Below are 90,125 nucleotides of genomic sequence, written 5' to 3' on the forward strand. Positions count from 1 at the left end.
ACGAAGAAGACGAAGAAGACGAAGAAGACGAAGAAGACGAAGAAGACGAAGAAGACGAAGAAGACGAAGAAGACGAAGAAGACGAAGAAGACGAAGACGAGGAAGAAGAAGAGTAATCTTCCGAACCCACTTTTTTCGGCGCGGCGGCTCCCGGAAGGGAGCCGCCGTTTTCGTTTGCGTCGTCCGCCCCCGCCGTAGCGAGCGTGATCATGCGGCTACGGCCTGAGCCCTTCGAGGATTCGGGATTGCGCCAGGCTGACAGTCGAGGAAAAACAGGACCCGGCCGCACGGGTGTCAGGTCCTGTCACTTAACCCTGGCGGCTGCAAAGCCGACACATTCGGGCGACGGCTCCGGACGAACCCGTCCTCGGTCGCTCTCTTTCAACTTCGGCCGGCATCCCGCCGGCGTAGGGGGACTACACAGATGAAGACCAAACTGTTCATGGCGGCCTCCGCTGTCGCCATCCTGTTCGCGACAGCGGCCTCGGCCCAGGAATCCGCTTCTTTCCAACTGGTCAACGACAGCGAGCACGAGCTGATCACGCTCCAGACCAGCGGCTCGAACGACCCCAGCTGGGGAGACGATGTGCTGGAAGGCACTGCCGGTCCGGGCGCGACCATCACCGTCAACATTCCCGAGCTTGAGGAATGCGAATACGACGTGAGGGCCACCTACGACGACGGCGACAGCGAGACCCTGTGGAACATCGACCTCTGTGAGGCCGACACGCTCGAGTTCGAAGACGACGACGCCGACGAGCCGGATCCTGAAGGCGACGAAGACGAAGAAGACGAAGAAGACGAAGAAGAAGACGAAGAAGACGAAGAAGACGAAGAAGACGAAGAAGACGAAGAAGACGAAGAAGAAGACGAGGAAGACGAGGAATACGAAGAAGACGAGGAAGACGAAGAAGACGAAGATTACGACGACGACGAAGAAGAAGAAGACGAAGATTACGACGACGAGGAAGAAGAGGAAGAGGACGAGGAAGAAGAAGAGTAATCTTCCGACCCACCTTTTTGCGACGCGGCGGCTCCCGGACGGGGGCCGCCGTTTTCGTTTGCGCCGCCCGGATTCCGTGGCGTGTCGGCGCGGCTCGGGGTAACCTCAGGTCAGGAGGATCCTGAATGACCTATTTCGCTGTGGTGCTGCTGGTTTTCGCAGTCATCTTCGTGTTCAGCATCGTCAAGATCGTGCCCCAGGGGCGGGAACTGACGGTCGAGCGGTTCGGCAAATACACCAAGACCCTGAAGCCCGGCATCAGCATCCTGATCCCGTTCGTGGAGCGGATCGGCCGGCGGATGAACATGATGGAGCAGGTCCTGGACGTGCCCCAGCAGGAGGTCATCACCAAGGACAACGCCATGGTAAAGGTCGACGCCATTGTCTTCATCCAGGTCATGGATGCGCCCAGCGCCGCCTACCGGGTCGAGAACCTGCCCTATGCGATCACCCAGCTGTGCTCGACCAATCTGCGCACCGTGGTGGGCTCGATGGATCTGGATGAGGTCCTGTTCCAGCGGGATAACATCAACTCGCGTCTGCTGACCGTCATCGACGCCGCCACCGAGCCGTGGGGCGTCAAGGTCAACCGGATCGAGATCAAGGACCTGACCCCGCCGGTCGACATCACCAACGCCATGGCTCGCCAGATGAAGGCCGAGCGGGAACGCCGGGCTGTCATCACCGAGGCAGAAGGCGAGAAACAGGCCGCCATCGCCCGCGCCGAGGGCGCGAAACAGGCGGCGATCCTCGAGTCCGAGGGTCGCAAGGAGGCCGCCTTCCGCGACGCCGAGGCGCGCGAGCGGGCCGCCGAGGCCGAGGCCAAGGCCACCGCCATGGTGTCGGAAGCGATCGCGCGCGGCGACGTCAATGCGATCAACTATTTCGTCGCCCAGAAATATGTCGAGGCCTTCGCCGAACTGGCCCGCAACCCGACCGCCAAGACCGTCATCGTGCCGGCCGAGATGAGCGGCCTGGTGGGGACCATCGCAGGCATTGGCGAACTGGTCGGCCTGGCGCGCAACCAGCAACAGACGGCGCGCCCGGCGCCGGCCGCGCCGACCCGGTCGGCCCGGGGCGGCGGCGCCGTACCGCCGACCGAGTGACGGAGGACTGACCTATGAACGCGGTTCTGGACATCTATGCCTCACAACCGTTCTGGATCTGGCTGGCTGTGGGCGTGCTGCTGCTGGCCGTCGAGGCGGCCCTGGCGACCGAATGGCTGTTGTGGCCTGCGGTCGCCGCCGGCGTGGTCGCCGTTCTGACGGCGCTGGGTCTGCGCATGGGCCTGGCCGTCGAGGTCGGGCTGTTCGCGGCCCTGACCGTCCTGGCGACCGCCCTGTCGCGACGGCTGATCCAGAAGGTGAATCCCGCCGACCATCCGGACATCAATGACCGTGATCTCCGCCTCGTCGGACAGCGGGCGCGGGTCGTTCAGGCCTTTGTCGAGGGCAGGGGACGGGTGTTCGTCTCCGGAGCCGAATGGGTCGCCCTGATCGACGGCGACGCTCCGCCCGTGGGCGGCAGCGTCGTGGTGGACCGTCTGGAAGGCCCGTCTCTGAAGGTGCGGCGCGAGGCCTGAGCGGTCAGCCGATACCGGCGACTGCGCCAACCTCGTCGCGACAGGCGCTCGAAGCGGCGTTGAGCTGATCCGTTTCCTCGCCCGCGAGCCGCTGAAGCGCCGCGATGTCCTGGGCGGTGATGACCCCGGCGTCCAGCACCTCGACCTGCTTGTTGTAAAGCGCCACCCGCTTCTCGCTGGCGGCGTAGGCGGCGTCGCTGATCTCGTCGGGGAAGACCATCGTCATCTGCAGATACTGCTGGTAGATCGACGTCGAGACGGCGTCGCCGGCCTCCAGGCGGGCGGTGATCTCGGCGCGGACGTCGTCGTCGATCGGTCCCTCGTACAGGGCCGCGGCCTTCTCGCTGTCGGACGAGGCGCGGGCGGTCAGTTCGCTGAACTGCAGGCAGGTCGCCAGCTGGGTTTCAAAGATCTTCTGCCGCGCCGCCGTGCGCGACACGTCCAGCGCCTGGACGGCGGTGAACATCGAGGCCGCGGCGACGATCATCGCAGAGATGGCCGAGACCGACGCGATCGTGCCCTCGACGGAGACCCGCTGGGTCTTGCCCGGAGTTCCATTGTCGATCGGATCGGTTTCGGGGGGAATCGGGGTCAGATCGGTCATACTTGAACCTGAGCCCATCCCGGGCGATGCGGCAAGGTGCCGACCTGCGTTCGTCGGAACCCGTCAGGCCGAGGCGGCGCGCATCCGCTCGATGCCGAGGTTGGCGAGCTGGTCCGCACGTTCGTTCAGCGCGTGTCCGGCGTGGCCCTTGACCCAGTGCCATTTCACCTCATGACGGGCCCGGGCGATGTCGAGCCGCTTCCAGAGGTCGTCGTTCTTGACCGGCTTCTTGTCCGCCGTCTTCCAGCCACGGGCCTTCCAGCCGTGGATCCAGCCCGTGATTCCGTCCATCACATATTTGCTGTCGGTATGCAGGTCGATCGTGCAGGGCCGGGTCAGGGCCTCGAGCGCCATGATGGCGGCGGTCAGTTCCATGCGGTTGTTGGTCGTGAGAAGTTCGCCGCCGCACAGTTCCTTGGTCTTGCCGGCCGCCTGCAGGATCGCGCCCCAGCCGCCAGGGCCAGGATTGCCCTTGCAGGCGCCGTCGGTGTGGATTGTGACGTGACTCATTCGCGCGGACTTACAGCTTCCCTTGGCGCGTCGCCATCCGCTGGACTATAGGAGCCGTATGTTTGACGCGGGCCGCATTCGGCCCGTTCGAGGAGACCGTTCCGTGGGCAGCTTCAGCATCTGGCATTGGGCCATCGTCATCGTCGTCGTCGCCCTGCTGTTCGGCGGCAAGGGCAAGATTTCGGGCCTGATGGGCGACGCCGCCAAGGGCATCAAGGCCTTCAAGGAGGGTCTGAAGGACGAAGACAAGAAGGACGGCCCGTCCGACGGCGTCTCGAGCCTGCCGCGCACCGACGCGGAAAAGGAAGAGCTGAAGCGCTAGTCCCGGAGCGGATGAGAGCCTGACGCATGGGCGGCCTCGGCCCCGGGATCGGGGGCCTCGAATATCTCGTGATCGGCATTGTGGCGCTCGTGGTCGTCGGACCCGAGCGGCTGCCTGGAATGCTGCGCCAGCTCGGCAAGATGGTCGCCAGGGCGCGCGGCATGGCCAACGAGTTCCGCGCCAGCTTCGACGAAATGGCGCGTCAGTCCGAGCTCGACGAGCTGCGCAAGGAGGTCCAGGCCCTGCGGGATGGTCAGGGATCGGTGGGGCAGGGGATGGTTCGTCTCGGCGACGAGGCCAACGCCGCCTTCAAGGACATCAAGGCCGAGCTGGAAGCGCCCGCCTATGTCGAGCCGCCGCCGCGCGCGGTGATGCTGGACCAGCCGGAGTTCCCGGAGCCGGCGACATCGCCTCCGGTCGTGCCTGAAGCCCCGGCCAAGGCCCGCAAGCCCCGCGCAACCACGGCCAAGGCCGCGGCCGCTCCAGAGAAGACGCCGCGCACGAAGCCGGCCGCCAGGCCCGCCGCGCCGAAGGCTGTAAAGCCGCGCGCGCTGCGCAATTCCAAGCTTGATCTATGACCGACCGCGACGAAGCCGAGATCGAGGCGTCGCGTGCGCCGTTGATGGATCACCTGGTCGAGCTGCGGGGGCGGCTTGTGACCTGTGTCGTGGCCTTCGGCCTGGCCTTCATCCTCTGCTTCTTCTTCGCCGGGCCGATCTATGTGTTTCTGGTCAAGCCGTTCGCGGCCGCCAGCGCCCTGCATGCCAATATGGTCGGGCACAGCGTCTCGCCGGTCGACCTGATCCTGGTCACAGCGGGCATCCATCCGATGCCGCACACGACCAATGAGGCGGCGCAGCTGATCTATACGGCCCCGCTGGAAATCCTGTTCACCAAGATGAAGCTGGCCGGTTTCGGGGCCGTCTTCCTGGCCTTCCCGGTGCTGGCCTTTCAGCTGTACCGGTTCGTCGCGCCGGGCCTGTACCGGAACGAGAAGGGGGCCTTCTTGCCCTTCCTCGTGGCCTCGCCGCTGTTGTTCCTGCTCGGGGCGGCGCTGGTCTATTTCGTGATGCTGCCGTTCGTCATGTGGTTCTCCCTGAGCCAGCAGATCAGCTCGGAGACGGTGGCCGTCGCCCTGCTGCCCAAGGTGTCGGAGTATCTGAACCTGGTGACCGCCCTGGTGCTGGCCTTCGGCCTCTGCTTCCAGCTGCCGGTCGTGATGACCCTGCTGGGTCTGGCCGGGCTGATCACCTCGAAGTTCATGAGCGAGGGCCGCCGCTACGCCATCGTCGGCGTCGTGGTTCTGGCCGCCATCGTCACGCCGCCGGACCCCATCAGCCAGCTGATGCTCGCCGTGCCCCTGTGCATCCTCTACGAGATCTCGATCTGGTGCGTGCGGCTGATCGAGCTGCGCCGCAAGACGGACGAGGACGCGGAGGGGCTGGCGCCGGCCTAGCCGGGCGGCTGCCGCTAGGCCGTCTGTGACTTTGGCTTCAGTTCTTATTGGGCATTGGTGGTCCAAGCCCTGAAAGTCTCCAGGAGCGAACGGAGTGTCAGGGGACCGCCTGCGCCATGAAACGTGTTGTTCTCCGTCCAACACGTCCACCAGTCCGTCTCGTGTTCGCGATCTTGCCAGACCCGGTCGAGGGTCCTTCCGTCGCAATCCGTTCCTGCAAGTTCGATCTTGATCGACCACCCGGGATTGTCGATTGTCCCGATGGATGGGCCGAAGTCATGCTCCCAGTCGCCATCGCACTGAGCTTCATACCAAAGTGCCAGCCAGTCCAGAACGTCCATAAGGCAGAGCCTATCGGACTGGGCTGATATGAAAAGCATCGTCCACTAGAAGAAGTCAGAACCAGTCCGCACCAGTCCCCAACATTGAACCAAAAAGCCCCGGACGGCGGACCGTCCGGGGCTCTTTTTATCCGCCGATCGGATCGATCAGCAGCTGTAGTACATGTCGAATTCGACCGGGTGCGGATGGAGGGCCAGGCGCATGACCTCTTCCATCTTCAGCTCGATGTAGCTGTCGATGAAGTCGTCATCCATGACGCCGCCCTTCTTGAGGAAGGCGCGGTCCTTGTCGAGATTCTCGAGCGCTTCCTTCAGGCTGCCGCAGACCTCGGGGATCGAGCCGCGCTCTTCCGGCGGCAGGTCGTAGAGGTTCTTGTCGGCGGGACCGCCCGGATCGATCTGGTTCTCGATCCCGTCGAGGCCGGCCATGAGCAGGGCCACGAAGGTCAGATAGGGGTTGCCCATCGGATCGGGGAAGCGGGCTTCCAGGCGCTTGGCCTTGGGCGAGGTCGTGTGCGGGATACGGATCGAGGCCGAACGGTTGCGGGCCGAATAGGCCAGTTTCACCGGGGCTTCATAGCCGGGCACCAGACGCTTGTAGGAGTTGGTGGTCGAGTTGGCGAAGGCGTTGATGGCCTTGGCGTGCTTGATGATGCCGCCGATGTACCACAGACACTGCTGCGACAGGCCGGCGTACTTGTCGCCGGCGAACTGGGGCTTGCCGTCCTTCCAGATCGACATGTGGACGTGCATGCCCGAGCCGTTGTCGGCGAACATGGGCTTGGCCATGAAGGTGGCCGACTTGCCGTAGGCCGCGGCCACGTTGTGGATCACGTACTTATAGAGCTGAAGCCGGTCGGCCATGGTCAGCAGGTCGGAGAACTTCAGGCCCAGCTCGTGCTGGGCGGGGGCGACCTCGTGGTGGTGCTTCTCGGGGTTGAGGCCCAGATCGCGCATGACGCCCAGCATCTCGCCGCGCAGGTCCTGGCCCGAATCGACCGGATTGACGGGGAAGTAGCCGCCCTTGGGTCCAGGGCGGTGGCCCATATTGCCCTCGGTGTATTCCGAACCCGTGTTGGCCGGCAGCTCGATCGAGTCATAGCTGTAGCCGGTGTTGTGCGGGGCGGTGTTCCAGCGCACGTCGTCGAAGATGAAGAACTCGGCTTCCGGGCCGAAATAGACCACGTCGCCCACGCCCGAGGACTGGACGTAGCTCAGGGCCTTCTTGGCCATCGAGCGGCTGTCGCGGTTGTAGGGTTCGCCCGTGTCCGGGTTCATGACGTCGCAGAACAGGAACAGGGTCGTCTGCTGGTAGAAGGGGTCGATATAGGCGTTGGCCAGGTCAGGCTTCAGCAGCATGTCGCTTTCGTTGATCGCCTTCCAGCCGGCGATGGACGACCCGTCGAACATCGTGCCCTCTTCGAGGAACTCCTCGTCGACGAGGTCGATGTCGAAGGTGACGTGCTGCAGGCGACCCTTGGTGTCGGTGAAGCGGACGTCGACGTATTTCACGTCCTTGTCCTTGATCTCCTGCAGGATTTTCTTGGCGGCGCTCATAGTCGATGATCCTTCTTCGTTTCTTCTGGGGAGGAAGTTTATTGCGGAGTTCGGCTCAGACGGCCTGGGCTCCGGTTTCGCCGGTGCGGATGCGGATGACGTCGATCACGTCGGAGACGAAGATCTTGCCGTCACCGATCTTTCCGGTGCGAGCGGCGGTCTGGATGGCCTCGACCACGGCCGGGTAGAGGTCGTCGGCGACCACCACCTCGATCTTGATCTTGGGCAGGAAGTCGATGACGTACTCGGCGCCGCGGTAGAGTTCGGAGTGACCCTTCTGACGGCCGTACCCCTTGGCCTCCAGCACAGTCATGCCCTGCACTCCGATGTCCTGGAGCGCTTCCTTAACGTCGTCGAGCTTGAACGGCTTGATGACGGCTTCGATCTTCTTCATGGGCGACCCCGAGGCGGCATCAGGTGGGCCAGACGCTCGGGAACCAAAGGGACATCGCATCGCAGCATAAGGCAAGGGGCGATTTGCATTTTCGTCACGGAAGCGCGTTGAAAGAAGCATGAGCGAAACCAGCGAGCCGACCCTGTGGCGCGACCGCCTGCCGTGGCCCGGCCCCGATGCGCACAAGCATCAGCGCGGACGGCTGGGCGTCGTGTCGGGCGGGATGCTCAACACCGGGGCGGCGCGTCTGGCGGCGCGGGCGGGTCTGAGGGTCGGGGCCGGGCTGGTGCGAATCCTGTGCCCGCCGGACGCCGGACCCGTGATCGCCGGCGCTGTGGAGGCGGTGATGGTCTCCGACTTCGAGAGCCCCGAAGCACTGGCGGCGCTGGCCGCATCGCTGGATTGCGTCGTGATCGGGCCGGCGGCGGGACTGACCGAGGCGACGGCCGCGAACCTGAAGGCGCTCGCCGGGACCGGTGCGTCCCTGGTCGTTGATGCGGATGCGCTGACGCTGTTCAAGGGCAGGGCGGGCGAGCTCTTCGGAGTACTGGACGGTCGGGATGTGATCACGCCGCATGAGGGCGAGTTCGAACGGCTGTTCCCGGGCCTGCTGGCCGGAGGGCGGGAGGCGGCGGCCGTCGAGGCCGCACGGCTGATCGGAGCCCTGGTGGTGCTGAAGGGTCGCGAGACCCTCATCGCCGCACCAGACGGCCGATTGAGGATCAACCGGAACGGCTCGCCCTGGCTGGCGACGGCCGGCAGCGGCGACGTCCTGGCCGGCCTGATCGGCGGGTTGATCGCCCAGAAGATGGATGCCTTCGACGCCGCCTCGGCGGCGGTGTGGATGCACGCGGACGCAGGCGGACGGTTCGGGCCCGGTCTGACTGCAGAAGATCTGCCGGGACTCATTGCCGCTGTGCTTCGTGATCTCCGATGACGCCGGTTGCCTCGCCGCGCCCTGTCGCCTAGGTCCGGGGGGTGAGCCTTGAATCCCTTCCCGCTGAGGTCGCCGCCGGCGACGTGACCGCCTATCGCAGGGCCCTTGGCGCCTTCGCGACCGGGGTCTGCGTCGTGACGGCCGACAGCGCCCTCGGGCCGCTGGGGATCACGATCAACTCGTTCACGTCCGTCTCGCTGACGCCACGACTGGTGCTCTGGTGCCTGGACGAGCGGTCGGAGCGCTGGACCGCCTTCTGCGAGGCCGAGCGCTTCTCGATCCATGTGCTTGATGCCCAGTCGGAGGCCCTGGCGCGGCGCTTCGCCAGGGGCATCGGCCTGATGGAGCCGCACGAGTTCCAGCGGGTCGGCGATGCGCCGCCGAGGCTGGGCGCGGCGGCCGCACGGTTCGACTGCAAGACCCACGACCGGGTGCAGATGGGCGACCATATGATGATCATCGGCGAGGTCGCGGGCTTCGAATCCTCCGACGCCGCCGCCCTGACGTATTTCCGCGGTCGTTATGGCGTGGCCGGGGGGGCGCAGGCATGAGGATCGGTTTCGCCGGACTGGGCGTCATGGGCGGGCCTATGGCGCGTCATCTGGTCAAGGCCGGGAGCGAGGTCGCGGGCTATAACCGGTCGCCGGACAAGGCGCGCGCCTGGGCCGAGGTCGAGGGCGGGCGGTTCGCGGCGTCCGTGGCCGAGGCGGCCGAGGGGGCGGACCTGTTCGTCCTCTGCGTCGGCAACGACGACGACGTGCGTCAGGTGGTCGGCGAGGCCCTGCCGGCCCTCAAGGCGGGCGCCGTGATCGTGGATCATACGACGACCTCCGCCAGGGTGGCGCGCGAGATGTCGGCGCTGTGCGCCGCGCAGGGCGTCGCCTTCATCGACGCCCCGGTCTCCGGCGGCCAGGCCGGGGCCGAGAACGGCCAGCTCAGCGTCATGGCGGGTGGCGACGCCGGGGCTCTGGAGACCGTGCGGCCGGCGGTCATGGCCTATTCCAAGGCGATCCAGCACATGGGGCCCTCGGGCTCCGGCCAGCTGACAAAGATGGTCAACCAGATCGCCATCGCCGGCGTGGTCCAGGGCCTGGCCGAGGCGGTCCATTTCGCCCAGGTCGCGGGGCTGGACACCGACGCCGCCTATGACGCCGTGTCCAAGGGCGCGGCCCAGTCCTGGCAGATGGACAACCGCTGGAAGACAGCGGCAAGGGGCGAGTTCGAGTTTGGCTTCGCCGTCGACTGGATGCGCAAGGACCTGGGGCTGGTGCTGGACGAGGCCCGGGCCAACGGGGCGCGTCTGTCGCTGACGGCCCTGGTCGACCAGTTCTATGCCGAGGTTCAGGCCATGGGCGGAAACCGCTGGGATACGTCGAGCCTGAAGGCGCGGCTCAAGTCCTGATCCGGCCTGGCCTGGACTCAGAAAATCTGAGTGCACAGAGTCCATTTCCCTGAGAAGAAGCGCGTAAGGCCCGGATTTTGAAGCGATAACTGCGCGTGATGGTTTTGCACCCCGGGTGCAAGGCGTCCGAATGGTGTCGAGCCGTCCGTCGGCGGGATGTCAAAGACCGGAGTTCATCATAGCATGGCCGCGAGGGGCGCCTGTGATAGCGTCTCCAGAGTCACAAATGCCCCGTGATTTCAGCGTCCTGATCGGCGTCGAAATGCGCATCCGGGGCGGTGGGGAGTGAAGACGGCCATGCGTATCGCGGCGATGCTGCTGTTTCTCCTTGTCTGCTGTGGTCAGGCGCACGCCCGGACTCCCCAGACCTTGACGCCGGTCGAGGGCGACGTCGCGATCGGCGACCTGCCGATGGCGCGCGGATCCGCCCTGACGAACGCCCGCATGCACTACCGGACGCTCGGTGAGCCCCGGCGCGACGCGACCGGCCGGGTGACCAATGCGGTCCTGCTGCTGCATGGAACGGGCGGGACGGGGGCGACCTTCCTGTCTCCCCAGTTCGCAGGCGAACTGTTCGGTCCGGGCCAGCCTCTGGATGTGACGCGCTACTACGTCATCATGCCGGACAATCTGGGTCACGGGGCCTCGTCGAAACCGAGCGACGGCCTGCGGGCCCGGTTCCCGGAGTACGGCTATACCGAGATGGTCGAGGCCCAGCGGCGGATGCTCGTCGACGGCCTGGGCGTCGATCGGCTGCGGCTCATCTTCGGCACCTCGATGGGCTGTATGCACGCCTTCGTCTGGGGCACGACCCATCCGGACTTCGCCGACGCCCTGATGCCCATGGCCTGCCAGCCTACCGCGATCGCGGGGCGAAACCGGTTGTGGCGGGCGATGCTGCAGGACGCGATCCGGGCCGATCCGGCCTGGGCCGGCGGGGACTATGTCGAACAGCCGGTGCTCGGCCTGAGGACCGCTGTGGACATGCTGCTGCTGGCCGGATCGGCGACCGTGCCGATGCAGGCGCAACTGCCGACGCGGGATGCGACAGACGCCTGGCTGGTCGATCAGATCGGGCGGCGGCTTCCGGCGCTGGACGCCAACGACCTGTGGTACGCGGTCAATGCGTCCCGGGACTATGATCCGTCGGCGGGGCTGGAGCGGATCACCGCCCCGGTGACCTGGATCAATTCGGCGGACGATTTCATCAATCCTCCGGAACTGGGCCTGTCGGAACAGTTCGCGCCGCGCATCGCCAACGGCGTCTATCGGCTGATCTCGATCAGTCCGGACGGGAAGGGACACGGGACCCACACCTGGGCGCGGTTCTGGAAGGACGATCTGGTCGCCCTGATGGCGAGGTCCGCGCCGTGAGCGCCGCCCCCGAGAAGGGCCGTTCGAAACCGGCCGATCCCCTGGCCGACCGGCCTCTGTGGGGCCTGTGGCGAGAGCTGATGGCGCTGTATCCGCTGTGGCGGTCGGTCCTCAGCGCCATGAACCCCCGCAGTGCCTTTCGCCGGGAGAACTCCTATTTCTGGTTCGACGTGATTCGCGGTCTTCGATCCATGTCGTCGAGCCTTCGGGTGGCGCAGCGGCTGGAGTCGGTGGGAGACGGCGACCTCGACGGACTGATCGCGCTGGCGGAGGTGAACAGCCGGCGGCAGGAGCATTTCTTCCGCACCCTGGTTCTGTCCTATGTGACCGTGCCCTTCACCATCGGGGCGATCTGGGCCCAGTTGATGCCCGGACAGCTGCTCTCGCTGGTGAAGGAGCCGGACCTTGCCCCGGTCTGGGGCGGTACGATCGCGGGTCTGGCCGCGGCCCTGGCAGTCCGGTTCATCGCCGACTGGCGCGCCCGGTCGTTCCTGGCTCTGTTGCAGATGGCGCGCATCGAACGCAGCGCGGCGGCGCTCACGGCGTCTCCCGCCACGCCGGCAGGATCACGTTCCCCGGCTCCGGCATCCGGCCGCGCATGACGCCTTCGCCTCCGGTCGGAAAGGGAGGCGCGGTCACTGTCCTGGTCGCGGTCAGGCTTCGCCGACCGGCCAGCCGGCGGCCCTGAGTTCGGCGACCTTGGAGCGGGCGACCGGAGCCTCCAGGCCTGAGACCAGCTTCAGGCGCAGGTTTCTCCCGTCCTGGACGACGCCCTGCACCGCCTCGCGGGCGACCCACCAGGAGCGATGGACCTGCATGCCGTCGATGCCGCCGACCTGGGTGATGGCGGTGCGCAGGGGCGTCAGGACGAGCACCGACCCCCTGGGCGTATGGAGACGGACATAGTGGTCCTCCATCTGCAGGCAGAGGAGGTCTCTCCCGAGCCGGGAAGGGAGCCGATCGAGGATTCGCGCCTCGCCCTTGGGTGAGGCCGAAGGCTCGCGAGGTCGACCCTGCGCCACCCGGGCATGGGTTGCGACATAGGCCGTGAGGCAGACCAGTTCGATCAACAGGGTCTGTCCCAGCCACTCCATCAGGCCGACACGCTCCCGGATGCCCGGCCAGAAGCCCATGGCGAAGACACGGGCAAACAGACCGAGCGGGGCCGTTATGACCACAGCTGTGACCGGAACCCAGACCCATGCGGAGACGCGTCGCCGTCGGGCGATCGGCCAGATCCACCGCACCGATGCGCTGATGACCACGCCGCTGACCAGGCAGAGGGTCGTCCAGTAGGCGACGCGCACCGGCAGGCCGTCGTTGAAGAAACTCCCGAAAGGCCCGACCGCGCCGAGGATCGCCCCGACCAAGGCCCAGGCGACAAGGTCGATCGCCCAGGCGCGCGGCGTGTCCATCGACCGGGTCATTCCCTCGTTCATGGCGCGACTATACCGACGCTGACTGCGAGCGGAACCGTTCGCCGTCCCGCGAACCCGTTCGCCCGTTCGCGAAGGCGGGCTGGCGGCGGCGACCGGGCGGCGGGCAGGAGGGGACATCCAACCCGGAGACCCAAATGCAAACCCCAGCGTCCCTCCCGCGCCTTCTGTGTGCCCTGTTCGCCTTCATCCTGATCGGAGCGCTGCCCGATGCGGCGAGCGCCCAGTCCGATGCGCCTGACGAGATCATCCAGTTCTCAGGCCCGGGCGGCGAGACGATCGAGGGCGGCGTCTGGCTGCCGGACGGCGCGGGCGATGGCACGCTCCGACCGCTCGTGGTCATCTCGCATGGCAACAGCGGCTGGTACCGCGGGCATTCCGACACGGCCGAGGCCCTGACCCGGGCCGGCTTCGTCGTCGCGGCCCTGACCCATCCCGGAGATAACTTCCGCGACCCGAGCCGGGGGCTTCGGCTGACCGGACGGGCACCGCAACTGAGCGCCCTGATCGACTATATGACAGGGACATGGACCGGGCCGGTGGAGATCGACGACGCGCGGATCGGTGCGTTCGGCTTCTCGGCGGGGGGCTTCACGGTGACCTCGATCATCGGCGGGGTTTCGGACGCCGGTGCGATCCAGGCGCATTGCGCCGCCGAACCCCAGGTGTTCGCCTGCCGGCTGATTGCGATGTTTGGCGGGCTCGATCTGGCGAACTGGCGACCCGAGACCCACGATGCGCGCGTCAAGGCGGCGGTCATCGCCGCGCCGGCGCTCGGCCTGTCGTTCACCGACGCGAGTCTGGCCAGCGTCACCGTCCCTGTGCAGCTGTGGCAAGCCGCCGACGACCAGATCCTGCCGTCGCCCTGGAATGCCGAACCCGTGCGCGACCGGCTGGGCGGGACCGTCGACTATCACCGCGTCGAGAACGCGGGCCACTACGACTTCCTGACCCCCTGCGCGCCGGAGATGAGGGCGGCGATGCCCGAGCTGTGCACGTCGGCGCCCGGCTTCGACCGCGCGGCGTTCAAGGTCGCGTTCAACGTGGAGGTGGTGCGGTTCTTCCGTGAGGCTCTCGGTGAGCCCTAGGGCGTGATCCGGAACGCATAGGAGAAGTCCCTCGACTGGCCCTGAACGCTGACGTTGCGGATCGAGACGTCGTAGGTGACACCCGGCTGGAGGCTCCCGGCGGCGAACTGCAAACTGTTCGGCAGGCCGTAGGCGTTGTTGTCGAAAGACACGCGGCCGACCTCCACCGTGGCGCCGCCTCTCTGGCGCACCAGGACCTCGGCGTCGGAGTAGTCGACCTGTTCGCTCGCCGTCTTGTCGCGGAGATCGACGAGCACGCTGAAAGAGAGCAGGGCACGGGGGTCCCAGAATTGGGACGGATAGTCGCCGAACGGATAGGCGATGAAGCCGCCCTCAACGGGCTCGGGCACCACGCGGTTGCTGCCGATGATCCGCAGCGCGGCGCCGTCCGTGCGCCGGCCGTCGGGCAGGAGGCCGGCGACGCGGCCAAAGCTGATCGTGGCGAGGAAGGGATCCAGCAGCCAGCGCCGGTGTCCGATGCTGCCCGGATTCATGTGGCGGACGTCGGTCATCCAGCCCGTGACCATCTCGTCCATCGAGACGAAGATCAGCCGCTCTGACGCAAGGCCGCCGAAGATGTTGCTCAGCCGCGCGCCCGTGGCGGCGTCCTCGGTAAAGCAGCGCCACCAGCTGCCCGGATAGTGCGACAGACTGCCGTTGGCGGCGAAGACCAGGGCGGCGGCCGTGGCGGTGTCCTCGGTCGCCGGGTCGTAGGTCACCGGGGCGAGACCGTGCAGGGCCCGGACCGCATTGACCCTGGCGGTCAGGGTCGAGATCACCTCGGGCCGCAGACGACCCGGGCGGCACTGGTCGATATCGGGTGCCTCGGCATAGAGGGCGGCGGCGCGGGCGGCGAAGTCAGGGTTGCGATCCTGGGCGACGGCGGGGGCGGCCAGACAGGCGGTCGCCAGCGGCAGGGCGACGAAGAGGCGCATCAGAAGGTCTATTCCCGCCAGGCCTGGAGGATCACGATCCTCGGCTCCAGCATCTGGCCGCGCATGAAGCCTTCGCCCTCGGTCGGGGAGGTGGGCGCCGCGAGGATGGCGCGGACGACCTCCATGCCCTGGACCACGCGGCCGAAGACCGCGAACCCGTCGGGATCGACCGAGAACGAGCGACCGGCGTCATAGGAGAGGGTCGGTCCCACCGAGACGAAGAAGTCGCCCGTGGCGGTGCCCGGCGCATAGCGGGCCATTGAGACCGCGCCGTCGAGATGGCTGAGACCCGTCTGCGTCGTCGGCTCGTGGGCGATGGGCGGCAGGACCCGCTCGGGGTCGTTGTTCACCCCGCCCTGGACCAGGCCCGTGCCGGGGCCGGACTGCATGGCGCGATAGAAGGTGGCGCCGTCGAAACGGCGCTCGTCGACATACTTCAGGAAGTTGGCGGCCGTGATCGGGGCCTTTGCCGTCTCGACCTCGATGACGATGCGGCCGGCCGAGGTCTCCATCTGCACGCGGGGCAGGGCGGGCGCCGGCGCGGCGGCGTCCTGCGCCAGGGTGGGCGTGGCCAGACTGGCGGCGAGGGCGGACAAGAGAAGGGCGCGTCTCAGCATGTCTTTGAGACTAGAAGGGCCATGCGCAGAAGTCGACGCGCCAAGCTACAGACGGCGGCTCTCGAGCCCGAAATACCTGTCGGTCGACGTGCGTCCATCCCGGTCTTCGACGAAGGTCTCAAACCACTGACCAAGTTGCCGATCGGTCCCAAACTTCGCCGTTGCCGCCTTGAATGACCAAGGCTCAACGCCGTGCTTGACGCATAGCTCGTCAAAGGCTGTTCGATAGAGCTGGACGGCTTCGACCAGTGAAGCCGAAGCGACCCCTGCGACAACCCGCCCGGTCAAAAAATCGACGGTTATGGTTCCTTCGGTCGAACGACCGGCTTCGCCAAAGATGTCGATCCCGTAGACGCCGATCATGAAGCCCATTCCGCTGGCGAGTGAGTCCGCCGCGTTGTGGACAATGCTTGTCAGCGCCTTGAATTTCATCCGCCCAGAAGTCTCGCCGCCTGGGGCGCGAAATAGCTGAGGACCCCGGCGCAGCCTGCGCGCTTGAACCCATGCAGGGTCTCGAGGATGGCGCGGTCCTGGTCGAGCCAGCCGTTGGCGATGGAGGCCTGCATCATCGAATACTCGCCCGAGACCTGGTAGGCGAAGGTCGGGATCCTGAAGGTCTCGGAGACGCGCCGGACGATGTCCAGATAGGGCATGCCCGGCTTGACCATGACCATGTCGGCGCCTTCCGAGATGTCCATGGCGACCTCTTTCAGGGCCTCGTCAGAGTTGGCGTAGTCCATCTGATAGGTCTTCTTGTCGCCGATCAGCATCTTCGCCGAGCCCACAGCGTCGCGGTAGGGACCGTAGAAGGCCGAGGCGAACTTGGCCGCGTAGGACAGGATCAGGGTGTCGTGGAAGCCGTTGGCTTCCAGCGCCTCACGGATGGCCTGGACCCGGCCATCCATCATATCCGAAGGCGCGACGACGTCGGCGCCGGCGTGGGCCTGGATGAAGGCCTGTTCGGCGAGACGCTCCAGCGAAGCGTCGTTGACGATCCGGCCGTCCTCGACGACGCCGTCGTGGCCGTGGTCGGTGTAGCAGTCGAGCGCCACGTCGCACATGACGCCGATCTCGGGCGCGGCGTCCTTGATGGCCTTGATACAGTCGGGGATCAGGCCGTCGGGATCGGTCGCGCCGCTGCCGATCGCGTCCTTGGTCGCCGCGTCGACATTGGGGAAGAGGGCGACCATCGGGATGCCGAGGTCGCGGGCCTCTATCGCCGCCGCCGCTGCGGCTTTGGGCGACAGGCGGAAGACGCCGGGCATGGAGGGCACCGGGACGCGGTCCTCGGCGCCGTCGTGGACGATCAGGGGCCAGATCAGGTCGGACGGCGTCAGGGTCGTCTCGGCCACGAGGCGGCGCACCCAGGGCTGGCTGCGCAGGCGGCGGGGACGGGCCATGGGGAAGGCGGCGGGCAGGAAGGGGAGGGTCATGGGCGCTGCTTACCTTCCTTCTCCCATTGCGAGAAGGATGCGGATAGAAGCCCAAAGAAAACGATCGTTCGGGAGACACCATGGATTTCGCCCTCACCGAGGACCAGCGCGCCATTCAGGACGCGGCGCGCGCCTTCGCCGATGCGGAGCTGGCACCCCATTCGGCCGAGTGGGACGAGACCAAACATTTCCCGGTCGATGTGATGCGCCGGGCGGCGGAGACCGGGTTCGCGGCGATCTATGCCTCGGAAGACCACGGCGGGATGGCGCTCGGACGGGTCGAGGCGGCGGTGATCTTCGAGGAGCTGGCGCGGGGCGACGTGTCGACGGCGGCCTTTATCTCGATCCACAATATGGCGACCTGGATGATCGACCGGTTCGGGTCGGAGGATCTGCGGGCGCGCTATGGACCGCGTCTGGCGACGATGGAGCTGATCGCGAGTTACTGCCTGACCGAGCCTGGCTCGGGGTCGGATGCGGCCGGCATGCGAACGAGCGCGACGCGGGACGGCGACGACTATGTGTTGAACGGCTCCAAGGCCTTCATCTCCGGTGCGGGGACATCCGATCTCTATGTCGTGATGGCGCGGACGGGCGAGCCGGGGCCGAAGGGGATCAGCGCCTTCGTGGTCGAGAAAGGGACGCCGGGGCTCAGCTTCGGGGCGCAGGAGAAGAAGATGGGCTGGAACTCCCAGCCCACGGCCATCGTCCAGTTCGACGACTGTCGCGTGTCGGCGACCAACCTGCTGGGCCAGGAGGGCGACGGCTTCCGCTATGCGATGATGGGGCTGGACGGCGGACGGCTGAACATCGCGGCCTGTTCGCTGGGCGGGGCGCGGCTGGCGCTGGAGACGGCCCAGGCCTACGTCGCGACACGCAAGCAGTTCGGCAAGGCCCTGGCCGAGTTCCAGAACACCCAGTTCAAACTGGCCGATATGGCGACCGCGCTGGAGGCCGCGCGGCTGATGGTGCTGCGCGGGGCCTGGGCGCTGGACACCAACCATCCCGAGAAGACCAAATGGTGCGCCATGGCCAAGCGGATGGCCACCGACGCCTGTTTCGAGATCGCCGACGAGGCCCTGCAGCTTCACGGCGGCTACGGCTATCTGAAGGACTATCCGCTGGAGCGGATCGTGCGGGACCTGCGGGTGCACCGCATCCTGGAAGGCACGAACGAGATCATGCGGGTGATCACCGCGCGCGAAATGATGCGGCAATGAGCGAAGCGGAAGTTCTGACCCGGATCGAGGGATCGGTCGGGCGCATCACCCTGAACCGGCCCAAGGCGCTGCATGCGCTGAACCTGGGCATGTGCGAGATCATGACGGCGGCGCTGCTGGCGTGGCGGGATGACGGTCAGGTGACCTCGGTGCTGATCGACCATGCGGGCGAGCGCGGGTTCTGCGCCGGGGGTGACATCCGGATGATCGCGGAGAGCGGGGCGACCGATGCGGTGGAGGCCAGGGCCTTCTTCCATGCGGAGTATCGACTGAACCATCTGATGTTCGAATACCCCAAGCCGATCACGGTGATCGTGGACGGGATCGTCATGGGCGGCGGGGTCGGAATTTCCGAGCCGGCCGACGTGCGGATCGCGACCGAGCGGACGACCTACGCCATGCCGGAGACGGGGATCGGCCTGTTCCCGGACGTCGGCGGGGGCTGGTTCCTGCCGAGGCTGCCGGGCGAGACCGGGACCTGGCTGGCGTTGACCGGGGCGCGGCTGAAGGCGGCGGATACGGTGGCCCTGGGGATCCATACCCATTTCGTGGCGTCCGAGGGCGTGGAAGCACTGAAGGCGGAGCTGTTGGCCCAAGGGGCTGACGCGGTTGCGGGTCACGCGACGGAGGCCGGGCCCGCGCCGCTGGCGCCGTATCGCGACGCCGTCGACCGGTTGTTCGCCTTCGACACGGTGGAGGCCATCTTCGCCGCGCTCGAGGCCGACGGGTCTGACTGGGCCCTGGCGCAGCTGGCGACGCTGAAGACCAAGTCGCCGCAGTCGCTGAAGGTCACCTTGCGCCAGCTGAAGGCGGGCCGGGCGATGACCGATTTTGCCGAGGTGATGGCGATGGAGTACCGGCTGGGCGGGCGTGTGGTGCGGACCCACGACTTCCAGGAGGGGGTGCGCGCGGTCATCGTCGACAAGGACAATGCGCCGAAATGGTCGCCGGCGACGCTGGAGGGGGTGACCGAGGCCCACCTCGACGCCCTGTTCGCGCCCCTGCCCGCCGACGAGGAATGGGCACCGCTGGACTGATGGCCTGCATCCTGTGACGCTTTCGTGCGTATGTTGGCTCAACCGCTGTTCGAGGATCGTCCCATGCTGAAATCGTCGCTGTTGATCGTGGCTTCCACGATCGCCCTGTCCGCCTGCGCGCCGATGATGTCGGGGGAGACGCCGGCCGATCCGGCGGAGCGTGCCTCGGCGGTCGTCAATGACTACGCCCTGGCCATCGCCGATCCCCTGAGGCCCGCCGGCGAGGTCGCTCGCGATCCCCTGAGGAAGCCGGCCGAGATGCTGGCCTTTGCACAGATCGACGGCGGCGAACGGATCGCCGACGTGCGACCGGAGGAGGGCTATTTCAGCCGCCTGTTCGCCCGCGCCGTGGGTCCCGAAGGCCGGGTCTATGCCTATGTGCCGAACCAGACCGCGGCGCGCGAGAACGCCTTCGGCGACACCCTGGCGACCGACTATCCAAATGTGACCCGGCTGACCGGGGCGCTGGAGGAGTTCGCCATCCCCGAGCCGCTGGACGTGGTCTTCATGGGCCAGGAATACCATGACTTCGTCATCGACCGGTTCAACGTCGATGTGGCGGCGATGAATGCGGCGGTGTTCCGGGCGCTGAAGCCCGGCGGCCTCTATGTCATCCTGGATCATCAGGCGGCGGCGGGGGCGGGGACCTCGGTCGTCGGCACCCTGCACCGGATCGAGGGCTCGGCGCTGAGGGCGCAGGTCGAGGCCGCCGGCTTCATCTTCGACGGGGAGACCAATGCCGTGCGGAACCCGGAGGACGACCACAGCCTGTCGGTCTTCGACGAGGCGATCCGCGGACGTTCCGACCAGTTCGTCTACCGGTTCCGCAAGCCCGGCTGACGGCGTTCGCCCGACGCGCTAGACTGGCCTCGCGCCATCAGAGCGCACGGGAGAGAAGCATGCGCCGTTCCTTGATCCTGGCCGTTTCGGCCGCCGTCGTGATCGCCGCCGGAGGGTTCGCGCCCGCGCCACAGGATGCCGGCGCCTACGCCGCCGTTCTGGCGGGGTCCGATCGTCCCGAGGCCGACACGGCCCGGGACGCCGCGCGCAAGACCGCCGAGACCCTGGCCTTCGCCGAGGTTTCGCCGGGCGAGACGATCGGCGACATGATCATCGGAGGCGGCTATTTCACCCGCGTCTTCGCCAGCGTGGTGGGCGATGAGGGCCAGGTCATCGCCTGGCAACCGGCAGAGTTCATCGCCTTCCAGGCCAGCTATGGCGAGGCGCTTGCGGCGGCCGATGCCCTGGACAATGTCACCGGAATCCGTTCGCCCATCGGCGCGCCCGAGTTTCCGGCCGGGATGGACCTGATCTTCACGGCCCAGAACTATCACGACCTGCACCTGCAGCCCTTCCCGGAGGATACGGCGGCGAAGGTCAATGCGGCGGTCTTTGCTGCGCTGAAGCCGGGCGGCCTCTATGTGATCATCGACCATGCCGCGACCGCCGGCGCGGGCATCGGCGTGGCGAACACCCTGCACCGGATCGACATCGCCGACGTCAAGCGTGAGGTCGAGGCGGCGGGCTTCGTGCTGGACGGCGAGAGCGGCATCCTGCTGAACGCCGAAGACCCTCTGACGGCCAACGTTTTCGATCCGTCGATCCGGGGGCGCACGAGCCAGTTCATGCTGCGCTTCCGCAAACCGGCCTGACGGTCTAACCCGGAAGAAAATCGCTTCCGGGAGAGACTCAGCCATGACCAGGATCGCCTTCATTGGCCTCGGCAATATGGGCGGTGGCATGGCCGCCAACCAGGCGAAGGCCGGCCATGCGGTCGCCGCCTTCGACCTGTCGGCCGCGGCCCTGGACCGGGCTAAGGGCGCGGGCTGCACCCCGGTCGCCTCGGTGGCCGAGGCCGTGCGCGACGCGGAGGTGGTCATCACCATGCTGCCGGCCGGGCCGCATGTGCTGAAGGTCTATTCGGAGCAGATCATAGGCGTGGCGCCGTCCTCGGCCCTGCTGCTCGACTGTTCGACCATCGATGTGGACACGGCGCGGAAGGTCGCGGACCTCGCGAAGGCGGCGGGCTACGCCTTCGCCGACGCCCCGGTGTCGGGCGGGACGATGGCGGCGGACGCCGGGACCCTGGCCTTCATGGTCGGCTGCGACGAGGCGGACTTCGCCCGGATCGAGGCGGCGCTGGAACCCATGAGCCGGGCGACCTTCCGCGCCGGCGACCATGGGGCCGGGCAGGCGGCCAAGATCTGTAACAACATGATCCTCGGCATCACCATGCTGGGCACCTGCGAGGCGATCGCCCTGGCCGAGAAGCTGGGGCTGGACCCGGTGAAGTTCTTCGACATCGCGGCCAAGTCGTCGGGCCAGAGCTGGTCGGTCACGACCTACTATCCGTGGCCCGGCCCGGTGCCGACCGCGCCGTCCAACCGCAACTATGACGGCGGCTTCGCCACGGCGATGATGCTGAAGGATCTGAAGCTGGCCCAGGATGCGGCGGCCAAGGCGGGTGCCTCGACGCCGCTGGGAGCCCAGTCCGAGGCCCTGTTCCAGCTGTTCGACCGCCTCGGTTACGGCGGCAGGGACTTCTCGGGCATCCTGCAGATGCTGCGCGGAAAGCTGGACGAATTGCCCAGGTCTTGATCCATCGCAAAGCGGCGCATGTCTGTTCCCGCGATGATCGCGCATGCGCACGAACGAAACTGAGAACCGTTATCAATTAGAAGGTTGCGACTATTTTGCAGCCGCTGGCGATAGACTTTCCCGGACCCGGAGCGCAAATACCGGCCGATCCAGAGAGACCATGCGAGTATCAGGGTTGTTCGACTACACCGCCGCATTCAAGTCCGCCGTCGACCAGGTGAAGGATGAGGGACGTTATCGCGTCTTCGCCGACCTGAAGCGGGTGCGCGGTCAATTCCCGAAGGCGGTGCGTCGTCGTGAGGACGGATCCGAGCAGGACGTCATCATCTGGTGTTCGAACGACTATCTCGGCATGGGCCAGCATCCGGTCGTGCTCGAGGCCATGCAGGCCGAGCTCGACGCCGTGGGCGCCGGCGCCGGGGGCACGCGCAACATTTCGGGCACCACGCGGTCGGCGGTCGATCTGGAGGCCGAACTGGCGTCCTGGCACCAGAAGGAAGCCTCACTGCTGTTCACCTCGGGCTATGTGGCCAATGAGGCGACACTGACGACGCTGCAGCGCATCCTGCCGGGCCTGATCATCTTCTCCGACAGCCTGAACCACGCCTCCATGATCGCCGGCATCCGCAACGGCGGCTGCGAGCGTCACGTCTTCCTGCACAACGACCTGACGCATCTGGAAGAGCTGCTGGCCGCAGCCCCAGCCGATGCGCCCAAGCTGATCGCGTTCGAGAGCGTCTATTCCATGGACGGCGACATCGCCGACCTGGCCGGAACGATCGCCCTGGCGAAGAAGTACAACGCCCTGACCTATCTCGACGAGGTCCATGCCGTGGGCCTGTACGGCGCGACCGGCGCCGGCGTGGCCGAGCGTGACGGGGTTCTGGACGGCATCGACATCGTCGAATGCACCCTCGGCAAGGCCATCGGCGTCATGGGCGGGTATATCGCCGCCGATGCGGTGATCGTGGACGCGGTCCGCAGCTGGGCCTCGGGCTTCATCTTCACGACCTCGCTGCCGCCGGCCCTGACCGCCGGCGCCCTGGCCTCGGTGCGTCACCTGAAGACCCATCCGGAACTGCGCGACGCCCATCAGGAGCGGGCCCAGACCCTGAAGGACCGTTTCGCGGCCGCCGGCATCCCGGTGATGCCCAGCGAAAGCCATATCGTCCCGGTCTTCGTGGGCGATCCCGTCCACACCAAGATGATCTCGGACATGCTGCTGGAAGAGTTCGGCGTCTACGTCCAGCCGATCAACTATCCGACCGTGCCCAAGGGCACCGAGCGCCTCCGCTTCACCCCCTCGCCGAACCACGACGACGGGATGATGGATGCCCTGGTCAGCGCGATGGATCGGCTGTGGACCCACTGCCGCATCGCCCGGATGCCGGTCGCCGCCTGATGAGCGAAGGTCTCGGCGAGGTCATCGTCGAGGCGATCCGCAACGGGACCTATCTGAAGATCACGGCCATCCATGTGGCGACGGGGCAGGAGGCCACGGCGGTCGGGCCTGCGCACGAACCCAAGGCGGTCGAGCGTCTCGCCATTGCCAAGCTGAAGCGGCTTCTCGACGCGTCCTGACACAAGATGTTGTGGTCGGCGGGCGCGGGGACTAGACAGTCCGCCTCCCATTCCGTCAGCCCGGACCTGCCCGTGACCGCTCCCTTCATCCACGACGCCTATTTCTCCAAGGGTCTGGCCGAGGCCGATCCGGACGTGTTCGGCGCGATCCGGAGCGAACTGCATCGCCAGCAGGAGCAGATCGAGCTGATCGCCTCCGAAAACATCGTCTCGAAGGCGGTGCTCGAGGCCCAGGGCTCGGTCCTGACCAACAAATACGCCGAGGGTTACCCTGGACGCCGCTACTACGGCGGCTGCGAATACGTCGACATCACCGAGGACCTGGCGCGCGAACGGGCCAAGGCACTGTTCGGCGCGGCCTTCGCCAACGTCCAGCCGCACTCGGGAGCCCAGGCCAACCAGGCGGTCTTCTTCGCCCTGCTGCAGCCCGGCGACACCTTCCTGGGGATGGATCTGGCCGCCGGCGGTCACCTGACCCACGGCTCGCCGGCCAACCAGTCGGGCAAGTGGTTCCGGCCCGTCACCTACAAGGTGACCGAGGACACCCATCTGATCGACTATGACCACGTCGCCGAGATGGCGCTCAAGGAACGGCCGAAACTGATCGTGGCCGGCGCCTCGGCCTACAGCCGTCATATCGACTTCGCCCGCTTCCGCGAGATCGCCGACAGCGTCGGGGCCTATCTGATGGTCGACATGGCCCACTATGCGGGTCTGGTGGCCGGTGGCGCCTATCCGAACCCGGTGCCGCACGCCCATGTGGTGACCACCACGACCCACAAGACCCTGCGCGGACCGCGCGGCGGGCTGATCCTTTCGAACGACGTCGAGCTGGGCAAAAAGATTAATTCGGCCGTCTTCCCGGGCCTGCAGGGCGGGCCGCTGGAACATGTCATCGCCGCCAAGGCCGTGGCCTTCGGCGAGGCGCTGAAGCCCGAGTTCAAACTCTATGCGAAACAGGTCGTGCTGAACGCCCAGGCCCTGGCCGGGGTGCTGGTCGAGCGCGGCCTGGCCATCGTCTCGGGCGGCACCGACAGCCACCTGATGCTGGTCGATCTGCGGCCCAAGGGCGTGACAGGCAAGGCGACCGAGCTGCAACTCGAACATGCCCTGATGACCTGCAACAAGAACGGCGTGCCGTTCGACACCGCGCCGTTCACGGTCACCTCGGGCGTTCGCCTGGGCACGCCGGCGGGCACGACCCGCGGGTTCGGCGAGGACGAGTTCAGGCAGATCGGCCACTGGATCGCTGACGTCGTCTCCTCGATGAACGGCGGCGACGAGGCCGATCCGGCCGTGGTCGCCGAGGTCGCCGGACAGGTGCGGGCCCTGACCTCTCGCTTCCCGATCTACGGATAGGTCGCCGAAATGAAGTGCCCCTTCTGCGGCAATATGGACAGCCAGGTGAAGGACAGCCGCCCGTCCGACGACGGCGCGGCCATCCGTCGCCGCCGGTCCTGTCCCAACTGCAACGGGCGCTTCACGACCTTCGAGCGAGTGCAGCTGCGCGAACTGGTGATCCTGAAGCGTAACGGGCGGCGCACGCCGTTCGACCGCGACAAGCTGGAGCGTTCACTGGCGATCGCCCTGCGGAAACGGCCGATCCAGCCCGAACAGGTCGAACAGCTGGTCAGCCGGATCGTGCGCCAGCTGGAGAGCCTGGGAGAGACCGAGATCCCGTCCAGCGTCGTCGGCGACTTCATCATGAAGGGGCTGAAGGGCGTCGATGAGGTCGCCTATGTCCGCTACGCCTCCGTCTACAAGGACTTCCGGGCGACCGGCGATTTCGCCCGCTTCCTCGGCGACGAGGGGCTGGACGACGATCAGGGTTCGTCGAGGAGCTGATGAGACCGCGGATCACCTGGAAGGTCGCCACGTCGCTGGACGGGCGGATCGGAACCTCGACCGGCGAAAGCCAGTGGATCACGGGCGCACAGGCGCGCGAGCAGGGTCACCGGCTCCGCGCAGCCCATGATGCTGTCCTGGTGGGGGTGGAGACGGTTCTCGCCGACGATCCCCGCCTGACCGTGCGTCTGCCCGAGGGCGAGACGGGCACCGACCCGCTGCGGGTGGTGCTCGACAGCCGGTTGCGGACGCCGTCGTTCGCCCGGCTGGCCCGGGCCGGCACCCTGATCCTGACGACACGGGACCCGATCGCGGTCGGCGAGGCGGAGGTCCTGAAGGTCAAGGGCGATGCCCAGGGCCGCCCGACCGTCGACGCCGTGCTGGAAACCCTGTGGGCACGCGGGGTGAAATCCCTGATGATCGAGGGCGGCGGACGGGTCGCGGCCTGTTTCGTGACAACCGGTGTGGTCGACGCCATCGAGTGGTTCCGGGCCCCGATCCTGCTGGGCGGTGACGGCCGTCCGGGCGTCGCGGCCCTGGCACTGGCCCGTCTGGCGCATGCGCCGAAGTACCGGCGCCTTGCGGCGGAGCCCATGGGTGACGACCTGTGGGAACGTTACGAGAAGGCTTGAAGCGTTGTTCACCGGAATTATCACTGACATCGGCCGGGTGCGCTCGGTCGCGCAAACGGCGCGCGACCGCCGCTACGAGGTCGAGACGGCCTGGGATGTCTCGGGCATCGACCTGGGCGCCTCCATCAGCCATGCGGGCGTCTGCCTGACCGTGGTGGAGAAGGCCGACGACTGGTTCGCCGTCGAGGTGTCGGGCGAGACCCTGGACAAGACGACCCTCGGCGGCTGGACCGCAGGCACGCCGGTCAATCTGGAGCGGGCGACGAAGGTCGGCGACGAACTGGGCGGCCATATCGTCTCTGGACACGTCGACGGGCTGGGCACGGTCGTGGAGATCACCCCGGAGGGCGGATCGCACCGGATCGTCATCGAGGCCCCGGCACCCCTGCACCGGTTCATCGCCGCCAAGGGCTCGATCACCGTGGACGGCGTGTCCCTGACGGTAAACAGCGTGGACGGCCGCCGCTTCGGCCTGAACATCATTCCCCACACCTGGCAGGCGACGACGCTCGGCACCCTCGCGGTCGGAAGTGCGGTCAATCTGGAAATCGACATGCTGGCGCGATACCTCGCGCGGTGGCAGGAGACGGCGTGATGACCAACACCATCGTCCTGGCCCGCGACATGTTCGACAGTCCGATCAGCCCGATCGAGGATATCCTGGAGGATGCCCGCAACGGCCGCCCCTATATCCTGGTCGACGCCGAGGACCGGGAGAACGAGGGCGACATCATCATCCCGGCCCAGTTCGCCACGCCGGACCAGATCAACTTCATGATCCGTCAGGCGAGGGGACTGGTCTGCCTGGCCCTGACCGCGGACCGCGCCTCGCAGCTGCGCCTTCCGCCGATGGCCGCCGACAACCGCGAGAGCATGAAGACCGCCTTCACCGTCTCGATCGAGGCGAAGGACGGCGTGACGACCGGCATCTCCGCCGCCGACCGGGCACGCACCATCCAGGTCGCGACCGATCCGTCGAAGGGCATGGACGATCTCGTCTCGCCCGGCCACATCTTCCCGCTGGTGGCGCGCGACGGCGGCGTCCTGGTCCGTGCGGGCCATACGGAGGCGGCCGTCGACATCAGCCGCATGGCAGGGCTGAACCCCTCGGGCGTGATCTGCGAGATCATCAAGGACGACGGCGAGATGGCCCGTCTGCCGGACCTGATCGGGTTCGCCCAGCTGCACGGGCTCAAGATCGGCACCATCGCCGACCTGATCGCCTATCGCCGCCGCACCGAGCGGTTCGTCGAGCGGATCATGGACCAGCCGTTCGAGAGCGTGCACGGCGGCCCGTTCCGTCTGATGCTCTACAGGAACACCATCGAGGGTGCCGAGCACGTCGCCCTGGTTCACGGCCGCATCGAGCCGGACAAGCCGACCCTGGTTCGGATGCACCAGGTGGACTTCGCCGCCGACCTTCTGGGTCATGTCGAAGAAAGGCAGAGCTATATCCCGGCCGCCCTGAAGACGATCACCGGCCATGACGGACCGGGCGTCGTCGTCTTCCTGCGCGATCCGACGCTGCAGGGCCTGGCCGAGCGGCTGGCGGGCGTCGACAAGCCGGCGGCGGTCGACCGCTCCTTGAGAAACTACGGCGTGGGCGCGCAGATCCTGCTGGATCTGGGTGTCCGGGACATGATCGTCATGAGCTCCACGCGCCCCGAACCCGCCGCCATCGAGGGCTACGGCCTGCGGATCGTCGGCTGGCGCGACATGCACGGAGAAGACCAATCCTGAAGGATCCCCCCCGCGTTCTCATCGTCGAGGCGCGCTTCTACGACGAACTGGCCGACGCGCTGCTGGAAGGCGCGAAGGACGCACTGCGCGCGCAGGGCGTCGATTTCGACGTCGTGACAGTGCCCGGCGCTCTCGAGATTCCGCCGACCATCGCCCTGGCCGAGGAGGCCGGCAAGTACCCGACCGCGCCGCGCTACGACGGCTATGTCGCGCTGGGCTGCGTGATCCGGGGCGAGACCTATCATTTCGAGATCGTGTCCGATCAATCCGCCTCGGGGATCATGCTGCTGGGCATCCGCGGGACGATCATCGGCAACGGCATCCTGACCGTCGAGGACGAGGACCAGGCCTGGGCCCGGGCGCGTCTGTCCGAGGGCGACAAGGGCGGCGGGGCCGCGCGGGCCTGCATGGACCTCATTGCACTGAAGAAGCGTCTGCGCGTAGGGCTCGGGGAATGACCGAACCCAACTCCATCCAGGCCGTTCTCGCCCAGCTCGCCGAGAACGAACGCGCCCAGGCCGAACCGCATCTGACCAGCCGCCAGCGCCGCGCGCGCACCGTGGCCCGTCTGGCCGCGGTCCAGGCGCTGTACCAGATGGAGCTGGCCGGGGAGGGGGTCGAGACCGTCATCACCGAATTCTCGAACCATCGCTTCGACGCCGATATCGAGGGCGAACCCCTGGCGGAGGCCGATGAGGCCTATTTCGCCGACGTTGTGCGCGGCGTGATCGCCGACCAGAAGGACATCGACACGGCCGTCAAGGCCCGGCTGGCGTCGAACTGGCGGATGGAGCGTCTGGACGCCACCCTGCGGGCCCTGCTGCGTTGCGGGGCCTGGGAACTGACCCACAAGGTCGACGTGCCCAGAGAGATCATCATCGACGAATATGTCGAGCTGGCGAAGGCCTTCTTCGACGAGGCCGAGGCCAAGTTCGTCAACGCCGCCCTCGATGGTGTCGCCCGCGACGTTCGCCCGAAGGCCTAGGCATGGCCGCGCTCGACGCCGCCGGCGAATTCGAGACCATCCGCAAACTCTTCGCCCCACTGGCCCATCCGGACCACGCCCGGGGACTGACCGACGACGTGGCGGTGATGCCGACACGGCCGGGAGCCGATCTGGTCCTGACCAAGGACGCAATCGTCGAAGGCGTGCATTTCCTGGCCGACGACCCGCTGGATACGGTCGCCCAGAAGCTGTTGCGCGTAAATCTGTCGGACCTGGCGGCCAAGGGCGCTGAACCGTTCGGCTATCTGCTGGCCTGCCACTGGTCACCGCGCTGCGGCTGGCCGGAGCGTGAGGCGTTCGCGGCCGGGCTGGCGGCGGACCAGACGGTCTTTGGCATCCACCTGCTGGGGGGGGACACGGTGCTGACCCCCGGACCTGCATCCTTCTCCGCGACAATGCTGGGCTGGGCGCCGAAGGGCGGATCGGTCACCCGCGGCGGGGCGAGGCCGGGCCACGGCATCTATGTCACCGGGATGATCGGCGACGGCTGGCTGGGGCTTCAGGCGGCTCGTAGCCGGCTGTCGCTGGAAAAGGAGCGGCTCGAAGCGCTTGCGGAACACTACCGACGGCCCACGCCGCGGCTGGCCTTCGGTCAGGCTGTGCAGGGGCTGGCGACAGCCATCATGGACGTCTCGGACGGGCTGATCGCCGACATCGCCCATATCGCGGCAGCCAGCGGCGTGGCGGCCTCGGTCCAGCTGGAGCTGCTGCCACGGTCGGCGGCGGCGACAGCGTGGTTCGACACCCGGATCGATCCGGAAGCGGCGCTGGTGAGCCTCGCGACCGGCGGTGACGACTATGAGCTGCTGTTGACGGCCCATCCGTCGGACGAGGCGGCGCTGAAACGGGAGGCGGATCGCCAGCACCTGCGCCTGACCCGCGTCGGGACAATCTCGAAAGGCCGGGGCGTGACGGCGACCTATCTCGGCAGGCCGGTCGAGATCGACAAGCCCGGCTGGACCCACGACTGAAACGGAATCTCAATCGCTTTGCCCGATAAGGGCCCTATGCGCCGCAGAGATCTCATCGCCCTCGGAACCCTGGCCCTGGCCGGAACCGCCGCCACAGCCGCTTCCGCCTCGGAGGCCCCGGCGAGCGCCGCCGGACAGACGCTCAACATCGCCGGGGTCGGCCTGCCGATCATCGCGGGCGGCCGGATTCGCAACTATGTGTTCGTGACCATCAGCCTGACGCTTGGCGCCCATGCCACGCCGGAACAGATGCGCGCCAAGGAGCCGTATTTCCGCGACGCCCTGGTCCGCGCGGCGCATCGGACGCCGTTCGTCCTGGCCGATGACTGGACGCAGGTCGACGCCCCGGCCGTCTGCGCCATGCTGATGCGGGTCGCCCCGTCGATCTCGGGAGCCGGCTCCATCGCCAGCGCCCAGGTCGCGCTCCAGGCCCCGCGTCGGCGCACAGGCGTCCGGGCCTCCTAGGGCGCTACCGCCCGCCGCCCGGCGGCTCACGGCCTGAACGCAGGCCGCGATTTCGGCCGTCCCTCTCCAAAAAAACGCCGGTTGCGTCCATCGGGCGCAGTTGGCAAGGTTCCGCCGCAATTCCCGCGGGACGCGCTACTGCGTCCAGACTGCGCACGGGGGGACCGGAAGGCGGACAGAGGCGAATAACGCCCGCCGCGCCAAGGGTCCGCGCGCCTAATGCTTTAGGTATGGAAACGCCAATATGACCAATGTTCTGTGGCTAGTGATAGCCGCCGGCGCCCTGGGGGTCCTTTACGGACTCGTCCAGACCGCCAGTCTGATGAAGGCCGAAACCGGCAACGACAAGATGCGAGAGATCGCAGCGGCCATTCAGGAAGGCGCCTCCGCCTATCTGAAACGCCAGTACACCACGATCGGCATGGTCGGGGTGGTCATCCTGATCGCCGCCTGGCTGCTGATCGGACAATACGCCGCCATCGGCTTCGTGATCGGCGCGGTCCTGTCGGGCCTCGCCGGGTTCGCGGGCATGCTGATCTCGGTTCGCGCCAATGTGCGCACGGCGCATGCAGCGTCGCAGAGCCTGTCCAGGGGACTGGACCTCGCCTTCCGCTCGGGCGCCATCACCGGCATGTTTGTGGCGGGCGGAGCCCTTCTGGGCGTCGCCGGCTACTTCGGCGTGCTGACCGAGGTCCTGGGTCTGGAACCGACCGGTCGCGAGGTCATCGACGGCCTGGTCGCCCTGGGCTTCGGCGCCTCGCTGATCTCCATCTTCGCGCGTCTGGGCGGCGGCATCTTCACCAAGGGCGCCGACGTCGGCGGCGACATGGTGGGCAAGGTCGAGGCCGGCATCCCCGAGGATGACCCCCGCAACGCCGCGACCATCGCCGACAACGTCGGCGACAATGTCGGCGACTGCGCCGGCATGGCCGCGGACCTGTTCGAGACCTATGCGGTGACCACGGTCGCCACCATGGTGCTGGCGGCCATCTTCTTCCGCGACCAGCCCTACGTCGACGTGATGATGCTGTTGCCCCTGGCCATCTGCGGCATCTGCATCGTGACCTCGATCGTCGGGTCGTTCTTCGTGCGTCTCGGCAAGTCCAACAACATCATGGGCGCCCTGTACCAGGGCCTGATCGTCACCGGTGTCCTGTCGGTCGGCGCGGTCTACTGGGTCATCACGACCCTGGTCACGGGACCGGTCGTCACGACCAGCGGCCTGCAGATCGAGCCGATGGCCTTGTTCTGGTCCGGCCTCATCGGCCTGGCCGTCACCGCCGCCATCGTGGTGATCACCGAATACTATACCGGCTCCAACTTCCGTCCCGTGCGCTCGGTCGCCAACGCCTCGGTCTCGGGCCACGGCACCAATGTGATCCAGGGTCTGGCGGTGTCGCTGGAGTCCACCGCGCTTCCGGCGCTGGTGATCATCGTCGGCATCATCGCCAGCTTCCAGCTGGCGGGCCTGTTCGGCATCGCCATCGCCACCACGACCATGCTGGGCGTGGCCGGGATGATCGTGGCGCTCGACGCCTTCGGTCCGGTGACCGACAACGCCGGCGGCATCGCCGAAATGGCGGGTCTGCCGGCGGACGTGCGTCACGTCACCGACGCCCTCGACGCCGTGGGCAACACCACCAAGGCCGTGACCAAGGGCTATGCGATCGGTTCGGCGGGCCTCGGCGCCCTGGTGCTGTTCGCGGCCTACACCTCGGACCTGCAATATTTCGCCGCCAACCCGGCGGAGTATCCGTTCTTCGCCAACATGGGCGTGGTCGCCTTCGACCTGACCAATCCCTATGTCGTCGTCGGTCTGCTGTTCGGGGGGCTGCTGCCCTTCCTGTTCGGCGGCATGTCGATGATGGCCGTGGGCCGCGCGGCCGAATCGGTCGTGGAAGAGGTCCGTCGCCAGTTCCGCGAGAACCCCGGCATCATGACCTATCAGGTCAAGCCGGAGTACGGCCGGGCCGTCGACATCCTGACCAAGGCGGCGATCCGCGAGATGATCGTGCCGTCGCTGTTGCCAGTGTTGTCGCCGATCGTCCTGTTCACGGCGATCCTGTTCATCTCGGACAAGGCCAACGCCTTCGCCTCGCTGGGCGCCATGCTGATGGGCGTCATCGTGACCGGCCTGTTCGTCGCCATCTCGATGACCTCGGGCGGCGGTGCCTGGGACAACGCCAAGAAGGTGATCGAAGAGGGCTTCACCGACAAGAACGGCGTCGTCCACGGCAAGGGCTCCGAGGCCCACAAGGCTGCGGTGACCGGCGATACGGTCGGCGATCCCTACAAGGACACGTCCGGTCCGGCCGTGAATCCGATGATCAAGATCACCAACATCGTGGCCCTGCTGCTGCTGGCGGTGCTGGCGAGCGGGAACATCGGTTAACGTTCACGCAGGTTGAATAACGTTGAAGCGCCCCGGCGGTCATCCGTCGGGGCGCATTTCTTTGAGGAAAGACATGGCGTTTCGGGTCACCAAGGTTGGGGACGATTTGTATGAGGCGGTGTGCTCACCACCCCATGGCCAAACATGGCTGCATCCGAAAGGCCGAGTTTGGCGTACGCGCCAGCCCTTGACCCTGAACCAACTGGTCAAAGCAGGTCGCCGTCTCAGAATTCACGTCCAAGACTTTTGGGACGCCGTTGTCGAGGCGGACCCGTCCGTCGCTGAAGGAATCCGTTAGTCCGGACGACGTTGACCCGGGACGTCCTCGTCCGTGCGGGGCAGCTGGCCGCGGCCGACGTTGCCGAGCAGCTGTTCGAGGACGGTCAGCTCACGGCCGCGGGTCGGGGTCTCGCGACGCTCCATGGCGATCTGCTGGCCGTCTTCTAGGTTCAGGTTGCGGACCTCGGTCACCTTGTCGTCGGTCTCGCTGAAGGTGATGGCGGTGACGCTGCGCTGGGACACCTGGGGACGGTTGTAGGTGTACCGCTCGGTCGTCTGGGAGATGTAGTACCAGATGTTGTCCTCGAAGGTCGAAACCGCCGAGGGCGAACCGAGCTGGGCCAGGACGGTCGACTTGGTGTCGGTGCCCGTCACGATATCCTTCGGATTGACATCGACGACCTGGAAGCCGTGGTTGCCCACGATCGGTGCGCAGGCGGCCGCCAGGGGCGCGAGGACGGCCAGGACGGCGAGACGAACGACGATCTTATTCATGGAGACGGGCGCCTGGAACGAAACAAGGTCTTTGACCTAACCGGACCTGACGCCTAGTTCAACGGCGCGGCGGAAAAGGGGCCGTCTACCTGATGCTGAAGAACCTGTTCAGAACCCGATCCGCCGAGAGCATGGGCCTGCCGTTGTACACGGCGGCCGTCGAACAGGCGCGCGATCCGCGATTCTACACCGGGCTGGGCGTGAACGACGAGATCGACGCCCGGTTCGAACTCTACACCCTGCATGTGCTGCTGCTGATTCTGCGCCTTCGAGACGAGACGGGCGTCGAGGCGGAACGGGGCGCCGAGGCCGCGCAGAACCTTTTCGATGTCTATGTCTCCGCCCTGGACAACGCCCTGCGGGAGTTGGGCGTGAATGATGTGACCATGGCCAAGAAGATGCGGCGGCTGGGCGAGGCCCTGTACGGCCGGATGACGGCCTATGAGACGGCGCTGCGGGCCGGCGACGCGTCCGAACTGTCCGAAGGCCTGGCGCGCAACGTCTATGCGACAGAGGCCGCCGGTCGGGCGGGCGCACTGGCGGCCTATGCCCTGTCGGCGCGCGCCGTGCTGGCGAAACAATCGATCGACACGGTGCTGACCGCGCCGGTCTGGCCGGAGGTCAAGGCATGAACCCCCAGCACCGTCCGCCCTTCAGCGAGGTCGTGCGCGTCAACGAGATCGGCGCCGGCCTCGAACGGCGTCTGGTTCCGGACGAGGATGCGCTGAAGCGGATCATCAAGGCGCTGGATCTGGCGTCCCTGTCGGCATTCGAGGCCGATCTGAAGATCGTGCCCGGCCGGGTGGGATGGACCCTGACGGGCCGGGTCACCGCCACGCTGGAGCAGGTCTGCGGCATCACCCTCGACCCGCTGCCGGTCGAGGTCGACGAGCGGTTCTCCGTCGATCTGGTCGAGGCGGCGGAGCCGGAGCCGGACGAGATCGAGGTCGCTCTCGATGATGACGCGCCCGACGTGGTCGAGGACGGCCGAATCGATCTCGGCCAGTACGCCGTCGAACAGCTGGCCCTGACGCTGGATCCCTTCCCCCGGAAACCCGGCGCGGAATTCGTCCAGCCCGAAGAGCCCGCCGAAATCTCGCCCTTCGCGGTCCTGAAGGCGTTCAAGGCCCGGGACGACGACGGAAAATCTTGACGTAGCGTCTGCGGCGTTTGCATCCGTTCGTCGCGGCGGTATCCTTGAGGCCAGCAGAACGCGTCGCAACGTCGGCGCACCGGAGTTTCCGACCCCTTGCCAACCCCCACATTAATTTCTCTGGACGCCATGGGCGGCGACCATGGTCCGCCCGTCGTCGTCGGCGGCATCCGCGACTACATCCGCCGACATGGAGGGGAGGGCGTCACCTTCCTGCTCCACGGAGACGAACAGGCGATCGTCGCGGAGCTGGCGAAGCACAATCTGACGTCCGACGTCTGCGACATCCGTCACACCGACAAGAAGATCGCGTCGGATGAGAAGCCGGCCCAGGCGATGCGGCGCGGAAAGGGGTCAAGCCTCTGGAACGCGATCGAGGCGGTGAAATCCGGTGAGGCCGGGGCGGTCGTATCCGCCGGGAACACCGGCGCCCTGATGGCGATTTCCAAGCTGATCCTGCGCATGTCGGCGCCGGGGCTGGAGCGGCCCGCGATCGTCGCCAGCTGGCCGACCCTGCGGGGCGTGACCGCGGTTCTGGACGTCGGCGCCAATATCGAGAGCGACGCCGAACAGCTGGTGGAGTTCGCCATCATGGGCGAGGCCTTCCACACCGCCGTGCATGGCGTGGCGAAGCCGACCATCGGCATCCTGAACGTGGGCTCCGAGGACATGAAGGGCCACGAGGCGGTGCGCGAGGCCGCACGGATCCTGCGAGAGGGCGGTCTGGGGCTGAATTACCACGGCTTCGTGGAGGGCGACGACATCGCCAAGGGCACGGTCGACGTGGTCGTCACCGACGGTTTCACCGGCAATATCGCGCTGAAGACCGCCGAGGGCGTGGCGCGATTCATCTCCACCCTGCTGAAGGAGGCCCTGACATCCAGCCTGCAGGCCAAGGTCGGCGCCCTGATCGCCATGCCGGCGTTGAAGGCCATGGGCCAGAAGATCGATCCCAGCGCCATCAACGGCGGCCCCCTGCTGGGTCTGAACGGCATCGTGGTGAAGAGCCACGGCGGCGCTGACGCCAAAGGTTTCGGAAACGCCATCCGCATTGCCGTCGATCTGGCCCGCAGTGACTATATGCAGACGGTCGGCGCCAACCTGGGTCGACTGGACGACGTCATGCACGCCCCTGCAGTCCCTCAAGCACAGTCCCAAGAGAGCGTTTCGTGAGCGTTATCCGCAGCGCCGTGACCGGCGTCGGCTCCTATCTGCCGGAACAGGTTGTGACCAACGCCGACCTGGCCGAGTTCGTCGACACCTCCGATGAATGGATCATCGAACGCACCGGCATCCGCCAGCGTCACAGGGCGCGCGACGACGAGCCCACCAGTGATCTTGCTTCCGAGGCGGCGCGGCGGGCGCTCGCCGCCGCCGGCAGGACCGCCGCCGACGTCGACATGATCATCGTCGCCACCACGACGCCGGACATGACCTTCCCGGCCACCGCCTCGATCGTCCAGCGCAAGATCGGCGCGCCCGTCTGTATCGCCTTCGACGTCCAGGCCGTCTGCTCCGGCTTCGTCTACGCCCTGAGCGTCGCTGACGGTTTCGTGGCCAGGGGGCTGTCGAAATGCGCCCTGGTCATCGGGGCCGAGGAGATGACCCGGCTGATGGACTGGACCGACCGCACGACCTGCGTCCTGTTCGGTGACGGGGCCGGGGCGGTCGTGGTCGAACCGCGCGAAGGGCAGGGGACCTCGGCGGACCAGGGCCTGCTCGGCTTCGCCCTGCGCGCCGACGGGACAAAGACCGATCTGCTCTATGTCGACGGCGGACCGTCGAGCACCGGAACCGTCGGGCATTTGCGGATGGCCGGCAACCAGGTGTTCCGCCACGCCGTGGTGAACATCGCCGAGGCGATCACCGCCGCCTGCGCCGCCTCAGGCATCACCGTGCCCGAGGTCGACTGGTTCGTTCCACACCAGGCCAATCAGCGAATCATCAAGGGCGTCGGCGATCGGCTGGGCCTGGACGAGGACAAGGTGATCTCCACCGTCGCCCTCCACGCCAACACCTCGGCCGCCTCGATCCCGCTCGCGCTCGACGCCGCCATCCAGGACGGCCGGATCAAGAGGGGGGATCTGGTGCTTCTGGAGGCCATGGGCGGCGGTCTGACCTGGGGCGCATGCGCCTTCCGGCTGTAATTTCCGCCTGCTGCGACCACGCTGACCTTTGACTTCGCCCGCTTTTCGCCTTCTATGGTATGTCGGGATCAAAGGGGATGAACCTTGGGCGAACTGCAAACCTTGACCCGCGCAGACCTGTGCGAGGCGGTCCATGACGAGGTCGGCCTGTCGCGACAGGAGTGTTCCAGCATGGTCGAGCGCACCCTTGAGCTCATCGTGGAGAGCCTTGAGAACGGCGAGACGGTCAAACTGTCCGGATTCGGCGTCTTCCAGGTACGTGAGAAGCGGGCGCGCATGGGCCGCAATCCGAAAACCGGCGAGCCGGCGGCGATCAATCCGCGCCGCGTCATCAGCTTCCGCGCATCCCAGATCATGAAATCCCGCGTGCACGGCGCCGGCGTCTGATGGCCAAGGGCCCCGACGCCTTCCGGACCATTTCGGAGGCCGCCGAGGCGGTGGGCGCGCCACAGCATGTGCTGCGGTTCTGGGAGACCAAATTCCCGTTCGTCGTCCCGGTGAAACGCGCGGGTGGCAGGCGATTCTACCGGCCCCAGGACATCATTGTGCTGAAGGCCATTCGCAGGCTGCTGCACGACGAGGGCCTGACCATCAAGGGCGTGCAGCGGCTGCACAAGGACCAGGGCCTGGCGCGGCTGGCCGCCTATGGCGATCCGGATGCCGCTTTCAGCATGGACGCCGAAGCGGCCGCGCCCCCGATGCGGCCGAACGAAACGGTCCCGGCGTCATCCGGGCCGTCCGAGCGGGAACTGCGCGCGATCCTGGCCGATCTGGAGGGCGCCCGCGCCCGGCTCGACGCCGTTCTGGCGGGCTGACCCCGGCCATCGAACGCCGGGTGCGTTTTCTCGTTTGCGGCGACGCCAACCCCCCGCTATAGGACCGGCCTCTCGGAGCGTGGCGCAGCCTGGTAGCGCACTTGACTGGGGGTCAAGGGGTCGCAGGTTCGAATCCTGTCGCTCCGACCATCTTCCTTTGCAGGAAAATGAGTCGGCTGGAGGGGTCGCTTTCGGGCGACCCCTTCTGCATTTTCGCGAGGCGGCCGCTCGCTGATCGAGCGAGGCGTTCTACCGCTTCCTGAGGAACGGCTTCCCCTCCGCCCAGGACATCAGCGGCAGCAGGGGCACGCCCCACAGGGTTCCGGCGAGGCCGTAGAACAGCAGGGTCGCGACCGGATGATCGGGCACGTGGGCTCCGACGGCGATGACCAGCCAGACGTAAACGCCGAGGAAGACCAGGATCCCGACCGAGGCGACGGCACGGCGTGCGCGCAGCCCCATCAGCGGGTGTTCCGGAACAGATAGTAGGTGACCAGGCCCAGGATCGATCCTGCGCCGGACCACAGGGTCCAGCCGAACTCATCCATCGTCGAGGCCCCGAACACCCGCACGGCGAGGAACCAGCCGCAGGCCGCCCCGGTGAAGGCCACCAGGGATGCGGCGAACAATCCGCGGCGTCCGGTCAGCAGGTCGGCGATCCACGCCAGAACGAAGGCGCCCCCGATGGCGAGTACGATATCGGCGTATTGCAGCACTGATTCCAAAACGGGGCCTCCAGGCAGGCCGGCTTGCGACCTTGCGTCATGACTTCGGACTTTGATCTCGCCACGATCGAAGTGCATACCGCCCCGGTCGTCACGAAGGACGACACTGTATCCGTTGGAGCGTCGGGCGTCGAATGAGCCGTTTCGGAAGTCGGGACCAGTCGAAAGCCGTCGCCATCTGGCTATTTTTCTGCGCCGCCATGGTGTTCGCCATGGTGGTCATCGGTGGCATCACGCGACTGACGGGCTCGGGCCTGTCGATCACGGAATGGAAGCCGATCATGGGCGCCTTGCCGCCGCTGAACGCGGCGGACTGGGCCGAGGCCTTCGAGAAGTACAGGGCAATCCCGCAGTACGCCCAGGTCAACGCGGGCATGAGCCTGTCGGAATTCCAGGGCATCTTCTGGTGGGAGTGGCTGCACCGGCTGTTCGGACGGCTGATCGGCATGGCGTTCGCCCTGCCGTTCTTCGCCTTCATGGCCTTCCGGCTTTTGTCCGAACGGTCGTTCCTGGGCCGTATGGCGATTCCGACGCGGTTGATCTGGCGCTGCGCCGTCCTGCTGGCCCTGGGCGGGCTTCAGGGGCTGATCGGCTGGTGGATGGTGTCTTCGGGTCTGTCCGAACGGGTCGATGTCGCGCCCGAGCGGCTGGCGACCCACCTGGGCCTGGCCCTGATCATCTTCGCCGGCCTGATCTGGACCGGGCTTGAGGCCTGGTCAGGAGAGGAGCATTCGCGCTCGCCCGCGGGCTGGAGCCGGGGCGCCGCCATCCTGTTGGGCGCGGTCTTCGTCCAGTGCCTGCTCGGCGGCCTCGTCGCCGGGGCCAAGGCCGGTTTCATCTATACCGACTGGCCCCTGATGAACGGCGACATCCTGGCGCCTGTCGACTGGGGTCTGGGCGGGCTGGCCTTCCTGCACGATCACGCCCTGGTCCAGTTCAATCACCGGATCGTCGCCTATGCCCTGCTGATCGGCGGGACGGTCTATGCGGTCCAGGCCTGGCGCTGGCGGCTGGCCGAAGGATTGGGAGTGTCGGCCTTCGTCGTGGCGGGCGCGCTTTGGATGCAGGCGGCGCTCGGGATCGTGACCCTGATCCACGCCGTGCCCATGTGGCTGGGCGGGCTGCATCAGGCGGGGGCGGCCATCGTCCTGGCGCTGGTGACAGCCAATCTGTGGCTGGTGCGGCGGTCGCAACCGCGGCTTTTCATGTCCGGACCACGTCGATAGGCAGTCCAGATGTACGGTATTTTAATACCGTTGCTGGAAACTCGTTCTAGATCAGTGCACTAGCCCATCTTGCGCGCTTACTTCGGCATTGACGCCTGTGGACGTTTCCCCTACTAGCGCGCCTTCGCTCGCTTCGGCCCGTCCGGAGCGACCCCGTTTCGCCTCCTATTTCAGGAACCACCTCATGCTGAAGAGCACCACGGCTGCCTTGAAGCCGTCCGAGGTCGAGAGGAAGTGGATCCACATCGACGCTGAAGGCGTCGTCGTGGGCCGTCTCGCGACCTTCATCGCCATGCGTCTGCGCGGCAAGCATCTGCCGACCTACACCCCCCACGTGGACTCGGGCGACTATGTCGTCGTGACCAACGTCGACAAGGTCGTGTTCACCGGCAAGAAGCTGACCGACAAGGTCTACTATCGCCACACCGGCCACCCGGGCGGCGTCAAGTCGACGACCCCGCAGAAGGTCCTGAACGGCCGCTTCCCCGAGCGCGTGCTCGAGAAGGCCGTCGAGCGCATGATGCCCAAGGAAAGCCCGCTGGCGCGCACCCAGATGACGCACCTGCGCCTGTTCGCCGGCTCGGCCCACGAGCACGACGCCCAGCAGCCCGAGACCATCGACTTCGCCGGCCGCTCGGCCAAGAACACCCGGAGCATCTGAGCATGACCGACGTCACTCAAGACACCGCGACCGGCTTCGACGCCCTCAAGGGCCTCGGCGTTTCGGACAACGGCTACGACAACTCGGCTCCGGTCTATGTCCGCAAGGTCGACGCCCAGGGCCGCGCCTATTCGACCGGCAAGCGCAAGAACGCGATCGCCCGCGTCTGGGTCATGCCCGGCACCGGCAAGTTCACCATCAACGGCAAGGATCAGCTGCAGTATTTCGCCCGCGAAATCCTGCGCATGATGATCGCCCAGCCCCTGGTCGTCTGCGGTCGCGAGACCGAATTCGACGTGGTCTGCACCGTTGAAGGTTCGGGCCTGTCGGGCCAGGCCGGCGCCATCCGCCACGGCCTGTCGCACGCCCTGACCCACTACGAGCCGGCCCTGCGCCCGGTCCTGAAGCCGCACGGCTTCCTGACCCGCGACAGCCGCGTCGTCGAGCGCAAGAAGTACGGCCGCGCCAAGGCCCGCCGTTCGTTCCAGTTCTCGAAGCGCTAAGCCGTTTCGCGAAAGCGATTACGAAACGGGGCGCTTCGGGAAACCGGAGCGCCCTTTTTCTATGGTGTCATCATGAAACGGATCGCAGTCACCGGAGCCGATAGAGACCCCTCCGGCGCCCATTTTCTAGTCGAAGCCGCGCTGGCCGCCTGCGGCGGCGTTGTTGTCGGCGAGAGGATCGTGATTTTCCTTATCGACGAACCCCTCGAGTGCGAGGCGATCGTTCAGACCTATCCTGGGTGGGAACCACATCTGTTTGGCCGGGAGGCCGGACAGTGGAAGAGCCCCGCCGGAGACCAAAGCCAATGACCCACACCATCTTCATCGACGGCGAGGCCGGGACCACGGGGCTGGAGATCCGGCAGCGGCTGGAGGGCCGGACGGACCTGGCGTTCATCTCCCTGACCGGCGACCGTCGCAAGGCCCCGGCCGCGCGCGCGGAGGCGCTGAACGCCGCCGACGCCGTGATCCTGTGCCTGCCCGACGAGGCGGCGAAGGAGGCGGTGGCCATGATCGAGAACACGACGACGCGGGTCATCGACGCCTCGACCGCCTTCCGCACCGCCACCGGCTGGACCTATGGCTTCCCTGAGATGGACGCCGTCCAGCGCGGCGAGATCATCGGCTCTCGTCGGGTGTCGAACCCCGGCTGCTACCCGACCGGCTTCATCGGCCTGATGCGGCCGCTGGTGAAGGCCGGGCTTGTGCCCGCCGACTGGCCGGTGACGGTCAATGCGGTCAGCGGCTACTCCGGCGGCGGAAAATCAATGATTGCCGAGTTCGAACAGGCCCCCCGGTCAAGCCGGGGGGTGACGATGGGCGCGCCGGCCTTCCGCGCCTATGGCCTGTCGCTGCAGCACAAACATGTGCCGGAGATGACCCGGCATTCGGGCCTGAAGCACGACGTCCTGTTCGCCCCGGCCGTCGGCGCCTGGCGCCAGGGGATGCTGGTCGAGGTCCCCCTGCAGCTCGCGGCCCTGCCGGAGACGCCGTCGATCGACCGTCTGCACGGCGCCCTCGTCGAGGCCTATGACGGCTGCCGCTTCGTCGAGGTGGCGGGGCTGGACGAGACGGCGGCCATGACCGGAGTGGATCCAGAGGGGCTGAACGGCACCAACAGCCTCCGTCTGCACGTGTTCGGCAACCGCGACGGCTCCCAGGCGCGTCTGGTCGCCCTGCTCGACAACCTCGGCAAGGGGGCCTCGGGCGCGGCGGTGCAGAACCTGAACCTGATGCTGGGGCTGGACGAGGCGACAGGGCTGAACTGAGGCTTGAAACCCTGCACGGCTTGCCGACGTATAGAGGATCATGACCCACGTTCTCACGACCTCACGCCGGACCCTTCTGCTCGGCGGAGCCGCGCTCGCCCTGGGCGCCTGCACCTCGGGCGAGGCCGACGCCTCCGTGGCGCAGTACGCCAGCTCGCCATTTCGCCGGCTGACCGATGCCCAATGGCGTCAGCGCCTGCCGGGCCTCAGCTATGATGTCCTGCGTCACGAGGCCACCGAACGGCCCTTCACCAGTCCGCTGAACGATGAGCACAGGGCAGGGACGTTCGTGTGCCGCGGCTGCGACCTGCCGTTGTTCCAGTCGCGGACCAAGTTCGATTCAGGCACCGGCTGGCCGAGCTTCTACGACTACATCCCCGGCTCTCTGGGCATGAAGCAGGATTTCGCCATCGGCATTCCCCGCACCGAGTACCATTGCGCCCGCTGTCTGGGGCATCAGGGCCATGTGTTCGACGACGGTCCGCGTCCGACCGGCAAGCGCTATTGCAACAACGGCGTGGCCCTGACCTTCAGGCCCGCCTAGGCGCGACGGGCTTTCAGGGCCGACTCGACCGTCACCCCGGCCATAACCGAGGCGATGATGATCAGCAGACCGTAGTCATGGCCGCTCCAGATCAGCGGGATCACGGCGAACAGCATGACGACGATCGGGAAACCGCCGGCCCAGACCGCCGTCGCCGGTGTGTCGAGATTGATCATCGGCGGCGTCACCCGACCCAGACGGCCTGCCATCATCCCGTTGCCGATGACGAAGGCGACGACACAGATCACGGCGATGACCGGATATTTGATCGCCCCGCCGGGCGCTCCGAACACCGCTGCGGTCGTGATCAGCAGGATCAGGGCGATCAGGGTCGAGACGGACAGCAGGAGGTTGGGTTCCAGACGCTTCAAGACTTCACTTTCACATAGGAGCCGGGGGCCGGTTCGATAGGCGTCAGCGGACCCTTGTTCGGGTCGCGGGCGGAGACCATGTCGCCCGACCTTTCGGCCAGCCAGGCCGCCCAGTGGTTCCACCAGCTGCCCGGATGCTCCACCGCGCCCGCCTGCCATTCGGCGAGGGAGCCGGGCAGGGCGGCGTTGGTCCAGTGCTGGTATTTGTTGGCGCCGGGCGGATTGATCACCCCGGCGATATGGCCGGATCCGGCCAGTGTCAGGGTCACCGCCGCATTCGAGAAGGCCCTGGCCGAGCGATAGACCGAGTTCATCGGCGCGATATGGTCCTCGCGACTGGCCTGGAAATAGAGCGGGATCTTCACCTTCGAGAGGTCGACCTTGATTCCGCCGATCTCGAACTCGCCCCGCGACAGCTTGTTCTGGCCGTACATGGAGCGGAGGTAGTCCATGTGCAGCTTCTTCGGCATGCGGGTCTGGTCGGCGTTCCAGAACAGCAGGTCGAAGGCGGCCGGCGACTTGCCCATCAGATAGTTGGACACGAAGAACGACCAGATCAGGTCGTTGGCGCGCAGCGCATTAAAGGTCTCGGCCATGGCCGCGCCGGGCAGGACCCCGCCCGCCGCGTCCATCTGCTGCTCGACCTCGTTCAGCCAGTGCTCGTCGGTGAACAGCAACAGGTCGCCGGCCTCGGCGAAGTCATGCTGGGCGGCGAAGAAGGTGGTGGCGGCGACGCGTGTGTCCTTCTTCGCGGCCATATGGGCCAGGGCCGCGCCCATCAGGGTTCCGCCGATGCAGTAGCCGACAGTGTTGACCGTCTTCGAGCCGGTCTGTTCCAGGGTCTTCTCGACCGCGCGGTAGATGCCCTTGTCGAGGTATTCGTCGAAGCCGAAGTCCGCCTTGTCCCTGTCCGGATTGACCCAGGAACAGACGAAGACGGTGAAGCCCTGGGCCGACAGCCAGCGGATCAGGGAGTTCTCCGGCTGCAGGTCCATGATGTAGAATTTGTTGATCCAGGGCGGGAAGATCAGCAGCGGGACCGCGTGCTGTTTCTCTGTCGCTGCGTCGAACTGGATCAGTTCGAACAGTTCGTCGCGCCAGACGACCTGACCGGGGGCGGTAGCGACGTTCTCGCCGACGACGAACTTGCCGTAGTCGGCCTGGCTGATTTTCAGCTTGCCCATGCCGCGTTCCAGGTCGGCGGCGAAATTCTGCATCCCCTTCACCAGCGATTCGCCGTTCGTCTCCTGCATCGCCTTCAGGGCGGCAGGGTTGGAGGCGAGGAAGTTCGACGGCGAGAAGGCGTCGGTCAGCAGTTTGGTGAAGAATTCGGCGCGGCGCTTGGTGCGCGGGTCGACATTCTCGACCGAAGAGACCAGCCCGTTCATCCAGTCCGAGGTGACCAGATAGGACTGGCGCATGACGTCGAACATCGGGTTCTCGGACCAGGCCGGGTCCTTGAATCGCTTGTCCTTGGACGGGGCCGGCGGTTCTTCGCCCGAGACCCGACGCGTCGTGGACGCCCACAGGTCCATATAGCGGTTGAACAGGTCGGCCTGGGCCGCGAACAGCTTGTCGGGCCGGGACGCAAGACTGGTCATCACCGAATTCATCGCCGGACCGACATTGAATGGGTCGGGCGACAGGGCGGCGGGACGGTCGGCCTGCGACAGGGCGGCCTCGGCGATCGCCGACTGGGCCGTCATCGCCGCCCGGGCCAGGTTCAGCGACAGCGCCTCCAGCATCTCCCTCTGATCAGCGCCGGGGAAGGCGAAGGGGTTTTCCGCCGGTGGCGGCGTGGGCTCTGGCGGGGGCGGGGCGGGTGCAGGTTCCGCAGTGGGCAGGACTTTCGCCTCGGTGGCCGGCGTCTTCGCACGCGGCGCACGGGGCTTTGCGGAGGTCGGGCGGCCGGACTTTCGGGGGGCCTTGGCAGCCGCCAGCGGCTCGGGCGGTTTCGTCGGTGTCTTGGCCATGGGGTCCTCCGAGCGCTTCCGTTTCGACGCGGGGCGTGTGCTCCGCCCTTCCGCCTGTCACGATCATGGCTTAGACCGGGGCCGAAATGAACGCGCATCAGGCGAAAAAGATAGTCGGCGGTCTGGCGATCCCCGCGGCCGCCCTGACCCTGGGCGGATGCGCCGGCGCGTTCAGCCCCGAGACGGACACCGCTTCCCCCGTCGCGCCGCGCGTTCAGGCCCTCGTCGACGCGAACCGGACCTATCCGCGCTGGGAGAATTTTCCGCGTTCGGCCGAGCCTCTGCCGGAGCCCGTCGAGGTCGCCGCCCGGGTGAACCGGCTGGGGTCCAGCGGAACCGACCTCGCCGCGGAGGCCGCGCGGATCGACTGGCAGACGGGCGACCCTGTCGCCTTCGCCGCCGAAGTCAACAGCCGTATCGACGCCCAGGCCATAGCCCCTGTCACAGCCGCGACCCAGGCCGAGGTCGAGGCCTTCGCCGCCCGCACGCGCCAGCGCGGCGCGGCCCCCCCGCCCGTTGATCGGGGCCCGGCGCCCCGCTGATCGTCTTACCCATCGCCCGGTCGAAAGAATCCGGGGATCATCCCTCCTCAGGAGACTTCGACATGGCTGAAACGGCCCCCTTCGCCTCGACCCTCGCTGCCGACGCCGCCATGGTCACCGAACTGGCCGCGATCGCGTCCTGGGCCCAGATCGGCCGCGGCGACGAGAAGCACGCCGACCAGCTGGCGGTCGACGCCATGCGCACGGCGCTGAACAGCCTCGACATCGACGGCAAGATCGTCATCGGCGAGGGCGAGCGTGACGAGGCGCCGATGCTCTACATCGGCGAGAAGGTCGGCACCGGCAAAGGCCCGGCCATCGACATCGCCCTGGACCCGCTGGAAGGCACGACCCTGACGGCCAAGGCCATGGCCAACGCCCTGACCGTGCTGTCGATGTCGGCCGGCGGCGGCATGCTGCACGCGCCCGACACCTATATGGACAAGATCGCCATCGGCCCCGGCTATGCGCCGGGCACCGTCGATCTGGACATGAAGCCGGGCGACAATGTCCGCTCCCTGGCCTCGGCCAAGGGCGTGCGTCCGGAAGACATCACGGTCTGCGTCATGGACCGGCCGCGCCACGAGGCCCTGATCTCCGCCCTGCGCGAGGTCGGCGCCCGCGTCATGCTGATCACAGACGGCGACGTGGCCGGCGTGATCCACACGGCCGAGCCGGAGACCGGTATCGATCTGTATCTCGGTTCAGGCGGCGCTCCCGAGGGCGTTCTGGCGGCCTCGGCGCTGAAATGCGTCGGCGGCCACTTCCAGGGGCGTCTCCTGTTCCGCAACGACGATGAGCGCGCCCGCGCCCAGCGCACCGGCGTCACCGACTTCGACCGCAAATACGACCTGCACGAACTGGTGTCGAAGGACGCGGTCTTCGCCGCCACCGGCGTGACCAAGGGCGCCATGCTGGACGGCGTCCAGATGGGCAACGGCTTCGTCACCACCCACACCCTGGTGATGGATTCCTCGACCCGTACCGTTCGGCGCATCCGCACCACGCGTCCGCTCTGATGGCGGATGGAGCCCCTGCATCCGGCCCTCTTCAGGAAGGATGGGCGCCGGGGTTCCTCGACGTTTCGCGCTCGCTATCGGGCCGCGCCTGGCGGCAGAGACCGGCCGAGGCCGCGGTCATCCGCGCCCATATGCAGGGCCAGGGCCTGTCCGAGCCCCTGGCCAGGGCTCTGGCCGCGCGCGGGGTGCAGGCCGATCAGGGCGGGGACTTCCTCGAGCCGACGCTGAAGCGGCTGTTCCCGAACCCGTCGTCCTTCATGGACATGGACGCGGCGGCCGAGGCCATCATCGCCGCGATACAGGCGGGCGAGGCGATCCACGTCTTCGCCGACTACGACGTCGACGGGGCGTCCAGCGCGGCCCTGCTGGTGCGCTGGTTCCGCTCGCTGGGGGCGGACCTGCCCCTCTATGTCCCTGACCGGCTGACTGAGGGCTATGGCCCCAGCCCGCTGGCCTTCGACCGGCTGAAGGCCTCGGGCGCCGATCTGGTCATCACCGTGGACTGCGGCGCGGCGGCCAATGAGGCCATCGCCCATGCCTGCGCCATCGGGCTGAAGGTCGTCGTCATCGACCACCATATGATGCGGGAGGAGCCGCCGCAGTGTCTGGCGGTCGTCAATCCGAACCGGCCGGGCGACACCTCGGGCCAGGGGAATCTCGCCGCGGCCGGCGTGGTCTTCGTCCTGCTGGCAGCCCTGAACCGCGAGGCGCGCAAACGCGGCCTGTTCGCCGACCGGGCCGAGCCCGACATCCGCCAGTGGCTCGATCTCGCCGCCCTGGGCGCCATCTGTGACGTCACCGGCCTGACAGGGTTCAACCGCGCCCTGACCAGCCTTGGCCTCAAAGTCATGTCCCACTGGAGCAATCCCGGGCTGAAGGCGCTTCTGGCTGTGGCCGGTTCCGAGCCCGGCCCGGCCAAGTCGAATCACGCCGGCTTCATCCTGGGGCCCCGCATCAATGCCGGGGGCCGCATCGGCCGGGCCGACCTCGGCGCCCGCCTGCTGTCCACCGACGATCCGCTGGAGGCGCAGGCCCTCGCCGAGGAACTGGACGCCCTCAACATCGCCCGCCGCGAGGTCGAGCGCGAGGTCACCGAAACCGCCACCCGCCGCGTCGAGGCCACGGGCCAGCACGCCGACGGCTCGGCCGTGGTCGTCGTCTCGGGCGAGGACTGGCACCCCGGTGTCGTCGGGATCGTCGCCGGACGGCTTCGGGAACGCTGGCGTAAACCCGTCATCGTCATCGGCGTCGATGCCATCGGCAATGTCGGCAAGGGCTCGGGCCGATCCCAGCCCGGCATGAACCTGGGCCGGGCGGTCCAGTCCGCCTGGCGCGAAGGCCTGCTGCTGGCCGGGGGAGGGCATGCCATGGCGGCCGGCCTGACCGTGCGCCCCGACGGGATCGACGCCCTGCGGGATTTCCTCAACGCGGCCATGGCCGGCGAGCAGGTCGATGCGGAGGCCCTCGACTGGGTCGAGGTCGACGCCCTGATCGAGCCCGGTGCGGCGTCCCGGTCCCTGTTCGAGGATTTTGAACGGCTCGCCCCCTTCGGTCCGGCCAATCCCGAACCCCTGTTCGCCCTCCATGGAGTCCAGGCCCGCGAGCCGGTGCAGATGACCGGCGGCCATGTCCGTTGCCGCCTCGTCGGTGCCGATGGAGCCTCGGTCAAGGCCATCGCATGGCGTTGCGCCGACCTGCCGACCGGCCGCGCCCTGCTGGCGGGGCAGGGCGGACTCAATGTCGCGGGTCGTCTGAAGGCGGACGACTGGAACGGTCGCAAGGGCGTGCAGTTCGAGATCGAGGACATCGCCGATCCGCGGATGTCGACTTAGTTCGTTTTGGCGCTTGCACCCCGGGAGGGCGTTGGCTATATCGCCGCTTCCCCGCGCAGCGGTCCCTTCGTCTATCGGTTAGGACGTCAGGTTTTCAACCTGAAAAGAGGGGTTCGACTCCCCTAGGGACTGCCACGCGGGGCATTCCATTCCATCGTCATCCGCCGAACCGCGACGCCGCCGACGTCGTGCGTGATCGTGCTTTCCTGACGGGGGTCCAGCGCAGCCCGGCGCGCGTTCGTTGCACGTTCCGCCTCACTCCGCCTGAAACCGATGTTTTTCGATTTTCCCGGGTTCACAGAACCGTGTTAAACATTTTGCCGTTCGCAGGGAGTGTGCGGACGGGGGGCTTGAAGTGTCTGACTACGAGGGGCTGGATGCACCGGACACGGTCCGGATCGCCGGCCGGGTGAAATGGTTCGATGCGGGCAAGGGCTACGGCTTCATCGTGCCCGATGACCCGGGTCAGACCGAGGCCAAGGATGTCCTGTTGCACATCAGCAGCCTACGCGACGGCGGTTGGGAGTCCGCCGGCGAGGGCGCACCCATCGAATGCGACTGCGCCCGTCGGCCCAAGGGCTGGCAGGTGGTCCAGGTCCATGATCTGGGCGAGGGGGAGATCGAGGTCCCCGCTCGCAGGTCCGCCTATGAGGGTCTGAGGGCCGATTCCCGGGCGATCCGTCCGCCGGTGGACCCCGAAACCGCAAGCGTGCTCGAAACCGCCACCGTCAAATGGTTCAATCGCACCAAGGGCTACGGTTTCGTGGTGCGCGCGACCGATCCCGGAGATATCTTCGTCCATATCGAGACCCTGCGTCGCTGCGGACTGGACGATCTGGTCCCCGGCGAGACGGTCGCGGTGCGGTTCGCCGAGGGTCCAAAAGGCCTGGTGGTCGCGGAAATCAGACCGGGCGACTGATCGGTCGCCCCGAAAGGGCGGTCATGCTGTCGAGACGTCTTCTCCTTGTCGGAACCCTCGGTCTGGGCCTCGCCCTGTCCGCCTGCGCCCAATCCTCCGCGCCGGTCGACGAGGCCGGAAACCCGCTCGAGCCGCTGAAGATCGTCACGGCATCCGGCGAACACGCCTTCATGGTCGAAATCGCGGACGATGATCCGGAACGCATGCGGGGCCTGATGTACCGCCCTCCGCTGGCCGACGATCGCGGCATGTTGTTCCAGTTCCCGCAGCCGGCGGAACAGGCCTTCTGGATGCGCAACACCCCCAGTTCGCTCGATATCCTCTACATCGACCCGACCGGGTCGATCGTCTCGATCGCCCATCACACGACCCCCTATTCGGAAACCCCGATCCCCTCGAACGGCGCCGCCAACGGCGTGCTGGAACTCCGGGCCGGCCGGGCCGAAGAGATCGGCGCCAAGCCCGGGGACAAGGTCGTCCACCCCTTCTTCCGCCCCTGACGCCATTCTTGCATTGCACCACGGCGCGGTTGCTGGCAGACCCCTCCGCCGGAGTGTAGCGCAGCCTGGTAGCGCATCTGGTTTGGGACCAGAGGGTCGGAGGTTCGAATCCTCTCACTCCGACCATGTCCTTGGTGGCTATCGCTCAGCGCACGGCGCTTCGCTGCTTGAGCCACGGATTTTGTGAGACTGCCCATGCTGGCCCGCATCTACCGCCCCGCAAAGACTGCCATGCAGTCCGGCAAGGCCAAGTCGAAGGACTGGCGGCTGGACTTCGAGCCGGCTTCGGCGCGCACCATCGATCCGCTGATGGGCTGGACCAGCTCCTCCGACATGAACGGCCAGGTGCGCCTGACCTTCGAGACCAAGGAAGACGCCGTCGCCTACGCCGAACGCCACGGTATCCCGTTCCGTCTGCACGAACCCCAGGAGCCGCCGGTGATCCTGAAGGCCTATGCCGACAATTTCGCCACCGCCCGCAAACAGCCCTGGACGCACTGATCAGGAGAGCGGCGATCGTTCGTCGCGCGGCGGCTCACGACTTGAGCCGCGGATTCGGCCATTTCCCAGCCATCGCTTGAGCCGCGCGAGCGGTGCGGCTAACGCTCCCGAACACGCGCCCATAGCTCAACCGGATAGAGCACCCGCCTTCTAAGCGGACGGTTGCAGGTTCGAGTCCTGCTGGGCGCGCCATCCCGATCGCAAGGACTCCCATGCCCGAAATCCGCAATCAGGTTCTCGAAGGCCGTCAACTTCTGGATGGAAACACCTTCATCGACTGCGAATTCAGGAACGCCCAGCTGGTGTTCAAGGGCGTGGAACAGCCCGGGTTCGCCAACTGCAAATTCACACAGAGCCGCTTCGTGTTCGAGGACAGTGCGGCGGTGACGGTGAATCTGCTGCGCGGCATGCTGCGGCCCGAGACCGGCATGCGAACGTTCATCACCGGGATGATTCCCGAGATCGGCGCCTAGCCCAGGGCGGCTCGCCAGGCGGCCAGACCGCTCTCCAGATCGGCGATCAGTTCGTCTGGATCCTCCAGCCCCACGTGAAGGCGCAGCAATGGTCCCTCCAGGACAGGCGGATCCTCGCGGAACGCCATCTGGGGCGTGTCATAGGTGATCAGGCTCTCGAACCCGCCCCAGGAGTAGCCCAGCCCGAACAGGCGCAGGGCGTCGAGAAAGGCGTGGGCCGCCCGGCCGTCGCCCCCCTGCATCACCACCCCGAACAGGGAGGCGGCGCCGCTGAAATCCCGCGCCCACAGGGCATGGCCCGGGTCGTCGGGCAGGGCGGGATGCAGCACGCGCGAGACCTCCGGCCTCTGCGCCAGCCAGCCGGCCACCTGTCTCATGGACCGCGCCTGCTCCCCGTAGCGCAAGGGCAGGGTCCGAAGCCCGCGGAGGGCCAGCCAGGCGTCATCCGGCGACACACACAGGCCGATGTCCTCACAGGCCTCGGCGATGGCCCTGATGACGTCGGGGTCGTTTGCGCACGCGCCCCCCAGCATCAGGTCCGAATGGCCGCCGGCGTATTTGGTCAGGGCCTGGACGCTGACGTCGACGCCGTGGGCGAGGGGCCTGAACGCCAGCCCCGCCGCCCAGGTGTTGTCCATGACGGTCAGGACTCCGCGCGATTTCGCCGCCGCCGCCAGGGCCGGGACATCGATCATCTCGAATGTCAGCGATCCCGGCGATTCGATCAGCACCACCCGCGTCCTGTCGGTGATCATCGCGGCGACGTCTTCCGCCGACGCCGCCGCGGGATGGAACCGGGCCGTCACCACGCGCGCGGCCATGTGGCGGGTCAGAAAGCGCCGGACGGGACCATAGACTGCGTCCGTCGTCAGGATCTCGTCGCCGGGCCGCGTCAGGGCCATCAGCGGCAAGGTCACGGCCGCCAGCCCGGACGGCGCCAGCCAGCAAGCCTGCGCGCCCTCCAGATCGGCGATCGCCCGTCTCAGGGCACCCTGCGACGCCGTCCCATCGATACCGTAGAGCGGCCCCAGACTGGCGTCGCGCATGTCGCCGACAGCGTCCGACAACAGGGTCGACGCCCGCTCGATCGGCGGATTGACCGGACGACGTCCGCCCCCGCGCCGGGTCGCCGCCGCGATCAGCCGGGTGCGGTCGGAAAGCGGATCCATGGCGGCCTCGACGGGTTGCGAACGAGGCTCCAAAGGCCTCTAAAGCAGCGGGGGCGCAAGGGGTCGCGACGGCGAGTCGCGACGACAGCGAACGCGGGACAGACCATGGGCGAACGAACCCCGGCTTTCTGGATGCGTATGGCGGGCCTGGCGGGCCTCTTGCTGGTGGCTGCGTGCGGCGACCGCGAGCGCGAGGCCGAAACGCCTGCGACGGAGTCCGCGACCGGCGCGACCCGGCCGGCGGCAGCACCGGTCGAAAGCCCGACCCTGGCCGCGATCAAGCAGCGCGGACGGCTGAACTGCGGCGTCAACCAGGGTCTGGTCGGCTTCGCCTATACCGACAATCGGGGCGAATGGCGCGGCTTCGACGTGGACTTCTGTCGCGGCCTGGCGGCCGCGATCTTCGGTGATCCCGAGGCGGTGCGCTTCGTACCCCTGACGGCGGAAAACCGGTTCGAGGCCCTGGCGAACGGACGGATCGATGTCCTCTGGCGCAACACCTCCTGGACCATGGATCGTGACACGTCCGGCCAGCTCGCCTTCGCCGGGGTCAACTACTACGACGGCCAGGGCTTCCTGGTGCGCCGCTCTCTGGACCTGAACAGCGCGTCCGAACTGAACGGCGCCCGCGTCTGCGTCCAGGCGGGATCGACCAGCGCCCTCAATGCCGAGGACTATTTCCGCAGCCGCAGCATCGATTACCGCGCCGTGGTCCTGCCGACCGAAGAGGCCGCGCGTCAGGCCTATGGCCGCGAAGACTGCGACGCCTTCAGCGCCGACGTGTCCGCCCTTGCGGCGGCGCGCACGACACTGGCCGACCCGCAACAGCACGTCGTCCTGTCTGACGTCATCTCCAAGGAGCCGCTCGGTCCGGTCACGCGGCGCGGCGACGAGCAGTGGACGGCCGTGGTCCGCTGGACGCTCAACGCCATCATCCTCGCCGAGGAGTTCGGCGTGACCCAGGCCAATGTCGAGGACCGGGCCGAGAACGCCCGCGAGCCCCAGGTCAGACGCCTGCTGGGCGCCGAAGGCGACTTCGGCCCCCGTCTGGGCCTGTCGAAGACCTGGGCGGCGGACGCGGTCGAGGGGGTCGGCAACTACGGCGAGATCTTTGAACGGAATCTCGGTTCACAATCGCCTCTCGACCTGGCCCGCGGGTTGAATGCACAATGGAACGCTCGACCGGGCGGCCTGATCTACGGCCTGCCGGTCCGTTGATGCTCTGGCGCGAGCGCGGGAACGCGTTCGGCGCCTTTCGGGGGACGAATGGATACGACGAAGAAGGGCGGCATTCCGCTCCACTGGCTGATGCTCTTTGGCTTCGTGATCGGGCTGGGAGCGGGGCTGTACGTCAATCAGTACATCGGTGCCGATGTCTGGTGGGTGCAGTGGGTGACGTCGAACGTCACGGGTCCGGCAGGCCAGATCTTCCTGCGCCTGCTGTTCATGCTGGTAATCCCGCTGCTGTTCTCCGCCCTCGTCGTCGGGGTGGCCGAGATGGGCGATCTTCAGTCCCTCGGTCGCGCGGGCATCAAGACCCTGTTGTTGACGATCGTCGTGTCTGCCATCGCCGTCGTCATCGGTCTGGGCATGGTGAATTACTTCAGGCCCGGCGACGGCGTTGATCCGGCCATGGCCCAGGCCTTGCTGGCCCAGGGCGCGGCAGGCGCCGCCGCCATCGTGGAGAAGGCGCCCGAAAGCGTCCAGTTCGGTACCTTCTTCCTGGATCTGATCCCGTCCAACGTCTTCACTGCGGCGGCCGAGAACCAGATCCTGCCGATCATGATCTTCGCCCTGCTGTTCGGCATCGGCCTGGTCATGGCCAGGAGCCCCAACACCGACAAGCTCCAGAACGTCATCGAGGGCATCCTCGAGGTGACGATGAAGCTGATCAACCTCGTGATCAAACTGGCCCCGATCGCCATCGCCTGCCTGATGTTCAACCTGGCGGCCCTGTTCGGTTGGGATCTGCTGGTGCGGCTCGCGGCCTTCGTCGGCGTCGCCGTGGGCGCGATGGCGATCCATATGTTCGTCGTCTATCCGCTGGTCGTCTGGATCGGCGGGGGCATGAACCCTCTGACCTTCTTCAAGGGCGTGCAGCGTCCGATGATCGTGGCCTTCTCGACCGCCTCGTCGAACGCCACCCTGCCGGTGTCGCTGAAGGCGGCCGAGGAAGAGCTGAAGCTGCCGCGCAAGATCGCCCGCTTCGTCCTGACCGTGGGCGCCACCGCCAACCAGAACGGCACCGCCCTGTTCGAGGGCGTCACGGTCCTGTTCCTGGCCCAGTTCTTCCAGATCGAGCTGTCGTTGACCCAGCAGGTCGTCGTGATGCTGGTCTGCATCCTCGGCGGCGTGGGCACGGCCGGCGTACCGGCAGGCTCCCTGCCGGTCATCGCCATGATCCTGGTGATGGTGGGCGTGCCGGCCGAAGGCATCGGCCTGATCCTCGGCGTCGACCGGTTCCTCGACATGTGCCGGACCGTGCTCAACGTCACCGGCGACCTGGTTCTCGCGACCGTCGTCTCGCGTGGCGAAAAGGACGATCCGGTCACTCCCGAGGCGCCCACGCCCGCACCGACGGTCGCAACAGCCGCCTGACGGTCAGGGGCCGGTGACGACCTCGGTGTCGTCCCGGCCGCCCCATTCGGCCCAGGACCCGTCGTAGAGAACGCCCTCCCGGCCGAGCACGCTGAGGGCCAGCAGCGGAACGGCAGCGGTCACGCCGGAGCCGCAGCTGGCGATGGGCCTGTCGTCAGGGCCCAGCCCGCACGCCGCGAAGGCCGCCTCCAGTGTCGCGGGCTCGCGCATCAGCCCCTCGGGGGTCAGCAGTTCGCCGAACGGCAGGTTCACAGCCCGCGGCATATGACCGGCGCGCAGCCCGGGTCTGGGTTCGGGGGCGGCTCCCGCGAAACGGGCGGCGGCGCGGGCGTCGAGCACAGGCGCTCCGTCCTCGAGCGCCTGTCGCACGCGCTCCAGATCGGCGATCATCTCCGGACGGGGGGCCGCCCTGAAGGTCGCGGCCTTCGGCGACGCGTCACCGGTCTCGAGGGCGCCGCCCGTCCGGATCCAGGCCGGCAGGCCGCCGTCCAGCACCTGGACCCGGTGGCAGCCCATCGCCCGGAACATCCACCAGGCCCGCGCTGCTGTGAAAAGGCCGAAGGTGTCGTAGACGACGATCCGGTCGGTTTCAGACACGCCGAGCCGGCCAAGCTGTTCGCCAAACTGCCCGGGCGACGGCATCATGTGCGGCAGGGGGTTTCCCTGATCGGAGATCGCCTCCAGATCGAAGAAGACCGCGCCCGGCAGATGGCCCGCCTCGAAGATCGGTTGTGCGGGCGTCCCGTCCAGATGCCAGCTGGCGTCGAGAATGCGCAGGTCGGGATCGCCGAGCGCAGCAAGGAGTTCGGATGCAGAGACGAGGGGAGGGAGTGTGGCCATGACCGAGACTACCACGGACGCGGCGGGCATGCTCCGTCTGGTGCTGGGCGACCAGGTGTCGGACGGCCTGTCCGCCCTTGAGGGTCTTGATCCGGCCCGGGACCTCGTCCTGATGGCCGAGGTCAACGACGAGGCGACCTACGTCAGACACCACAGGCAGAAGATCGCCCTGGTCTTCGCCGCGATGCGCAGCTTCGCCCTCAGGCTCGAGACGCGCGGCGTGACGGTCCGCTACATCCGCATCGACGACCCGGCCAACACCCAGTCCATCGTGGGCGAACTGCACCGCGCCCTGGACGAGCGGCCCTTCGCCGGGGTGGCGATCACCGAATGCGGGGAGTGGCGTCTGGCCGAGGCCCTGGCCGCCTTCGCCGGCGTCGCGCCGGTCCCGGTCGAGGTCCGCGAGGACCGTCGCTTCATCTGCAGCCACGACCGCTTCCGGCGCTGGGCGTCCGGCAAGTCCCAGCTGCGAATGGAGTTCTTCTACCGGGAGATGCGGCGCGAAAGCGGCGTCCTTCTGGATGACGGCCAACCCGTCGGCGGCCAGTGGAACTACGACAGCGAGAACCGCAAGCGGCTCGCCAAGGGTCTGCGCCCGCCTGCGCGCCTGCGGACCCCGCCCGACGACATCGCGCGCGGCGCCCTCGCCGATGTGGCCCGGCTGTTCCCCGACCACTTCGGCGATCTCGACGCCTTCGGCTGGCCGACGACGGCGGAGCAGGCGGAGACGGTGTTCGCCGACTTCCTCGCGAACGTCCTGCCCGGGTTCGGCGACTGGCAGGATGCGATGGCGCACGGCGAGCCCTGGATGTGGCACGGTCTGATCTCGACCTCGATCAATCTCGGCCTGCTCGATCCCCTCGACCTGTGCCGCCGGGCCGAGAAAGAATATCGCGCCGGCCGGGCCCCTCTGAACGCCGTCGAGGGCTTCATCCGCCAGATCCTGGGCTGGCGCGAGTTCGTGCGCGGCGTCTACTGGCTCAAGATGCCGGACTACGCCCGGCGCAACTTTCTGGACGCCGACCGCAGCCTGCCGGGGTTCTACTGGTCCGGCGAGACCGACATGGCCTGTATCGCGGATGTCGTGTCGATGACCCGCACCCACGCCTACGCCCATCATATCCAGCGCCTGATGGTGAGCGGCAACCTCGCCATGCTCCTCGGCGTCCATCCCGACGAGATCGACGACTGGTACATGGTGGTCTACGCCGACGCCTATGAGTGGGTGGAGATGCCCAATACGCGCGGCATGGCGACCTTCGCGGACGGCGGGATCGTGGGCTCCAAACCCTATGCGGCCTCCGGCGCCTATATCGACCGGATGAGCGACTACTGTGGGGCCTGCCGCTATGACGTGAAGGCCAAAGCAGGCGAAAACGCCTGTCCGTTCAACCGGCTGTACTGGGGTTTTCTCGAGCGCAATAAACTGCGGCTGCGCGACAACGTCCGACTGGCCATGCCCTACCGCACGCTCGAAAACTTCGGCCCGGAGCGCCGGACCGCCCTGCTGAACGAGGCAGAGGCCACGCGGGAGACGCTGGGCGCGGTTCGACGGCCGGATTAGGTCATGGTCACTCGTCAGCGCGCGCGCCGCCGCTGACCGCCTTCAGCGCGGTCAGGGCGCGGTCGCGGGCCTCGGCGTGATCGACGATCGGCCGCGGATAGTCGTGACCGAGCCGCACCCGTGCGTCGCGCAGAACCTCGGGCGGCGCGGTCCAGGGCGCGTGGATCCATTTGTCGGGGACCCGCGCCAGCTCGGGAATCCAGCGTCGGACGTATCGACCCTGGGCGTCGAACTTCTGACCCTGGGTGATCGGATTGAAGATGCGGAAATACGGCGAGGCGTCGGCGCCGGACCCGGCGACCCACTGCCAGTTCTGGGCGTTGGAGGCGAGATCGGCATCGACCAGGGTGTCCCAGAACCAGGCCTCGCCCCGCCGCCAGTCGACCAGCAGGTCCTTGATCAGGAAGGACGCCACGATCATCCGCACCCGATTGTGCATCCAGCCGGTCGCCCAGAGCTGACGCATGCCCGCGTCGACGATGGGAAAGCCGGTAAGGCCTCGGGTCCAGGCGGTGAAGCCCGCATCGTCGTCCAGCCAGGGGAAGGCGTCGTATTCGGGCCGGAACGCCTTGTCCGGCAGGGTCGGGAAGTGATGCAGCAGGTGGGCCGAGAACTCGCGCCAGCCGATCTCGGCGACGAACTTCGCGGCCTCTTCGGCCCTGACCCCGCCGTCGTCCGCGATCTTCCGGGCCGCTGCGATGGCCCGCCACGGGCTGATCTCGCCCCAATGCAGGTGCGGCGACAGGCGACTCGTCCCGGCCTTCGACGGGATATCCCGACCGGCGCCGTAGTCTGACAGGCCTCCGGCGACGAATTCGCCGAGCGCCGTCGTCGCGCCCGCCTCGCCCGGGGTCCAGTCGAACCCGGCGGACCAGTCCGGCCGGCGCGGATGCAGGCCCCAGTCTTCCAGGTGATCGCTCTCCAGATGGGGAGCGCCGCTGAGGTCGCGCGGCCCTGTCGTGTGCGGCGGAGCCTCGGCCCTGTCGAGAAGGGCGCGCAGGAAGGGGGTGAAGACCTTGTAGGGCCCGCCCGACCCGTTCAGCACCGTCCCCGGCCGGCACAGAAGGGCGCCGTTGTAGCCCTTGAACTCCACCCCCTCGGCCTTCAGGGCGTGGGCGATGTCCGCGTCGCGAGCCCAGGCGTCAGGCTCGAACAGCCGGTTGAGAAACACCCTGTCGGCGCCGGTCTGGTCGATCAGACGTCGAAGCTCCGCCTCCGAATCACCCCGGCGCAGGATCAGGGTCGCGCCGCGCTCGGCCAGGCTCGCCGACAGGGCGCGCAGCGACTTGTCGAGCCACCACAGGCCGGCGCCGCCCGACGGCCGCACTGTCGAGCCCTCATCGTGGATATAGACCGGTACGATCGGCCGCCCCGTCGCGTGCGCCTGGTTCAGTGCAGGATTGTCGGCCAGCCGCAGGTCACGACGGAACCACAGAATGACGGGGCTCTGCTCCTTGGTGGTCACGCCTCGGATCTCCGTGGTAGGTTGAAATTTCAGGCGCGCGGGGCCACCTGACCGCCCCATAGGCGTGCCAATGCCAACGCGCCACCCGCCAGATTCGTCCATCGATGTCCCAGAGAGAAGGCCCGCCCGTGAGCGCTCCGAATTCCGTCATCACCCTGTCCGGAAACGGCATCACGACGCCCGTCGTCATCGGCGGCGGGGCGCGCATCGCCTTCATCGCCGGCCCGTGCCAGCTGGAAAGCCGCCAGCACGCCCTTGAGATGGCCCATGCCCTGAAGGAGATCGGTCAGCGGCTGAATGTCGGCATCATCTACAAGACCAGTTTCGACAAGGCGAACCGCACCTCGGCCACCGCCGCGCGCGGGCTGGGCCTGAAGGATTCCCTGCCGATCTTCGACGAGATCCGTCAGGTCACCGGCCTGCCGGTCCTGACCGACGTCCATTCCGAGGAACAGGCCCGCCAGGCCGCCGAGGCTGTGGACGTGCTGCAGATCCCCGCCTTCCTCAGCCGCCAGACCGACCTGCTGCTGGCCGCGGCCGCAACGGGCAAGGCGATCAACATCAAGAAGGGTCAGTTCCTGGCCCCATGGGACATGAAGAACGTCATCGCCAAGGTGGTCGGCGCCGGAAATCCGAACGTCATGGCCTGCGAGCGCGGGGCCAGCTTCGGCTACAACACCCTGGTCTCGGACATGCGCGCTCTGCCGATCCTGCGCGAGATCGGCTGCCCGGTCGTGTTCGACGCGACCCACTCCGTCCAGCAGCCGGGCGGGCAGGGCACGTCCTCGGGCGGCCAGCGCGAGTTCGTGCCGGTCCTGGCTCGGGCGGCCGTGGCCGTCGGCGTCGACGCCGTCTTCATGGAAACCCACCAGGACCCCGACCACGCCCCGTCGGACGGCCCAAACATGGTGCCCCTGTCGGAGTTCGAGGGCCTGGCCGCTGAACTGCTGGCCTACGACGACCTGTCGAAGGCGCGGATGGCCAGAGCGGCGTAGGGGCGGCACGCCACCGTCTCCTCCCCGTCGCGCCAGCGGATGGGGAGGTGGCACGGCGCGCCTTCGCGCCGTGACGGAGGGGTTCTTCACCCTACACACGGTGCCAGCTTCAAGAGCCCCTCCACCGCTTCGCGGTCCTCCTCCCCATCGCTTCGCGATGGGGAGGAGACGACGCCAGTCCCTTGCCATCCCGGCCGGCGCGAAGCGACGATCCGGGAGGGGCCTGCCAACTACTTGACCGCCCCGGGCGATCGCCCGGTGCCGACAGTGTTCGGATGCGAAAGATTGGGCGGAACGATGTTCGGTGGTAGACTCCTGCGCGCAAGCGGCAGGGGGCTCGGATGGGTGTGACGTTTGGCCGGACAACGCCGATCCTGCGCGTCGCCGACCAGGAGCGGGCTCTTGCCTACTACAAGGATGTCCTCGGATTCACCCAGGAATGGGGCGATCAGTACTCGGCCTCGGTTCGCCGGGGAGAGGCGGTGCTTATGCTGGCGACCGGCGATCAGGGCGGGGGCGAGGGCTGGCTCTATGTAGGGGTGGACGATGTCGACGCGCTCCGGGACGAAATCGCGCCCCGGGGAGCGATCGTCCGGACCGGTCCGGCCAATTATCCGTGGGGTGCCCGCGAGCTGCATATCGAGGATACCGAGGGCAATGTGTTGAGGTTCGGCTCGGACGCGACCGGGGAGCCGGACGGTGACTGGATCGACGCGAAAGGGACCCGCTGGGTCTACAAGGCTGAGGGCCGCTGGCAGCCCGCCGAGTGATACCGCAGCGGCCGGCCTGGGGGCTTGGCAAGCTGGACCGTGGCAACCAAGGGCAGGGTGCCCCTGGATTTCGCCGTCGCCCTGGCCCGGCACTCGTCCATCGTCCCGGCTCTCCGCTGCGCTACGGCCGGGATGACAAGCGCCGCTCCACGGTTGTGTCCCGGCCCGTCGCGCTTTAGCTGGGACCCCATGGCGGAACGAAACCTCGATCTCGGCACCCTGCAGGCCCTGCTGGAGCGGGCGCACGGCCAGACTGTGGCCTGTGTCGGCGACCTGATGCTGGACCGCTATGTCTATGGCGAGGTCAGCCGGATTTCCCCCGAGGCTCCGATCCCGGTGCTGCGCTCTCGCCGCACGGTCTCCATGCCGGGCGGCGTCGGCAATGTTGCGCGCAACGTCGCGGCCCTGGGCGGTCTGGCCCGGCTGGGTGGCGTCACGGGCGTCGATGCGGCCGGCGAGGAACTGGCCCGGCTGGTCGCCGCCGAAGACCGGATCGAGGATTTCATCGATCGGACCGAAGCCGCCGGCACCATCGTCAAGACCCGCTATGTCTCGGGCGGCCAGCAGCTGATGCGTCTGGATGAGGAGGAGGTCGCGGTCGGCGCCTTCGCCCGCGAGGACGTTTTTTCAAACGCTTCCGCCATCCTCCTGTCCGACTACGCCAAGGGCGTGGTTACCGAGCGCCTGATCCGCTCGGCTCTCTGGCAGGCGCAGCACACCGGCGCCGTGGTCATCGTCGATCCCAAGGGCCGAGACTTCGCCCGCTACGGCGCGGTCGACCTGATCAAGCCCAATGCCTCCGAACTGGCCGGCGCCATCGGCCTGCCGGTCGAGACCGACGCCGAGATCGAGGCCGCGCTGGAGGCCTTGCTGGCCGCCACAACCGCCAGGGCAATCGTCGTCACCCGCGCCGGCAAGGGGATGAGCCTGATGCGGCGCGGCGCGCCGGTGCAGCATTTCCCCGGTCGCGCGCGCGAGGTCTTCGACGTGTCCGGCGCCGGCGACACCGGTCTGGCGGCCCTGGGTCTGGCGCTCGGCGCCGGCGCCTCGCTGGAACAGGCGGTCCAGCTGGCCATCCTCGCCTCCGGGGTCGTGGTGGGCAAGAGCGGCACCGCCGTGGTCAGCCCCGCCGAACTGATCGAGGCCGAGATGAGCCAGCACGCCGGCGCGGCCCTGGCCAAGGTCACGGCGCTGGACGACCTCGCCGCCGAGGTCGAGGCCTGGCGACGTCAGGGCCTCAAGGTCGGCTTCACCAACGGCTGTTTCGACATCCTGCATCGCGGCCACGTCGCCTATCTGGCCCAGGCCCGCAGCTGGTGCGACCGGCTGGTCGTGGCGCTCAACACCGACGCCTCGGTCCGCCGGCTGAAAGGCGACGGCCGCCCCGTGAACGACCTCGACAGCCGCGCCGTGGTCATCGGCGGTCTCGCCAGCGTGGACCGGGTCACCTCCTTCGACGATCCGACGCCCCTCGCCCTGATCGAGCGGCTGCGTCCCGACGTCCTGATCAAGGGCGCGGACTACACCCGTGAAGGCGTGGTCGGCGGAGACCTGGTCGAGAGCTGGGGCGGCGAGGTCCGCCTGGCGGCCTTCGCCGACGGATACTCGACCACCCGGACCATCGAGAAGATGATCGACAGCAGTCTGGGGGAGGCCGGCTGATGCGGCGCATGATCGTGGTCACCGGCGGCGCCGGCTTCATCGGCTCCAACATCGTCTCGCGCCTGTGCGCCGAGGACCGCTGGGACGTCGTCGTCTGCGACCGGCTGGAAGACGCCAACCTCGGCAAGTGGCGCAACATCGCCAAGTCGGCCATCGCGGACTTCTGGCAGCCGGAGGAGCTGTTCCTTCAACTGGAACGCCACAAGGAGCGGGTCAGCGCCGTCGTCCACATGGGGGCCATCTCCTCGACGACCGAGCAGGACGCCGACCTGATCCTGCGCACCAACTTCAGCCTGTCGCGCGATCTCTGGGACTGGTGCGCGCTGAACGACGCCCGGATGATCTACGCCTCCTCGGCGGCCACCTACGGCGACGGCGAAGCCGGTTTCGAGGATGTCGATGATCTTGAGTCCATCTCGCGACTTCAGCCTCTAAATGCCTACGGTTATTCAAAGAAACTGTTCGATCAGTATGCGGTTCGCGCGGCTTCCCGCGACCACGCCCCGCGCCAGTGGGCCGGGCTGAAGTTCTTCAACGTCTATGGCCCGAACGAAGGCCACAAGGGCGGGATGAAGTCGGTCATCGCCCAGATCTGGCCGAAGGTGGCCGCCGGCGAGACCGTCAGCCTGTTCCGTTCGCACCATCCCGATTACGCCGACGGCGGACAGTTGCGCGACTTCGTCTTCGTCGACGACGTGGTCGACATCATCGACTGGCTGCTGTGCACGCCCGGGATCAGCGGCATCTTCAACGCCGGGTCGGGACAGGCGAGGTCCTTCCTCGACCTGGCCAACGCCACCTTCGCTGCGGCCGGCAAGGACCCCGCAGTCGCCTATATCGACATGCCCGAGGTCATCCGCGACCGTTACCAGTATTTCACCGAGGCGAAGATGGACCGCGTCCGGGCCCTCGGCTTCGGAGGCCAGTCCACGCCGCTGGAGGAGGGGGTGCGCCGGTACGTCCAGTCCTTCCTGTCACAGCCGGATCCCTATCGGTGAAACCGCCCCGGCTGACCTTCCGGCAGGGGGTGGGCTGGCTCGGCATCGCCCTTGTGCTTCTGCTCGCCGTCGCCGTCGCGGTCTGGCGCGGCGACATCCTCAAGGCCGGGTTGGACCCGCAGATTCCGTTCCAGACCTACGACCCGCCGCCGGCGCCAGACTATCGGCAGGCCGACGCCTGGGCGATGCGCGAGATCCGCGCCCCGACGTCAGGACCGGCCGCGATCTTCTTCCTCCACTCCACCACCTTCGACGGCGGCAAGGACTGGAACGGACCGATCGGCGATCAGAAGGCCGACGCCTATCTGAAGCGGGTCGTCATCCCCAACTACGCCGGGCCGTTCGCCCGGGCCGGGGCCATCAGCCTGCCGCGCTATCGACAGGCCTCGCTTTACACCCGACTGACCCTGAGGGACGATGCCCGGGACGCCCGCGCCTTCGCCTACGGCGACGCTCTGGCCGCCTTCGAGACCTGGCTGACTGCGCATCCGACCGGACCTCTGGTGCTGGCGGGCGTGGAGCAGGGTGGAGACCTGATCGACCGGCTGGTGCGCGAGCGGGTGGCCGGCGATCCGGCCCTGCAGCGCCGGATCGTCGCCGTCTATCTGATCGATGTGATCGTCGCCGCCAACAGCCTGTCGCCCGCCGTGCCGGCCTGCGCCACGGCGACCAGCATCGGCTGTGTGGTCGGCTGGTCCCAGGTCGGAGACGACAACGACGGCGCCGCCTGGCGGCGACTGCGACGGGCCCTCGTCTGGGACGAGGCCGGACGCCTGATCGATCTCGCCGACCGCCCGGCCCTGTGCGTCAACCCGGTCAGCGGGGCCCGCAGCGATGCGGCCGTCCCGGCGCGCCTGCACCATGGCGCCGCCAATGCGACAGGACTGGAATGGGGCGTGCGACCCGCCTTCATCGACCGGGCCATAGCGACGCAATGCCGCCACGGCATCCTGCGTCACGCCGAGCTCAAGACTGAATCGTTCCGCGAGGTCGGGAACTGGGCCGACCGCAGAAAAGCGCGTCCCTACAATCTCTTCTATTCCGATATTGAGGAAGACGTTGAGCGCCGTCTCAATGTCTGGATCGCCTCCAACGGACTCTAGTCCAGTCCGGTCCGGTCGGTCTTCCAGTCGAACAGGGCCTCCAGCACCTTGATCGCCTCGCCGCGCGGGGTAGCCAGATCCGGATCTCGCCCCAGCACGAGCCGGGCGTCATCCGCGGCGGCCAGAAGCAACGACCGGTGGCGGATCGGGTCGGCGAACCGATAGGCCGGGAAACCGCTCTGCCTGAGCCCGAGGGGGTCGCCGCCGCCGCGCAGGCGGAAGTCCTCCTCCGCGATCTCGAATCCGTCCTCGCTGCGCCTCAGCGTCTCCAGCCGCTCGCGGGCGGTGTCCCCCAAAGTCGCTCCCTGACCGCCGTCCTGTCCCCCGTAGAGCAGGATGCAGGCGCTTGATTTCGCCCCGCGCCCGACCCGGCCGCGCAGCTGGTGCAGCTGGGCCAGGCCGAACCGGTCCGCGTGCTCGATGACCATGATGGTGGCGTTGGGCACATCGACCCCGACCTCGACCACGGTCGTCGCCACCAGGACCGAAATCCGTCCATCGGCGAAATCGGCCATGACCGCCTCCCGCTCTGCGCCGGGCATCTGGCCGTGGGCCAGACCGACCTCGATCTTCAGGATGCGTCGCAGATCCCGGGCCCGCTCCTCGGCCGCCGCCAGATCACTGACCTCGGATTCCGCCACCAGCGGACAGATCCAGTAGGCTTGGGCGCCCCCTTCGACCGCCGCCTTCAATCGTTGGGCCACTTCACCGATCCGCGCGAGCGGCAGGACCGCGGTCGAGATCGGCGTCCGCCCCGGCGGCTTCTCCATCAGACGGCTGACCTCCAGCTCGCCATACTGGGTCAGCTCCAGGGTGCGGGGAATCGGCGTCGCCGACATCGTCAGAAGATGGACCCCGCCGATGCGTGGGTCGCCCTTGGCCTGCAGACGGGCGCGCTCGTTGACGCCGAAACGGTGCTGTTCGTCGATGACCGCCAGGGCCAGCCGGTCGAACCGCACCGAGTCCTGGAACAGGGCATGGGTGCCAATCGCGACCTTCGCCTCGCCCGACGCCAGGACCGCCAGCCGCTCGCGCCGTTCCCCCGCCGTGTCACGGCCGGTCAGCAGGACGGTCGCCGCGCCCGCCGCCTCCAGCATCGGCGCCAGCCGTTGGTAGTGCTGGCGGGCCAGGATTTCTGTCGGCGCCATCAGGGCCGACTGGAAACCAGCCGACGCCGCATCGGCCAGGGCCAGGGCCGCGACCGCCGTCTTGCCCGATCCGACGTCGCCCTGCAGCAGCCGCCCCATCTGTTCGCCAGAGGCGAGGTCGCGACGGATCTCCGTCAGGGCCTGGGCCTGGGCGCCGGTCAGGGAGAAGGGCAGGGCGGCCAGCAGCGCCTGCGACACCGCTCCGGGCGCCATGACGGGCGCCGGCGTGATCTGGCGTGCCCGCTTACGCCGGGCCAACGCCAGCTGGTGCGCGAACAGTTCGTCATAGGCCAGCCTCTGTCGCGGCGCGGCGTCGGGCGACAGATCGGCCTCGCCGGTCGGGGCATGGAGGGCCGCGATCGCGGCATGCCAGCCCGGCCAGCGCTGTTTCGCCAGCCATGCCGAGTCCTGCCATTCGTCCAGCTCCGGCGCGACGGCCAGGGCGCCCAGCGCCAATTTCCTTACGACCCGAGACGTCAGACCGGCGGTCGCCGGATAGACAGGCTCGACGGCGGGGATCTCTTCGCCCTGGTCCAGCGGCACGATCCAGTCGGGGTGGACGATCTGCACCTCGCCGTTGAACCGCTCGACCTTGCCGGAGACCAGCCGCCGCTCGCCCTGTGGCAGCTGCCGGTCGATATGCTGGGGGCTGCCGCCGAACCAGATCAGATGGACAAAGCCGGTGTCATCGCTGGCCCGGACCTTGAGCGGCACGCCCGGGCGACCCGGCGCGATCATCCGGTCGACAATGACGTCGAAAACACCGACCTCGCCCTCCACCGCGTCCGCCGCATTCGTCCGCCGTCGTGTGATCATGCCCGACGGCGCCAGAAACAACACGTCGCGCACCAGCGGCCCGGCCAGCTTCTGGATCAGGGGCGCGACCTTGGTCCCCACCCCCTTCAGGCTGGTGACCTCCGCGAACAGGGGAAAGAGAATCTGGGGCCGCATCGCTGATGACATTAGACGGCGCGAGCCCGCTGGCGAAACGCGGGATGGATCGCTATCTCAACGCATCTGTTGAATGACCGAACGGGCAAGGATTCTTGTGGCCGATAACGACGCGCGTGCCGAAACTGAACTTCACCAGCAAAGGCTGGGCCGGATCACCTTCCGGGCGTGGCGGCGCGGCTTCCGCGAGGCGGACCTGGTGCTCGGCCCGTTCATGGAGCGTGAGGGCCCGACCCTGAGCGACGCCGACCTCGACGCGCTGGAGGTCCTGCTGGCCGAGGATAACGATCACGACCTCTACGCCTGGATCATCGAGACCAGGCCCACGCCGCCCGAGCATGACACGCCGCTGATGACGAAACTGCGCGTCTTCATGCGCGCCCACGTCGCCACGGCCGTGGCCGAGGGGGCGGGCTGATGGACGGCGCACGGATGAACCAACGCACCGATCACGAACTGGGCGGCGCGCCCGAGGGGCTTGATGCGCTCGTCGTCGCCGAACGGCTCCAGGCCGCGGGCGGGATCGGGGTCTTCGTGGCGCGGGATTATTCGCGCTCCGGCGCCTTCATCCAGGCTTTCCGGTTCTTCGCCAAGGACATCGAGATCGTAGAGTTTCCGGCCTGGGACTGCCTGCCCTACGACCGGTTGAGCCCGACCTCGGGCGTTTCCGCCGAGCGGATGGCGGCCCTGACGGCCCTGGCCAAACGCGGTCTCGACGATCAGGCCCCCATGTTGGTCGTCACGTCCGTCGCGGCGGCGATGCAGCGAACCCCGCCGCGCGAGGCCACCTTCGCCGCCAGCTTCGAAGCCCGTGTCGGCCGTGATCTGGATACGAAGGCTCTCGAAACCTATTTCACCACCAACGGCTACATGCGCGCCTCGACCGTCAACGAGCGCGGCGAATACGCCATCCGGGGCGGCGTCATCGACGTCTTCCCGCCGGGGTTCGAGGAGCCGGTGCGGCTCGACATGTTCGGCTCCGAGCTGGAATCGATCCGCACCTTCGATCCAGCGACCCAACGTTCGACCGGCCAGCGCAAGGAAGTGTCGCTGTCGCCCGTGTCCGAGGCTCTGCTGGACGCGGAGACCATCAGCCGCTTCCGCACCGGTTATCTGAACCTGTTCGGCGCCCCCGGCGACGACCCCCTCTACGCGACCCTCAGCGAGGGCGCGCGGCGTCAGGGCATGGAGCACTGGATTCCTCTGCTCTACGACCGTCTCGAGACCCTGTTCGACTATCTGCCCGACCGCGCCTCAATCTTCCTCGACCACCAGGTCGAGGCCGCGCGCGCCGAACGCTGGAACCTGACCCGCGACGCCTGGGAGGCCCGTCAGGAGGCGTCGAAGGCCCAGTCCGCCAAAGGAGGGGGCGGCGCCGCCAACCGTGCCTTGCCGCCGGACCGGCTCTACCTGCCCGACGCCGATTGGAACTCTGCCTTGGCCGGGCGCACCGTCCGTCGCCTGTCGCCGTTCTACGCGGCGGCCGAGGATGCCGGCGGTAATCTTGGCCGCACCTTCGGCACTGAGCGCGCCCGGGACAGCGTCAACCTGTTCGAGGCCGTCGCCGATCATGCGGCGAAGCTGAAGGCCGACGGCAAACGGGTCCTGTTCGCCTCCTGGAGCGAGGGCTCGTCCGACCGGCTCGGCGTCATGCTGGCCGATCACGGGCTGGAACATGTCGTCGCGGTGCGCGACTGGGCCGATGTGCAGGCGGCGTCGAAGGACCTCTATCTGCGCGCCGTCCTGCCGGTGGAGCACGGGTTCACGACCGGCGACCTCGCGGTCATCTCGGAAACCGACATCCTCGGCGACCGGCTGGCGCGGCCGAAGCGCAAGCGCCGGGCCTCCAACTTCCTCGCCGAAGCCTCGGCCCTGACGACCGGGGACCTCGTCGTCCACCTGGATCACGGCATCGGCCGCTATGAAGGTCTCAAGACGCTCGAGATCCAGGAGGCACCGCACGACTGCCTGGAGCTGCTCTATGCCGGTGAGAGCAAACTTTATCTGCCGGTTGAAAACATTGATCTTCTGACCCGGTACGGCTCGGAGTCCGACGGGGTCCAGCTGGACCGTCTCGGCGGCGCGGCCTGGCAGGGACGCAAGGCCAAGGCCAAGGCCCGCCTGCGCGATATGGCCGAAGGGCTGATCGCCCTGGCCGCCAAACGTGCGCTGCGGGTCGGGGAGGCGATCACTCCGCCGGCCGGTCTGTTCGACGAGTTCTGCGCCCGCTTCCCCTATGAGGAGACGGACGACCAGCTCAACGCCATCGGCGATGTGCTGGAGGACCTCGGCAAGGGCGTGCCGATGGACCGGCTGATCTGCGGCGACGTCGGCTTCGGCAAGACCGAGGTGGCCATCCGCGCCGCCTTCGTCGTGGCCATGAGCGGGCAACAGGTTGCCATCGTCTGTCCGACGACGCTGCTGGCCCGCCAGCATTTCAAGACCTTCTCGGAACGGTTCGCCGGCTGGCCGATCAAGGTCCGCCACCTGTCGCGCATGGTCACCGCCAAGGACGCGGCCGAGACGCGCGCCGGTCTGAAGGACGGCAGTTTCGAGATCGTCGTCGGCACCCACGCCGTCCTCGCCGAACAGGTCGGATTCAAGGACCTCGGCCTCGTCATCGTCGACGAGGAGCAGCATTTCGGGGTCAAGCACAAGGAGAAGCTCAAGAGCCTCCGCGCCGACGTCCACCTGCTGACCCTTACCGCCACCCCGATCCCGCGCACCCTGCAGATGGCCCTCTCGGGCATCCGCGAGATGTCGATCATCGCCACCCCGCCAGTCGATCGCCTCGCCGTACGGACCTATGTCGCGCCGTGGGACCCGGTCATGGTGCGAGAGGCCCTGCTGCGTGAGAAATATCGCGGGGGCCAGGCCTTCTACGTCTGCCCGCGCCTGTCGGACCTCCCGGATATCGAGGAGTTCCTCCGCGTCCAGGTGCCGGAGATAAAATTCGTTGTCGGTCACGGCCAGATGAGCCCGACCCAGCTCGAAGACGTGATGAGCGCCTTCTACGACGGCTCCTACGATGTGTTGGTCTCGACCACGATCGTCGAGAGCGGCATCGACATACCGACCGCCAACACCTTGATCGTGCACCGGGCCGACATGTTCGGCCTGGCCCAGCTGCACCAGATTCGCGGACGCATCGGTCGCTCCAAGGCCCGGGCCTTCGCCTATCTGACCGTCGATCCGAAGCGGCCCCTGACCCTCTCGGCCGAGCGCCGCCTGCAAGTGCTCCAGTCGCTCGACAACCTCGGCGCCGGTTTCCAGCTGGCCAGCCACGACCTGGATCAGCGCGGCGGCGGCAACCTGCTGGGCGACGAACAGTCGGGCCATATCCGCGAGGTCGGGGTCGAACTGTACCAGCAGATGCTGGAGGACGCGGTCGCCGAGCTGCGCCAGAACGGCGAGTCCGGGCCGGTCGACCGCGGCTGGTCTCCGGCCATCAATGTGGGTGCGGCCGTATTGATTCCAGAAGATTACGTCTCGGACCTCAACGTCCGCCTCAGCCTTTACCGTCGCCTGTCCGACGCCGAGAAGACGGAGGAGCGCGAGGCCCTGGCCGCCGAACTGATCGACCGGTTCGGGCCCCTGCCGGACGAGGCCAAACAGCTTCTGCGCATCGTCGGGGTCAAGGCCAGTTGCAAGACCGCGATGATCGAGCGGATCGACATCGGGCCCAAGGGCTGCGTCCTGACCCTGCGCAACAACACCTTCCCCAATCCGATGGGACTGGTCGGACTGATCCAGAAGAACCATGCCAGCTGGAAAATCCGGCCGGACCAGAAGATCGTGGTCAAGGGCGACTGGCCGACGCCGGAGGATCGACTGAAGGTCGCCGAACGGATCACCACCGATCTGGCGCGGGTCGCCGGGGCTTGAGCCGGGTCGGCGTCCGGCCCGCGACCGAAGCCGACTGGCCGGCTATCTGGCCGATCGTCGAGGCTGTGGTGCAGGCGGGCGAGACCTACACCTGGCCGCGCGACCTCACGGAATCCGCCGCCAGGGCGATCTGGATGCAGACGCCGCCGGGCCTCACCCTGGTGGCCGTCGACGGCGACCGGGTTCTGGGCAGCGCCACGATCAAGCCTAACCAGCCGGGACCGGGCTCGCATGTCGCCAACGCCGGCTTCATGGTCGGGCCGGCGGCGCGGGGCCGGGGCGTGGGTCGTCTTCTGGGGGAGGCGGCTCTGGACCAGGCCCGCTCCGCCGGGTTCCGTGCCATGCAGTTCAACGCCGTGGTCGAGACCAACACGACCGCTGTCGCCCTTTGGAAGTCGCTGGGCTTTACCGTCGTCGGCACCGTGCCGGGCGCGTTCGACCATCCGGTCCAAGGCCTCGTCGGCCTGCATATCATGCACCGCAAGCTCTGATCCGGGCGGTCAGGCAGTCAGGCGTTCAGACAGGTTGGCCCTGCATGTCGGCCGAGGCGCGTTCGAGAACGGCGGCGGCCCCTTCGCCCGGCATCAGTTCGGCGACGCCGACGCTGAACTCGACCACGAACGGGGTCCGGTCAGGACCGGCATCGAAGGCGGTGCAGCCGATCACCGCCGCGATCCTCTCGACCGCCAGCCGGGCCGCCGGACCGGGCGTGGCGGGCAGGGCCAGGGCGAAGACCTCGGGGGCCAGTCGAGCCGCCGTATCCTCGACCCTGACCAGACGCGACACCATGGCGCCGATCTGGGGCATGGCGCGATCCAGCCAGCCGCCCTGACGCGCGTGGATAAGGCTGTCACCCTCTGCGACGCGCAGGACGCAGACCGATAGCGGACGGCGCCGGGCCGAGGCGGCCTCCGCGACCCGGCCCAGATGGCTGGCGAACAGGTGGCGGGTGAACAGGCCGGTCGACGGATCCATGATCCCGGCGCCCCGCGCCCCTTCCAGCGCCTTGCGAATGCCCAGATGACGCCGGTGAGTCCGCGCGAGGTCCAGCACGCGCGCCGCAGCCTCCGGCTCCGGCGTATCGGCGGCCGCCACCTCCGAGAAGCCCCTGTTATAGAGTTCGCTCAGGTTGATCTCGCCTTCGGAGCGCAGATAGAGGGCCAGAGGAATGTGATAGAGACGCGTGTTCCGCTTCATGCCCGAGGCGATGGACAGGGCAGGCGCATGGTCCGGCGCGCCCCACAGTACCGCCGCATCGAAGGCGCTCTCATGCAGATAGTCGAAGGCAGTGTAAGGCGTCGGAGCCGCCACCACCTCGGCGCCCGCAGCGGTCAGGGTGTTCGACAGGGCGATGAACCGGTGGTCCGGCGCTCCGGCGATCAGAACGCGCACCGGCCCCGGATCCGGCAGGCCGGGATCAAGCGTCGCACCGTGCAGGGCGAAGGTCGCCTGGCGCAGGCGAAACTCTTCCTCGGCGATGGCCGCGCGCACCAGTTGCTCGATGCGCAGGGCGGCCTGGGCCGGATGGGGCGGCTCGGCCATGGTCAGATCGAAGGTCCCCGCTGGCAGGCCCGCGGCCCTCGGCCCGAGGGCGATGACCGGAAGCCGTCGCGCGCCGGCAGCCCGCCGCAAGGCGTCAGGCAGGGCCTCGATCTCGGGATGGTTCGAGTCGAGAATCGCGGCTTCCAGGGTGAAGTCGGTCAGGGCGGCCACGGCGGCGGCGCCGGATCGAGCCGTCACCGTTCGCCAACCCAGCGAGTCCAGCCCCCCGCACAGGGCACCGATCCGCTCATCCGTCTCGGCGACGACCAGAATGCGTGGATCCGAAGCTGAAATCGCTGAACTCCCCCTGCACGACCCGCGGCCGCAGCTCCTGGCGGAGCGAGCGGACCATACCGACGCGCCCCGGTTCGGCGCAACGGGCCATATGCCCGCGACAGGGGAAAACGACGAAGGGCCGCCGCTTCCATATCGGCCTTTTTCCGCTAATGTCGCGCGCTGGGCTACGGCGGGAACCGGCTTGAGCGGACAAACAAGCGAAATGACGTCGCCCGGATTCTGGGCGCGGCTCTCGGGGCGGGCATTCGCGCGCAGCTGGGGCCGGGACGTTATGCTCTACACGGGCGGGGTGTCTTTCTTCGCCCTGCTGGCCGTTTTCCCGGCCATCGCCATCCTGATCGGCTTCTACAAGGCGGTGCTGTCGATCGGTCAGGTCGGCGAGCAGGCGGCCGCCCTGGCCGATGTCATGCCCCACGCCGCGCGCGCCATCTTCCGGGCCGAGGTCGAGCGGCTGTCGAACGCCTCGGCCCGCGCCATCTCGACCCAGAGCGCCTTTGCCCTGGTCGTCGGCGCCTATGCGGCGCACCGTGGATTCAAGGCCTTGCTGGCGGGACTGAACCTCATTCATGATGAGACGGAGCCGCACGGCTTCTTCAAGTTCAACTTCCTGGCCTTCATTGTCGCCGTGGTGGCCTTCGGTCTGTTCACCATCGTCTCGGGCGCCGTGGTCACCGCCCGCCTGCTTGAGCATGCGGAGCCGGTGACGGGGCAGGGCGGGCTTCCGCTCAACGGCCTGATGCCGGCCGCGGGGCTCTGTTTCGGTCTGACCCTGCTCTATCGCTACGCCATGTCCCATCGCGACCCGGTCGCTTGGTTCCCGTCGATCACCGGCGGAGCCGTGGCGACCGTCCTGTCGATGATCTCGTCCTGGCTCTGCGCCATCTATGTCGAGCAGATCGCCCAGCTCGGCGCGACCTACGGCTCGGTCGGCGCCGTCGTGGTCTTGTTGATCTGGTTGTCGTGGAACGTGAACGCCATCTTCTACGGCGGCGCCTTCGCCACCGAGATGGAGATCGCCTCGCGTTCAAAAGGCGCCCCGGACATCGCGCCGGAGGACAGCCATTCGGTGGTCAATCTGTCGGAGCGGCGCGCGTCTCGACGGTGATCGTCAGGACCCCGTCCGCCTCCTCGACGGACACCACCCGGCCGCCCAGATCCGCCATCAGGTAGGGCACGTCGATCCGCGCCATTGGATCGGTGGCCAGCAGGACCAGACGCCCGCCCGCCGGCCCGCTTTCGGCCGCCTTCCTCAGACGCAGGCTCGGCACGGGACAGCGGTGGCCCCGGGCATCGACGACGATGGACGCGGCTTCGCTCACCCCGCCGCGCACGCCGTCAGCAACAGGCCGAGCGCGACCCGAACGCTTTCCAGGCGGACCTGTTCGCGACCGATCTCCCCGAACAGCCGGACCTCGTGCACGATCCCGTCAGGACCCGCGCAGCCGAAATGAACCAGGCCGACAGGCTTTTCAGCCGAGCCGCCGCCCGGCCCGGCGATGCCTGTCATCGAGACGGCCAGGTCCACGCCCGCCGTCACCCGTGCCCCGGCCGCCATGGCGCGCGCGACGGGCTCGGAGACCGCCCCGTACACCGCGAGGGTCTCGGCCGGCACGCCCAGCATCTCCGACTTGGCCGTGTTGCTGTAGGTCACGAAGCCCCGGTCGACCACAGCCGACGACCCGGCCACGGCCGTCAGGGCGCCCGCCACGAGCCCGCCGGTGCAGCTTTCCGCCGTCGCCACCGTCCAGCCTCTGGCAGAGGAGGCGGCGATCACGGCGGCCGCCAGTCGCTGGATGTCATCCGGGAACATGGGTCTTTCCGATCCTTGCGCGAGTCAGTCTAGGCTGGGCTTCGCGCGCCCGTCTGTCGATAGCACGCGCCTGAAACCGGGGACCTCATGACCGACACAGCCTTGCCGGAAGGCGCAGCCCCCACGACGGAGGGCGGCGATCGCGTGACGCCGATCCTGTTCGCCGTGGCCATCTTCACCTCAGCCGCCCTCGTCTTCGTCGTCCAGCCCATGGTGACCAAACTGGTCCTGCCCATGCTGGGCGGATCGCCGTCGGTCTGGAACACGGCCATGGTCTTCTTCCAGACGGCGCTCCTCGCCGGTTACGGCTACGCCCATCTGCTGCAGCGTCTGACCTCGATGCGGGCGCAGATGGCGACCCACCTAGTCCTGCTGCTGCTGGCGGCCCTTTTCCTGCCGCTCAAGATCAGCGGCCTCCTCGGTGACCCCGATCCGAACGCCCCGATCGGCTGGCTTCTGGCCACCCTGGCCCTGTCGGTCGGAGCGCCGTTCGCCGTCCTGTCGGCGACCGCCCCCCTGCTGCAGGCCTGGTACGCCCGCGTCCGCGCCGGCCATGCCGATGGCCAGAACCCCTATGTCCTGTATGCCGCCTCCAACCTCGGCAGCTTCCTGGCCCTGCTCGCCTATCCACTGCTGATCGAGCCGCTGATGACCCTGTCGGGCCAGCGCGCGAGCTGGAGCGGCGGCTATGCCGCCTTCATGCTGATGGTGGTGGCGCTCGCCGCCGTCGCCTGGCGGAAAGGCCAGATCGGCTCGGCTCCGGTCGCCAGCCTGGAAACCAGCCCGCCGATCCCCTGGCGCGAGAAGATCATCCTCGTCCTTCTGGCCGCAGCCCCGTCCAGCCTGATGCTCGGTGTCACGGCCCACCTGGCGACCGATGTCGCATCGGCGCCCTTCCTGTGGGTCATCCCGCTGGCCCTGTATCTGCTGACCTTCGTCATCGCCTTCCAGGACCGGCCGTGGATCCCTCTGCCGATCACCCTGGTGCTCGCCGCGGCCGTCAGCCTGGCCTGTATCAGCTTCACCGCCTTCCGCACCGGCGACTGGATCCTGATGTTCGGCCTGCACCTCGGGGCCTTCTTCCTGCTGGCCCTGATGTGCCACCAGAGGCTGGCCGCCCGCCGTCCGCCCCCGGACCGGCTGACGGAATTCTATCTGCTGATGTCGCTTGGCGGCGTGGTCGGCGGCGCCTTCACCGCCCTGCTGGCCCCCGTGCTGTTCAACGGCGTCTGGGAGTATCCGCTGGTCCTCGTTTTGGCCGGTCTGGCCCGGCCCCTGAACAGGGCGCCGATCAGGAACTGGGAAGTCTATCTGTTCGTCGGCGCAGTTCTGGCCACCGGCCTCCCGCCGTTCCTGTCGGCGGTCTTCCAGGCCGACTGGGGCTTCGCCTGGTGGTTCAACAACAATGTCTCGGACAACATGCCGGGTCTGACCCAGTTCATCATGCTGGGGCCCATCCTGGCCGGCTTCATCCTGCGCGACCGGACACCGGCCTTCGTCATCATCGCGGGGCTGATCGCGCTTTCGACCGCCTATATCGCACGCGGCTATGACGCCGCCTTCACCGACCGCAGCTTCTTCGGCGTGATGAAGATCGGTGTGACCCAGGACCCGCGTCTGGGCGGTCAGGTCAACATCCTGATGCACGGCACCACCCTGCACGGGGCCCAGCCGCGCAACCCGGCCTTCGCCTGCATGCCGACCCTTTATTACGCACCGGCCAGCCCCATCGGCCAGACGACCCAGATGCTCCAGCGGCGCCGCCCGGGCCTGAAGATCGGGGTGGTGGGGCAGGGGTCCGGAGCCATGGCGGGCTACAAGCGCGCCGCCGACGAGATGAAATTCTTCGAGATCGATCCGATGGTCGATCGACTGTCGCGCGATCCCCAATGGTTCAGCTTCATCTCGGACTGCGCCGACGGCCCGATCCAGACGGTGCTCGGCGACGCCCGCCTGACCATGGCGCGGGAGACGGCCGGGACCTACGATCTCCTGTTGATCGACGCCTTCTCATCCGACTCCGTGCCCACCCACCTGCTGACGGTCGAGGCGATTGAGGGCTATCTGAAGCTGCTCAAGCCCGACGGCGTGGTGATCCTTCACCTGTCGAACCGCAACCTCGACATCACCCTTCCGGCGGCGGCGGCGGCCCAGCGACTGGGCGCGGCCAACCTGCACCAGCTCTATCAGGAAGCGCCGACGGCTCCCGACATGGCCGAGGCCTCGACCGAGGCCCTCATCCTGTCGCCGACCGAGGCGGGTCTGGCGGAGTTCCGGGGCGATCCCAACTGGGGTGAGTTGGCCGACACCGAGGTCCGGCCCTGGACGGACGACTATGTGAACCTCTTCGGATCCCTGTGGCGTCACTTCAGGCAGTGACGACAGTCTCCTGATCAGGCAGGCAATTCGATCGTCGCTATGGCGGAGGCGGCCAGGCCCTCCTCGCGCCCGGTGAAGCCCATCTTCTCCATCGTCGTCGCCTTCACGCTGACGGCGTCGAGCGGCAGGTTCAGGATTTCAGCGAGCCGTTCGCGCATGGCCTCACGGTGCGGCTTCACCTTGGGCCGCTCGCAGATCAGGGTCACGTCGACGTTGACCAGCCGCCCGCCGCGCGCCGTCAGCCGCTCGACCGCATGGATCAGGAACTGGTCCGAGGCCGCGCCCTTCCACTTCGGATCGGTCGGCGGGAAATGGTCGCCGATGTCCCCGTCGCCCATGGCGCCCAGGACCGCATCGGTCAGGGCATGCAGTCCGGCGTCGGCGTCCGAATGGCCGATCAGGGTCTGGTCGTGCGCGATCTCGACCCCACACAGCCACACGCTGTCGCCCGGCCCCCAGCGGTGCGCGTCGAACCCCTGACCCACCCGAGTTTGAAGGGGGCGGGTCTGTCTGGCGATCAGCGCTTCGGCCATGGCGAAATCCTCGGGATAGGTCAGCTTCATCAGGCGCGGATCGCCCTGCACCAGGCGAACCACGCCGCCGTCATGCTCCACCACCGCCGCGTCGTCGGTCGGCGGCGCCCCCTCGGGCCAGACGCCGTAGGCGGCCCGCAGGCGATCGGCGCGGAAGGCCTGGGGCGTCTGCGCCCGCCACAGACCGCTGCGATCGACCGTGTTCTCAATCCGCTCTCCGCCACGCTTCAGCGTGTCGGAGACGGGCAGGGCGGCGATGGCCCCATCGGCGCCGGGCAGGGCCTCCAGCAGCCGACCGATGACTTCGGCCGACAGCAGGGGGCGCGCTGCGTCGTGAACCAGGACGGGTCGATCCGGCGCCCCGATCAGGGCGTCGAGCCCGGCACGAACCGAATCCCCCCGTTCAGCGCCGCCCGCTACGGCGCGCCAGTTCGCGAGGCCATCGAGCGCCTGAGCCGCGCGCTCGACCCCGTCGACAGCGACGACGACGACGACCTCTTCAGCCCCGGCCTTCAGCAGGGCCTCGACCGACCAGCGCACCACGGGCCTGCCGCCGAGCAGCCGCCACTGCTTGTCGCCCCCGGCCCGGGAGCCCGAACCGGCCGCCACTACGATCGCTGCGAATGTCATGGTCGCCTTCTAGGGGCCATGTTGCCGGTTGACGAGGGGCCAGGCTTCGCGTGTTGACGGACGAATGAGCACAGGGATTCAGATCGGCGACGTCGCCATTCCCGGACGGGTTCTGATGGCGCCCATGACGGGCATCACGGACCTGCCGTTCCGGCTGCTCGCCAGTCGGCTGGGCGCCGCCTATGTGGCGACTGAAATGGTCGCCGCCGCCGAACTGGCTCGCGCCCGGCCCGACGTCGTCCGTCGCGCCGCCGTCGGCGACGGCCTGCCCCTGACCGTCATCCAGCTGGTCGGGCGCGATCCCGCCGCGATGGCCGAGGGCGCCCGCATGGCCGAGGCCGCCGGCGCCGATATCATCGACCTCAACTTCGGCTGCCCGGCCAAGGAGGTCACCGGCTCGGCCTCGGGCTCGGCCCTGATGCGCACGCCCGATCTCGCGGGCCGGATCATGGCCGCGACCGTGGCGGCGACCTCGCGTCCGGTCACGGTCAAGATGCGCCTCGGCTGGGACGACGACACGAAGAACGCGCCGGAACTGGCGAAACGCGCCGAAGACCTCGGCATCAAGGCCGTCACCGTTCATGGCCGAACGCGCCAGCAGTTCTACACCGGCCATGCTGACTGGGACGCCGTCGGGGCGGTGAAAACGGCCGTCTCCATTCCCGTCATCGTCAACGGCGACATCATCACCGCCGAACAGGCTCGCGACGCGCTGGACCAGTCGGGCGCCGACGCCCTGATGCTGGGCCGGGGCGTCTACGGCCGACCCTGGCTGGCCGCCCACCTTGATCGCGCCCTGCGCGACGGGACCGTTCTGGTCGAGCCGGATCGCCGGGAACGGTTCGACATCGTCATCGCCCATATGGCGGCGTCCTGCGACTTCTACGGCGCGGCCCTGGGGCTGCGGATGTTCCGCAAACACCTCGGCTGGTATGTCGAACAGGCGCCCTGGCCCGCCGATCCGGACAGCCGACGGGCGGCCAAGAGCCGGCTGTGTAGGCTGGACACACCCGCCCTCGTGGAAGCCGCCCTCGCCGAACTCTGGGCCTCGCCGCGAGACTCGCTGTATTTCAGCAACTCGGCTGTTGAAATTTCGCCACAGGTGGTCGAAGCTTCAGGCGCATGACGGACACGCCCGACCCGCTTCCGGCTACAGAAGGCGACCCCTCCTTCTGGGGCCGTCTTGAGGCCGGTCGGGCGCGAGCGGCCTTCGGCGCCGCCTATGTCATCGCCTTCCTGATCACCGGCGCGGCCATCTGGCTGGTCGCCGTGGCGCCCGGGGCCAGCGCCGGAGACGACGCCCGCTCGACCGCCAGCCGGGCGGTCCTGTTCATCCTTCTGGCCAATCTGGTCCTGATCGTCGGTCTTGCGACCATTATCGGCGGGCGCGTCATGAGGTTGTCGCAGCGACGGAGGGAAGACCCCGGCGCACGGCTGCACCTGCGGTTCGTGGCCCTGTTCTCGCTCGTCGCGGTCGTTCCCGCGGTGCTGATCGCTCTGGTGTTCGGCCTGCTGGTCAACCGCGGCGTGGACCAGTGGTTCAGCCAGAACGTCCGCTCGGCCGTCGACAACGGCGCCTCCATCGGCAAGGCCTATGTCGCGGACGTCGGCGGCGGGCTGGAACGCGACCTCGGCACCATGGCGAACGAACTGGGCGGCGTGCGCGGCATGTTCGACGACCGCATCCAGTTCTCGGGCGCCCTGACCCAGATCGCCGACTTCTTCGGCTATCCGGCCGTCTACATCCTGAACGGCGAGGGCCAGGTTCTCGCCCAGGGCATCCTGCCCGACGCCCCCGCCTATGTCGCACCGCCCCGCGAGGAGTTCGAGCGGGCCGCCGAGGGCCAGGAGGTTCCGTTCACGGTGACCGAACACCCCGACACCATCCGCGCCCTCTATCCCTTGCCGGACTTTGGCGACGCCTATCTCTATGTCGTTCGCCCCCTGGCGCCCGGTCTCGTGGAGCGGATGCGCAATGGCCTCGACTCGATCGAGTCCTACCGGATCGCCGACGAAAGCCGCGCCCGCATTCAGGCCGCCTTCGCCCTCAGCTATCTGGAGACGGCCCTTCTGGTTCTGGTCGGGGCGGTCTGGCTCGGCATGTCGGCAGCCAGCGCCATCTCGGCCCCGATCGGCCGTCTGGTGAAGGCCGCGGACCAGGTCGCGGCCGGCGATCTGAGTGCCCGCGTCGAGGCCGACGGCGCGCCTGGCGAGATCGCCACCCTGTCCGAGGCCTTCAACCGGATGACCGGCGACCTGCAGGCCCAGCAGGCGGCGCTCAAGACCGCCAGCGACGAGGCCCAGGACCGCAGCCGATTCATCGAGACCGTCCTGTCGGGAGTCAGCGCCGGGGTCATCGGTCTCGACAAACGCGGCAGGATTTCCGCTATAAACGACAGCGCCTTGCAGCTGCTTTCGATCTCCGAGATTGAGGTGCGCGGCAAGGCCCTTGCCGACATTGCCCCCGAGCTCGGCGACCTCGTCCGCCGCGCCGAGGCCCATATCGAGGAGGACCTCGACGTCTCCCGCGAGGGTGAGACCCGACGCCTGCGTGTCCGCATCGAGGGCGGGGTCGGCGGCGAGATGGTGCTGACTTTTGACGACATCACCCGCCTCGTCACGGCCCAGCGCAACGCCGCCTGGCGCGACGTCGCCCGCCGCATAGCCCACGAGATCAAGAATCCCCTGACCCCGATCCAGCTCTCGGCCGAACGGCTGAAGCGCAAATTCCGCCCCGGGATCACCGAGGACATCGAGATCTTCGACCGCTGCACCGACACCATCATCCGGCAGGTCGGCGATATCGGCCGGATGGTCGACGAGTTCTCCTCCTTCGCCCGCATGCCCGCGCCGCGGTTCACGAACGAGAACCCGGCGGAACTGTTGCGCGAGGCCGTCTTCGCCCAGCGCGTCGCAGCGCCCGACCTCATTGTCGAACTGGTCGAGCCCCTGCCGAAGGCGAAGATGAAGGCCGACGGCCGTATGGTCGGACAGGCCCTCGCCAATATCCTCAAGAACGCCGGCGAGGCCGTCGCGGCCCGCCGCCTCGCCACGCCCGCCGGCGAGGACCAGGTCGCCATCATCGCCCGGCTCCAGATCGAGGACGGGATCGCCACCTTCATCATCGAAGACGACGGCAAGGGCTTGCCGGTCCGCGACCGCGATCGCCTGACCGAGCCCTATGTCACCACGCGCGAGAAGGGCACAGGCCTCGGCCTCGCCATCGTCAAGCGCATCTGCGAAGACCATGGCGGCGAGCTGAAACTGTCAGATGCCGACAGCCTCCACGGCGCCAGGATTTGCCTGATCTTCCCCCTCAACCCCACCGGCAAGGCCGGGCGTGAACCGGAGCCTCGCGGCGCCGACGCCCCGGCGGCCGAATAGTAGCGAGGCGTCATGAGATCCACCGGAGCCGACATCCTGGTCGTCGACGACGAGGCCGACATCCGCGACCTGGTCTTGGGCCTGCTCGAGGACGAGGGCCATTCGGTCCGCGTCGCCTCCAGCTCCGAAGAGGCCCTGGCCGGCATCCGCGCCCGCAAGCCCAGCCTGATCGTCCTCGACATCTGGATGCAGGGCGGCGGCATGGACGGGCTTGAGCTGCTCGACCTGGTCAAGACCCTCGACGCCGACCTGCCCGTCGTCATGATCTCGGGCCACGGCAATATCGAAACGGCGGTCAGCGCCCTGAAGCGCGGCGCCTATGACTTCATCGAAAAGCCGTTCAAATCCGACCGCCTTGTGGTCGTCATCGAGCGCGCGCTGGAGTCCGCCCAGCTGAAGCGCGAGAACCGCCGCCTGCGCGCCGTGGCCATGACCCCGACCGGCCTGATCGGTCGCTCCGCCGCGGCCCAGGTCCTGCGCACCACCATCGTCAAGGTCGCCCCGGCCAACAGCCGCGTCCTGATCTCGGGACCTCCGGGCTCGGGCAAGGAGCTGGTCGCGCGCCAGATCCACGAGGCCAGCCCCCGCGCCAAGGGCGAGTTCGTCGCCATCTCGGCCGCGGGCATGACGCCCGAGCGTCTGGATCTGGAACTGTTCGGCGAGGAGGGCCACGACGGCCGTCCGCGCAAGATCGGCGTCTTCGAACGCGCCCATAACGGCACCCTCTATCTCGACGACGTCGGCGACATGCCCCGCGAGAGCCAGAGCCGCATCCTGCGTGTCCTGGTCGAACAGCGCTTCCGTCGCGTCGGCGGCGAACAGGATGTCCAGGTCGATGTCCGCGTGGTCACCTCGACTTCGCGCGACCTGAAGACCGAGATCACCGAGGGCCGGTTCCGCGAGGATCTGTTCCATCGCCTGAACGTCGTACCCATCCGGGTTCCGCCCCTGTCGGAGCGGCGCGAGGACATCGGCGAACTGGTCGAGTATTTCATCGAGACCCTCAGCGTGTCGCAGGGGTTGCCGCGCCGTCGTCTGGGCGATGACGCCATCGCCGTGCTCCAGGTCCACCCCTGGCCTGGCAACGTCCGCCAGCTGCGCAACAACGTGGAACGCCTGCTGATCCTGGCGACCGGCGACCTCAACGACCCGATCTCGGCCGACATGCTGCCTCAGGAAGTGGCCTCGACCAACTCCGGCGGCATGGGCGCAGAGCGCACCATCGCCCTGCCGCTGCGCGAGGCCCGCGAGGTGTTCGAGCGCGAATATCTGGCGGCGCAGATCATGCGCTTCGGCGGAAACATCTCGCGCACGGCCGCCTTCATCGGCATGGAGAGATCGGCCCTGCACAGGAAGCTGAAGTCGCTGGGCGTGTCGCCTTCGCGCGGCGGGGAAGAAGACGAAGGAAGTATCGACTGATGTCGCGGGTCGCCTATGTGAACGGGGTCTATCAGCGCCACTCGGAGGCGACGATCCATGTCGAGGATCGTGGCTTCCAGTTCGCCGACGGCGTCTATGAGGTCTGGTCGGTGTTCGACGGCCGGATGGCCGATTTCGACGGCCACATGACCCGGCTGCACCGCAGCCTGAACGAGCTGCGCATCGACATCCCCATGTCGGTCGAGTCCCTGACGCGGGTGCTCAAGGAAACCATCCGCCGCAACCGGGTCCGCGACGGTATCGTCTATCTGCAGGTCACGCGCGGCACGGCCCGACGCGACCACCCGTTCCCCGCGCCCGGCACCCCGCCCAGCGTCGTGGTGACCTCGAAATCCCTGAGCTCGCGCAAGTCCGACGCCCAGGCCGCCAAGGGCGTCGCCGTCGTCACCCATCCCGACATCCGCTGGGGCCGCTGCGACATCAAGACCGTGGGCTTGCTGCCCAATGTCCTCGCCAAACAGGCGGCCCGCGACAAGGGCGCCTATGAGGCCTGGATGGTCGACGAGATGGGTCTGGTCACCGAGGGCTCCTCGACCAACGCCTGGATCATCGACAAGACCGGAAAGCTGCGGACCCGCGACACCCAGGCCAATATCCTCAAAGGCATCACCCGCACCGCCATCATGGCCATGATCGAGGAGGAGGGGCTCGAACTCGACGAACGCCCCTTCAGCGTCGACGAGGCCAAGGAGGCGAAGGAGGCCTTCTTCACCGCAGCCGGCGCCTTCGTCATGCCCGCCGTCTCGATCGACGGCGTCAGGATCGGCGACGGCAAGCCCGGCCCGGTCGCGACCCGTCTGCGCGCCCGCTATCTCGAAGAGGCGAAGCGCGACTCGGTCTAGCCCGGACTTTCGCACCGCCTGCGGTTGTCGCCCCGGAAATCCATCAGCCGATGAAATCGGTTACCGCGACTGTTGCGACGCGCAAGCGCAGGGGGCTAAGGTGACCGGCCGGGCGTTCGATCCGGAGCCGCGATCTCCCCGACGCGGTGAAAACCAAGAAAGAACAGGATTAACCTGCCATGTCGCAAGACAAGCGTCAGAACCTTCAGGACACCTTCCTCAACTCCGTCCGCAAGACCAAGACCCCGCTGACAATCTTCCTCGTCAACGGCGTAAAGCTGCAGGGCATCGTCACCTGGTTCGATAATTTCTGCGTGCTGCTGCGTCGCGACGGCCAGTCCCAGCTGGTCTACAAACACGCCATCTCGACGATCATGCCGTCTGCCCCCGTGCAGCTGTACGAGCCGGACGCCGACGAGGACTGAGTTCAGTGGCGAGGGGCGAGTGGCGAGTGGCGAGTGGCGAGTGGCGAGTGATGCGCTGACGGGTGTCCGTCACTACATGTGATCGTCGGCGGTATTCCTTGCTCGCCACTCTTCACTCACCACTCGCCACTTGAGAGCCCCCCTGAACTCCAAACTCATCGACCATTCCGTGCCGCTGATCCGCGCGGTCGTCCTCCATCCCGACCTCGGCGAGCGCGCCTCGCGCCCGGCGGAGGAACGTCTGGAGGAGGCCGCCGGCCTCGCCCGCGCCCTGGACCTCGACGTCCGCGCCGAGGAGATCGTGCGCCTTCGCAAGACCACGCCCGCCACCCTGTTCGGGGCCGGAAAGGTCGAGGAACTGGCCGCCCTGATCCGCGCCGCCGAGGCCGAGGCCGCCGTCATCGACTTCGACCTGACCCCGGTGCAGCAGCGCAATCTGGAGAAGGAATGGGACTGCAAGGTCATCGACCGCACCGGCCTGATCCTGGAGATCTTCGGCCGTCGCGCACGGACGAAGGAGGGCAGGCTCCAGGTCGAGCTGGCCCGGCTCGACTATGAGAAGTCCCGCCTTGTCCGCACCTGGACCCACCTGGAGCGCCAGCGCGGCGGCACCGGCTCGACCGGCGGCCCCGGCGAGACCCAGATCGAGCTCGACCGCCGCCTGATCGCCGACCGTATCGTCAAGCTGAAGGGCGAGCTCGAGGAGGTCCGCCGCACGCGCGGCCTGCACCGCAAACAGCGCAAGAAGGCCCCGTTCCCGGCGGTCGCCCTGGTCGGCTACACCAACGCCGGCAAGTCGACCCTGTTCAACCGTCTGACCGGCTCCGAGGTCCTGGCCAGGGACCTGCTGTTCGCCACCCTCGACACCACCCAGCGCACCATCCGCCTGCCGCAGGGCCGCCCGGCCATCATCGCCGACACCGTGGGCTTCATCTCCGACCTGCCGCACGAACTGGTCGAGAGCTTCCGCGCGACGCTTGAAGAGGTGGGCGAGGCCGACCTGATCCTCCACGTCCGCGACATCGCCTCGGCCGACAGCGCGGCCCAGGCGAAGGACGTCGAGGAGGTCCTGAAACAGATCGAGCAACCCGAGGGCAAACCCCGCCGCATCCTTGAAGTCTGGAACAAGACCGACCTGCTGGATCCCGACGCCCGCGAAGAGATCGAGGGCCAGGCCGCCCGCTCGGGCAACGCCTCGGTCGCCGTCTCCGCCTGGACCGGGGAGGGGATCGAGACCCTGCGCCAGGCCATCACCGACCTGATCGACGACGACCCCGAGACCGAACTGGTCCTGCAACCCTCCCAGGGCGAGGCCCTGGCCTGGCTGTATGAGCACGGCCGGGTGACCGCGCGCGACACGGACGCCGAGGGGCGGATGCTGTTGACCGTGCGGCTCGACCCGCAGGCCATGGGACGGTTCGAACGTCAGTTCGGATAGAGCCCGACACCCTCGCCCGGCGGGAGCGGGGCCACCCTCCGGCCGGCGGTCATCGCGCGCCGAACATGAAGGCGCTTGACGTCTCGCGCCCTGAGGATGCTCCCGATTTCAAGTAACGGGGGAAATTCGTGCGGTTAATCAGGAGTGTATCAAAAGTGTCCATTAGACGAGACGCCCCCGTTTGCTAAGCGGCGCCATTCGGTCCGGGGTGGGCCTGACTGGATCCGGTTGGGGGTGGCGACATGTTTCATGGAATTCGGGCGGTTCTGGCCGACCTCGTTCGCGCCGCGGGCTCGGCGGGGGCGGTTCGGCGACTGGCGGTGGCGCTGGCCTTCAGCCTGGTCGCCCTGCCGGCGATGGCCCAGACCTGGACGGCGACACCGAATGTCTCCACCGCAGGGACCTCGAGCAACCCGCAGGTGAAGGTCGACGCCACGGGGGTCGCGACCGCCGTCTGGGAGCAGGCCGGCCGGATCTACGCGTCGCGCAATGCCGGATCGGGCTGGAGCACGCCAGACGATCTGTCCGGTGGCGGTTCGACGGCATCCAAGCCCCAGCTCGCCGTGGACTCCGCGGGTGACGTGACGGCCATCTGGATCAGGGACGTGGGGGGCCAAACCAGCGTTCTGGCGAGACGCTATTCTGCAGGCAGCTGGGGTCAGTTTGCCGTCCTATCCTCCGGCGCCCAGGCTACGCTCGACGCCAGTGTGACGGTCGACAGCAACAATGTGGTCACCGTCGCCTGGTCCCGGTTCAACGGAGCCGTATATGTCGTTCAGGCGTCGCGCTATTCTGCGGGTCAGTGGGGCAGCCCGGTCGATCTGTCGAATGCTGGTGGATCTGCATACAACACCCGGATGGTGGTGGATCGTTTCAATACCGTCATCTTCGTCTGGACCAGGGATAGTGGGACAGAGTTCATCGTTCAGTCCGGGCGTTGGAATGGATCGGTCATCACGGCCCCGATCGATATCTCCAACAATTTCGGATCCGGTGTGCCAGCATATTTCCCCCAGGTGGCGGTGGGCAGCAACAACCGGGTCACCGTCGTTTGGGTGCTCGGACTTCTTGCCGCAAATAACGATGTCATACAGGCGCGGAGCTTTTTGGCCGGATTTGGCTGGCTAGGGATCGCCGATCTGACCGCAGCCGGTCCAAGCGCACGCAGCCCCCAGGTGACGGTGGACAGCGCGAACATCTTTACCGCCGTCTGGACCCGGAACAACATCATCCAGGCGTCTCGTTCTGACGGTCTGACGAACTGGAGCGCCACCCCCTACGATCTGTCGCTCGGGGGCTCCGCAGCGGCGGTTGACCCCCAGGTGACGGTGGATGGGGCGAACGTCGTCACCGCCGTCTGGGCGCGACACAACGGAACGAACAGGATCATTCAGGCGTCGCGCTTTACCGGGACGAGCTGGAGCACCCCGGCCGACCTGTCCACGACCGGCCAGCACGCCGACAACCCCCAGGTGGCCGTGACCTCCGCGGGCGTCGCCACCGCCGTGTGGGCCCGCGCCGGTATCATCCAGGCCTCTCGATTCGGCGCCCCCGCCCCGCCCGCGGCCCCGGTTCCGACCCTGTCCGAATGGGCGATGATCCTGTTCGGTCTGATCCTGGCGAGCGGTGCTGCGGTGATGATCCAGCGACGCCGCCAGGTCGCCTGACCGCCAGCCCCTGAGACCGAACAGGTCCTGCAACCCTCCCGGGACGGGGCTCTGGCCTGACTCCTTGAGCCTGTCCGGGTCGCCGCGCGCGACCCGGACGACGAGGTGCGGATGCCGGCTGACCCTGCGGCTGGCCCGGAAGGTCATGGGGCGGTTCGAGCGGCGGCTTATGGCGCCTCAAGCGGGCGCCCCTGCCGAGACCCGGCCCTTTTCGTTCCGGGACCCCCGCCGATACTGTGAGTCCAAATCCCCGAATCCGTGACCGACCAACTTTATGGTCAGAGTTGTCACCGGTATCAATTTCCTGACGAACCCGACGGGGCCAGGAAATTGAGTAACGTTGTCAGCTATTCGGCCTTCAAGGCTGAGAAGGGGCGGATTGACCCCGTGGTCGCGGACATCATCGACGCCCTGAACGGACTGGGCGGGGCGGCGCACCGCCAGGACGTCGCGAACTGCGTGGCCCGCCGTCGCTCCGGTCGGTATGGTCACCCATCGAAAGCCGAAAGCGACGAGATCTTCGCCGCCTTCGAGACCTACGTCTCGATCACCGCGCGGCGGCGTCCCGCGCCTCTTCTCCACACCCCCCTGGGCCCTGGCTCCTACCGCTGGGCCCTGACCGAGACCTGCAGGGCCTTGTTGGACGACGCTCACGCCAGCCCGGTCGCGGGAAGCGGACGATGACCCCCTCGCACCGGGGCGGTGGGACCCGGATCACGCCTCACGCGCCAGGCGACCGGATCGAACGGCGCGCCTCGCGGGATGTCGTCGTCGAGATCGGTCAGCGATCACGGCGCAGGCGTGTCTCCGGTCAGCGGGGCGGAGGACCGGTGTTCCGCGCCTTCATGCGATGGTTCGAAAAGGAGCCGCTTCGCCTGTGACGTCGTTCCGGCACGAGGAAGAGCCCGCTCCGGGTCACTGGCCTTCATCGCCCGGCGGTTCCGGTTACAGCGGAACGTCCACGGATCTCCGATGCCTCAACGCTCAGCCTTGTTCGGGCTTGTCGATGATGACGCCCGCAAGGCGGAGCTTGCCGACCAGCTGATCGGCCCGGATCATCGATTGATCTCTCATCTCGGTCCAGCGCCCCACGACCACCGGGTTGGTCAGGGCGAGATCGCAGCCATGCCCTTCCCGGACGACCAGACCCGCCGTCTGCAGCTTCAGCACCTGTCGCCGCAGGGTCTCGTGCGGCATTCCGGTGAAACGGGCCAGGTCCGCGATCGTAACGGGGTCCAGTCCCGGCGCCGGTGACAAGCCCTCGGCGGCGCCCGGATCGGCCGGCGGCAATCGCAGACTGGTCCCGACGATATGGCCCAGGGCCAGCAGAACGTAGAGACCGGGAAGTCCGATCGACGGGTGCAGACTTCGGGCGTGGTCGATCCAGCGCAGGACATGGGCGGTGCACAGTCTGACGGCCAGACCGCCCAGGGCCGGGGTCGGCGGTGCCAGCCCGGCCCCGTCCATGCCGCAGGCCCGGACATCGGACAGGCCGGCCGCAAACGCCGCGATCGCGCCGACGAAGGCCCTCATCGCCTGTCCCAGGGGCGGCGATGCCACGGTCGCCGCGCTCAGGATGAAGCCCTCGCCGGCCCTCTGTAGCGTCCCGCTGTCGACCAGCCTGGCCAGCTTGCCCCGCGCGGTCTCGTTGGCGATCCCGAGCGACTGGGCCACGCTCATCGCATTGATCGGTCGCCGCAGTTCGTCCGGCAAGGCACCGCCCTCGGCGATGTGCGCCGTGGCGACCCCCGCCGGCTCGACGTTCGCGCTCAGCACCCCGGCCACCAGCAGGGCCGAGATCAGGTCCTCGTCGATCCATGTCCGCGACGTGTGGATGAAACCCAGTGCGAGGCGCTCATTGAGCCAGGCTACCCGGGCGGCGTCGGTACGGTTCGGCATCAACTCACGGTCAGATCGGTCCTGGCGTCACAAGCGCGGCCAGCGTCGCATTGTGGGATAACGGTCAAGCTTGGGAAACCGAATTCACACGCCGTCCGCTGCGCGCCATAACCTCCGACACACAGATCAACCCCGCCGATCCCGACGGACCCGGCGGAACCACGTGGGACCCTGACCGGCGGGCGTCTCTTGCGGGCGTGACGGCGGCGGGCATCCGCGAGGGGTACGGCATCCCGCGCGGGTTGATGGCTGGCGGCGGAGGGTCCGGGAAGGGGATCGAGACCCTGCGTCGGGCCATCATCGACCTGATCGACGACACCGCGAAACCGAACGGGTGCTGCAACCCTCACGGGGCGAGGCCCTGGCCTGGCTCGACGGACACGGTCGGGTCACGGCGCGGGATACGGATGATCAGGGTCAGATGCTGCTGACCGTGCCGCTTAGTGCGAAAGCGATGGGGCGGTTCGAGCGGCAGTTTGGGTGGGACCCTGAATCCCTCTCCGGTCGGGAGAGGACTTTCGTCGGACCGAAGGTCCGCTTTCCGCCAGGAAGACCGTGTCCGCTCTCGACCCTAATCGGCGGTTTGGACGGTCTGCCTCCGGGAAACAGGGCCGTTGTCCGCCAACCGAGTCGAGGCGTGGACCTCTGAAAAACAATCAAATTCGCCAATGGACTTAGGCTAATCCGGGAGACCTCGCATGGAACGCAGCTTATCCGACCGACACCGGCCCCGCTACCGGGGAGCGGACGAGGCCAACCGTCGTCATGATCCGTGCAACGCGACGGTTCGGGCATTTATTCTGGAGCCATGTAGTCGCGTCTCCGGACGTTTCGGCACAAGGCCGAACGCACGCGCTGAGCGAGCTCTTTTTCCTGGCTCGACCTGTCCTGCACGATCTTGTCGCGCTGCAATAACCGTGGAAAAACGGCGGTTGGCGAGCTGATTGTCTGGCTCGGTCCGAGAACCCGAAGATGTATAGGTCCAAAGTCACTTTCCGGATACAGCAGGCTCAGCAACTGTGTGCCGCGCTGTCCATCGGCGTGGCCATCCTGATGGGGTCCAGTGCCGCCCGGGCCCAGAACGCCTACATCTCGAACGCTGGCTCCGCTGACGTGTCGGTGATCAACACAGCCACCAATGCCGTCGTCGCCACGGTGGCCGTGGGGATGATTCCCCACGGCGTGGCGGTGACCCCCGACGGCACTCGCGCCTATGTCACCAACCTCGGATCCGCCAACGTGTCGGTGATCAACACAGCCACCAATGCCGTCGTCGCCACCGTGGCCGTGGGCACCAATCCCGCCAGCGTGGCTGTGACCCCCGACGGCTCCCGCGCCTATGTCGTGAACAACGTCTCCGACACCGTCTCCGTGATCAACATCGCCACCAATGCCGTCGTCGCAACCGTGGCCGTAGGGACCAGACCCCTCGGCGTGGCTGTGACCCCCGACGGCTCCCGCGCCTATGTCGCAAACTACAGTTCCAACACCGTCTCGGTGATCAACACCGCCACCGATGCCGTCGTCGCTACCGTGGCCGTAGGGACCAGACCCTCCGGCGTGGCTGTGACACCCGACGGCTCCCGCGCCTTTGTCGCGAACGAAGACTCCAACAACGTCTCGGTGATCGATACTGCTACCAATGCTGTCGTCGCCACAGTGGCCGTGGGGTTCGGTCCCTACGCTGTGGCTGTGACCCCCGACGGCTCCCATGCCTATCTCACCAACATTTACTCCGCCGACGTCTCGGTGATCAACACCGCCACCAATGCTGTCGTCGCCACAGTGGCCGTAGGGAACGCTCCCCGCGGCGTGGCTGTGACCCCCGACGGCACCCGCGCCTATGTAGCCAATAGCAACTCCAACACCGTCTCCGTGATCAACACCGCCACCAATGCCGTCGTCGCCACAATGGCCGTGGGGAGCAGTCCACTTAGCCTGGGCCAGTTCATCGGTGCCGCCGCGCCTGCCGCCGTGCCGACGCTTTCGCAGTGGGCGATGATCATCATGGGCCTGATGCTGGCGGGTGGGGCCGCGGTCATGATCCAGCGGCGGCACCAAGACATTTGATCAGACAAACCGACCCGTACTGAACGGCCCTGTCTGGATACAGCAGGGCCGTTTGCGCATCCGGGCAACGTCTCCTTTCCACGGCGGGCTCAACCGGTGAACGCAACACGCTAGCTTTTCTTCGGAGATGGAGCGTGGGCGATGAAGCAGCGGCGGCGGATCTACTATTCGGCGGCTCAGCGGGCTGAAATCTGGGA

General features: G+C 67.6%; 94 protein-coding genes and 4 tRNA genes. 74 read left to right on the plus strand and 24 right to left on the minus strand.

What is annotated here, in order from left to right; genetic code table 11:
- Positions 1-424 precede the first annotated feature (424 nt).
- The 3 genes from Q0044_RS12840 (at position 425) to Q0044_RS12850 (ending at position 2,585) form a co-directional block, all read left to right on the plus strand.
- Positions 425-1,003, plus strand: a complete 579-nt coding sequence (locus Q0044_RS12840) for a hypothetical protein (protein WP_298162775.1) — start codon at positions 425-427, stop codon at positions 1,001-1,003.
- Between the two features lie 125 nt (positions 1,004-1,128).
- Complete coding sequence (locus Q0044_RS12845) at positions 1,129-2,109, plus strand: SPFH domain-containing protein (RefSeq protein WP_298162776.1); 981 nt, start codon at positions 1,129-1,131, stop codon at positions 2,107-2,109.
- Between the two features lie 14 nt (positions 2,110-2,123).
- Positions 2,124-2,585: an NfeD family protein gene (locus Q0044_RS12850; protein ID WP_298162777.1), complete on the plus strand. Its 462-nt coding sequence runs from the start codon at positions 2,124-2,126 to the stop codon at positions 2,583-2,585.
- 4 nt (positions 2,586-2,589) lie between these two features.
- Here the strand turns inward: Q0044_RS12850 and Q0044_RS12855 are convergent, their stop codons facing one another.
- Both Q0044_RS12855 and rnhA read right to left on the minus strand, forming a co-directional pair.
- The gene (locus tag Q0044_RS12855) at positions 2,590-3,189 is read right to left on the minus strand and encodes a hypothetical protein (RefSeq protein WP_298162778.1); all 600 of its coding nucleotides are present in this window, start codon (positions 3,187-3,189) and stop codon (positions 2,590-2,592) included.
- Between the two features lie 63 nt (positions 3,190-3,252).
- On the minus strand, positions 3,253-3,699 hold the full coding sequence (gene rnhA, locus Q0044_RS12860; protein ID WP_298162779.1) for a ribonuclease HI: 447 nt from the start codon (positions 3,697-3,699) through the stop codon (positions 3,253-3,255).
- A 103-nt stretch (positions 3,700-3,802) separates the two neighbouring features.
- Here rnhA and Q0044_RS12865 point away from each other — a divergent pair, with 103 nt between their 5' ends.
- The 3 genes from Q0044_RS12865 to tatC are packed head-to-tail and all read left to right on the plus strand — an operon-like array spanning position 3,803 to position 5,477.
- Positions 3,803-4,021 (plus strand): twin-arginine translocase TatA/TatE family subunit, encoded by a 219-nt coding sequence (locus Q0044_RS12865; RefSeq protein WP_298162781.1) that lies wholly within the window; start codon positions 3,803-3,805, stop codon positions 4,019-4,021.
- 26 nt (positions 4,022-4,047) lie between these two features.
- Positions 4,048-4,599: a Sec-independent protein translocase protein TatB gene (gene tatB, locus Q0044_RS12870; protein ID WP_298162782.1), complete on the plus strand. Its 552-nt coding sequence runs from the start codon at positions 4,048-4,050 to the stop codon at positions 4,597-4,599.
- Positions 4,596-5,477, plus strand: a complete 882-nt coding sequence (gene tatC / locus Q0044_RS12875; RefSeq protein WP_298162783.1) for a twin-arginine translocase subunit TatC — start codon at positions 4,596-4,598, stop codon at positions 5,475-5,477. The genes tatB and tatC overlap by 4 nt, the downstream gene beginning before the upstream one ends.
- 44 nt (positions 5,478-5,521) lie before the next feature.
- Here tatC and Q0044_RS12880 read toward each other — a convergent pair whose 3' ends face one another.
- From Q0044_RS12880 to Q0044_RS12890, 3 genes are all read right to left on the minus strand, one after another.
- Positions 5,522-5,857, minus strand: coding sequence for an immunity 53 family protein (locus Q0044_RS12880; protein WP_366941124.1), 336 nt, complete (start codon positions 5,855-5,857; stop codon positions 5,522-5,524).
- Positions 5,858-5,965: 108 nt separating this feature from the next.
- Entirely contained in the window at positions 5,966-7,375 is a 1,410-nt protein-coding gene (glnA, locus tag Q0044_RS12885) for a type I glutamate--ammonia ligase (RefSeq protein ID WP_298162785.1), read from the minus strand.
- Positions 7,376-7,430: 55 nt separating this feature from the next.
- Positions 7,431-7,769 (minus strand): P-II family nitrogen regulator, encoded by a 339-nt coding sequence (locus Q0044_RS12890; protein WP_271086072.1) that lies wholly within the window; start codon positions 7,767-7,769, stop codon positions 7,431-7,433.
- Positions 7,770-7,887: 118 nt separating this feature from the next.
- On the opposite strand from Q0044_RS12890, the gene Q0044_RS12895 reads away from it, so the two are divergent.
- The 5 genes from Q0044_RS12895 to Q0044_RS12915 all read left to right on the plus strand — a co-directional run bounded on the left by Q0044_RS12895 (position 7,888) and on the right by Q0044_RS12915 (position 12,084).
- The gene (locus Q0044_RS12895; protein WP_298162786.1) at positions 7,888-8,706 is read left to right on the plus strand and encodes an NAD(P)H-hydrate dehydratase; all 819 of its coding nucleotides are present in this window, start codon (positions 7,888-7,890) and stop codon (positions 8,704-8,706) included.
- A gap of 41 nt (positions 8,707-8,747) precedes the next feature.
- Positions 8,748-9,257: a flavin reductase family protein gene (locus Q0044_RS12900; RefSeq protein WP_298162787.1), complete on the plus strand. Its 510-nt coding sequence runs from the start codon at positions 8,748-8,750 to the stop codon at positions 9,255-9,257.
- Positions 9,254-10,108: an NAD(P)-dependent oxidoreductase gene (locus Q0044_RS12905; protein ID WP_298162788.1), complete on the plus strand. Its 855-nt coding sequence runs from the start codon at positions 9,254-9,256 to the stop codon at positions 10,106-10,108. The genes Q0044_RS12900 and Q0044_RS12905 overlap by 4 nt, the downstream gene beginning before the upstream one ends.
- A 297-nt stretch (positions 10,109-10,405) precedes the next feature.
- Positions 10,406-11,482: an alpha/beta fold hydrolase gene (locus tag Q0044_RS12910; RefSeq protein ID WP_298162790.1), complete on the plus strand. Its 1,077-nt coding sequence runs from the start codon at positions 10,406-10,408 to the stop codon at positions 11,480-11,482.
- On the plus strand, positions 11,479-12,084 hold the full coding sequence (locus tag Q0044_RS12915; protein WP_298162792.1) for a hypothetical protein: 606 nt from the start codon (positions 11,479-11,481) through the stop codon (positions 12,082-12,084). The genes Q0044_RS12910 and Q0044_RS12915 overlap by 4 nt, the downstream gene beginning before the upstream one ends.
- Before the next feature lie 51 nt (positions 12,085-12,135).
- On the opposite strand, the gene Q0044_RS12920 is transcribed toward Q0044_RS12915, so the two are convergent.
- The gene (locus Q0044_RS12920; protein ID WP_298162794.1) at positions 12,136-12,909 is read right to left on the minus strand and encodes a LytTR family DNA-binding domain-containing protein; all 774 of its coding nucleotides are present in this window, start codon (positions 12,907-12,909) and stop codon (positions 12,136-12,138) included.
- Positions 12,910-13,055: 146 nt separating this feature from the next.
- On the opposite strand from Q0044_RS12920, the gene Q0044_RS12925 reads away from it, so the two are divergent.
- Positions 13,056-14,006 carry an alpha/beta hydrolase family protein gene (locus Q0044_RS12925; protein ID WP_298162795.1) on the plus strand — a complete coding sequence of 317 codons (951 nt, stop codon included), beginning with the start codon at positions 13,056-13,058 and terminating at the stop codon, positions 14,004-14,006.
- Here the strand turns inward: Q0044_RS12925 and Q0044_RS12930 are convergent.
- The 4 genes from Q0044_RS12930 to hemB are packed head-to-tail and all read right to left on the minus strand — an operon-like array spanning position 14,003 to position 16,991.
- On the minus strand, positions 14,003-14,941 hold the full coding sequence (locus Q0044_RS12930; protein WP_298162799.1) for a CAP domain-containing protein: 939 nt from the start codon (positions 14,939-14,941) through the stop codon (positions 14,003-14,005). The two genes, Q0044_RS12925 and Q0044_RS12930, sit on opposite strands and share 4 nt — an antisense overlap.
- Positions 14,942-14,949: 8 nt before the next feature.
- On the minus strand, positions 14,950-15,558 hold the full coding sequence (locus Q0044_RS12935) for a peptidylprolyl isomerase (RefSeq protein ID WP_298162800.1): 609 nt from the start codon (positions 15,556-15,558) through the stop codon (positions 14,950-14,952).
- Positions 15,559-15,603: 45 nt separating this feature from the next.
- A complete protein-coding gene (locus tag Q0044_RS12940) occupies positions 15,604-15,990 on the minus strand; it encodes a hypothetical protein (RefSeq protein WP_298162801.1) in 387 nt (128 codons plus the stop codon).
- Positions 15,987-16,991, minus strand: a complete 1,005-nt coding sequence (hemB, locus tag Q0044_RS12945; protein WP_298162802.1) for a porphobilinogen synthase — start codon at positions 16,989-16,991, stop codon at positions 15,987-15,989. Before hemB ends, Q0044_RS12940 begins: the two co-directional genes overlap by 4 nt.
- An 80-nt stretch (positions 16,992-17,071) precedes the next feature.
- Here hemB and Q0044_RS12950 point away from each other — a divergent pair, with 80 nt between their 5' ends.
- From Q0044_RS12950 to Q0044_RS13030, 17 genes are all read left to right on the plus strand, one after another.
- Positions 17,072-18,211 (plus strand): isobutyryl-CoA dehydrogenase, encoded by a 1,140-nt coding sequence (locus Q0044_RS12950; protein WP_298162804.1) that lies wholly within the window; start codon positions 17,072-17,074, stop codon positions 18,209-18,211.
- Positions 18,208-19,248: an enoyl-CoA hydratase/isomerase family protein gene (locus Q0044_RS12955; RefSeq protein WP_298162806.1), complete on the plus strand. Its 1,041-nt coding sequence runs from the start codon at positions 18,208-18,210 to the stop codon at positions 19,246-19,248. The genes Q0044_RS12950 and Q0044_RS12955 overlap by 4 nt, the downstream gene beginning before the upstream one ends.
- A gap of 63 nt (positions 19,249-19,311) precedes the next feature.
- Positions 19,312-20,088 carry a class I SAM-dependent methyltransferase gene (locus Q0044_RS12960; RefSeq protein WP_298162808.1) on the plus strand — a complete coding sequence of 259 codons (777 nt, stop codon included), beginning with the start codon at positions 19,312-19,314 and terminating at the stop codon, positions 20,086-20,088.
- A 59-nt stretch (positions 20,089-20,147) separates the two neighbouring features.
- Complete coding sequence (locus Q0044_RS12965) at positions 20,148-20,900, plus strand: class I SAM-dependent methyltransferase (protein WP_298162809.1); 753 nt, start codon at positions 20,148-20,150, stop codon at positions 20,898-20,900.
- Between the two features lie 19 nt (positions 20,901-20,919).
- Positions 20,920-21,846 (plus strand): 3-hydroxyisobutyrate dehydrogenase, encoded by a 927-nt coding sequence (gene mmsB, locus Q0044_RS12970; RefSeq protein WP_524536181.1) that lies wholly within the window; start codon positions 20,920-20,922, stop codon positions 21,844-21,846.
- A 160-nt stretch (positions 21,847-22,006) separates the two neighbouring features.
- Entirely contained in the window at positions 22,007-23,248 is a 1,242-nt protein-coding gene (gene hemA, locus Q0044_RS12975) for a 5-aminolevulinate synthase (RefSeq protein WP_298162812.1), read from the plus strand.
- Positions 23,248-23,427: a DUF6898 family protein gene (locus tag Q0044_RS12980; protein WP_298162813.1), complete on the plus strand. Its 180-nt coding sequence runs from the start codon at positions 23,248-23,250 to the stop codon at positions 23,425-23,427. Before hemA ends, Q0044_RS12980 begins: the two co-directional genes overlap by 1 nt.
- A gap of 87 nt (positions 23,428-23,514) precedes the next feature.
- Entirely contained in the window at positions 23,515-24,786 is a 1,272-nt protein-coding gene (gene glyA, locus Q0044_RS12985; RefSeq protein ID WP_524536182.1) for a serine hydroxymethyltransferase, read from the plus strand.
- Positions 24,787-24,795: 9 nt separating this feature from the next.
- Complete coding sequence (gene nrdR, locus Q0044_RS12990; protein WP_298162816.1) at positions 24,796-25,272, plus strand: transcriptional regulator NrdR; 477 nt, start codon at positions 24,796-24,798, stop codon at positions 25,270-25,272.
- A complete protein-coding gene (locus Q0044_RS12995) occupies positions 25,272-25,904 on the plus strand; it encodes a RibD family protein (protein WP_298162817.1) in 633 nt (210 codons plus the stop codon). Before nrdR ends, Q0044_RS12995 begins: the two co-directional genes overlap by 1 nt.
- Before the next feature lie 4 nt (positions 25,905-25,908).
- Positions 25,909-26,499: a riboflavin synthase gene (locus Q0044_RS13000; protein WP_298162818.1), complete on the plus strand. Its 591-nt coding sequence runs from the start codon at positions 25,909-25,911 to the stop codon at positions 26,497-26,499.
- On the plus strand, positions 26,499-27,644 hold the full coding sequence (gene ribB, locus Q0044_RS13005; protein ID WP_298162820.1) for a 3,4-dihydroxy-2-butanone-4-phosphate synthase: 1,146 nt from the start codon (positions 26,499-26,501) through the stop codon (positions 27,642-27,644). The genes Q0044_RS13000 and ribB overlap by 1 nt, the downstream gene beginning before the upstream one ends.
- A complete protein-coding gene (ribH, locus tag Q0044_RS13010) occupies positions 27,641-28,102 on the plus strand; it encodes a 6,7-dimethyl-8-ribityllumazine synthase (protein ID WP_298162899.1) in 462 nt (153 codons plus the stop codon). Before ribB ends, ribH begins: the two co-directional genes overlap by 4 nt.
- Entirely contained in the window at positions 28,099-28,629 is a 531-nt protein-coding gene (gene nusB / locus Q0044_RS13015) for a transcription antitermination factor NusB (protein WP_298162821.1), read from the plus strand. Before ribH ends, nusB begins: the two co-directional genes overlap by 4 nt.
- 2 nt (positions 28,630-28,631) lie before the next feature.
- A complete protein-coding gene (thiL, locus tag Q0044_RS13020; protein ID WP_298162822.1) occupies positions 28,632-29,621 on the plus strand; it encodes a thiamine-phosphate kinase in 990 nt (329 codons plus the stop codon).
- Positions 29,622-29,657: 36 nt separating this feature from the next.
- Positions 29,658-30,086 (plus strand): hypothetical protein, encoded by a 429-nt coding sequence (locus Q0044_RS13025; RefSeq protein ID WP_298162823.1) that lies wholly within the window; start codon positions 29,658-29,660, stop codon positions 30,084-30,086.
- A 244-nt stretch (positions 30,087-30,330) separates the two neighbouring features.
- Positions 30,331-32,478 carry a sodium-translocating pyrophosphatase gene (locus Q0044_RS13030; RefSeq protein WP_298162824.1) on the plus strand — a complete coding sequence of 716 codons (2,148 nt, stop codon included), beginning with the start codon at positions 30,331-30,333 and terminating at the stop codon, positions 32,476-32,478.
- A gap of 294 nt (positions 32,479-32,772) precedes the next feature.
- Here the strand turns inward: Q0044_RS13030 and Q0044_RS13035 are convergent, their stop codons facing one another.
- A complete protein-coding gene (locus tag Q0044_RS13035; RefSeq protein WP_298162826.1) occupies positions 32,773-33,252 on the minus strand; it encodes an outer membrane protein assembly factor BamE in 480 nt (159 codons plus the stop codon).
- A gap of 92 nt (positions 33,253-33,344) precedes the next feature.
- On the opposite strand from Q0044_RS13035, the gene Q0044_RS13040 reads away from it, so the two are divergent.
- The 7 genes from Q0044_RS13040 to Q0044_RS13070 all read left to right on the plus strand — a co-directional run bounded on the left by Q0044_RS13040 (position 33,345) and on the right by Q0044_RS13070 (position 37,517).
- Positions 33,345-33,884, plus strand: a complete 540-nt coding sequence (locus tag Q0044_RS13040) for a ubiquinol-cytochrome C chaperone family protein (protein ID WP_298162827.1) — start codon at positions 33,345-33,347, stop codon at positions 33,882-33,884.
- Positions 33,881-34,405 carry a YceD family protein gene (locus Q0044_RS13045; protein WP_298162828.1) on the plus strand — a complete coding sequence of 175 codons (525 nt, stop codon included), beginning with the start codon at positions 33,881-33,883 and terminating at the stop codon, positions 34,403-34,405. The genes Q0044_RS13040 and Q0044_RS13045 overlap by 4 nt, the downstream gene beginning before the upstream one ends.
- Positions 34,406-34,501: 96 nt before the next feature.
- Positions 34,502-35,578: a phosphate acyltransferase PlsX gene (gene plsX, locus Q0044_RS13050; RefSeq protein ID WP_298162830.1), complete on the plus strand. Its 1,077-nt coding sequence runs from the start codon at positions 34,502-34,504 to the stop codon at positions 35,576-35,578.
- Positions 35,575-36,552, plus strand: coding sequence for a beta-ketoacyl-ACP synthase III (locus Q0044_RS13055; RefSeq protein ID WP_298162831.1), 978 nt, complete (start codon positions 35,575-35,577; stop codon positions 36,550-36,552). Before plsX ends, Q0044_RS13055 begins: the two co-directional genes overlap by 4 nt.
- Before the next feature lie 93 nt (positions 36,553-36,645).
- A complete protein-coding gene (locus Q0044_RS13060) occupies positions 36,646-36,939 on the plus strand; it encodes an integration host factor subunit alpha (protein WP_298162901.1) in 294 nt (97 codons plus the stop codon).
- Entirely contained in the window at positions 36,939-37,367 is a 429-nt protein-coding gene (locus Q0044_RS13065) for a MerR family transcriptional regulator (protein WP_298162832.1), read from the plus strand. The genes Q0044_RS13060 and Q0044_RS13065 overlap by 1 nt, the downstream gene beginning before the upstream one ends.
- 73 nt (positions 37,368-37,440) lie before the next feature.
- Positions 37,441-37,517: transfer RNA gene (locus tag Q0044_RS13070), tRNA-Pro, on the plus strand.
- A 99-nt stretch (positions 37,518-37,616) separates the two neighbouring features.
- Here the strand turns inward: Q0044_RS13070 and Q0044_RS13075 are convergent.
- Together Q0044_RS13075 and Q0044_RS13080 are read right to left on the minus strand one after the other, a co-directional pair.
- Entirely contained in the window at positions 37,617-37,829 is a 213-nt protein-coding gene (locus Q0044_RS13075) for a DUF2842 domain-containing protein (protein WP_298162833.1), read from the minus strand.
- Positions 37,829-38,083, minus strand: a complete 255-nt coding sequence (locus Q0044_RS13080; protein ID WP_298162902.1) for a transglycosylase — start codon at positions 38,081-38,083, stop codon at positions 37,829-37,831. Before Q0044_RS13080 ends, Q0044_RS13075 begins: the two co-directional genes overlap by 1 nt.
- 143 nt (positions 38,084-38,226) lie before the next feature.
- Here Q0044_RS13080 and Q0044_RS13085 point away from each other — a divergent pair, with 143 nt between their 5' ends.
- The 6 genes from Q0044_RS13085 to msrB all read left to right on the plus strand — a co-directional run bounded on the left by Q0044_RS13085 (position 38,227) and on the right by msrB (position 42,294).
- On the plus strand, positions 38,227-39,318 hold the full coding sequence (locus Q0044_RS13085) for a COX15/CtaA family protein (protein ID WP_298162834.1): 1,092 nt from the start codon (positions 38,227-38,229) through the stop codon (positions 39,316-39,318).
- 184 nt (positions 39,319-39,502) lie between these two features.
- Positions 39,503-39,979, plus strand: coding sequence for a 50S ribosomal protein L13 (rplM, locus tag Q0044_RS13090; protein WP_298162835.1), 477 nt, complete (start codon positions 39,503-39,505; stop codon positions 39,977-39,979).
- Positions 39,980-39,981: 2 nt separating this feature from the next.
- Positions 39,982-40,482 (plus strand): 30S ribosomal protein S9, encoded by a 501-nt coding sequence (gene rpsI / locus Q0044_RS13095; protein WP_298162837.1) that lies wholly within the window; start codon positions 39,982-39,984, stop codon positions 40,480-40,482.
- A gap of 72 nt (positions 40,483-40,554) precedes the next feature.
- Entirely contained in the window at positions 40,555-40,791 is a 237-nt protein-coding gene (locus Q0044_RS13100) for a hypothetical protein (protein WP_298162838.1), read from the plus strand.
- Entirely contained in the window at positions 40,788-41,750 is a 963-nt protein-coding gene (gene argC, locus Q0044_RS13105) for an N-acetyl-gamma-glutamyl-phosphate reductase (RefSeq protein ID WP_298162840.1), read from the plus strand. Before Q0044_RS13100 ends, argC begins: the two co-directional genes overlap by 4 nt.
- Positions 41,751-41,790: 40 nt before the next feature.
- Positions 41,791-42,294 carry a peptide-methionine (R)-S-oxide reductase MsrB gene (gene msrB, locus Q0044_RS13110; protein WP_298162841.1) on the plus strand — a complete coding sequence of 168 codons (504 nt, stop codon included), beginning with the start codon at positions 41,791-41,793 and terminating at the stop codon, positions 42,292-42,294.
- On the opposite strand, the gene Q0044_RS13115 is transcribed toward msrB, so the two are convergent.
- Together Q0044_RS13115 and phaC are read right to left on the minus strand one after the other, a co-directional pair.
- Entirely contained in the window at positions 42,291-42,665 is a 375-nt protein-coding gene (locus tag Q0044_RS13115; RefSeq protein WP_298162842.1) for a hypothetical protein, read from the minus strand. The two genes, msrB and Q0044_RS13115, sit on opposite strands and share 4 nt — an antisense overlap.
- Positions 42,662-44,638 carry a class I poly(R)-hydroxyalkanoic acid synthase gene (gene phaC, locus Q0044_RS13120; RefSeq protein ID WP_298162844.1) on the minus strand — a complete coding sequence of 659 codons (1,977 nt, stop codon included), beginning with the start codon at positions 44,636-44,638 and terminating at the stop codon, positions 42,662-42,664. Before phaC ends, Q0044_RS13115 begins: the two co-directional genes overlap by 4 nt.
- An 86-nt stretch (positions 44,639-44,724) precedes the next feature.
- Here phaC and Q0044_RS13125 point away from each other — a divergent pair, with 86 nt between their 5' ends.
- From Q0044_RS13125 to Q0044_RS13170, 10 genes are all read left to right on the plus strand, one after another.
- Entirely contained in the window at positions 44,725-45,180 is a 456-nt protein-coding gene (locus Q0044_RS13125; RefSeq protein WP_298162845.1) for a hypothetical protein, read from the plus strand.
- Positions 45,181-45,242: 62 nt separating this feature from the next.
- Complete coding sequence (gene glpX / locus Q0044_RS13130; protein ID WP_298162846.1) at positions 45,243-46,199, plus strand: class II fructose-bisphosphatase; 957 nt, start codon at positions 45,243-45,245, stop codon at positions 46,197-46,199.
- Positions 46,199-48,031 (plus strand): single-stranded-DNA-specific exonuclease RecJ, encoded by a 1,833-nt coding sequence (gene recJ / locus Q0044_RS13135; RefSeq protein ID WP_298162847.1) that lies wholly within the window; start codon positions 46,199-46,201, stop codon positions 48,029-48,031. The genes glpX and recJ overlap by 1 nt, the downstream gene beginning before the upstream one ends.
- 60 nt (positions 48,032-48,091) lie before the next feature.
- Positions 48,092-48,166 (plus strand) — tRNA-Glu (locus Q0044_RS13140).
- Positions 48,167-48,386: 220 nt separating this feature from the next.
- On the plus strand, positions 48,387-48,950 hold the full coding sequence (locus tag Q0044_RS13145) for a cold-shock protein (protein WP_298162848.1): 564 nt from the start codon (positions 48,387-48,389) through the stop codon (positions 48,948-48,950).
- Positions 48,951-48,973: 23 nt separating this feature from the next.
- Entirely contained in the window at positions 48,974-49,450 is a 477-nt protein-coding gene (locus Q0044_RS13150; protein ID WP_298162849.1) for a DUF192 domain-containing protein, read from the plus strand.
- 49 nt (positions 49,451-49,499) lie between these two features.
- Positions 49,500-49,576, plus strand: a tRNA-Pro gene (locus tag Q0044_RS13155).
- A 69-nt stretch (positions 49,577-49,645) separates the two neighbouring features.
- Complete coding sequence (locus tag Q0044_RS13160; protein WP_298162850.1) at positions 49,646-49,951, plus strand: ETC complex I subunit; 306 nt, start codon at positions 49,646-49,648, stop codon at positions 49,949-49,951.
- A 115-nt stretch (positions 49,952-50,066) separates the two neighbouring features.
- A tRNA-Arg gene (locus Q0044_RS13165) sits at positions 50,067-50,143 on the plus strand.
- A 20-nt stretch (positions 50,144-50,163) separates the two neighbouring features.
- Entirely contained in the window at positions 50,164-50,424 is a 261-nt protein-coding gene (locus Q0044_RS13170; RefSeq protein ID WP_298162851.1) for a hypothetical protein, read from the plus strand.
- On the opposite strand, the gene metC is transcribed toward Q0044_RS13170, so the two are convergent.
- Positions 50,421-51,593 (minus strand): cystathionine beta-lyase, encoded by a 1,173-nt coding sequence (metC, locus tag Q0044_RS13175; RefSeq protein WP_298162853.1) that lies wholly within the window; start codon positions 51,591-51,593, stop codon positions 50,421-50,423. The two genes, Q0044_RS13170 and metC, sit on opposite strands and share 4 nt — an antisense overlap.
- A gap of 105 nt (positions 51,594-51,698) precedes the next feature.
- Between metC and Q0044_RS13180 the strand changes: the two genes are divergently transcribed.
- A complete protein-coding gene (locus Q0044_RS13180; protein WP_298162854.1) occupies positions 51,699-52,811 on the plus strand; it encodes an amino acid ABC transporter substrate-binding protein in 1,113 nt (370 codons plus the stop codon).
- Between the two features lie 48 nt (positions 52,812-52,859).
- Positions 52,860-54,191 carry a dicarboxylate/amino acid:cation symporter gene (locus tag Q0044_RS13185; RefSeq protein ID WP_298162855.1) on the plus strand — a complete coding sequence of 444 codons (1,332 nt, stop codon included), beginning with the start codon at positions 52,860-52,862 and terminating at the stop codon, positions 54,189-54,191.
- 3 nt (positions 54,192-54,194) lie between these two features.
- Here Q0044_RS13185 and sseA read toward each other — a convergent pair whose 3' ends face one another.
- A complete protein-coding gene (gene sseA, locus Q0044_RS13190; protein ID WP_298162856.1) occupies positions 54,195-55,031 on the minus strand; it encodes a 3-mercaptopyruvate sulfurtransferase in 837 nt (278 codons plus the stop codon).
- Between sseA and Q0044_RS13195 the strand changes: the two genes are divergently transcribed.
- Complete coding sequence (locus Q0044_RS13195) at positions 55,030-56,595, plus strand: cryptochrome/photolyase family protein (protein WP_298162859.1); 1,566 nt, start codon at positions 55,030-55,032, stop codon at positions 56,593-56,595. The genes sseA and Q0044_RS13195 overlap by 2 nt on opposite strands.
- Before the next feature lie 7 nt (positions 56,596-56,602).
- Here Q0044_RS13195 and Q0044_RS13200 read toward each other — a convergent pair whose 3' ends face one another.
- Positions 56,603-58,060, minus strand: a complete 1,458-nt coding sequence (locus Q0044_RS13200) for a cryptochrome/photolyase family protein (RefSeq protein ID WP_298162860.1) — start codon at positions 58,058-58,060, stop codon at positions 56,603-56,605.
- 104 nt (positions 58,061-58,164) lie between these two features.
- On the opposite strand from Q0044_RS13200, the gene kdsA reads away from it, so the two are divergent.
- The 5 genes from kdsA (at position 58,165) to Q0044_RS13225 (ending at position 63,588) form a co-directional block, all read left to right on the plus strand.
- Positions 58,165-59,055 (plus strand): 3-deoxy-8-phosphooctulonate synthase, encoded by an 891-nt coding sequence (gene kdsA / locus Q0044_RS13205; protein WP_524536179.1) that lies wholly within the window; start codon positions 58,165-58,167, stop codon positions 59,053-59,055.
- A 341-nt stretch (positions 59,056-59,396) separates the two neighbouring features.
- Positions 59,397-59,825, plus strand: coding sequence for a glyoxalase superfamily protein (locus tag Q0044_RS13210; RefSeq protein ID WP_298162862.1), 429 nt, complete (start codon positions 59,397-59,399; stop codon positions 59,823-59,825).
- A 189-nt stretch (positions 59,826-60,014) separates the two neighbouring features.
- The gene (gene rfaE2 / locus Q0044_RS13215; RefSeq protein WP_298162863.1) at positions 60,015-61,487 is read left to right on the plus strand and encodes a D-glycero-beta-D-manno-heptose 1-phosphate adenylyltransferase; all 1,473 of its coding nucleotides are present in this window, start codon (positions 60,015-60,017) and stop codon (positions 61,485-61,487) included.
- 8 nt (positions 61,488-61,495) lie between these two features.
- Positions 61,496-62,485: an ADP-glyceromanno-heptose 6-epimerase gene (gene rfaD / locus Q0044_RS13220; protein WP_298162903.1), complete on the plus strand. Its 990-nt coding sequence runs from the start codon at positions 61,496-61,498 to the stop codon at positions 62,483-62,485.
- A complete protein-coding gene (locus Q0044_RS13225) occupies positions 62,482-63,588 on the plus strand; it encodes a DUF3089 domain-containing protein (RefSeq protein ID WP_298162865.1) in 1,107 nt (368 codons plus the stop codon). The genes rfaD and Q0044_RS13225 overlap by 4 nt, the downstream gene beginning before the upstream one ends.
- Here Q0044_RS13225 and recG read toward each other — a convergent pair.
- Entirely contained in the window at positions 63,585-65,687 is a 2,103-nt protein-coding gene (gene recG, locus Q0044_RS13230; RefSeq protein WP_298162866.1) for an ATP-dependent DNA helicase RecG, read from the minus strand. The genes Q0044_RS13225 and recG overlap by 4 nt on opposite strands.
- Before the next feature lie 97 nt (positions 65,688-65,784).
- Between recG and Q0044_RS13235 the strand changes: the two genes are divergently transcribed.
- From Q0044_RS13235 to Q0044_RS13245, 3 genes are read left to right on the plus strand one after another with little or no spacing between them, the layout of a single operon-like run.
- Positions 65,785-66,105: an FAD assembly factor SdhE gene (locus Q0044_RS13235; protein WP_298162867.1), complete on the plus strand. Its 321-nt coding sequence runs from the start codon at positions 65,785-65,787 to the stop codon at positions 66,103-66,105.
- 14 nt (positions 66,106-66,119) lie between these two features.
- A complete protein-coding gene (mfd, locus tag Q0044_RS13240; protein ID WP_524536180.1) occupies positions 66,120-69,572 on the plus strand; it encodes a transcription-repair coupling factor in 3,453 nt (1,150 codons plus the stop codon).
- Positions 69,569-70,063: a GNAT family N-acetyltransferase gene (locus Q0044_RS13245; protein WP_298162869.1), complete on the plus strand. Its 495-nt coding sequence runs from the start codon at positions 69,569-69,571 to the stop codon at positions 70,061-70,063. Before mfd ends, Q0044_RS13245 begins: the two co-directional genes overlap by 4 nt.
- A 25-nt stretch (positions 70,064-70,088) precedes the next feature.
- On the opposite strand, the gene Q0044_RS13250 is transcribed toward Q0044_RS13245, so the two are convergent.
- The gene (locus Q0044_RS13250) at positions 70,089-71,384 is read right to left on the minus strand and encodes a diguanylate cyclase domain-containing protein (RefSeq protein ID WP_298162904.1); all 1,296 of its coding nucleotides are present in this window, start codon (positions 71,382-71,384) and stop codon (positions 70,089-70,091) included.
- Positions 71,385-71,613: 229 nt separating this feature from the next.
- Between Q0044_RS13250 and Q0044_RS13255 the strand changes: the two genes are divergently transcribed.
- The gene (locus tag Q0044_RS13255) at positions 71,614-72,516 is read left to right on the plus strand and encodes a YihY/virulence factor BrkB family protein (RefSeq protein WP_298162871.1); all 903 of its coding nucleotides are present in this window, start codon (positions 71,614-71,616) and stop codon (positions 72,514-72,516) included.
- Here the strand turns inward: Q0044_RS13255 and Q0044_RS13260 are convergent.
- Both Q0044_RS13260 and Q0044_RS13265 read right to left on the minus strand, forming a co-directional pair.
- Entirely contained in the window at positions 72,482-72,730 is a 249-nt protein-coding gene (locus Q0044_RS13260) for a sulfurtransferase TusA family protein (RefSeq protein WP_298162874.1), read from the minus strand. The two genes, Q0044_RS13255 and Q0044_RS13260, sit on opposite strands and share 35 nt — an antisense overlap.
- Positions 72,727-73,221, minus strand: a complete 495-nt coding sequence (locus Q0044_RS13265; protein WP_298162875.1) for a CinA family protein — start codon at positions 73,219-73,221, stop codon at positions 72,727-72,729. Before Q0044_RS13265 ends, Q0044_RS13260 begins: the two co-directional genes overlap by 4 nt.
- Positions 73,222-73,308: 87 nt before the next feature.
- On the opposite strand from Q0044_RS13265, the gene Q0044_RS13270 reads away from it, so the two are divergent.
- A complete protein-coding gene (locus tag Q0044_RS13270) occupies positions 73,309-75,600 on the plus strand; it encodes a spermidine synthase (RefSeq protein WP_298162877.1) in 2,292 nt (763 codons plus the stop codon).
- A gap of 14 nt (positions 75,601-75,614) precedes the next feature.
- Here the strand turns inward: Q0044_RS13270 and Q0044_RS13275 are convergent, their stop codons facing one another.
- A complete protein-coding gene (locus Q0044_RS13275; RefSeq protein WP_298162878.1) occupies positions 75,615-76,763 on the minus strand; it encodes a bifunctional 2-C-methyl-D-erythritol 4-phosphate cytidylyltransferase/2-C-methyl-D-erythritol 2,4-cyclodiphosphate synthase in 1,149 nt (382 codons plus the stop codon).
- A gap of 64 nt (positions 76,764-76,827) precedes the next feature.
- Here Q0044_RS13275 and dusB point away from each other — a divergent pair, with 64 nt between their 5' ends.
- The 8 genes from dusB (at position 76,828) to Q0044_RS13315 (ending at position 86,643) form a co-directional block, all read left to right on the plus strand.
- Positions 76,828-77,889, plus strand: coding sequence for a tRNA dihydrouridine synthase DusB (gene dusB, locus Q0044_RS13280; RefSeq protein ID WP_298162879.1), 1,062 nt, complete (start codon positions 76,828-76,830; stop codon positions 77,887-77,889).
- A complete protein-coding gene (locus tag Q0044_RS13285; protein ID WP_298162880.1) occupies positions 77,886-80,147 on the plus strand; it encodes a sensor histidine kinase NtrY-like in 2,262 nt (753 codons plus the stop codon). Before dusB ends, Q0044_RS13285 begins: the two co-directional genes overlap by 4 nt.
- Positions 80,148-80,159: 12 nt before the next feature.
- The gene (gene ntrX / locus Q0044_RS13290; protein ID WP_298162881.1) at positions 80,160-81,566 is read left to right on the plus strand and encodes a nitrogen assimilation response regulator NtrX; all 1,407 of its coding nucleotides are present in this window, start codon (positions 80,160-80,162) and stop codon (positions 81,564-81,566) included.
- Positions 81,566-82,429 carry a D-amino-acid transaminase gene (locus tag Q0044_RS13295; RefSeq protein WP_298162886.1) on the plus strand — a complete coding sequence of 288 codons (864 nt, stop codon included), beginning with the start codon at positions 81,566-81,568 and terminating at the stop codon, positions 82,427-82,429. The genes ntrX and Q0044_RS13295 overlap by 1 nt, the downstream gene beginning before the upstream one ends.
- A 179-nt stretch (positions 82,430-82,608) precedes the next feature.
- A complete protein-coding gene (gene hfq, locus Q0044_RS13300; RefSeq protein WP_131249128.1) occupies positions 82,609-82,854 on the plus strand; it encodes an RNA chaperone Hfq in 246 nt (81 codons plus the stop codon).
- 142 nt (positions 82,855-82,996) lie between these two features.
- Entirely contained in the window at positions 82,997-84,292 is a 1,296-nt protein-coding gene (hflX, locus tag Q0044_RS13305; RefSeq protein WP_298162905.1) for a GTPase HflX, read from the plus strand.
- A 242-nt stretch (positions 84,293-84,534) separates the two neighbouring features.
- Positions 84,535-85,959, plus strand: a complete 1,425-nt coding sequence (locus Q0044_RS13310) for an IPTL-CTERM sorting domain-containing protein (protein WP_298162894.1) — start codon at positions 84,535-84,537, stop codon at positions 85,957-85,959.
- 330 nt (positions 85,960-86,289) lie between these two features.
- Entirely contained in the window at positions 86,290-86,643 is a 354-nt protein-coding gene (locus Q0044_RS13315; RefSeq protein WP_298162896.1) for a hypothetical protein, read from the plus strand.
- Between the two features lie 300 nt (positions 86,644-86,943).
- On the opposite strand, the gene Q0044_RS13320 is transcribed toward Q0044_RS13315, so the two are convergent.
- Positions 86,944-87,858, minus strand: a complete 915-nt coding sequence (locus Q0044_RS13320; RefSeq protein WP_298162897.1) for a MarR family transcriptional regulator — start codon at positions 87,856-87,858, stop codon at positions 86,944-86,946.
- Positions 87,859-88,830: 972 nt separating this feature from the next.
- Here Q0044_RS13320 and Q0044_RS13325 point away from each other — a divergent pair.
- Positions 88,831-89,928: an IPTL-CTERM sorting domain-containing protein gene (locus Q0044_RS13325; RefSeq protein ID WP_298162898.1), complete on the plus strand. Its 1,098-nt coding sequence runs from the start codon at positions 88,831-88,833 to the stop codon at positions 89,926-89,928.
- The last annotated feature ends 197 nt before the right edge of the window (positions 89,929-90,125 follow it).

The organism is Brevundimonas sp., assembly GCF_027484365.1.
Classification (GTDB): Bacteria; Pseudomonadota; Alphaproteobacteria; order Caulobacterales; family Caulobacteraceae; genus Brevundimonas.

Bases quoted from the DNA above. Each gene is read 5' to 3' on its own strand.
- Q0044_RS12840 (WP_298162775.1), top strand. From the start codon at position 425: ATGAAGACCAAACTGTTCATGGCGGCCTCCGCTGTCGCCATCCTGTTC.
- Q0044_RS12845 (WP_298162776.1), top strand. From the start codon at position 1,129: ATGACCTATTTCGCTGTGGTGCTGCTGGTTTTCGCAGTCATCTTCGTG.
- Q0044_RS12850 (WP_298162777.1), top strand. From the start codon at position 2,124: ATGAACGCGGTTCTGGACATCTATGCCTCACAACCGTTCTGGATCTGG.
- Q0044_RS12855 (WP_298162778.1), bottom strand. From the start codon at position 3,189: ATGACCGATCTGACCCCGATTCCCCCCGAAACCGATCCGATCGACAAT.
- rnhA (WP_298162779.1), bottom strand. From the start codon at position 3,699: ATGAGTCACGTCACAATCCACACCGACGGCGCCTGCAAGGGCAATCCT.
- tatB (WP_298162782.1), top strand. From the start codon at position 4,048: ATGGGCGGCCTCGGCCCCGGGATCGGGGGCCTCGAATATCTCGTGATC.
- tatC (WP_298162783.1), top strand. From the start codon at position 4,596: ATGACCGACCGCGACGAAGCCGAGATCGAGGCGTCGCGTGCGCCGTTG.
- Q0044_RS12880 (WP_366941124.1), bottom strand. From the start codon at position 5,857: ATGCTTTTCATATCAGCCCAGTCCGATAGGCTCTGCCTTATGGACGTT.
- glnA (WP_298162785.1), bottom strand. From the start codon at position 7,375: ATGAGCGCCGCCAAGAAAATCCTGCAGGAGATCAAGGACAAGGACGTG.
- Q0044_RS12890 (WP_271086072.1), bottom strand. From the start codon at position 7,769: ATGAAGAAGATCGAAGCCGTCATCAAGCCGTTCAAGCTCGACGACGTT.
- Q0044_RS12895 (WP_298162786.1), top strand. From the start codon at position 7,888: ATGAGCGAAACCAGCGAGCCGACCCTGTGGCGCGACCGCCTGCCGTGG.
- Q0044_RS12905 (WP_298162788.1), top strand. From the start codon at position 9,254: ATGAGGATCGGTTTCGCCGGACTGGGCGTCATGGGCGGGCCTATGGCG.
- Q0044_RS12910 (WP_298162790.1), top strand. From the start codon at position 10,406: ATGCGTATCGCGGCGATGCTGCTGTTTCTCCTTGTCTGCTGTGGTCAG.
- Q0044_RS12920 (WP_298162794.1), bottom strand. From the start codon at position 12,909: ATGACCCGGTCGATGGACACGCCGCGCGCCTGGGCGATCGACCTTGTC.
- Q0044_RS12925 (WP_298162795.1), top strand. From the start codon at position 13,056: ATGCAAACCCCAGCGTCCCTCCCGCGCCTTCTGTGTGCCCTGTTCGCC.
- Q0044_RS12930 (WP_298162799.1), bottom strand. From the start codon at position 14,941: ATGCGCCTCTTCGTCGCCCTGCCGCTGGCGACCGCCTGTCTGGCCGCC.
- Q0044_RS12935 (WP_298162800.1), bottom strand. From the start codon at position 15,558: ATGCTGAGACGCGCCCTTCTCTTGTCCGCCCTCGCCGCCAGTCTGGCC.
- Q0044_RS12940 (WP_298162801.1), bottom strand. From the start codon at position 15,990: ATGAAATTCAAGGCGCTGACAAGCATTGTCCACAACGCGGCGGACTCA.
- hemB (WP_298162802.1), bottom strand. From the start codon at position 16,991: ATGACCCTCCCCTTCCTGCCCGCCGCCTTCCCCATGGCCCGTCCCCGC.
- Q0044_RS12950 (WP_298162804.1), top strand. From the start codon at position 17,072: ATGGATTTCGCCCTCACCGAGGACCAGCGCGCCATTCAGGACGCGGCG.
- Q0044_RS12955 (WP_298162806.1), top strand. From the start codon at position 18,208: ATGAGCGAAGCGGAAGTTCTGACCCGGATCGAGGGATCGGTCGGGCGC.
- Q0044_RS12960 (WP_298162808.1), top strand. From the start codon at position 19,312: ATGCTGAAATCGTCGCTGTTGATCGTGGCTTCCACGATCGCCCTGTCC.
- Q0044_RS12965 (WP_298162809.1), top strand. From the start codon at position 20,148: ATGCGCCGTTCCTTGATCCTGGCCGTTTCGGCCGCCGTCGTGATCGCC.
- hemA (WP_298162812.1), top strand. From the start codon at position 22,007: ATGCGAGTATCAGGGTTGTTCGACTACACCGCCGCATTCAAGTCCGCC.
- Q0044_RS12980 (WP_298162813.1), top strand. From the start codon at position 23,248: ATGAGCGAAGGTCTCGGCGAGGTCATCGTCGAGGCGATCCGCAACGGG.
- nrdR (WP_298162816.1), top strand. From the start codon at position 24,796: ATGAAGTGCCCCTTCTGCGGCAATATGGACAGCCAGGTGAAGGACAGC.
- Q0044_RS12995 (WP_298162817.1), top strand. From the start codon at position 25,272: ATGAGACCGCGGATCACCTGGAAGGTCGCCACGTCGCTGGACGGGCGG.
- ribB (WP_298162820.1), top strand. From the start codon at position 26,499: ATGACCAACACCATCGTCCTGGCCCGCGACATGTTCGACAGTCCGATC.
- nusB (WP_298162821.1), top strand. From the start codon at position 28,099: ATGACCGAACCCAACTCCATCCAGGCCGTTCTCGCCCAGCTCGCCGAG.
- thiL (WP_298162822.1), top strand. From the start codon at position 28,632: ATGGCCGCGCTCGACGCCGCCGGCGAATTCGAGACCATCCGCAAACTC.
- Q0044_RS13025 (WP_298162823.1), top strand. From the start codon at position 29,658: ATGCGCCGCAGAGATCTCATCGCCCTCGGAACCCTGGCCCTGGCCGGA.
- Q0044_RS13030 (WP_298162824.1), top strand. From the start codon at position 30,331: ATGACCAATGTTCTGTGGCTAGTGATAGCCGCCGGCGCCCTGGGGGTC.
- Q0044_RS13035 (WP_298162826.1), bottom strand. From the start codon at position 33,252: ATGAATAAGATCGTCGTTCGTCTCGCCGTCCTGGCCGTCCTCGCGCCC.
- Q0044_RS13040 (WP_298162827.1), top strand. From the start codon at position 33,345: ATGCTGAAGAACCTGTTCAGAACCCGATCCGCCGAGAGCATGGGCCTG.
- Q0044_RS13045 (WP_298162828.1), top strand. From the start codon at position 33,881: ATGAACCCCCAGCACCGTCCGCCCTTCAGCGAGGTCGTGCGCGTCAAC.
- Q0044_RS13065 (WP_298162832.1), top strand. From the start codon at position 36,939: ATGGCCAAGGGCCCCGACGCCTTCCGGACCATTTCGGAGGCCGCCGAG.
- Q0044_RS13075 (WP_298162833.1), bottom strand. From the start codon at position 37,829: ATGGGGCTGCGCGCACGCCGTGCCGTCGCCTCGGTCGGGATCCTGGTC.
- Q0044_RS13085 (WP_298162834.1), top strand. From the start codon at position 38,227: ATGAGCCGTTTCGGAAGTCGGGACCAGTCGAAAGCCGTCGCCATCTGG.
- rplM (WP_298162835.1), top strand. From the start codon at position 39,503: ATGCTGAAGAGCACCACGGCTGCCTTGAAGCCGTCCGAGGTCGAGAGG.
- rpsI (WP_298162837.1), top strand. From the start codon at position 39,982: ATGACCGACGTCACTCAAGACACCGCGACCGGCTTCGACGCCCTCAAG.
- Q0044_RS13100 (WP_298162838.1), top strand. From the start codon at position 40,555: ATGAAACGGATCGCAGTCACCGGAGCCGATAGAGACCCCTCCGGCGCC.
- argC (WP_298162840.1), top strand. From the start codon at position 40,788: ATGACCCACACCATCTTCATCGACGGCGAGGCCGGGACCACGGGGCTG.
- msrB (WP_298162841.1), top strand. From the start codon at position 41,791: ATGACCCACGTTCTCACGACCTCACGCCGGACCCTTCTGCTCGGCGGA.
- phaC (WP_298162844.1), bottom strand. From the start codon at position 44,638: ATGGCCAAGACACCGACGAAACCGCCCGAGCCGCTGGCGGCTGCCAAG.
- Q0044_RS13125 (WP_298162845.1), top strand. From the start codon at position 44,725: ATGAACGCGCATCAGGCGAAAAAGATAGTCGGCGGTCTGGCGATCCCC.
- glpX (WP_298162846.1), top strand. From the start codon at position 45,243: ATGGCTGAAACGGCCCCCTTCGCCTCGACCCTCGCTGCCGACGCCGCC.
- recJ (WP_298162847.1), top strand. From the start codon at position 46,199: ATGGCGGATGGAGCCCCTGCATCCGGCCCTCTTCAGGAAGGATGGGCG.
- Q0044_RS13150 (WP_298162849.1), top strand. From the start codon at position 48,974: ATGCTGTCGAGACGTCTTCTCCTTGTCGGAACCCTCGGTCTGGGCCTC.
- Q0044_RS13160 (WP_298162850.1), top strand. From the start codon at position 49,646: ATGCTGGCCCGCATCTACCGCCCCGCAAAGACTGCCATGCAGTCCGGC.
- Q0044_RS13170 (WP_298162851.1), top strand. From the start codon at position 50,164: ATGCCCGAAATCCGCAATCAGGTTCTCGAAGGCCGTCAACTTCTGGAT.
- metC (WP_298162853.1), bottom strand. From the start codon at position 51,593: ATGGATCCGCTTTCCGACCGCACCCGGCTGATCGCGGCGGCGACCCGG.
- Q0044_RS13180 (WP_298162854.1), top strand. From the start codon at position 51,699: ATGGGCGAACGAACCCCGGCTTTCTGGATGCGTATGGCGGGCCTGGCG.
- Q0044_RS13185 (WP_298162855.1), top strand. From the start codon at position 52,860: ATGGATACGACGAAGAAGGGCGGCATTCCGCTCCACTGGCTGATGCTC.
- Q0044_RS13195 (WP_298162859.1), top strand. From the start codon at position 55,030: ATGACCGAGACTACCACGGACGCGGCGGGCATGCTCCGTCTGGTGCTG.
- sseA (WP_298162856.1), bottom strand. From the start codon at position 55,031: ATGGCCACACTCCCTCCCCTCGTCTCTGCATCCGAACTCCTTGCTGCG.
- kdsA (WP_524536179.1), top strand. From the start codon at position 58,165: ATGTCCCAGAGAGAAGGCCCGCCCGTGAGCGCTCCGAATTCCGTCATC.
- Q0044_RS13210 (WP_298162862.1), top strand. From the start codon at position 59,397: ATGGGTGTGACGTTTGGCCGGACAACGCCGATCCTGCGCGTCGCCGAC.
- rfaE2 (WP_298162863.1), top strand. From the start codon at position 60,015: ATGGCGGAACGAAACCTCGATCTCGGCACCCTGCAGGCCCTGCTGGAG.
- rfaD (WP_298162903.1), top strand. From the start codon at position 61,496: ATGATCGTGGTCACCGGCGGCGCCGGCTTCATCGGCTCCAACATCGTC.
- recG (WP_298162866.1), bottom strand. From the start codon at position 65,687: ATGCGGCCCCAGATTCTCTTTCCCCTGTTCGCGGAGGTCACCAGCCTG.
- mfd (WP_524536180.1), top strand. From the start codon at position 66,120: ATGAACCAACGCACCGATCACGAACTGGGCGGCGCGCCCGAGGGGCTT.
- Q0044_RS13255 (WP_298162871.1), top strand. From the start codon at position 71,614: ATGACGTCGCCCGGATTCTGGGCGCGGCTCTCGGGGCGGGCATTCGCG.
- Q0044_RS13265 (WP_298162875.1), bottom strand. From the start codon at position 73,221: ATGTTCCCGGATGACATCCAGCGACTGGCGGCCGCCGTGATCGCCGCC.
- Q0044_RS13270 (WP_298162877.1), top strand. From the start codon at position 73,309: ATGACCGACACAGCCTTGCCGGAAGGCGCAGCCCCCACGACGGAGGGC.
- Q0044_RS13275 (WP_298162878.1), bottom strand. From the start codon at position 76,763: ATGACATTCGCAGCGATCGTAGTGGCGGCCGGTTCGGGCTCCCGGGCC.
- dusB (WP_298162879.1), top strand. From the start codon at position 76,828: ATGAGCACAGGGATTCAGATCGGCGACGTCGCCATTCCCGGACGGGTT.
- Q0044_RS13285 (WP_298162880.1), top strand. From the start codon at position 77,886: ATGACGGACACGCCCGACCCGCTTCCGGCTACAGAAGGCGACCCCTCC.
- ntrX (WP_298162881.1), top strand. From the start codon at position 80,160: ATGAGATCCACCGGAGCCGACATCCTGGTCGTCGACGACGAGGCCGAC.
- Q0044_RS13295 (WP_298162886.1), top strand. From the start codon at position 81,566: ATGTCGCGGGTCGCCTATGTGAACGGGGTCTATCAGCGCCACTCGGAG.
- hfq (WP_131249128.1), top strand. From the start codon at position 82,609: ATGTCGCAAGACAAGCGTCAGAACCTTCAGGACACCTTCCTCAACTCC.
- Q0044_RS13310 (WP_298162894.1), top strand. From the start codon at position 84,535: ATGTTTCATGGAATTCGGGCGGTTCTGGCCGACCTCGTTCGCGCCGCG.
- Q0044_RS13320 (WP_298162897.1), bottom strand. From the start codon at position 87,858: ATGCCGAACCGTACCGACGCCGCCCGGGTAGCCTGGCTCAATGAGCGC.
- Q0044_RS13325 (WP_298162898.1), top strand. From the start codon at position 88,831: ATGTATAGGTCCAAAGTCACTTTCCGGATACAGCAGGCTCAGCAACTG.